The sequence below is a fragment of the Sandarakinorhabdus sp. genome, from assembly GCF_051860625.1.
Taxonomy (GTDB): domain Bacteria; phylum Pseudomonadota; class Alphaproteobacteria; order Sphingomonadales; family Sphingomonadaceae; genus Sandarakinorhabdus.
In genome coordinates, this window is record NZ_JBHYDQ010000011.1 from 1 (window position 1) to 111651 (window position 111651).

The window sequence follows — 111651 nt, forward strand, 5'->3', positions numbered from 1 at the left end:
CCAGCAATCAGGGTGAATCAGAAATCAGTCACCTTGGGAATCCCAAATCGATTCAGTCACCATGCAATCGAGTCTAGGGTGCCGAGATCTCGAACCAGAGGTCGAAGCGGTCCAGGAGCGCCAGCAGGCTAACCAAGGCGCCCGCGCCCGGACCCTCCAGCGCAACTTCGTCGGGCGCCTTTGCGCCGTGCACCAGATCGACCAGAAGGTCCCGGGTCAGCTCGACCTGCGGGCCGCCCGCGCCAGGCCTATGGTGAAGCACAGCGTTCTCGACGCTGACCGCGAAGCGCTCGCCGGTGTCGGTGAAGACCGCCGTGAACGCGATCTCCGTCGCCCCGGCCTTCTCGCCGTTCAGCCGCACCGAAAGGGAATCCAGCACATTATCGGTAGGCATAGTCCGAAGCTGGCCGGCCGAGGCCTGGCGCGGCGTGGCGCTGGGCGGCCTAGGATATCGCAGCTCCTGGGCGCCGGTCAGGTAGAAGTCGCGCCAGGGCCCGGACTCCGCCTGAAAGCCCATCTGCTCGAAAGCGTCGGCCTGCAGGGCCCGGGCTTCCAGATTGGCCGGATCGGCGAACACAAGATGGCCGACCAGTTCGGCGACCCAGCGATAGTCGCCCGCGGCGAACGCCTCGCGCGCCTGCCCCAGCAGCCGCTCGGCCCCGCCCATCGCCGCGACATAGCGCCGGCCCGCAGCCTCGGGCGGATGCTTGTGCAGGTTGGCCGGGTTGCCGTCGAACCAGCCGAGGTAGCGCTGGTAGACCGCCTTGGCGTTGTGGCTGAGCGTTCCATAGTAACTGCGCGTGTGCCACTCGGCTTCCAGGGTCGGCGGCAGCCGCAGAACCTCGGCGATCTCGGTGGCGTTGAGCCCATGGTTGGCCATCCGCAGCGTCTGGTCGTGGATGTACTTGTAGAGGTCGCGCTGCTGAGTCAGGAAACGGCGGACCGGACCGGCGTCCCACCGCGGCCAGTGGTGGCTCGCGAACATCACCCTGGTATCCGCGCCGAACAGCGCCAACGCCTCGTCGATGTAGAAACTCCATGCCTTTGCGTCCCGCACCTGGGCCCCGCGCGGCGTGTACAGATTGTGCAGGTGACAGGTACAGTTCTCCGCCATGCACAGCGCGCCGAACTTCGGGAAGAAGAAGTTCATCTCGGCCGGCGCCTCGGTGTCTGGGGTCACCTGGAAGATGATCTCGACCCCGTCGACCGTCAGGGTCTGGCCGGTGTGGGTGATGGACTCGGTGGGAGCCACCAGGGCGACACGGCCAGTGGACGTGCCCTTGCCGAGCCCGGAGTCCACGTGGCCCTGCGGATCCTTGGGCAGCAGGCCGCCGTACATGTGCGTCGCCCGGCGGCTCATCACATTGCCGGCCAGGACGTTCTCGGCGACAGCCGCCTGCAGAAAGCCCTCGGGGGCGATGATCCGCAGGCCCGCGGCGATCTCCTCCGGCGAGGCGACACCCAGGATGCCGCCGTAGTGGTCCACATGGCTGTGGGTGTAGATCACCGCGCTGACCGGCCTGTCGCCCTTCTCGTCACGCAGCAGCTTCAGCGCAGCTGCCGCCGGCTGGGCCGAGGTCAGCGGATCGATGACAATCCAGCCGGTCTTGCCTTCGATGAAGGTGATGTTGGAGATGTCGAAGCCGCGCACCTGGTAGACGCCGGGCGTCACCTCGAACAGGCCGTGATGGGCGTTGAGCCGCGCCTGCCGCCAGAGGCTGGGGTTCACTGTGTCGGGCCGCTTGCCCTCCAGAAAGGCGAAGGGACGTTGGCTCCAGGCGCCGGGCACGTCAGCGTCGGGGATCGAGCCGACGAAGCCGCGCTTTGCCAGCACGAAATCGCTGCCGTCATCGGCGGGCAGAGCCGCTTCCATGGCCGAATGCGCCGCCCGCGTCGCCTCGGTGGCGGTCTTCCGTGTCAGGTCCATGTCGCTGTCTCCCCCGGGATCGTCTTCCAGCGCCTATCCCGGAACACCACCATACAACAATGACTTCGGATCGACAGGCAGGCCCTTCAAATAGCGGTCCACCAGGCCCTTGGGAACTTACAGGTTAACTTTGCCGAACCAAAGTGGCCTCAACGAGGAAGGCCAAGGCCGTAATTAATGCCACTTATTGAAACCCGCCCACGGCTATTCGGCGAAGTTACACGAGTTAGCGCTCCAGCGTCAGCTCTTGCTGGAAGCCGTTGTTCAGCGGCCCTGCCAGAAATGGCGGCAATGTCCCAAGCCGAGTCATTCTGACGAACCGGGCACAGGCCCTCGTAAATGGCGGCTTCTGGGAATGGTGCCGGAGTACCGGAACGTCCGTGATGAGGGCGCAAAGCCGCCGGGCAGTACTGCTTTTGTGAACGTCTGCTTCGCCGGATCAGCGTCCCCACAGCCGCCCGTCCGCGCTCCTCCCTTCCAGACATCGCTTGTTTGCAACGGCCTTTTGTGCGGCCAAGTCGATGCGCCGTCTGTCCTACACAGGTCATTTCATGCCATGCTCCTTCGCAGGTGGCGCCGCGTGTGGGCGCCGAAAGTGTCAAGCAAACTGGACAAAAAACCTGCAAAAGGCGAACTTTGCTAACCTTGTAAAATACATTTGGCGGATCGGGCGGCCAACGGCCGGTGCATTTTCCATCCCACAACCGCCGTTTCGGGAACGGCGCTGGCCTGCCCGATCTGTCGGCTCCGTATGTTCCCGGAGCTGCGAACCACTTGCATTAGCAGTCGGGATGCGTGATAACGATTTGCAACAGCCGGTGAGTCGGTCAGGGCTGTGCTGGGGACGCGCCGTGTACGTTTGTGTCTGCAATGCCCTGAAGGAACGTGATGTGAAGCAGGCGGCCCGTGCGGCCGGCAAGGCCTGCCCGCGGGCGGCCTATGCGCATCTGGGTGCGAAGGTGAAATGCGGGCAGTGCCTGCCGTTTGCGCGCGAAGTCGTGGCCCAGGCCAGCACCTACGCCTGATCGCTCCAATGCTACTGCGAGTGCGTTTCACCAGCAAGTATCAGAAATTCCACGGTTTTTCTTGACCGATACAAATTCGGATGGCATTGGTCCTGCATCAACGCAGGAGACACGCCATGAAGGGCGACGCCAAGGTTATCGAATATCTGAACGCCGTGCTCAAAGGCGAGCTGACCGCGGTCAATCAATATTGGCTGCATTATCGCCTGCTCGACAATCTGGGCATCAAGAAGCTGGCGGCCTATGAGCGGCACGAATCCATCGAGGAAATGCAGCATGCCGATAGGCTGATCGAGCGTATCTTCTTCCTGGATGGCTTTCCGGGCATGCAGCAGCTCGGCCGGCTGCGGGTCGGCGAAACCGTGGAAGAAGTGCTGCAGGCCGATCTCGAACTGGAGCATGAAGCCGTCGCCCTGCTGCGCGATGCCATCCAATATTGCGAAAGCGTGCGCGATTACCCGTCGCGCGACCTGTTCGCCGAAATCCTGCGCGCCGAGGAAGAGCATGTCGATTTCATCGAGACCGCGCAGACGATGATCCAGCAGATGGGGATTGCGAACTATATCCAGCTGCAGTCGAAGCCCGCCGGGGAGTAGGGTCGCTTCCGCCAGTTGCCCTGATTGCGATCGGCTTGCGCTGCAATCTGCCGCTGCAGATTGCCGCCCTGCCGTGCGTGGGGTTGTTCTGATGGGCGGATGGGGCGAAACGCCGTTTGCGGCGTTGGCCTGTTGACGGGCCATGTGCTGCCGCCCCTGAAAGGAATATCATGATCACCTTGATGCCGCTGCCGTTCGCAGCCGACGCGCTTGCGCCGCATGTTTCGGCCGAGACGTTCCAATATCATCATGGCAAGCATTTTGCGGCCTATGTGACCAAGACCAACGAGATGATTGCCGACACCGACGATACCGACGCCGATCTGGAAACCATCGTCGACAATGCCGACGAAGCCGACAATATCGCGCTGTTCAACGCCGCCGGGCAGGCGTGGAATCACGGGTTTTTCTGGGCCAGCCTGGCGCCGCCGTCGGATGCGCGGCCCGCGGGTGCCCTGGCCGAGGCGATTGTGCGCGATTTCGGCGATTTCGACGCCATGGCCGCCGAGTTCGTGAAGATCGCCACCGCAGAGTTCGGGTCGGGCTGGGCGTGGCTGGTCAGCGATGCCGATGGTGCGCTGTCCATCTGTTCCACCCACGATGCGTTGCCGGTGTGGATCGAACAGCCGGTGATGCCGCTGCTGGTGTGTGATGTTTGGGAACATGCTTATTATGTCGATTGGCGCAACGATCGCGGCGGGTTCCTGAAGGCGTTTGTCGGCAATATGGCCAATTGGTCGTTGGCCGAAGCGCAATATGCGGCCGCGCTGGCCGATGAAGTGGGCTGGCTGTATCCGGAGTAAGGCTCAAACGAAGCGGGCCGCCGTGGTGTCCCACAGCGGCCCGTTTTCTGTGTCGGCATTCAACCAACCGCGGCCAATTACCCCCGCGAGCTTGCGTAGAGGCTCCACAGATCGGCGATGTCCTTCATGCCGCTCTTTTCCTCCACCGCCTTGAAGGTGGCGATGGCAGCGGCTTTCTGGCCGGCCTTGGTGGCAGCAATACCCTTGAACACGCGGGCATAATCCGCGTCATTGCCATTGGCAGCAATTGCCTTGTCGTATGCAGCAATGGCCTTGCCATATTCATTGATGCCGAGCCAGGCGTTGCCGCCCTTGAAGGCGGTGGCCGGGCTGGCCGACAGCTTGATGGCTTCCGGGCCTTCCTTGGCGACGGCGCGGGCGGCGGCTTCGGCGAGCTTCTGATCCATCGGATCGCTGGTCACGCCGGATTTTTCCAGCGCAGCCTTGGCCACCGCAGCCTGGCCGTTGATCAGCGCCAGCTTGGCAAAATCATGATAATCTTCCTTGCGTTCCAACGTGCCGGTGCTGAACATCAGGTGATACAGCGCCAGTTTCGATTCTGAACGCATGTTGTTCTGCTGGAAATTGGTCAGCAGGGCTTTCCAGCGCGCCGGCGAGGCATCGACCTTGATCAGGCGGGTGGTGGTGGCCAGATAACCAGCCTTGTCGCCGGATTTATACTGGGCGCCAGCCAGATTTTCCAGATACAGCGCCTTGGGGCCGTTGCTGGCGATGAGCTTGTTGTACGATGCAATGGCATCCTTGTGCTTGCCCTGGCGGGTATAGGCCTGCGCCATCAGGATCTGCATGCCTTCGCCGCCGCAACCCTTGGCGATGCTGACCGCCTTGTCGAGCTGTCCGGCCTGATAATAAAGCGGAGCAAGTTGATTGCAGGGGGCGCCAACCGATTCCAGTGCAGCGGCGGCATCGGCATAACGGCCAACGGCAGTGAATGCATAGCCGGCCATCTGCGCCGTTTTCTGTTTTTCTTCGGCAGTTGAGGCTGCGGCGCGGGCTTGGGCAATGGCCGCAGACACGCCGGCGGCATTGCGCGACTTTGCGGCGGCAGCGGCGGCGTTGAGTGCCTTGCCGACGGCTGGCGACACGGCGGCGGCGGCCGGGATCGCTGCGGCAAGCAGCGAAGTGGCAATCAACAGTCGGGCGGTTTTGTACATGGCTTTTCCTTGGCTGTTGCAGACCCATAACCCGCCACCGATGGCCACAAAATGAACGTGGTCGCGATACGGGCGCCTGGATGGATGCCAGTGGAGGGCGCACACTGATCCCGTGCCGCCGAATCCCCCCTCGCTTCCTCCCAAAGCAAGTATGAACCCTTAGCGGAACACTTTGCGTGTGCAACGGGGCAAATCGCCTTACCGGCGTCCTGTGGTTGCACGGGCGCGGTGAAGCGCCTATCCGCCGCTGCAATATTGCGGACGCAGCGCCGCCGCCCGCAGCTGTAACAATTGGGGAGACCGACCATTCGCGCCTTCATCTTTCCAGGCCAGGGCAGCCAATCGGTTGGCATGGGCAAGGGCCTGGCCGACGCCAGCCCGCACGCGCGCGCCGTGTTCGAAGAAGTGGACGATGCGCTCGGCGAGCGCCTGTCCCGCGTGATGTGGGAGGGTCCGGAGGACGAACTGACCCTGACGGCCAACGCCCAGCCGGCGATCATGGCCTTGAGCATGGCCTGTTTGCGGGTGCTGGAGGCCGAGGCAGGGATGCGGCTGGCGGACAGAGCTGCGTTTGTGGCGGGGCATAGCCTGGGGGAATATACAGCCCTGTGTGCCGCAGGCAGCCTGGGGCTGGCTGACACCGCGCGGCTGCTGCGGCTGCGCGGGCGGGCGATGCAGGCTGCAGTGCCGCCGGGGGTGGGCGCAATGGCGGCATTGTTGGGCCTGGATTTTGAAACAGTGTCGGCGGTGGCGGCAGAGGCCTCGCAGGGACAGATTTGTGCGGCCGCCAACGACAATGCCAATGGCCAGGTCGTGGTGTCGGGTCATGTCGAGGCGGTGGCGCGGGCGATGAACCTGGCCAAGGCGAAAGGCGCGCGCCATTCGGTGCTGCTGCCTGTTTCGGCGCCATTTCATTGTGCGTTGATGCAGCCGGCGGCGGACGCCATGGCCGAGGCGTTGGCAGCGGCACCGTTGCATGCGCCGCAGGTAGCCCTGGTGGCGAATGTGACGGCGCGGGTGGTGACCGATCCCGACGATATCCGCCGCCTGTTGGTGGATCAGGTCTGCGGCACGGTGCGTTGGCGCGAATCGGTGCTGGCGATGGCCGATATGGGTGTGACGGGGTTCGTGGAACTGGGCGGCAAGGTGCTGGGCCCGATGATCCGCCGCATCACGCCCGACGTGCCGACGATCACCGCGGTGGACATGCCGGGTGTGGAGGCGATTGCGAAGTCACTGTAGACCCCTCTCCAATTGAGGGAGAGGGCGACTCGCGCGCCAGCGCGGCGGGGTGACGGGTCGCCCGCGCCGTCGGAAGAGGAGGGATTTCGTGATGTTCGATCTGACAGGCATGACCGCGCTGGTGACCGGCGCTTCGGGCGGCATCGGCAGTGCGATTGCGCGCAGCCTGGCCGCCCAGGGCGCTCGGGTGGTGTTGTCCGGCACGCGGGCCGAAGCGCTGGCAGCGGTAGCGACCGATTGCGGGCCCGATGCGGTGGTGCTGCCATGCAATTTGTCGGACTCGGCTGCGGTGGACGCTTTGGTGCCACAGGCGGTGGAGGCCTTGGGCGGCCGGCTGGATATTCTCGTCGCCAATGCCGGCATCACGCGGGACAATCTGGCGATGCGCATGAAGGATGAGGAATGGTCGGATGTGATCCGCATCAATCTGGAATCGACCTTCCGCCTGTATCGCGCCGCCGCCCGGCCGATGATGAAGCAGCGTTTTGGGCGGATGATCGCCATCACCAGTGTGGTGGGCGTGACTGGCAATCCAGGACAGGCCAATTATGCGGCATCCAAGGCCGGACTGATCGGAATGAGCAAAGCCCTGGCGCAGGAACTGGCGTCGCGGAGTATCACGGTGAACTGCGTGGCGCCCGGGTTCATTGTGTCGGCGATGACGGACGCGTTGCCTGACGCGCAGAAGGATGCGCTGACAGGGCGAATCCCGGCGGGAAGGCTGGGGGCAGGCGAGGATATTGCGGCGGGGGTGGTTTATCTGGCGTCGCGGGAGGCTTCGTATGTGACGGGGCAGACGCTGCACATCAACGGGGGCATGTACTTGGGGTGACGGCGCCCCGCCCGCTTGCGGAAGGGGCCGGGGGCGGGTCGCGGCGCCAGGCCGAAATGTCGGCTGCTTCGAGCGGCCGGCGGCGGAGCCGCCGAGTTCGCTTTGCGTGATGAAGAAAGCAGGACGGAAGAACGCAGCGAAGCCGCGTCGTCGAAGCGGTTCGGCGCGCAGGTGCGCGCCGCCCGCCCGCCCGCCCGCCCGAGCTTGCGCCTGTCGGCGCGCGGCACGCGCGCTCGCGGCGCTGCGCAGCGCTCTTGCCACAATTTCGCCATCGGGCTATCGCCGGCGAGTAGCTTCCAACCAACCTGCCGGCGAACCAAAGCCGCAACCTGAAGGACCGAACATGAGCGATGTCGCCGAACGCGTGAAGAAGATCGTCGTTGAGCATCTGGGCGTGGAAGCCGAAAAGGTGACCGAAGCCGCCAGCTTCATCGACGATCTGGGCGCGGACAGCCTCGACACCGTGGAACTGGTGATGGCGTTCGAAGAAGAATTCGGCGTCGAAATCCCCGACGATGCCGCCGAAAAGATCCTGACTGTGGCCGATGCAATCAATTTCATCGGCGAAAACAGCAAGGGTTGAAGGCTTGGGGTTGATGATGACCCCATCGCCGGACACAGGCTGAAGGGCCGGCCGGCGGTGCAGCGGAACCAAGACAGCGGCCCTTCGTTCGAAATGAGCGAAGGGCCGTTTTGCGCTTTGGCCCTGCATGTGAGACATTGGTTGGGGAGGGGCCGGTGCCAGCCACCGGGCCAGCGGAATAGAATGGAGCGCCGATGCGCCGTGTCGTGATTACCGGGCTGGGACTGGTTACCCCGCTGGGCAGTGATGTCGAAACCATCTGGGCCAATATCCTGGCAGCGCGATCCGGTATCGGCCCGATCACCCGGTTCGATGCCAGCAACCAGGTTTGCCGCATCGCTGGCGAAGTGAAGCCCGGTGATGGGTCCGGCATGACCTTCGATGCGAACAAGCGCGTCGATTACAAGGTGCAGCGCCAGGTCGATCCGTTCATCATCTTCGGCATCGACGCCGCCGGCCAGGCCATCGAGGATGCCGGGCTGACCGACATGACCGAGGAAGAACGCTATCGCGCCGGCTGCTCGATCGGCAGCGGCATCGGCGGCTTGCCCGGAATCGAATCGGAATCGATCGTGCTTCATGAAAAGGGCCCGCGCCGCGTGTCGCCGCATTTCGTGCATGGCCGGCTGATCAATCTGATTTCCGGCCAGGTCTCGATCAAATATGGCCTGATGGGGCCGAACCATGCGGTGGTGACGGCCTGTTCGACCGGCGCGCACGCGATTGGCGATGCGGCGCGGATGATCGCGCTGGATGATGCCGATGTGATGCTGGCGGGTGGTGCGGAGAGCGCCTTGTGCCCGCTCGGTATCGCCGGTTTCGCGCAGGCCCGCGCGCTGTCGACGAATTTCAACGATGATCCCACGCGCGCCAGCCGGCCCTGGGATCAGGCTCGCGACGGCTTTGTCATGGGCGAAGGTGCCGGCGTGGTGGTGCTGGAGGAATATGAGCGCGCCAAGGCCCGCGGCGCCAAGATCTATGGCGAAGTCATCGGCTATGGCCTGACCGGCGATGCCTGGCACGTGACGGCGCCGCATCCGGAAGGATCGGGCGCCTATCGGTCGATGGCGATGGCGCTGAAGCGGGCTGGCCTGAACCCGGCGGATATCGACTATATCAACGCCCACGGCACCTCGACACCGATGGGTGATGAGTTGGAACTGGGCGCGGTGCGGCGCTTGTTTGGCGATGCCATCACCAATGTCTCGATGTCGTCGACCAAATCCGCGATTGGCCACCTGCTGGGCGGCGCCGGCGCGGTGGAAGCGATTTTCTGCCTGCTCGCGATGCGTGACCAGGTGGCGCCGCCGACGCTCAATCTTGATAACCCGTCCGAGGCGTGTGCTGGCATCGATCTGGTGCCGCATGTCGCCAAACCCCGCCGCATCCGCGCTGTGCTGAACAATAGTTTTGGTTTTGGCGGCACCAATGCCACGCTGGTGATGCGCGGCCTGTGATGGGGTGACGCGTGCGCCGCGCTGGCCTGGCCTTCATTCTGCTGCTGGTGGTGCTGGGATTGCCGCTGGGCGTGGCGCCGTGGTTCGGCTGGGGATCGGCACTGGGCATGCCGCAGCCATTCACCGTGGAGCGCGGCGCCAGCCTTGGGCAAGTGGCGCGCGCACTGAAGAATGCCAAGCTGGTACAGTCCGCCGGGCAGTTCACCTTTCTGGCGCGAGTGCTGGGCAGCGACAAACCCGTTCAGGCCGGTCGCTATCGCCTGGCGCGCGGCATGGCGTGGCGCGACATTCTGAAAACCCTGCAGGATGGCCGGGTCGAGCATCTGTATGTGACGATTCCGGAAGGCTGGCCATCGGTGCAGGTGGCCGAACGGCTCAATGCGTTGCGCAGCCTGTCCGGCACGGCGGCGGCGCCGCGCGAAGGCAGCATCTTGCCCAACACCTATGAATATGAACCAGGTGAAGCCCGCAATGCCATCATCAAGCGCATGCAGGCGGCCATGGCCAAGACATTGGCGGAGGAATGGCCCAAGCGCAGCGCGCGCGCCGTGGTGAAGACGCCGGAAGAGGCAGTGATCCTGGCCAGCATCGTGGAGAAGGAAACCGGCAAGGCCAGCGAACGCCGCACCATCGCGGGCGTGTACAGCAACCGGCTGCGCATCGGCATGAAGCTGGATGCCGATCCGACCGTCATCTACCCGATCACCCAGGGCAAGCCGCTGGGCCGACGCATTCGCCAATCGGAATTGCAGCGCGATACCGGGTACAACACCTATCTGAAACCCGGCCTGCCGGCAGGCCCGATCGCCAATCCGGGCCTGGCCTCGATCCGCGCCGTGCTTGATCCGGCGCAAACCGATGCACTTTACTTCGTTGCCGATGGCACTGGTGGCCATGTGTTTGCCAACACACTGGCCGAACAGAATCGCAATGTGGAACGCTGGTTCGCGCTGCGCCGCCAGCGTGGCGAGATGTGAGCCGCAGGCCCGCCTTCCGCAGCGCAAAGCAGCCGGTCCCGTTTCGCCCGTCGTCGGCGCGCAAGCGGCAGCCGAGCCCGTGGTTGTGGGTTGCGCGCATCGCGGCGCTGCCGCTGCTGGCCTGGTGTCTGGGGCTGATCTGGTTCAGCCTGGCGCTGCCCGGCCCGGCGGCGATGACGGCGAAGACCGATGGCGTGGTGGTGCTGACCGGCGGCGCGGGCCGCTTCCGGCGCGGGCTGGCGGTGGTGGAGCAGGGCGCGGCGCGGCGCATGCTGGTGTCGGGTGTGGGTGCCAACACCAGCCGGCGGCAACTGGCGGCGGCGTTTGGCGTTGCGACACGGCGCCTTCGCACCACCGATCTGGGCTATGAAGCCATCGACACGCGGTCCAACGCCGAAGAGACGGCGCGCTGGGTGGCGAGCCAGAAATTCGCCTCGATCCGGCTGGTGACGTCGGCCGGGCACATGCGCCGCGCTCGGCTGGAACTGGCGCGGGTGCTGCCGGCCGATATCGAAGTGCTCCAGGATGCAGTGCCATCGGAACCCACGGCGCCAAGCCTGGCGTTCGAATATTCGAAATATCTGCTGCGCCGCGGTGCGCTGCTGGCCGGGGTGGCGTGATGGGGCCTGCAGCAATGGCTGAAACGTCCGCGCCGCCCGTGCTGGCCACCATGGTGGCATTCGTGCGCACCTGCCTGTTCCAGATCGCCTTTCTGGGTGGCTCGCTGGTGCTGGTGCCGCTGGCGCTGCTGCTCGGGCTGATTGCGCCCAGGGACAGCGGCAGTCCGTTGCTGTTCATCGGGCCACAGTTGTGGGCCGGCTGGTTCCGGCTGACCAGCCGGGTGGTCGCCGGGGTGCGGATCGACATTGACGGCAGCATCCCGCCGGGGCCGCACCTGTTTGCGCTGAAACACGAAAGCGCGCTGGAGGCGATCTTGACCCTGTGGTGGTTCCAGCGCCCGGCGGTGGTGATGAAGCAGGAATTGCGCGCGATCCCGATCTGGGGGCTGGCGTCGGCGCGGCATGGCTCGATCTTTGTGGATCGCCAGGGATCGGCCGGCATGCTGCGCGAGATGATGCGCCAGGCGCAGAAGGCCGTTGCGCAGGGGCGGCCAGTGGTGATCTTTCCGGAAGGCACGCGGGTGGAGGTCGGCGAGACGCCGGCGCTGGCGGCGGGCTTTGCCGGCCTCTACAAGATGCTCAAACTGCCGGTGGTGCCGGTGGCGCTGGACAGCGGCACGGTGTGGCCAAAGCGGTTCGTCAAATATCCCGGTACCGTGCATCTGAAGATCGGCGCACCTATCCCGCCCGGCCTGCCGCGTGCCGACGTCGAAGCGCGGGTGCATGCCGCGATCAACGCCTTTCGAATCTAAGCTGCGAGTTTGAAATGACACAGACCAAAGCCGGGGGGCGCCGCTGGCCGTTGTTGCTGGCGCTGTTGCCGCTGATCCTGGGCCTGGCGCTCTATGGCCAATTGTGGCGCGGCTGGGCGGCGCAGTTCGAAACCACCTTGGCCGCCTGGTTTCCGGGCCAACCGGTGAGCGTGAGCGGCTTTCCCTATCGGTTGGAGGCGGAACTGACCGGCGTGCAACTGGCACATGCCGGCGTGGCTGGGCTGCGCGCCTCCGTCGATCGGGTGCGGGTGAACCGCGGGCCGTGGCGGCCGGAATTGACCGTATTGCAAAGTGAAGGTGTGGAATTGGCGGCCATGCTGCCGGGATTGGCGCCGTTGGTGACAGCGCCGGCCGGCACGGCGAGCCTGAAACTTGAATCCGGCCGGCTGGCACGGCTTTCGATCGTGCTGCCGGGTGCGACAGGCCGGATCGGGCTGAGCAGCGATGGCCCGGCGTTTGCAGCCGACAATCTGGAACTGCACGCGCGCGAGATCGAGCCGGGCGCCACAGGTGCCGCCACCGATCCCAGCCTGCCGCAGCGCGGGCAGTTGGTGATCGGCAGCGAAGGTCTGCGTATCGGCAATGGCGCGGCGATCAGCCTGGCCGGTGATGCAAAATTGCGCGGCGCGGTGCGGCCCGGCGATTGGCTCCGCTGGGCGGCGGATGGCGGCAGTGTCGATCTGGTGATCAGTGGCCGCGACGCCACCGGGGAGTTATTTGCGCTGGATGGCACGCTGGTGCCCGTCGGGTCGGGCCTGCGGCTGGCCGGCACCCTGCGCACCGTCTGCCCGCTGGCAGTGCAGGCGGCGCTGGCCGGAACGGCGGCGCCTACTGAACAGCGGCTGCGTGCGGCGGTGCAGTTGACCATTGAAACCGCGTTGCCGGCCGGTGGTGCGGTGGCGCTGCGCGGGCTGCCGGCCGATCTCGCCACCCGTCCACGGCGGGCGCAATTGCCGGCTTGTCCGCGATTGCGTTAACCATTTCGATCTTGCATTTGTCACGTTTGCTGTCGGATTTTTACAATCTAGCAGGCTCCAATCGGCGCATGATTCTGTCTCACCCGGGATGCCGGGGTTGATTGGGGGACAGGATCATGAGGACGAACCTGCTGCCGGCCGCTGCGCTGGCAATGCTGATGGCGGCGCCGGCGCTGGCCAAGGATGCGCCGGCGCCCGCGCTGGCGAAATGCCCGGCGATTTTGGGCACAGTGGCGCTGGTCGATGGCGACACCCAGGGCTGGACCAAGTTCGGCTTGGGCTCGCCGCGGCCGCTGGTGGCAGCAATGGCACAGGAATCGGGCTGTTTCACGCTGCACAATCCGGCCAGCGGCACGCCGGCGAATTTCCTGATGAATGTGATCGCCGGTTCGAAGGAGGAGGTGGATCAGGGCGTCGATGTCGCCAAGACCGCGGCGACCGAAGCGCTGGTGCGGTCGGGCGCGCTGGCCCGCATCCCCGGTGTGGGCGGGATGATGGGCATGTTCGGCGGCATGGGCGGCAAGAAGAAGACCATTGCAGCCGGCATTCGCATGATCAGCCCGCAGAACGGCATGACCATCGCATCAGGTTCGGGCGATGCCAAATCCAGCAGCATCAGCTTTGGCGGCATGGGCGCCGTTGGCATCGGCGCCAGCGAGGCCGGCTATGACAGCAAGGACGGCAAGATGCTGGCCGAAGCGTTCATCGTGGCGTTCAATGCCGTAGTGGCGCAGGGCAGCGCGCTGCAGGCCGCCGCAGTGCCGGTGCAGGCCGTGGCGGCTGCTGCACCGGGCGCGCAGGTGGCCGTGGATACAACCATGTTCGCTGCGCCCAACAAGACGGCGGCCGTGGTGCGCAGCTTGCGCGCCGGCACCAGCCTGAAGCCAACCGGCAAGCGCGAAGGCATGTTTGTGGAATTGGCCGACAATTTCGGCAGCAGCGGCTGGGTGAGCGTTGAAGATTTGAAATAGGCTGCCCGCAGGGGCGGAAGTTACGGCGGGCAGGGAGAGGGATAGCTGCCCGCCGGTCTCCTCAATCGGGCAGGTGCGGGCGGCCGAAATCGGCTGTTTCCGTGTCCTGGCCTTCGTCGATGATGCTGCGGCGGATGGCGCGGGTGCGGGTGAACAAAGCTTCCAGCGTGTCGCCGTCGCTCCAGCGGATGGCGCGTTGCAGGGCGACCAGATCTTCGGTGAAGCGGCCGAGCAATTCCAGCACGGCTTCGCGGTTGTTGAGGAAGACGTCGCGCCACATCACCGGATCGCTGGCGGCGATGCGGGTGAAATCGCGGAAACCGCCGGCGGAATATTTGATGACCTCGCTGCGTGTCACGGCTTCCAGATCGCTGGCGGTGCCGACGATGCTGTAGGCGATCAGGTGCGGCAGGTGGCTGGTCACGGCCAGCACACGATCATGGTGGGCGGCGTCCATCAGATCAACACGGGCCCCCAGCCGCCGCCAGAATTCGGCCAGGCGTTCCACCATTACGGCATCGGCACGTGGCGGCGGGGTGATGATGCACCAGCGGCCCTGGAACAGGCTGGCGAAACCAGCATCAGGCCCGGATTTTTCGGTGCCGGCCACGGGATGCGCGGGGATCACGTGGACGCCGGGCAGGGCATCGCCCAACACGCGCAGCACATTTTCCTTCACCGAACCAACATCACTCACGACGCAATCAGGCGGCAGATCGGCCGCGATTTCGGCGGCGACCGCTGCCATCGCACCCACCGGCACGCACAGGATGACCAGATCGGCATCGGTCACCGCCGCGCCGGCATTGTCTGCCACATCATCGGCCAGACCCAATTCGGATACGCGGGCGCGCACTTGCGCATCGCCGTCCGACACGGTCAGGCCCACTGTGGGCATGGCAGCGCGGATGGCGCGGGCCAGTGACGAGCCGATCAGGCCCATGCCGATGATGGCGACGCGCGCAAAGGGGAGCATCAGGCGGCGCTTTGCACGAAATCGCCCACGAACACCCGTAGCGCGGCGGCGGCGGCTTCGGTTTCTTCGCTTGTGCCGATGGAAATGCGCAGGCAGCGCGGCATGTTCTGCACGGCGAGATACCGGCAAATGATGCCGTGGTTGAGCAGATGCTGATTGGCAGCCGCGGCGGTTATGGCGCCGCCTTCGGGAAATTCGACCAGGATGAAATTGCACGCCGACGGAATGGCGCGCAGCCCGGCATTGCCCAGCGCGGCGATTTCGCCAGCCAGCCAGTCGCGCAGGCGGATGGTTTCGCGGCGCACCATGTCGATGTGCGCGTCGTCGGCCAGCGAAGCCAGCGCGGCGGCCTGGCCGGTGCTGGTGACGTTGAACGGCCCGCGCACCCGATCAAGCGCGGCGATGATGGCCAACGGCGCGACGGCCCAGCCGACCCGCTGCGCCGCCAGACCGTGGATCTTGGAGAAGGTGCGGGTGACGATCAGATTGGGCGTGGTCTGCGCCAGCGCGAAACCGTCTTCATAATCGCGCTCCACGAACTCGGCATAGGCGCAATCGAGCACCAGGATGACGTTGGTCGGGAGGGCGGCGTGCAGGCGGCGCACTTCGCTGGCCGGCAGACACGTGCCGGTCGGGTTGTTGGGGTTGGCGAGATAGACGATGCGGGTCAGCGGTGTGACGGCAGCCAGGATGGCATCGATATCGGCCGTGTAGTCCACATCCGGGACCACCACCGGTGTTGCCCCGACCCGGCGGGTCGCGCCTTCGTACACCGCAAAACCGTGCCGCACATGGATGATCTCGTCGCCCGGCCCCGCAAAGGCCGAGGCAATCATGTGCAATATCTCATCGCTGCCGGTGCCGCAGATGATGTGGGCGGGGTTCACGCCAGATTTGGCGCCGAGCGCTTCACGCAGCGCCGTGCTGGCCGGATCGGGATAGCGGTGCCCTTGCGCCACCACATCCTGCATCGCGGCGATTGCCAGCGGCGACGGCCCCCACGGGTTTTCGTTGGAGGAAAGTTTGGCAACGACGGGCGCGCCGCCTGTGCTCGCCTTGCCGGGCACATAGGCGTGCATGGCTTCAATCCAGGGCTTCATCATGGGGGCGGCGGCGGTCGTCATGAGAGGCGGTTAGCGAATATCGCTGGCACAGTCACCCCCGCGCCATTATTGCGCGCCAACCATGGACCCACGCTTTGGCCTTGACCGCAGTATCACCCTGCCCGGCGATTTCCCGCTGGCCGGCGGCGCGGTGCTGCCCGAACTCACCATCGCCTATGAAACCTATGGCCGGCTCAATGCCAATGCGACCAACGCGATCCTGATCTGCCACGCGCTGACGCTTGATCAATATGTTGCCAGCCCGCACCCGCGGACCGGCAAGGCGGGGTGGTGGACGCGGCTGGTCGGCGCCGGCAAGCCGGTCGATCCAGAAGACTGGTTCATCATCTGCGCCAATGTGCTCGGCGGTTGCATGGGCAGTACCGGGCCATCCAGCATCGATCCTCGTGATGGCAAGTCGTATGCGAAACGGTTTCCGGTGATCACCATTTCCGACATGGTGACAGCGCAAGCCCGGCTGCTCGATCATCTGGGGGTGCAGCGGCTGGCCGCAGTGATCGGTGGATCGATGGGCGGCATGCAGGCGCTGAGTTGGGCGGTGCAATATCCCGACCGCGTCGGCAAGGTCGTCGCGATTGCCACGGCAGCGCGCCATTCGGCGCAGAACATCGCGTTTCACGAAGTCGGGCGGCAGGCAATCATGGCCGATCCGATGTGGGCCGGCGGCGATTATCCGCCCGACAAGCCGCCGGCGGCGGGCCTCGCCGTGGCGCGGATGGCGGCGCATATCACCTATCTGTCCGAAGCCGGCCTGACCGAGAAGTTCGGGCGGCGGTTGCAGAACCGTGCGGCGGTCAGTTTCGGCTTTGACGCGGATTTCCAGGTGGAATCCTATCTGCGCCACCAGGGCCTCAGTTTCGTCGAGCGTTTCGATGCCAATTCCTACCTCTATATCACCCGCGCCATGGATTATTTCGATCTGGCGCAGCCGCACGACGGCAATCTGGCGCGCGCCTTTGCCGGCGTGCAGAGCCGGTTTTGCCTGGTGTCGTTCACCTCCGACTGGTTGTATCCCACCGCCGAAAGCCGCCGCATCGTGCGGGCGCTGAATGCCGCCGGGGCGCCGGTGAGCTTTGTCGAGTTGGAAAGCCCGTTTGGCCATGATGCGTTTCTGCTGGATGCGCCGGAGATGAACCGCGTGATAAACGGGTTCCTCTTGTCATGACTCCGGTCCCCTTGCGCGCTGATCTGGCGGCGGTGGCCGCCGCCGTGCCGGAAGGGGCGCGGGTGCTCGATATCGGCTGCGGCAATGGCCAGTTGCTGGCCTGGCTGCGTGACACCAAGGGCGTGGAGGGGCGCGGTATCGAGCTTGATCCCGATGATGTGGCGGCTGCGGTGGGGCGCGGGCTGGCGGTGGTGCAGGGCGATGCCGATACCGATCTGGCGGATTATCCCGACGCGGCGTTCGATGTGGTGATCCTGTCCAACACGTTGCAGGCGATGCAGCGGCCGATGGCGGTGCTGAACGAACTGGTGCGCATCGGCCGCTGTGCGGTGGTCAGTTTCCCGAATTTCGGCCATTGGCGGGTGCGCGCATCCTTGGCGTTGTCGGGGCGGATGCCGGTGACCCGCAGTCTGCCGGTAAGCTGGCATGAAACGCCCAATATCCATTTCTGCACGATCGACGATTTCGAGGCGCTGGCGCGCGACATGGGGTTGACGGTGCAGGGCCGCACCGCCCTCAACAACGGGCGGCCGGTGGCGCTGTGGCCCAATCTGCTCGGCGATACCGGGGTGTTTGTTTTGCGCCGTTGAGGCTATCCTTCGGCACATGAACGACATGGCCGGTCTCGATCCTGAACTCGTGCGCTTTTTGCGCGAGGAACTGGGGCATGAACTGCCCAGCGGCGGCGAATGGACGTTCACCGGTCCCGTGTGGATCTGGAAGGGCAACAATGCCGACGGCAAGCCCAGCCCGACTTCGTGGCATTTTCTGACCATCACCGGCGATGTCGCCAAGGCGATCCGGGCCGCAGCGCCGGGGCGTTCGGCGGCCTGGGGCTCTGTCTATGTGAAGGCACGGATCGGTACGACGACCTGGGAAACATCGCTGTTCCCCAGTAAGAACGTGCAGGGCTATCTGCTGCCGATCAAGGCCGCGATCCGCAAGAAAGCGCATATTGCCGAAGGTGATGAGGTGACGGTCGCATTGCGGGTCTAGCCGCTACAGCACCATCTGCGTCTGCGTTGTCACGCTGGCCAGTTTGCCTGTCGCGCTTTCGATGCGGGTTACCCACACGCTGGTGCGGCGGCCGATGTGCAGCGGCGTGGCGGTGGCGATCAGCGTGCTGCCAACCGGAATTGCACCCATCATGTTGGTTTTCGATTCGATCGTCGTGGTGGTTTTCGCGCCTTCGGGCAGGGTGTGAAACGCCCCGATGGCACCGGTGAAATCGGCCAGCGCCATCAAGAAACCGCCGTGGGCGGTGCCGCCACTGGTGCAATATTCCGGCTTGATGCGGGCATGCACCTCCACCTGTTCCCGGCTCAGGGCCTTCAGTTCCAGGTTCAGGTGCGCGGCGAACGGCACCATGGCGACCACATGGGCGAGCGCATCGGAATCCATCATCAGTTGACCATGCGTGGTTCGAGCACCGGATCGGCTTCGCCCACCATCACCGGTTTCTGCCAGTCCCGTTTGGATACCAGCACGACATGGTGGCGTTCGGGCAGGGTTTCGACGCACCAGTCGATCACTTCGAACATGGCTTCGTCCAGCCGCAGTTGCAGCGGATCGCGCAGCCAGCCGATATCCTTGATGTGCCAGGGCCGGCGTGCGCGCACCACCAGCACGGCAAGGCCGGCGGGGCTGAGCACGCGCCACAATTCGCGCAGCATCAGCCGCGGCTGCACCAGTGGCGCCGACAGCAGCGCCTTGTCGAACAGCGCTTCATGAAACGGCAGATGGTGCGGATCGGCGCGCACCGTGCCGGGGCGCAATTCGTCATCGCTGGCCGCAACGCAGGCAACGCGTTCCCAGCCTTCCAGGTTCAGCATCACGCGTTCGGGCGGGCGGCCAAGCACCAGCAGGCGGCCGGTGGGATGTTCCGGGCGGTGCCCGGAAAACAGGCGCTCGATGGGCGTGGCGTCACGGATCATGGATTGGGTTTATGGCGTGGATTGGCGGGGGCGGGAAGGGGGCTGTTCCCATCCCCAGCCCTTCCCGCAAGCGGAAGGGGAGCAGAACGGTCATGCACAGGCGACTCCCCTGCCGCAGCCAAGAGGGGTTGGGCGTGCGCCTACCGCCTCAGCCGCGCTCCACCGCCATCGCGATCCCCATGCCGCCGCCGATGCACAGCGTCGCCAGGCCCTTCTTGGCATCGCGGCGGCCCATTTCGTGTAGCAGCGTCACCAGCACGCGCGCCCCCGAAGCACCGATCGGGTGGCCGATGGCAATCGCGCCGCCGTTCACGTTCAACGTTGCCGGGTCGAGGCCGAGCTCCTGACCGACGGCCAGTGCCTGCGCCGCAAACGCTTCATTGGCTTCGACGAGATCGAGATCGGCGACCGACCAGCCGGCCTTGGCCAGCGCCTTGCGGCTGGCGGGCACCGGGCCGATGCCCATCACGGCCGGATCGACGCCGACACTGGCAAAGCCGGCGATGCGGGCCAGCACGGTGGCGCCGCGGCGGTTTGCCTCTTCCTCACTCATCAAAACCAGCGCGGCAGCGCCATCGTTCAGGCCGCTGGCGTTGGCCGCCGTCACGCTGCCATCCTTCTTGAAGGCACCGCGCAGGCCCGACACGCCATCGATGGTCACGCCGTCGCGGATATATTCATCGGTATCGACCACGGTGTCGCCCTTGCGGCCCTTGATCGTCACGGCTGCGATTTCGGCGGCAAACCGACCGGCGGCGCGGGCGGCGCTCGCCTTGTTCTGGCTGGCGACGGCAAATTCATCCTGGGCGCTGCGGCTGATCTGGTACATTTCGGCGACATTTTCCGCCGTGATGCCCATGTGATAGCCGTTGAAGGCATCCCACAGACCATCCTTGATCATCGTATCGACAAATTCGACATGGCCCATCTTGGTGCCGGCCCGCATCGCCTGGGCATGGGTCGAAAGGCTCATCGATTCCTGGCCGCCAGCCACCACGATGCCGGCATCACCGTTCGCGATGGCCTGTGCGGCCATGGCGACGGCGCGCAGGCCGGAGCCGCAGACCTGATTGACGCCGTACGCAGGCGCTTCCAGCCGGATACCGGCGGCCATGGCGGCCTGGCGCGCCGGGTTCTGGCCCTGGGCAGCGGTGAGTACCTGGCCGAGGATGACTTCATCAACTTCATCGGGGGAAACGCCGGCGTCGGCCAATGCGGCTTCGATGGCGGCCTTGCCGAGCAGATGGGCGGGCGTGGCAGCGAAGCTGCCCAGGAAACTGCCGACGGCCGTGCGGCGAGCGGCGGTGATGACGATGTTGGTCATGGCGATACGATCCTTGGTCAGTGATTCGTTTCGGCCATGCTAGGCCGCTTCACCCTGCCGCACCAACAGCCAAACATGGGTCAACCCGCCAGGAACGCCGTCAGCGGTGCGTAAAGGCGGGCTGGCGCGTTGCGGCCGACGACCATGCCGACATGGCCGCTGGGGATGTCCAGCCGCGCCGGGTCACCGGGATCAGTCAGCGCCGCAGCAGCCGGCACGATGCGATCCGCGAGCGCGACGACGTCGAGCAGCGGGATGGCTGGCACATTATCCCCACTGATGCCGGTTCCGCCGCCATCGAACAGTGCTGCGAGATCGGCGGCGGCCGCAAGGCTGAGCGGGGCGCCGGCGTTGGCCCAATCCTCCAACCGTGCGAATGCCGCGACCGTCGCATCATCAGCGTCGGCGAGGTTTTCGAACTTGGTGGCCAGCGCTTCGGGGTCGAGCGCCCAAAAGGCCGGTTGCAGCAGGTCCATCGGCACCAGGCCAAGCGGCGCCGCGATCGGCCTGGCGCTTGCCCACCAGCCGCCCAAGCTCTGGCGGCCGTCCTGACCATAAGCGGCAAAGCGCCAGGGGGCGGCAAGCAGCGCCAGTCGGGTGATGGCGCCAGCGCCGGCGGCGGCCAAGGCCAGCGTGCCGCCGAGGCAGTAGCCCAGGGCCGGGACCGGATAGCCGAGGGTGGTGATGAGGGGGATGAGGCGGGTTTCGACGAGGGCGGCGAGGCCCAAGGGTTCAGGCGTGCCGCCCCAATCGACCAGCAGCGGCCGGAAGCCGGCATTGGCGAGATGGGCCAGCAGGCTCCGACCGGGCGCCAGATCGAGCACGTCGGGCGGGTTGATCAACGAAGGGACGACCAGCACCGGCGCCCCAGCGGCTGTGGTGGCGCGCAGCGTGATGCTGCCGATGCGGGCGATCTCGGGGAAAATGACCCGGGTTCGGGGCAACGGCGCACGCTGGTAGCGGGTGAGGCCGGCGAGGACGCGGGCCAGCCGCGCGCGGTCGGTGCCGCAGACGTGGCTGACGGTGGCAAGGAAGAGCGGCAGCGGGTGGGGGCCGCGGGGGCGGGTCATGTCGGCGGTGTCTGGGCTTGGCGGGCGCGGCCGGTGGCCAAGCCGCCGAGTCCGCGGGGCATGGCGCAATGGAGAAAGGAAGGAGGCGGCAAAGCCGCCGCGTCGAAGCGGCGCGGCTGGCGAAGGGCCAGCCGCCCGCGGGGCCCATCGAAGTAATACTTCGATGGGTTCCCGTCGCCCGGCCGGCCTTGCGCCTGTCGGCGCACTTGGCTGCGCCAACTGCGCTCGCGGCGCGTCGGCATTGCACCCCAACTTCCGATCATGCTACGGCTTCACATTCAAATTTCTTGGGATCATCCATGGCCAGTGCCCCAAAAACACCCGACGCGAAGGCCGGTTCCCCCGGTCAGGCGCCGGTGATCATCAAGAAATACGCCAACCGGCGCCTCTACAACACCGAAACCTCCAGCTACATCACGCTCGACCATCTGGCAGTCATGACGCGCGAAGGCCGGGATTTCCAGGTGTTCGACGCGCGCACCGGCGAAGATATCACCCGCGCCGTGCTGACCCAGATCGTGATGGAGGGCGAAGCCGGCGGCCAGACCATGTTGCCGATCAGTTTCCTGCGTCAGATCATCGCGCTCTATGGCGATTCGATGCAGTCGATGGTGCCACATTATCTCGAAGCCTCCATGTCGGCCTTTGCCGAGAACCAGGCGAAATTCCGTGATGCCGCGATGAAGCCTTTCGAGCAGTTGGCGCGACAGAATCTGGCGATGTTCCAGGCCGCCACCGAATTGATGACCGGTGCCCGGCTGCGTGAGGGCAAGGCCGGTGATCCGCCCGCCAAGCCAGGTGCCAGCGATGATCTCAAGCCGGGCGCCGGCGATGATGTCGAGCAATTGCGTGACCAGCTTGCTGCGCTGCAGGCCCGCATCGACGGGCTGCAACCCTGAACTGACGCGCGCTGCCTGCGCTGCACGACATATGCAGCGTCAACCAATTTGGACACTTGCCGACAGCCCTGTTCAAATATATGGGGTGCCGCGGGAGTTTGGCTGTCTGGAGGGGTCTGGTCAGCCAGAAATTCGAGATCGGCAGCGTTGCCATCATCGGCAACGTCGGCCGACCGATATTTGGGGTGCGCGGTCGATGAAAAACGAGTCGCAAGGTGTTTTTGACGGTCCCGGCCAATATAGTGGTGGCGCGCTGACGATGCCCGCTGGTGATGACCTGCCGGCCGGCTATCGTCCCACGGCCGACGAAGAATTCATGAACCCGCGCCAGCAGGCTTATTTCCGCCGCAAGCTGCAGGACTGGAAAGAGCAGATCCTGAAAGAGTCGGAAGGCACGCTGGAGGCGCTGAAGGCCGAACCGCTCCGGGAGCCCGATCTGACCGACCGGGCCGCCAGTGAGACCGATTGGGGCATTGAGCTGCGTACCCGCGATCGCCAGCGCAAATTGATTTCCAAGATCGACGCTGCGCTGCGCCGAATCGATGCCGGCGAATATGGCTGGTGCGAAGTGAGCGGCGAGCCGATCAGCTTGGCGCGGCTGGAGGCGCGACCGATTGCCACAATGACGATCGACGCCCAGGAACGCCACGAGCGCGACGAGAAGGTCAGCCGCGACGAGTGAGCCGCGGCTGCCGGATCAGTGCAACTGCCCGGTGATTTCGTCTTTGAGCTTCAGTTTTTCGGCTTTCAGACGGCGCAGCACAGCGGTGTCGGGCACTGGCCGTTTCATTTCGGCGGCCAGATTGGCATCGATCCTGGCGTGGCGATTGGCGAGCTGTTCCCGGTGGGCATTGGCCATGGACATGTGCCTTTCCTGCGCTACGCGGCGCCGCCAGGGATTTGGCCGACGCCGGGACTCATAACTCCATCATGATTTGCCCGCACTGTCCATGGCTGTTGCGGCCGTTTACGTCTGGTTTGGCACGAACGCTGTGCTGCTGCCGACGCACCCCTTGAGCCGGCAGCGCAGTGCGATTAACCAATGGATGTGGGCCAACGGCTGGCCCGGCAGATGGAGCGCCAGGGTGGACGAAGCCGAAATCCGCGCCCGGATCGAGATGTTGCGCCAGGACCATCGTGACCTCGATGCCGCGATCGAGGCGCTGCGCGGGCTGCCAATGCCTGATATGATCCAGTTGCAGCGTTTCAAGAAGAAGAAGCTGCGCCTGAAGGACGAGATCATGATGCTGGAAGATCAGTTGATCCCGGACATCATCGCTTGAGCCGGCGGATGCGCTGGTGGTTGCCTGTGATGATGTGGGCGATGCCCGTGGCGGCGCAGACCGAGGTTGCGCCGGTCGGCGCGCCGCCCGAATCGCCGCCCGAATCGCCGATTGCGCGCCCGTGCCGCGAAGCGGCTGAAGCGCGCCCGCCCAGGCAGCAATTGCTGGCCCGCTGCGATCGGGCGCTGCGCTCCGCCGGTATCGCGCCGCCGGTGCGCCTCGCGATGCTGATGAACCGCGGCATCGCGCGCCTGCAGGCTGGAAAGGTCGAACAGGCGACTGCGGATTTCGATCTGGCGATCCGCGCCGCGCCTGGCCTTCCGGAAGCCTGGATCAACAAGGGCGTCGCACTGACCCGTCTTCCCGGCCGTCAGGAAGAGGCGGTGGCGCTGATCAGCCACGGCCTGACCATTGGCCCCAAGGAACCGGCGCGGGCCTATTTTGCCCGCGCCCAGGCCCATGAAAGCGCCGGCCGCCTGCGTGACGCGATGGAAGATTATGCGGCGGCGGCGCGTGCCGATCCGGATTGGCCGGCGCCCGGCGAGGAGCTGAAACGCTTCCGCGTCGAACGCCGGAAAATCCTGCGGGGCTAGTTACTCGGCGGCGATCGCCAGCCCATCCGGGCTGCCCGCCGCGAAGATTTCCACCTTGCGCGGCTTCTTGTGCTCGGGGATTTCGCGGACCAGATCGATGTTGAGCAGGCCGTTTTCGAAGCTGGCGCCGATCACCTTGATGGTGTCGGCAAGCTGGAAGCGGCGTTCGAAGGCGCGCTTGGCAATGCCGCGGTGCAGGTACACACGCTCCTGCGCATCGGCATCATTGGCGGCCTGGCCGGTAACCAGCAGGGTGTTTTCCTGCACGGTCAGATCAAGCTCTTCGCGGGCAAAGCCGGCCACCGCCATCTGGATGCGATAGCTGCCGTCGCCGGTCTTCTCGATGTTGTAGGGGGGGAAGCTGTCACCGGCGTCGATGCGGCCGGCATATTCGACCAATCGGTTCAGATTCTCGAATCCGATGGACGAACGCAGCAAGGGGGCAATATCAAATCCACGCATGGCAAAATTCTCCTCAAGCAAGTCTGCCTCTGGCCCCGCCCAAACCGGGCCGGGGGGTGCCGGCGTGCCATCTGGCCACGCCGGCAACGCAAATCTGGGATCACTGCGGCCGGTTTCAAGTGGGGTCGCCAGCCGGCGCGCGCAGTTGGCGGCGCTGTATCGCGACACCATCGCCTGTGGAGAGGCCGCGCGGCAGTGGTTCGATGGGCCGGGTCGTGATTGGCGGGCCGCACAGTCGCCGGTGGCGCAGGCGCAGGCCGCGATGGAAAGTCTGGCGGTGACGGCGCGGCTGTTGGCGGTGATGAACTGGCTGCTCGATCCGGCCAATGCCCAGCGCGCGGAGTCGGATGAATTGCTGCCGTTGTCCGCGCTCAGCCATGACGACGTTTTGGCATTCGGCGATGATCACCCCTTGGCGGCAACGCCGGGCGGTGCCATTGCCCGCACCAGCCGGCAATTGCTGGCGCGGGCACAGGCGATCTGTGCCCTCAACGGGGATCATTGATGCAGCCGTTTCATCTTGCCATCCCGGTCGATGATCTGGACGCCGCCCGGCATTTTTATGGTGCGGTGCTGGGCTGTCCGGAGGGACGATCGTCCGACACCTGGATCGATTTCGATTTCCATGGGCACCAACTGGTGATCCACCGTGCGCCGAAATCTGCCATCCACCGCAATCCGGTGGACGGCGATAGCGTGCCGGTGCCGCATTTCGGCCTGGTGCTCGATTGGCCGGCATGGGAAGCACTGGGCGCGCGCATCGCCGCAGCCGGCGTGGCGTTCGAACTGCCGCCGCATGTGCGATTCGAAGGCAAGCCCGGGGAGCAGGGCACATTTTTCCTGTTCGATCCGGCCGGTAACGCGCTGGAATTCAAGGCGATGCGTAACCCGGACAATCTGTTCGCCAAACAGGCGTAAATCCCCTCCCTCCGGGAGGGCATGGTGCCACACCCGGCTAACATCGGCGCCGGGCTGCGCTACACGGCGGCGATGCAAGTCGAAACGCCTCTTGCCATGGTGCAATCCTTTGTAGCGGGCCCGCTGCCGCTGGCCGATGCCGCGCCGATCCTGTGGGCGCGTGACCTGGCCAAATCGGTGCCGGCCGCTGGTCGCCCGCGGCAGTTGTTTGCCGGCCTCGATCTGGCGGTGGCGGCAGGTGAAGTGGTGGCGATCACCGGCGAATCGGGCGTCGGCAAATCGACCTTGCTCAATATCGTGGCCGGGCTGGATACGCCCGATTCTGGCCAGGTGCTGATCGCTGGCCAGGATATCGCCGGGATGGATGAAACGGCCCGCGCCGCCCTGCGCTGCCGGCAGTTGGGCTTTGTTTTTCAGGCCTTTCACGTGCTGCCGCACCTCGATCTGGCGCGCAATGTGGCGTTGCCGCTGGCGCTGGCCGGTGTGGCGCAGCGGGAGGCGCTGGCCCGGGCCGAGGCGATGTTGACCAAGGTCGGCCTGGTTGGTCGCGGCGGCGATTGGCCGGCGGCACTGTCGGGCGGGGAATTGCAGCGCATCGCCATTGCCCGCGCGCTGGTGCACGCGCCGCCGCTGGTTTTGGCTGATGAACCGACCGGCAATCTTGATCCGGAAACCGCGCGCCGGGTGCTCGATCTGTTGCTGGCGCAGGCGCGTGACGAAGGCGCCGCCGTGTTGATCGTCACCCACAGCGAGATGGTGGCGGCCGCTGCAACGCGGGCCGTGCGGCTGACCGCCAGCGGGCTGGCTGTCGGCACCGATCTTGCCGCCTGAACCGGCGCGCATGGGCATCTTGCCTGCCATTCTACCCGCTCCGGCCCGCTGGCTGTTGATCGGCGAATGGCGGGCGCAGCCGTTGCGCATTGCGGTGGCGGTGCTGGCGATTGCGGTGGGCGTTGCGCTGGGCTTTGCGGTGCATCTGGTCAACAGCGCGGCGTTGGCCAGTTTCGGCAGGGCGGTGGCCAGCGTGCAGGGCCGTGCCGATCTGTCGGTGCGGGCGCGCAGTGCGGCCGGGTTTGACGAAGCGCTGTATCCGATCATTGCCCGGCTGCCAGCGGTGGCGGCGGTCAGCCCGGTGGTGGAATTGTCGGCGAGTTGGGGCGAACTGGCCAGGCCCGGTGCTCCGAAGGCAGAAGGCGGACGCTTCACCTTGCTCGGCATCGACATGCTGCGCGCGGTGCGGGTGACGCCGGGGCTGGCGGCGCCGATGGCGGCAAGCGTCGGCGGCCGCCCGAACTGGGGCGGCGATCCGCTGTGGGTGTCCCCGGCGCTGGCCAAGGCTGCTGGATTGCAGGTGGGCGACATGTTCGGCTTCACGGCGGCTGGTACGCAGGTGCGCTGGAAGGTGGTCGGGCTGCTGCCGGGCAGCGAAGAGGCGCGGCTGGCGGTGATCGATGTTGCGGGTGCGCAGTGGCGCTTTGCCCAGCTTGGCCGGCTGCAACGGCTTGATCTGAAATTGAAAGAGGGCGTCGATGCCGAGGCTGCGCGCCGGGCGATCACGGCGGTGCTGCCGGCCGATGCAGTGCTGGCAACGCCGGAGGACGAAGCCAGCCGCGCCGATGCGCTGAGCCGTGCCTATCGGGTGAACCTGGGTATGCTGGCGCTGGTGGCATTGCTGACCGGCGGGTTTCTGGTGTGGTCGGCGCAAGCCTTGTCGGTGGCGCGGCGGCAGCCGCAGTTCGCGCTGATGGCGGTCTTGGGCCTGCCGCGCAGTGGCCTGGTGCGGCAATTGTTGGTGGAAGGGCTGGCGCTGGGGCTGGCTGGCGCAGTGCTGGGCGTGGCGCTTGGCTATGGCCTGGCGACATTGGTGGTGACGCAATTCGGCGGCGATCTGGGCGGCGGCTATTTTTCGGGCGCCAATGCGCGGCTGGCGTTTCCGCCGGTGGCGGCGCTGGTGTTCGGGGTGCTGGGCATCGTCACGGCGCTGGCTGGCAGCCTGGCGCCGGCGCTGAATGCGGCGCGGCAAAGCCCGGCCGCGGCCTTGAAGGGGATGGGCGAGCGCCCCGATCCGGCACGGCCGCCGCGGGCCTGGCCGGGGCTGGCGTTGTTGGCAGCAGGCGGCGTGGCGGCGTTGGGTCCGCCGATCCTGGGTCTGCCGATCCTGGGCTATGCGGCGATGGCGCTGCTACTGGCCGGCGGCGTGGCGTTGATGCCGGCGTTGGTGCGCGGACTGTTGTTGCCGCTGGCGCAGGCCGGCAGTGCCAATCCTGCCGTCGATCTGGCGGTGCGGCGGCTTTGGGGCGTGCCGCAGGCGGCATCGCTTGCCCTGTCTGGCATTGTCGCGTCGACTGCGCTGATGGTGGCGATGGCGGTGATGGTCGCGAGTTTCCGGCAGAGCGTCGATGACTGGCTGGTCGCGGTGCTGCCGTCCGATCTTTATCTGCATCTGGAGGCGGCGGATGCTGGCGGCCTGTCGCCAACTGATCAGGCGCGGCTGGCCGCGGTGCCAGGCGTGACCAATGTGCGGTTTCAGCGCGTGCAGACGATCCGCGTCGATCCCGATCGGCCGGGCGTGGCCTTGTTGGCGCAAGGCGGGGCCATAACGGTGCCGATCGTGGCGCAGACGGATGCAGCGCCGCCGCCGGGCAGCACGGCTGCGCTGATTTCCGAGCCGATGGCGTGGCTGTATTGCTGGAAGGTTGGCGAGGTGCATCCGGTGGTGATCGGCGGGGTGCAGCGGCCGTTGTTCGTGACCGGCATCTGGCGCGATTATGCCCGGCAATGGGGGGCGCTGATGCTGCCGATGCCCGATTACCGCCGCTTCACCGGGGACAGCAATGCCAGCGACGCCTCGTTCGATCTGCTGCCAGGCCAGGATGCCGGCGCCGTGCAAAAGGCGCTGCACGGCGCGTTGCCGGCGGCGGTGGCGGGGCAGGCGCAGTTCGGCCGCCCCGCAGAGATGCGGCGGGTGGCGCTGGAGATTTTCGATCGCAGTTTCGCGGTCACCTATGCGCTGGAGGCGATTGCGATCCTGATCGGCCTGGCCGGCGTGGCAACCAGCTTTTCGGCGCAGGTGTTGGCACGGATGCGCGAGTTCGGCATGCTGCGCCACATCGGGGTGACGCGGCGCCAGATATTGGCGATGCTGGCGCTGGAGGGCAGCGGGTTGGGGCTGCTCGGGGCGCTGGCCGGTTGCACACTGGGGCTGGTGATGGCGCTGGTGCTGGTGCGAGTGATCAATCCCCAGAGTTTTCATTGGACGATGGACCTGGCATTGCCGTGGCCGGTGCTGGGTGGGCTGGTGGCGGCGCTGCTGGCCTGTGCGGCGGGCACGGCGGTGGTGGCCGGGCGGCGGGCGCTGGGGCGCGATGCGCTGCTGGCGGTGCGGGCGGATTGGTGATGCGGCGCATTATGTTGCTGCTGCTGATGCCGCTGCTGCTGGGCGCGGATTTCGCGCCGGTGCGCCCCGGTGTGCCGCTGCGCTTCCCGGCCGATCATGGCGCGCATCCGGATTTCCGAACCGAATGGTGGTACATCACCGGCTGGTTGGACACGCCACAGGGCAAGAAGGGGTTTCAGATCACCTTTTTTCGCACCAAGCCCGATATCGACACGCCCAACCCGTCGGCGTTCGTGCCGCGGCAGGTGATCTTTGCGCATACTGCCTTGTCTGATCCCCGCCATGGCCGGCTGCGCCACGCCGCGCGCATTTCGCGGGCCGGCTTTGGCCTGGCGCAGGCCAAGGTCGGTGACATGGATGTGGCGGTGGATGATTGGCGGTTGTGGCGCGGCGCCGATGGCCGGATGCACGCGAAAATTGCCGGCGAAGGGTTCAACTTCGATCTGGCGTTCACGCCGACGCAGGGCGTGATCCTGCAAGGTGATGGCGGCTACAGCCGCAAGGGGCCCGACCCGGCCGAGGCCAGCCATTATTATAGCTGGCCGCATCTGAAAGTGGCTGGCCAGTTGATCGACAGCGACGGCAAGCGCGGTGTGACCGGCCAGGCCTGGCTCGATCGCGAATGGTCGTCCACGTTGATGAACGCGCAGGCGGTGGGCTGGGATTGGCTTGGCCTCAATCTGGAGGGGGGCGGCGCGCTGACGCTGTTCCGGATGCGCAATGCGACAAGCGGCGCGCTGTGGGCGGGTGGCAGTTGGCGTGATCCGGCGGGCAAGCTGACCGTGCTGGGCCGCGATGATGTGCGCTGGCAGGCGGCCGGCTGGTGGCAAAGCCCGCGCAGCAAGACGCGCTGGCCGGTGCGGCCGGTGGTGGAATATCGCATTGCTGGCCAGTGGCAGCGCATTGCCGTGCAGCCGTTGATGGCGGACCAGGAACTGGACAGCCGGGCCGGCGGCGGCCCGCTCTATTGGGAAGGCGCGGTGACGGTTCAGGGCGGGCGCGGCTATCTGGAATTGACCGGCTATGGCGCACCGCTGAAGATGTGATAACGCAGGACGCGGGCAGGCACTGGCGGCAGCTTGGCGGGGATTTTCACATTGCAAGAACAGCATCCGGCGATCATGTCGCCCGAATTCGCACCCGCTGCGGGCCCGCGCGGCCTGTGCACCGATTGCGGCGTGTCGCGCACCAGCACCCCCAATGATTGCGGCACCGCCTGCCAGTTCATCAAGCCGGATTATGCGGCGATGGAGGCCCAGGTGCACGGCCGGGCGCGTGACCCGGCGCGGGCGGATGAACTGTTTTTCGGGCCGTTTCAGCGCATGGCCCGCGCCCGGCTGAAACAGCCATCCGAAGGCGCGCAGTGGACGGGCATCACCAGCCGGCTGGGCGAGCGGCTGCTGGAAACCGGCGCAGTGGAAGCGGTGCTGACGATGGCGCCCGACCCCGAAGACAAATGGAAACCGCGGCCGGTGATCGTGACCCGCCCTGAGGCCATGGCGCAGGTGCGCGGCATGCGCATGGGCTATGCGCCGCTGCTGGCGCTGCTGGAGCCAGCCAAGGCGGCCGGGTTCAAGCGTATCGCCATCATCGGCATCCCCTGCCAGATCCATGCGCTGCGCCGGCTGGAGGCCAAATTGGGTTTCGAGCGCATCTATGTGATCGGCACGCCGTGCAGCGACAACACCACGACCGAGAATTTCCACGAATTCCTGTCGCTGTTGTCGGACAAGCCGGACAGCATCACCTATCTGGAATTCAAGGCCAATTATCATGTCGAGCTGCGGTTTGACGACGGCAAGCGCAAGGAAATCCCCTTCCTGATGCTGCCCTTGGCTGATCTGCGGCCGGATTTCTTCCCGCTCACCTGCCGGACCTGCGTGGATTACACCAACAGCCTGGCGGATATCACCGTGGGTTATATGGGCGGTACCGGCGAGCAATGGCTGCTGGTGCGCAACGATCGCGGTGCCGAACTGCTGGGGCTGCTTGGCGATGAAGTGGCGCTGTCCGAACCGGACGATAATGGCAAACCGGATGGATCGAAGCGCGCCGGGCCGGTGAAGGGGTTCATGGCCAACACCGAACGTGCTGCCGGCGGGCTGCCGCTGCGGCGCATGCCGAAATGGGTGCGGCCGATCGTAGGCGCGCTGATGCCGATCGTCGGCCCCAAGGGCAAGGAATTCGGCCGCACCCGGGTGGAAATGAAAGCCATCGAAACCATCCTGCATCTGCGCCGCGAAGCGCCCGCCATGATGAAGAACATGATCCCACCGCATGTGTGGACGCTGGTGGCGCGATACGGCTTGCGGCCGGAAAAAGGCGAGACGCGGGACGTTTGAGGCACAACCGCCGCGAGGCTCGACGGCGCAGCAATTGACCAGGTCTGAAAAAGGGGGCGGAAATTGCACCGGCCAATTGCCGCCCGATCCGCGTGATTGTACTTTACAAGGTGATCAAAGTTAGCCTTTTGCAGGTTTTTTGTCCAGTTTGCTTGACACTTTTGGCGCCCACACGGGGCGCCAACTGCGAAGGAGCATGGCATGAAATGGCCTGTGTAGGACAGACCGCGCAGCGACCTGCCTTCGATCATGATCCGATTGGGCCGAGCGCGCGAAGCCTGTGACCGCTCCGACTTTGTCGCGCAGGATTTCGGCCCGGAACCAGTTCGCGTGATCGCCGTTGAAAGGCCAGACAAAGTTCCACGAGCTTCGCCCGACACCGGCGGACATTGCTTGCCCGCTGCCGTTTTTGCGCAGCCTCATTCCCCGGCGACCTTCCCCAGCGGCAGGTGTGGGAGCAGACGCGCGTGCACAACACCCGGTTCAACCATGCAGCCCCTGACGGCTCTGGCCGCCTGACAAACGCCTGCCCCGAGCGGCAGCCGACATGACGCGCCTGAAGCTTGTATTTGCCGCAATCGCGCTTCTGGTGATCGCGGCATGGCTTGGGAGCGTTGACTGGTCGCTGATGTCGGGCGGCATCTGGTCGGCCCGGGGGCTGCTTGTCCCGTTGACCGGGATCCTTGCGATGGCCTTCATGGCGGCGGCCATCCTGCTGGCTGCAAGGCCAGTGCAGGTGGAGTCCGCATTGGGCGGCCTCGACAAATTCTACCGCTTGCACAAATGGCTGGGCATCGCTGCTGTCATCATGACGGTGCTGCACTGGCTGGTGGAAAAGGCGCCGAAATGGCTGGTCGAACTGGGGCTGCTGGCACCGCGGCAGCGCGTGGCTGGCGCAGCAGCAGAGCCGCGCCCCTTCGCGGATTATCGCGATCTGGCCTCCGATCTGGGTGAAGGGGCCTTCTACCTGCTGCTTGCACTGGCAGCGCTCGCCTTGTGGCGGCGGTTTCCCTATCATCTGTTCTTCAAGACCCACCGCGTCATGGCAGTCCTTTATCTGGTACTGACCTTCCACGCGATTGTGCTGACCCCGGCCAGTTACTGGACTGCGCCAATCGGTCTGCTGATGATCGTGCTGTTCACGGTCGCAGCCGTTGCGGCAGGACTGTCGATCTTCGGGAGAATCGGCAAAACGCACCGGTTCGCAGGCGAGGTCACCGATTTTCATCTCCACGAAGGCAATTCGGTTCTTGATGTCGGGGTGAAGCTGACGACGGCCTGGCCCGGCCATGCTGCCGGGCAGTTTGCCTTCCTGAAGTTCGAAGGCACAGAACGGGCGCACCCTTTCACCATTTCCTCGGGCTGGGCCAATACAGGCCGGCTTGCCTTCAGCATCAAGGGGATTGGCGATTACACCCGGCGCCTGCCAGCCATTATCAAGGTTGGTCAGGCAATCACCGTGGAGGGCCCCTATGGCCGCTTTGACTTTGGATCAGCAGCGGGACGGCAGCTGTGGATCGCGGGCGGGGTTGGCATAACCCCGTTCATCGCCCGGATGGAGGCAATCACGATTGCCGGACAGCCACAGGATGTCGATCTGATCTATTCGACTGGCGCGCTTGACGATGCCTTCGTCGATGAGGTTCGCAGCGCGGCCGATGCAGCGGGCGTGCGGCTGCAAATTGTCGATACGGGCAAGGCGGGGCTGGTCGATCTGGCGAAACTGGCCGCGTGGTTGCCCGATTGGCGTTGTGCAGACGTGTGGTTTTGCGGTCCGTCGAAGTTCGGCGACAGCCTTTATAACGCGATGCGCGCCGAAGGCCTGCCCGCCGACCGGTTTCACCGCGAACTTTTCGAGATGAGATAGGCATGGCCGGGCCAGGCTTGAAGTTCGGCGAGCATGGCTGCAGCCTTGCCGGGGGGACGTCCACTGGGGGGTTGCAGGCGCCCATCACCGGTTTCCGTTACGCCGGAATTGAACCGGGTGATGATGGCGGACTGGCCGGTGCGGCAAGGACGTGAATGGCGCGCAAATTGCCTGACGCCATTCGCGACCAGCGGTTTGCTACCCCGGCGGTTGTGCGTGGTTCAGCCAGCCTGTGTGATTGCAATTTGTAATCGTGCAGTTCTGTGCGTCCAGGAAAGATTCTCGTCATGAAAAACCGTCATCTTGTGTTCGCCAGCGCCGCGTTGTTGCTGGCCACGGCTGGTTCGGCGCAGCAGCAGCAGTCGGGCAATTTCCTCGATCAATTGCTGGGCGGCATTTTCGGCAACAACAGCGAGGTGGCCGAGCAGGCGCTGGAAAGCGATTGGAATCAGGGGCAGCGGCCGTTCGAGCAGCGCCGGCAGCGGCTGGATTCGCGCATCGATGCCGCGGTGCGGGATGGCACGATCAGCAGCAGCGAAGCCGATTATATGCACCGCGAATATAACGAGATCGTGCGGCTGGAAGCGCAATATGGTGCCAATGGCCAGATCACGCAGCAGCAGCGGGGCGATCTGCGCACGCGCTATCGCGCAATGACGCAGCGCATCAACAGCCAGCACAGCAATGGCTTTAATGGCGGCCAGAATGGTTATCAGAATGGCGGGCAGAATGGCGGCCAGAATAGTGGACAGTGGCAGTCGATTGCCCAGCAGAACAATCTGTTCGAACAGCGGCTGGGCGAAGCCCTGCGCAATCGCCGTATCAGCCAGGCCGAAGCCAACCGGCTGCGCAATGATTGGCGCACGCTTGCGCAGGTCGAGGGGCAATATCAGCGCAGCGGCATCGATGCCCGGGAACAGGCCGATCTGTGGACGCGGTATAACGCCATCGATGCCCGCATGGGCGGCGTGATGGGCGGCATGCAGGCTGGCGGGTTCGGCAATGATGGCAACACGCAGCGCTGGCGCCAGATGGAAACCCGCCTGGTGGCCGCTCAGCGCGCCGGCCGGGTGAATGCCACCCAGGTGGCGCAGATGCGCGCGACGATGGGCGATCTGGAACGTCTGGATGCCGCCTATGGCCGGACCGGCTATAGTGCGGAGCAGCGGACGTATCTGTCGCGGCGCTATGGCGAACTGGATGCAGCGTTGGGCTATGATCGGCGATAATCAGGGGGTCGTCAGCGCTTCCCCAGCCCCACCGCCTTCACCGTCAGATCCCACAGGCGTTCGTTGCGGGCATCGTTGGTGCCTCGCACCGACAGCTTCTGGGCAAAGGCTTCGCGGCCCTCTTTCTGGCGGTTGCCCCAGCTCCAGTGGACGCCGGATTGCGCAGCGAAGGCGGGATCGGCGATCACCTGCGCGGTGCGTTCCCCGGCCAGGGGCTGGCTGACATAGCCCTTGGTGATGTTCTTCTGGAACCAGGGGAAGATTTTCTGGAAGGCTGGCGGCGTGTGGCGGAACAGCGGCGTGTCGGCGACGCAGCCGGGGTAGAGCGTGTTGAACACCACGCCGGTGCTGCCCCAGCGTTTGTGGAATTCGCGGTTCATGATCATGCAGGCCAGCTTGCTGTCTTTATAGGCCTTGCCGGGCTTGAAGGGCTTGCCGTCGATCATGCCGATCGGCGCCTGGAAACCGGCGGCCAGACCGGCCAGATCGCCGAGATCGGCCGGCGCCGGGATCGGCACCTTGCCGCCGAATTCCTCGCTGTTGGCGGTGACGGTGCCAAGCGTGATCAGGCGGGCAGGGCCGCCGTGTCGTCCGCTCGCGGCTTTCAGATCGTCGATCAACAGATGCGCGAGCAGGAAATGGCCGAAATAATTGGTGGCGACGCTGATTTCATAGCCTTCGGGCGAGCGCACCGGCTCGGTGGCGCGCGGCAGATAGACGGCGGCGTTCAGCAGCAGCGCATCCAGGGGCAGGCCGAGGCCGTGAAATTCCTGCGCGAAGGCGCGCACGCTGGCCTGGCTGCCCAGATCGATATGCAGGATGCGGCGGGCGGTTTCGGGGATGCCGACGTCGGCCGCAGCCGCTTTCGCCTTGGCCAGATCGCGGCAGGCCATGATCACCAGCCAGCCGCGATCCGCCAGGGCCTTGGCGGTCCACAGGCCGACACCCGACGAGGCACCGGTGATGATCACCACAGGCTGGGCGGTCATGAGAAACTCCATCGAAAATCGGACTGATCTGGTCTTTGACTCAAAGCGCGCGGCGCGGCAAGACATCGCGCATGCAGCCGCATTCTGATGTTCTCGCCCGGATCAAGCCACCGATCACGCCTGCGCTGGTTATTCGCAGGGCGACGCTGATGGCCAATCTTGCGGCGATGCAGGCCGCCTGCGATGCGCAGGGCGTGCGCCTGCGTGCGCATGGCAAGATGCACAAGTGCAGCACATTGGGCCGGTTGCAGATCGCCGGCGGTGCCGTTGGCCTGTGCTGCCAGACGGTGGGTGAGGCCGAAGCCTTTGTGCATGGCGGCATCAATGATGTGCTGGTGACGGCGCCGGTGCCGCCGTGGGGCTGGCTGCGGTTGGCGGCCCTGGCGCGGCTGGCGCGCGTGGGCGCGGTGATCGACAGCGCGGTGCAGGCACATCATGCCAGCATGGCGGCGTTGGCGGCCGGGGCGGTGCTGGATGCCTATGTCGATGTTGATCCCGGCATGGGCCGGGCCGGGGTGCCGCCAGAGGGGGCTGGCGCGCTGGCGCAGGTGATCACGGGCCTGCGCGGCCTGCGCTATGCCGGCGTGCAGGCCTATTGCGGGCATCATCAGCATCTGTTGCCGGCCGAACGCGCGGCGAAACACGCCGCGTGGACGCAGCGGTTGCGGGCGCTGGTGGGCGAATTGCGGGATGCTGGCCTGGCGCCGCCGCAGGTGACCGGCGGCGGCACCGGCACCGCGGCGCTGGACCTGGCGGCGGGCGTTTACAGCGAAATCCAGCCGGGCAGCTATGCGGTGATGGACGTGGAATATGGCGATCTGGGTGATCTGCCGTTCGCGCCGGCGCTGTTTCTGGCCGCCAGCGTGGTATCGGCGCGCCACGCCAGCCATGTGACGTGCGATGCCGGGCACAAGGCGCTGCATCCCAATGGTCCGGCACAGCGCGTGGTGCTGCCCGCAGCCAGCCAGTACCGCCCGATGGGCGATGAACATGGCGCGATTCTGCCGCCGGGTGGGGCGGGGGAGGGCGATCTGGTGTGGCTGCAGCCTGGCCATGTCGATCCCACCGTGGCGCTGCACGACGCGTTTTTCGTGGCGGATGAGGATGGCGCGCTGGAACGCTGGCCGATCGATGCCCGCCGTTCCAGTTGATTGGGGGGCGAGCCTGTGACGTGGAAATTGGGCATCATCGGCGGATCAGGGCTTTATGCCATTGATGGCCTGGAAGATGCGCGCTGGGTGGCGGTGGAGACCCCCTGGGGCGCACCGTCTGACGAAATTCTGACCGGGCGGCTGCATGGGGTGGAGGTTGCATTCTTGCCGCGTCACGGCCGCGGGCACCGGCTTGCGCCGGGTGAACTGAATGTCCGCGCCAATATCGATGCGTTGAAGCGGCTGGGCTGCACCGACGTGCTGGCGGTATCGGCGGTGGGTTCGTTGAATGAGACACTCGCGCCCGGTGATTTCGTGGTGGTGGACCAGTTCATCGATCGCACCAAGGGGCGGGCCGGCAGTTTCTTTGGCAGCGGGCTGGTGGCGCATGTGCCGATGGCCGATCCGGTCTGCCCGCGGCTGTCGGGCCTGGCCGGCGATGCGGTGGCGGCCTCTGGGGGCCGGCTGCATCGCGGTGCCACCTATCTGGCGATGGAAGGCCCGGCGTTTTCGACGCGCGCTGAAAGCCGGCTGCACCAGGCCTGGGGCTGCGATCTGGTGGGGATGACCGCGATGCCCGAAGCCAAATTGGCGCGCGAGGCCGAGCTGCCCTATGCGCTGCTGGCGATGGTGACGGATTATGATTGCTGGCATGACGGCGCCGATGTGGACATGGCCGACATCATGGCGGTGATGCAGGGCAATGCCGCCCTGGCCCGCGCCAGCATCACTTCGCTGTGTGCCAGCCTGCCGGCGAGGCGCGCGCCGAGCCCGATCGACACGGTGCTGGATGCAGCGATCATGACGGCGCCTGAGGTGCGCGATCCGGTGCTGCTGGCGAAGAACGCGGCGATCTTGCGGCGATGGCTTGCACGCTAGGGGGCTTGCACGATAGCGGGCTGGCAAAAGGGCGCACTGGCTGACACGCCTTGGTCTGCTATCGCTCGGCGCCATGGATCGCATCACAATTTCCACGCCGGCCGGCCCGGTTTCGGCGTTGCAGGGCGGGGCGGGCGGCCGCCTGCATTTCGCGCACGCGACGGGGATGAATGCGCAGGTTTATGCGCGGCTGCTGGCACCGCTGGCGGGCAGTTTTGCAATCACCGCCAGCGATGCGCGGGGCCATGGTCTCAGCGGCCTGCCCAAGGACCCGGCGGCGCTGAACAGTTGGGATGATTTCGCGTCTGATCTCAACAATCTGCTCGATGTGATCGATGGCGGCGCGCGCTGGCTGCTGGCGGGCCATTCGATGGGGGCGGCGGTGTCGCTGCTCGCCGCGTCGCTGCGGCCGGAACGGGTGGCGGGGCTGGTGCTGATCGATCCGGCGATGCTGCCGTTCGATGTCGCCGCGCTGGTGCGGGCCGGCCAGGCGATTCCCAATCCGATGGCCGATCAGGCCGCCAAGCGCCGCGGGCTGTTTCCCAGCCGCGCCGATGCCCGCGCTGCCTATCATGGCCGCGGCGTGTTCCGCAGTTGGGCCGACGCGGATCTTGATGCCTATCTGGCTGGCGGGTTGGTGGACATCGCCGAGGGCGCCGAACTGGCCTGTGCGCCGGCGTTTGAATCGGCAACCTTCCGTGCCGTGTCGCCGAATATCGAGCCCGCGCTGCACGCGCTGCGGTGCCCGTTCATCCTGCTGGCCGGGGAACATGGATCGACCGTGCAGGCGGCCGAACTGGCGGCGTTCGCGGCGCATCCGGCCTGTCTGCGCGCGGTGCGCGTGCCGGGCACCACGCATTTCCTGCCGCTGGAGCGCCCCGAGTTGGTGCACGACGCGATAATCGAAGTCAGTTCTTCGGCTGCGGCGCGGTAAAGCGCCCGGTGACGCGCCCGGAAGGATTGGCCGCCGAGCGATTGTCGAAACCGATGCTGCGCGTGTTGAGGTTCCACACCACGCGGGCGCCGGCCAACTGATCGCCGGGGCGATCGACCTTCACATTGCCGAGCAACGTCACCAGCCGGCTGTTCAGGTCATAAATCCCGCTGTTGGCGGTGGCGCGCATCGTGTCCTGCCGCAGCCGCACATTGCCCAGCGCATCCAGTCGCTGCACCTGCGGATTGCCGGCACCATCCTTGGCATAGCTGATACGCACGCGATCGGCGTTCAGTGTCAGGCTGCCCTGGCGGATGACCACGGCACCTGAAAAAATCGCTTCGTTGTCATTGTCCTCGATATCGACGCGGGCCGCATCGACATCGATCGGTGCAGTGCTGTCGAAGCGCTGCGCGGCCGCCGGGGCGGCAGTGATCAGCAACAGACAAAGCAGGGCACGCGACATGGCTTATCCTCTGCCGCCGCGCTGGTTGATGCGCAAGTGCACATTGCCGTCGAGCCTGACGCTCTGCCCCGCCAGATCGCCGCTCATGCGGTCGGCGCTGAAATCGCCCATCGGCAGCGTACCGGTCACCGGGCTTTGCGTGTTCACCCGCCGGCGCTTCAGATCGACGAACACGGTATCGGCATCCAGGCTGTAGCCACCATCGGAGCGCAGCTTGACCGGCCCGGCGACCTCCAGCCGATCTTCATCGAGGAAATAGCGGCCCGAAGGCGCGGAGACCTGCGCCGGCCCGTCGCGGCCGTCGAGCCTGGCCTGCAATGTGACCAGTTCGACGATGGGCACGGCGCTGCTTTTCTGCATGGCACTGCCGGCAGAAATGGCGAACGCCTCCCCCGCGGCGGTCTTGCCGCGATATTCGGCGCGGTTCACCCGCAGCCGTTCGCGTGACACCGCCACCTGATCCTTGGCGAGCAGGAAGGAAAATTCCTGCACGCTGAGCAGCGGCCAGATCAGGATGGCCATGCCGATCACGAAGGCGGCGGCGGGCAGCAGCCATTTCAGCACGGTCATGCGCTGTTCGTGGCCGCTGCCTGGCAGGGCCGCGCGCTGCCGCCGCGAGAGCGGGGCGTCTGGCGCGGAAGGAGGGGGTGAAGCCACGCTGGCAGGCTTTCATATATCCGGGGCCGGGCGAAAATCCGGCGCCCGGCCATCAGAGATGCGCGAAGATATCCTGTTCGGGCCAGCCCTTCAGATCAAGTTCGCAGCGGGTGGGCAGGAAATCGAAACAGGCCTGGGCGATGGCCGTGCGGCCTTCGCGGGCCAGCCGATCCTGCAGCACGTCGTGGGCGCGGTGCAGGTAGCGCACGTCGCTGGCGGCATATTCCTTCTGCGCGTCGCTGAGTTCACCGGCGCCCCAGTCGGATGATTGCTGCTGCTTGGAGATGTCGACGCTCAGCGTTTCGCGCAGCAGATCCTTCAGGCCATGGCGATCGGTGTAGGTGCGTACGAGTTTCGAAGCGATCTTGGTGCAGAAGACCGGCGTCGCCCACACGCCGAGATAGTGCTGGATCACCGCCACATCGAAGCGGGCGAAGTGCATCAGCTTCAACCGGGCCGGATCGGCGAGCACGGCCTTGAGATTGGGTGCGTCATACTGGCCCGCGGCGAACCTCACGAGATGTTCGTCACCCCGGCCGTCGCTGATCTGCAGCAGGCAGAGCCGGTCACGGTGCGGGTTCAGTCCCATGGTTTCGCTGTCGACGGCGACGGGGCCGGGGGCCAGCACGCCGGCGGGCAGGTCCCCTTCGTGGAGATATACAGTCATGGCGGTGGCGTTAGCAGGGGCCGGCGCATCTGTCATGCGATTGACGCGCCTGCCGGTTCGGCGTGTTACAGGTCTGTTACATTGGCTCGCTTTGTCCGGCCGATAGATACGGTTCATCGTGAAATCGCGATGCAGGAAAGCTGGCGTTCATGTTGGTGGGGCACAAGGCGGGGGGCCGACAGGGTGGTTCCGGAACGCCCGATCATGTTGGTTCTGCCCGGGGCGTGCACAGCCCCAGGTACCTCCACATACACCGATTAACCGAGGAGAGAATCATGAACGTCAAGATGATGTTGCTTGCCCCTGCCGCGTCCCTGCTGGCCCTGCCGGCTTTCGCTCAGCCGGCTCCGGCGCCGGAACCGCCGCAGGCACCAGAAGCGCCGCAGGAGCCGGAAGCTCCCAAGGCGCCGGAAGCGCCGACGCCGCCGAGCCCGCAGGCCTGATCACGTATCAGACTGTGCAACATGTGCCGGCCGGGCTCTCAGCCCGGCCGGCATTTTATTTGGGTCAGGGCTGACAATGGTCGGGGGGTGCATGATCGCAAGTTGGGCACGCTTGATCCCACCGCAGGCAACCAATCAACCGGCAATCGGTAAATCAGATGTCAGTTGGTTCAATTGATCAGCCGACGGTGCCGCAGCCAGAGAATGGCGCGGCGACAGTTGCTTAGCTTAATCATGGAGACGAATGATGACCCCGATGAAAATCATGCTGCTGGCCCCTGCAACAGCCTTGCTGGCCGTGCCAGCCTTGGCGCAGATGACCACCCGGCCGAATGATCCGATGACCCCCCAAACACCGACCGACAGGTCGCAGATGCGGACGGACCCCAGCAAGCCGGAGACGTCGGAAATGGAGAAGCGGGACAAGGCACAACGGCGCGCTGGGCAACAGCAGCCGGGCCAGCCGGAGGTGCCGCAACCGCCGCGTCGGCCGGAAGTGCCGCAGCCGATGACGCCGCCGGAAAACCCGACGTCGCCGATGCCGCTGCCAGCCCCGACTCCGCCGCCGCCGCCGCCGATCCCGCCGCAGGCGTGATCAACTCACCTGGCCGAGGCAGACAGCCTGCCGTTCGGGAACGACCCGGACGGCAGGTTTTTTTCTGATTCCGCTCTGGCGATGGCCATGGCAAGGGCCAGCGATGGTCGCGCCTGCGGATCTGCCTGAGGTGAAAGCGTTGCTGGTGGCGGCGGCGCGGGCCCGGCGTGACCTGTCCTATTCGGAAATGCTGCAGGCGTTGGGCTATCGTTTCAGCCGGCCGAAGATGCGCAGCCTGTGCCGGCTGCTCGATGCGATCGATGGGGCCGGACGGATCGACGGCGAGCCCGAACTGGCCGTGCTGGTGGTGCGCGAATCGGATCGGTTGCCGGGACAGGGCTGGTGGATCGGGCGCCGCGATGCACCCGCGACGTGGACCGGGCCCGACGCGCGCGCCTATGTGGCGGCGCTGCAGGCCCGGGCCTTCGCGCATTTTCAGGATCAATAGGGGTTGCGGCGGTCGTCGCTGCGGAAGCTTTCGCGTGCCGATCGGGATGGCTGGGTGCGCTGGGCCGGCGGGTCGCGCCGCTGCGGTTCGGTATAGCTGCGCTGCGGGCGCTGGCTGGGTTGCGCCTGCACCTGGGGTTGTGCTGGGGGTTGCGCCTGCGGTTGCGCCTGCACTGGGGGTAACTGGCGCATTTGGGGTTGCCGCATCTGGGGCTGGCGCATCTGGGGTGGCGGCGCCATCGCACCACCGATTGCGCCCGATACGCCGGCATTTGGCGGCTGCGGGCGATTGCGCCCAACTGGATTGCCGTTCCAGCCCCCTGGCCGACCGTCGCCGCGCACGCCATTCGGGCGGCCGTTGACGATCACATTGTCGCGGCGGCCGCCACCGTTCCAATTCTGCGGCGGGCGTTGCGGCTGGCCGGTCAGGTCACGGCCGATGCGATCGCCGACGCTGCCGGGCTGGCCCCGGCGCCGGTCGCCGGCCAACCCGTCACGCCGGGGATCGCCGGCCAACCCATCACGCCGCGGATCGCCGGCCAAGCCGTCACGCCGGGGATCGTTGGCGTTCCAGCCGTTGCGCCGGGGGCCATCGCCCATCCAGCCATTCCGGCGTGGATCAACACCGCCCCACTGGCCGCCTTGCTGGCCGCCCCACTGGCCGCGCCCCCACTGGTTGCCACCCCATTGCCCGCCATTATTGGCCCAGCCGGGATTGCGGCCCCGATTATAGCCCTGATTATAGCCCTGATTATAGCCGCGGTTGTTGTAGGCATAGCCATTCGGGCCAAAGCCGCGCCCCGGTGCGCGCCAGCCCCAATTGCGATCATAAGGCTGGTTCCAGCCCCAATAGGGCGTGTGCTGCCAGCGGCTGCGGCCCCAGTAATTGAAGCCCGTGTTCCACGGCAGGATGCCGCCGCCAAAGCCCCGGGCAAACAGGTTGCCGCGTGGCACCCACACCCAGGACGGACCGTACCATGAATTGAAATTGTCAAAGCCCCAACCGCCGCCAAAGCCGACGCCGACATTCCAGGCGATCCGCGGCGGGATCGGCGCCCAGCCGACCACTTCGTCAGCTTCGCGCCAGGCCACCCAGCTCGGGCCCCAGTTGGTGCCGGGGACCCAGACCCAGCCAATGGCCTGATCAAAGCCCCAGCGGCCATAATGATCGGTCGCCCAGCCCCAGGGATCGCCGGACATCCAGAAGCGATTGTCCAGCCATTGCCCGTTCTGATAGGGGCGCCAGCCCTGCGGTGCGGCCGGCTGAAAGGCCTGGCCCCACTGCGTCTGCACCCAGCGGCCATGCTGCGACAAAGGTTCGAAGAAGACATCGATGCTCGGCACGTCTTCCGGGCCCCACAGGGCGCCGGGCTGCGCTGGCCAATCGGTCGCAAAGCCCCCCATCACCGGTTGATAGCCGGCGGGATAGACAGGCGCGGAACCGGTGACCGCGCCCGGATAGGCACAACCACCCACGGCCAGGGCAAGCAACACGGCAAGCGTACGTGGGAACATCGGCAACTTGGCCTTTCACCAGAGGGTGAAATGAATGTCACACAGGCTGCATGTCGCCAGCATGAATGTTGCAGGGATGTTGCAATAAGGCCGATTCAAGCCAGGGCGCGCCAACCGACATAGCGCGCGGTGACGATCACCATCACCGCGAACAGCCGCCGCCACCTGATCAGGCCGCCACGCGATTCCACGGCATGACCGCGCGCAATCGCGCCATGCCGGACCAGCCGGAAACACCAGCGTTGCAAGGGTCGGGTGAAGGCCCGGACAGATGATCCGGCAGCTTGCGCGCGGCGCCAGGGCTGCCGGATTATCGTTGCAAATGGCACGTTCGCCCGATACGTCGTGTTGCCTCAGCCTGGCATCCTCCAAGGGTTTTGAACCAGAGCCGCCATGCGCAACATCCTCCACTGCATATCAGCCTATCCCGACCCGGTGGCCCCGGAAACCCGCGCGTCTTCGCTGTTGCTGGCGCTGACGCGGGACCGGTTCAACCATCAGGTCTTCAGCTTCAAGCGGGCGGGATGGCGCGGCCCCATCGCTGCGGTCGCGTTCGACGATGCGGCCGGCAGCGGGCATCAGGCCATGGTTTATGGCGCGCCGCCGGGCGGGCTGCGTCTGGCGCGGGCCATGGACGAACTGGCAGACTGGATCATCGCCGATGCCACGGCGCGCGGACTGCGGCCCGATCTGGTGCATGCACACAAGGTGTCGATGGATGGGCTGGTGGGCGCGCGGGTGGCGGCGCATTTCGGCGTGCCGCTGGCGCTGAGCGTGCAGGCGAATACCGATGAACGCATCATCACGGCGCGGCGGGATTTGCGCGTTGCCTATCGCGCGCTCTGGCAGAATGCGGCGGTGGTGTTTCCCTTTGCGCCCGCCGCGCTGGCCGCCATCGAACCGTTGTTGGGCACGCCGGCAGGCGCGGTGCGAATCCTGCCGTGCCCGACCCTGGCTGACAAGCTGCTGCCCCCGCGGCCGCGCGCCGACGGGGCTGCGCCGGTGATCCTGACCGCGTTCAACCTGGCCCATTATGCCAACAAGAATATTCGCGCCCTGCTCAAGGCCACGGCGCTGGCAGCACGCGATGTGCCGGATATTCGGCTGGATATCGTTGGCGGGGGCGATGCGTCGGCGTTCCTGAAAGTGTCGCAGATGGTTTCCGAACTGGCGCCCGGCCATGCCCGCCTGCTGGGCGCGCAGGATGGTTCGGCGATGCAGGCGCGGATGAACGCCGCCACGGCCTTTGCCATGCCGTCGCTGCGCGAAAGCTATGGGATGGTCTATGCCGAGGCGCTGCTGGCGGGCACGCCCTGCCTGCATTCGCAGGGGCGGGCGATCGACGGCCTGCTGCCCGAAGGCCAGATGACGTTGGGCTGTGACCCTGCGGACGTGCCGCAGATGGCCGCCGCCCTGGTGCGCCTGTGCCGTGACGAAGCGGCCTTCAAGGCGCGCATTGCCCTTGCCCAGGACGACGGCGGGCTGGAATTCCTGCGCCGCGACCATATTGCCGCGACCTATGCCGATGCCATGGCGGCCGTGTTGAGCCAAAGCCTGTCTGATGCTGCATGACACCCCCGACCACGCCAGCCTGACGGCGCTGGACGTGGATTTGACGGTGGTCGGCGGCGGCCCCGTCGGGTTGATTGCGGCCCTGGCGGCGCGGGCGCGGGGCGCCCGGGTGCTTGTGCTGGAAAGCGGCCTTCAGGCCCGCAGCGCGGCGATCCAGAGCCATCTGGATGACACCGTGCTGACGCCCGATACCCATCACGACGGCCCGATCACCAGCGCGCGGCGGCTGGGCGGAGCGGGCCATTTGTGGGGCGGGCGCTGCGTGCCCTATGATCCCATCGATTTCGTGCCCCGGCCCTGGCTGCCGGGCTGCGGGGCCGGATGGCCGCTGGCCGCCGCCGAGTTGGAACCGTGGCTGGCGCCGGCGCTGGAATATCTGGGCGCCGGGGCGGCGGTGTTTGAATCGCAATTGCCCGGCGATCTGGCCGGCAGGATCGCCCGGCCGAACGCGGATGGAACGCCGTCCGGATTTGTTGCGGACCGGCTGGAGCGCTGGACGAATGATCCGCGCATCGATCGGCGGCATCGCGATCAGATCGCCGGCGACCCTGACCTGCATGTCGCGCTGGGCTGCACGGTGACGGGTGCGCAGATCGTGGATGGCCGGGTGACAGCCCTGAAGCTCTGGACCGAAGCCGACGCACGCGTTGCAGACCTGCCGGCGCGCGAGGTGATCCTGGCTGGCGGCGGCGTTGCCACCACCCGCTTGCTGCTGGCGATCCAGGCCGAAAACCCGGCCTTGCTCGGCGGCCCGGACGGCCCGCTCGGGCGCCATTACATGGGCCATCTCAACGGCCAGATCGCCGATATCGTCATCGACGATGCGGCGTTTCACGGCCTCTTCGACTATTTTCGTGATGCCCACGGCAGCTATGTCCGCCGCCGGATCGCCCCGACGGACCGATTGCAAAGCGAAGCCGCGCTGAGCAATGTTGCGTTCTGGCCGGTGGTGCCGGAGATCGCGCAGGCAGACCATCGATCGGGGCCGCTGTCGGCGGTGTTTCTGGGCCTGTCGATGCCCTGGCTCGGGCCGCGGCTGATCGCCGAAGCCATCCGCCGCAAGCATATCGGCCCGCCGCCCTACCGGCGGGCGGCGCACCTGCGCAACCTTGTTGGCGATCCGGTCGGCACGCTGGGGTTCGTGCCGCGGTTCCTGTGGCAACGCTTTGGCGCGCGCGCCCGGGTGCCGGGGTTTTTCCTGCAGAATCCCGCGCGCCGCTATGGGCTGGAATTTCATGCCGAGCATCTTCCCGATCCCGAAAGCCGCATCACGCTGGATCCGACGCGGCGCGACCGCACCGGCCTGCCGCATGCCCGCATCGATTTCCGCTTCGCGCCGGCGGATACCGCCCCGATCCTGCGCGCCCACGCTGCGCTGGATGCCTGGCTGCGCGAACGCGGGCTGGGCCGGCTGATCTACCGCTATGGCCCCGACGTGCCCGAGCGCGGCATCCTGGTGGAGGCCAAGCATGGCAACCACCAGATCGGCACCGCCCGCATGGGCCGCACGGCAGCCGAAGGCGTGGTCGATCCGCAGTGCCAGTGCTTCGGGCTCGACAATCTGCATATTGCCTCGACAGCGGTGTTGCCCACATCATCGCAGGCCAACCCGACCCTTTCGGCGGTGCAACTGGCGCTGCGGCTGGTCGATACCCTGGCAAGGAGAGACGCGACATGGAAAGGATAAGGCTGGCCGGGCTGCAGGCCGATGTCTCCGCCCTGGGGTTCGGATGCGCCTCGCTGGGCAGCAGGGTGGGCGCGCAGGCCGGGCAGCGGCTGTTGGCCGAAGCGCTGGACTGCGGCATCGACTGGTTCGATCTGGCCCCGGCCTATGGCGGCGGCGCGGCGGAGACGATCTTTGCCGAGGCGCTGGCGCATCGCCGCGGCAGCCTGCACATCTGCACCAAGGTCGGGCTGCTGCCGCCGCCGCAGCCGGCCTGGAAGCGGGCGATCATGCCGGTGGCACGCGGCATGGTGGGTATGATCAAGCCGCTGCGCGCGAAAATCCGGCGCAGCGGGGTGACGGGCAATCGCGCGATCACCCTGACCCCGCAATTGCTGCGCGAAAGCCTGGAGCAGAGCCTGGTGCGGCTGCGGACCGACCATGTCGATCTCTATGCCCTGCACAATGCGACACCGGCCGCGCTGGGCGATGATGCCATCCTGCGCACGCTGGAGGACCTGCGCGCCAGCGGCAAGACCCGCGCGATTGCCGTTGCCTCCGATCAGACGGCGGCGCGGCTGGCAATGCAGGCCAACGGCGTGTTCGATGTGGCGCAGATGGCCCTTGCGGACATCACGCCCGAGATCAGGCAACAGGCAGCGGCAGCAGGCATGGGCCTGATCGCGCATTCCGTCTTCGGCGTGGATGCGGCCTTGGCGAAGGCCAAGGCACGGCTGGCCCAGGACCCCGATCTGGCCCGGCGGTTGGAGGCCAGCGGATTGCACAGCGCGGCCGATGCGCTGCTGTTGCAGGCCAGATTGCGCAACCCGCAAGGGATCATCCTGTGCTCGATGGTCTCACCGGCCAATCTGCGGGCGAACACAAAGCTGTTTGCCGGCGATTACGATGCGACGGCGCAAGGGCTGGTGCAGCAGTTGTTTGACGATCAGGCCTGAGGGCTGCCCCGTGTCCGGAATTTTCTGAAAACTGGCGAGACAGGGCGACTGCCGCCGTACGCTGGTGAAGCCAGTAACATCCCACGCTGGCTCCCCGGGCAGGATTCGAACCTGCGACCAGTCGATTAACAGTCGACTGCTCTACCGCTGAGCTACCGAGGAACAGCGTGGGAGCGCTCCCTTAGCGGCGCCGGCCGGGCTTGCCAAGCGGATTTGCAATTCAACTGGCGAACTGTTCCAGGCTGATGCGATCATCCAGTGCATATTCGGGATCGAACATCAGCGTCAGATTGATGTCGCGATCGATGGCGACCTTCACCTGGGCGACGTCGCGCACCTCCATCTGATCGGCCACCGCCGACACCGGGCGCTTGCGGGCTTCGCGAACTTCGAATTCGATGACGCTGGCGCCGGGCAGCAGGGCGCCGCGCCAGCGACGGGGGCGGAACGGGGAGATTGGCGTCAGCGCCAGCAGATCGGATTCCAGCGGCAATATCGGCCCGTTAGCGGACAGATTATAGGCGGTGGAGCCGGCCGCCGTGGACACCAGCACACCGTCGCAGATCAGTTCCTCCATGCGGGTCTTGCCATCGATGGCGATGCCGATCTTGGCGGCCTGGCGGGTTTCGCGCAGCAGGGACACCTCGTTGATGGCCGGAAAGGACACGTTGCGCCCCGAGGCGGTGGTGGCGGTCATGCGCAGCGGGTTGAGGGTGAAGCGTTTGGCCGCCTCGACGCGTGCCGGCAGATCCTTGGCGCGAAAATCATTCATCAGAAAGCCGACGGTGCCGCGGTTCATGCCGAACATCGGCTTTGGGTCTTTGAGTTGCAGCGCTTCGTGCAGGCAGTGCAGCAGGAATCCGTCGCCGCCCAGGGCCACCACCACATCAGCCTCCCGCACCGGCACGAAATCATGGCCTTGCCGCAGGGTTTCGGCAGCGGCGCGTGCGACATGGCTGTCCGATGCCAGCAGTGCGAGTTTCATTGCCTGTTTCCCCGTTTTTTCCGGTGCTCAGCCGCCGGTCATGCTCATGTGGCGTGCCACCGCCGGCCGCGCGCCGCGCCGATCGATCACGAAATCATGGCCCTTGGGCTTGCGTGCGATGGCTTCATCCAGCGCGGCATCCATGGCCGCCTGGTCACTGCCCACCCGGCGCACCACGGCGCGCAGATCGGCCTGATCGTCCTGGCCCAGGCACATGAACAATTGCCCGGTTGCGGTCAGCCGCACGCGGTTGCAGCTTTCGCAGAAATTATGGGTGAGCGGCGTGATGAAGCCCAGTTGCAGGCCGAGTTCTTCCACGCGCACATAACGTGCCGGGCCGCCGGTGCGCTGCGGCAGATCGGTGAGCGTATAGCGCTGCGCCAATTGCCGACGCACCGCCGACAGCGGCAGATACTGATCGACGCGGTCTTCGCCGATCTCGCCCAGTGGCATGGTTTCGATGAGGGTCAGATCATGGCCGCCTGCCGCCGCAAAGTGCATCAGCGCTTCGATTTCGTCGGCATTTTCATGGGCGAGCGCCACCGTGTTCAATTTCACCTGCAGGCCGGCGGCTTTGGCGGCCGCAATGCCGTCCAGCACCTGCGGCAGGCGGCCCCAGCGGGTGATGCGGGCAAATTTCTGTTCGTCCAGCGTGTCGAGGCTGATGTTGACGCGGCGCACGCCGGCGGCGAACAACGCCGGCGCATGGCGAGCCATCTGGCTGCCGTTGCTGGTCAGCGTCAATTCTTCCAGCGCGCCGGTTTTCAGGTGACGCGAGAGGCTGTTGACCAGATCGATGATGCCGCGCCGCACCAGCGGTTCGCCGCCGGTCAGCCGCAATTTGCGGGTGCCGCGGCGGATGAAGGCCGAGGCCACGCGATCGATTTCCTCCAGGCTGAGTACTTCGGATTTGGGCAGGAACTGCATGTCTTCGGCCATGCAATAGACACAGCGGAAATCGCAGCGATCGGTGACCGAAACCCGCAAATAGCTGATGGCGCGGCCAAACGGATCAACCAGTGGCGGCGCATCCGGCAGTGCCGGCGCAGGCTTGGATGCGGGCTGTTCACCAAACATGACCCGAGCCTGTGGCAGCCATGGCGAGGTTGGCAAGTGATTCGACCAATGCATGAATATTGTCGGGCGTTAAAATTGGCACGTGCAGGCTGACAATCGTTCATCATCGCGCTACGATGTAGACCGCGTTGTGGGGCAGGCTGTCGCGTTTCATGTGTCTCTTTAACTCCGAACCGGTGTTGATCGTCTCGCCGCGCTATGCCGATGATCTGGCAGCGATGGCGACGGCGGCTGGCCAGGTGCCGCGATTGGAGCGCCGTCCCGACGCGGCAGCAGCGCGATTTGCGGCAGAACCGGTGCGGGTGGTGGTGGTGGATGCGCGCGGCGCGCTGGCGGCCGGTTTGGCGGTGGCACGCGCGCTGGGGCCATCGGTGGAAGGCCGGCGCGGCGCCATGCTGGTGCTGCTGTCGCGCAGCGATGCCGATGCCACGGCGACGGCCAGTGCCGCCGGCGCAACATCGGTGCTGGTATCGCCGTTCGGATCAGACAGTTTTACCAATGCGTTGGCGCTGGCCGGGCGCCACGCGGCGCGGCTGGCGGCGGCGGCGGCAGCGCCGTTGCCATCGGATGCGCCGGGCGCCGATCGCCTGACCGGTCTGGCCACCGGCGAACGGCTGCAGTGCTGGCTTGCCGATCAGCGGGCCGCCGGGCAGCCGGCCGGGGTGATCGTGGTCGGGGTCGGGCGTTTCGCGCAGATCAACACCATCCATGGCCGCGATGTCGCCGATCGGCTGCTGGCGGCGATTGCCCGGCGACTGGGGCCGATTGCCGATGCCGGTCTGCACGGCGGCGAAGTGCGTCTGCTCGGCCGGCTGACGGCGGCGGAGTTTGCACTCGGCGTAGCGGGCGCGGCGGCGGCGCGCGGTATCGAGACGCTGGCGCGCTCGTTGCTGAGCAGTTTCGAACGGCCGTTTGCGGTTGATGACCGGTTGATCCATGTTTCGGGGCGCGCCGGTATTGCCTGGGACGATGGCCGCATGGCCGGCGAACCGGGCGCAGTGGCGGCTGGACTTTTGCGGGAGGCGGCGATTGCGCTGGCCGATGCGCGCAGCCGCGAACCGGGGGCGGTGGCGCGGTTTCTGCACGACAGCGTCGGGGCGGCGCTGGCGCTGCGGGTCGATCTGGAATCCGATCTGTTTCGCGCGCTGGCGGATGGCGATATCGCCGTGCTGTTTCAGCCGCTGTCGCGATTGTCGGATGGGCAGGTCGGCGGGGCGGAGGCGCTGGTACGCTGGGACCATCCGGTGCACGGGCGGCTGTCGGCGGCCACCCTGCTGGAGACTGCGGCGTCGGCGGAACTGGCCATCACGCTGGGCCGCCATATCCGGGCGCGCGCCATTGCGGCAGCCGCGGCGTGGACCGGGCCGCTGGCCAATCTGAAACTGTCGTTGAACGTCACGGCCGCCGATCTCGCCGATCCGCAGTTCATCGATACGCTGGCCACCGATCTGATCCAGGCCGGGCTGTCCCCGCACCGGCTGGTGGTGGAGGTGACCGAAGAGGCGATCATCAACGACATGGATGCGGCCGCCGCCACCTTGTCGCTGCTGCGCCGCGATGGGGTGGGGATTTCGCTCGATGATTTCGGCGCGGGATACTCCAGCCTGGCGCGGCTGGCGCGGCTGCCGGTGGACACGATCAAGCTGGATCGCAGCTTTGCCGCCGGACTGACCGGGTCGGAGCGGGAGCGGATCGTGGTGGAAGGCATGATCGCCACGGCACGGCGGCTGGGCCTGGCGGTGGTCGCCGAGGGCATCGAGGATGATGTGCAGATGGCGGCCGCGCGCGCCGCGGGCTGCCAGTGGGTGCAGGGCTTCTGCGTGGCGCCGCCGCTGGATGAAGCCGGGTTGGCGGCATTCTGTGCCAGCCGGCCGTTGCGGAGCAGCGTGGCCTAACGCCGGCCCAGCTTGGACTTGAAGATGGAGGGGCGGATCGGAACCCTGGGCAGCGCCTTGGGCGGCAAGGGTTTGGGCGCCGGCTTTGCAGACGGCTTCACCGTGGCACCGCCCGCAAGTTTCGCCAGTGCGGATGCGATCTGCAGAGCGCCCTTCAGCCGGGCGCGATCATCGCCCCAGTCCGCCGCGATGAAGAGTTTCTGATCCGGCCGGATCTTGGCGCGCGCGCCGAGCCGGTCGATATAGGCCATCAGGCCTTCCGGATTGCCGAAACGATCATCACGGAAGCTGACCAGTCCGCCCTTGCGCCCTGCCTCCAGCTTGGCGACGCCGGCAGCCAGACAGGCCAGCTTGATTTCGATGACGCTGAGCAGGTTTTCGGCTTCGGACGGCAGCGGCCCGAAGCGGTCGATCATCTCGGCGGCGAGGCCATCGATGGCGGGGCGGCCGTCCAGTTCGTTCAGGCGGCGATACAGCGCCATGCGCACGTTCAGATCGGGCACATAATGTTCGGGGATCAGGATCGGCACTTCGGCGGTGATCTGGGGGCTGAAGGCTTCGGCGGGCGGCTTCATGCCGGCAGCTTCGGCGCGGGCCTCCAGGATGGCTTCCTCCAGCATGGATTGATACAGCTCGAAGCCGATCTCCTTGATATGGCCGGATTGTTCGTCGCCCAGCAGATTGCCGGCGCCGCGTTGATCAAGATCATGGCTGGCGAGCTGAAACCCGGCGCCGAGCGTGTCGAGTTGGCTGAGCACTTGCAGGCGCTTTTCGGCGCCTTCGGTGATGCTCTGGCCGTCCGCCGTGGTGAGATAGGCATAGGCGCGGGTCTTGCCGCGGCCGACGCGGCCGCGGATCTGATAGAGTTGCGCCAGGCCGAAGCGATCGGCGCGATAGACGATCAGCGTGTTGGCGGACGGAATATCGAGGCCGGATTCAATGATGGTCGTCGACAGCAGCACATCATAGCGCTTGTCGTAGAACGCGCTCATCCGCTCCTCGACTTCGCTTGGCGCCATCTGGCCATGGGCGGCGATCGGTTTCACTTCCGGCACCTGTTCGCGCAGGAATTGCTCGATATCCGGCATGTCGGAAATGCGGGGGCAGACGATGAAGCTCTGGCCGCCGCGATAATGTTCGCGCAGCAGCGCTTCGCGGATCACCACCGGATCGAACGGCATCACATAGGTGCGCACCGCAAGGCGATCGACCGGCGGCGTGGCGATCACCGACATTTCGCGCAGGCCCGTCAGCGCCATCTGCAGCGTGCGCGGGATCGGCGTGGCGGTCAGTGTCAGCACATGCACATCGGCCTTGAGCGACTTCAGCCGTTCCTTGTGGACGACGCCGAAGCGCTGTTCCTCATCGACGATCACCAGCCCCAGCCGCTTGAATTCGATGCTCTTGGCCAGCAGCGCGTGGGTGCCGACAACGATATCGGCGGTGCCATCGGCCAGTTTCTCGCGGGCGGACTTTGCATCGGCGGCGTTGACCAGGCGGGACAGATGCTTGACCTCCACCGGCAGCCCGGTGAAGCGCTCCCGGAAATTCTGGTGATGCTGGCGCGCCAGGAGCGTGGTCGGGCAGACCACGGCGACCTGCATCCCCGACAGCGCTGCTGCATAGGCGGCGCGCAATGCCACTTCGGTCTTGCCGAAGCCGACATCGCCGCACACCAGCCGATCCATCGGGCGGCCGGAGGTGAGATCGTCGATGACATCGCCAATGGCCTTCAACTGGTCGTCGGTCTCGGCATAGGGGAAGCGATCGACAAAGGCGGCCATGCCGTGCGCGTCGATATTCACGGCCTCGCCTTCGCGCAGGGCGCGCGCTGCCGCGGTGGCCAGCAATTCGCCGGCAATCTCGCGGATGCGGTTCTTCATCCGCGCCTTGCGGCTGCTCCAGGCGACGCCGCCCAGCTTGTCGAGGCCGACGCCGTCACTGTCGCTGCCATAGCGGCTCAGCACGTCGATATTCTCGACCGGCACATAGAGCTTGTCGCCGCCGTCGTAGCTGAGGGCAACGCAATCATGCGGCTTGCCGCCGATCGGGATGGCGAGCAGGCCATCATAGCGGCCGATGCCATGATCGCGGTGGACGATCAGATCACCGGGGCTGAGCATCGCCAGTTCGGCCATGAATGCATCGGCCTTGCGCGCCGAACGGGCCTTGCGGACGAGACGGTCGCCCAGCATGTCCTGCTCGGTGAGCAGGGTCAGACTGCCGCGCAGTTCCGCCAGCGTGAAGCCGTGATCCAGCGGCAAGACGGTGAGCACGATGGCGCCGGCGGCGGCCTGGCCCAAGGCTTCCTGCCAGTGATCGGCGATTGCCAGCCGGTTCATGCCTTCGTCGACCAGCAGGCCGCGCAGACGCTCGCGGGCGCCGGCGGAATAGCTGGCGAGGATGACGCGGTCGCCGGCGGCGCGGCGTTCCTCGACATGCGACAGGATCGCGGCATAGACCGGCGGGCCGCCGTTGGCCTGCGCGACGCGTTCCGGCGCGAAATCGCGGGCCGCTGCCGCGCCGCAATCGATGGCGAACAAGGTGCCATCGGCGACATCGTGCGGGGAGGTGGCGTGGACCTTGTGTGCGCTGAGCCGCTCGGCCCATTCGGCGGGTGACAGGTAGAGCGCGTCGGCCGCCAGCGGGCGGTAGCTGCCCTTTTTCTGGCTGAGCGCGGCGACGCGATTGTCGTGATAATCGGCGATGGCCTCGAAACGGTCGGCGGCGGCCCCATCGGCGCCGTGATCGCGCACCAGCAGATCATCCGCGCCAATCCAGTCGAAGATGGTGACGAGGCCAGGCTCGAACAGCGGCAACCAATGTTCCATGCCGGCGAGACGGCGGCCGTCGCTGACCGCTTCGTAGAGTGGATCGCCGGTGGCGGTGGCGCCGAAGCGTTCGAGCCAGCCAGCGCGGAAGGCCTTGATGCGGGCTTCATCGAGCAGCACTTCGGAGACGGGCAGCAGATCGAAGCCGTCGGCTGGCCCCAGGCTGCGCTGGCTGGCGGGGTCGAAGCGGCGGATGCTTTCGATCTCGTCACCGAAGAAATCGAGGCGCAGGCCGTGATCGGCGCCGGCCGACATCACATCGACCAGCCCGCCGCGCAGCGCATATTCGCCGGCCTCCACCACCGTATCGACCCGCACATAGCCGTTGGCCGCAAGTTTCAGCGCCAGGGCGTTGCGATCGATCTGGCTGCCGGGTTTCAGGCGGGCGGACAGGCTGGCGACACGGGATTTGGGCAGCACGCGCTGGGTGATCGCGTTGACGGTGGTGACCACCAGTTGCGCGCCCGCCGGCCGTTCGGTGAGCGCGGCGAGGGCGGCGACGCGGTCAGACGCGCTTTTCAGCGAAGGTGAGGCGCGGTCATAGGGGAGGCAATCCCAGGCCGGCAGCATCAGCACGGCGATTTCCGGCGCGAAATAGGCTGCGGCTTCGGCGACGGCGCGGGCCTGGGATTCGTCGGCAGCGATGAACCAGGCGCGGCCCTTTGCGGCTCGCGCGGCGTCGGCCATCAGCCACGGCAGGTAGCCGCCGGCACAGCGCGCCAGCGTGACGGCACGCGGCGCAGCGACGAAGCGGGGCAGATCGATCAATTAACCCCTCTCCCTTCAGGGGAGAGGGAGGGTGTGTGGGTACCCCTCACCCCGCTCGCCTGCGGCGAGTCGCCCTCTCCCCCAAGGGGAGAGGGGTCAACGGGTGACTTCGACATAATCGAGCTTTTTCAGGGCCTGCATCCACGCGTTGTCCAGATGTGGCGGCACTTCGGCGGTGCCGAACGCCCAGGCCAATATGTCCACATCCTGTTCCTGCAGGACGATTTCGAACCAGGCCATCGCCGCTTCGTCGAAATCCTGATGGTGGCGCTCGAAGAAGCCGCCGACCACCAGATCGGCTTCTTTCGTGCCGCGATGATCGGCGCGGTAGCGGGCGCGGCGCAGGCGCAGCTCCATCGATTCCGGCTGGTTGTCGTTCATGGTGGCCCGCCTTCCAAACAGGATTGCCCAAAGCAGATTTCCACGCTGGCGTTCCAAACGGCCGGCGTGGTGCTATTACGGTCGCAATACCATGCGCCCGGACATCCTCAACCCCCTGTTCGCCGAAGTGGCTGCGCTGAAAGGTGTCGGGCCGTCGCAGGTGCGGCAACTGGCGCGGCTGAAGATCGCGCGAGCGATCGATCTGGCGTTCCATCTGCCGGTGATGATGATCGATCGGCTGGCAGTGGATGCGCTGGATGAAAGCCTGGTCGGCCGGCCGGTGGTGGTGCCATTGACCCCGGCGCGGCATGATCGTGGCGGCCCGCGCAGCCCCTTGCGGGTCGCGGCAGTGGACCGCGGCGGGCAGTGGGTGGACCTGGTGTTTTTCGGCCAGAGCGCGACTTGGGCGCAGACGCGGCTGCCGATCGGCGTCGAAAAGCGCATAATCGGCAAGCTCGATCGTTATGGCCAGAAATTGCAGATCGCGCATCCCGATGTGCAGGCGCTCGACGGCCCGGCACCGCCGCCGGAGCGCGAGGCGGTCTATCCGCTGACCGAGGGCTTCACCAACAAGCGCATGGCGCAACTGGTGGGCGAGGCGCTGGGCCGGGTACCGGCCATGACGGAATGGATCGAGCCAAGCGTGATTGCGCGCGCCGGCTGGGCCGGATTTGCCGACAGCCTGGCCGCCGCACACCGGATGGACGGGGGGCGTGATCGGCTGGCCTATGATGAATTGCTGGCCAACCAGTTGGCGCTGCTGCTGGTGCGGGCCGACACGCGCGCGCGGCGCGGGCGGGCGCTGGCGGGGGATGGCCGGCTGACGGATCGCTTGCTGGCCGGGCTGCCGTGGAATTTGACGGGCGCGCAACAGCGGGTGCTGGGCGAGATTACCGGTGACATGGCGCAGGCGCAGCCGATGTTGCGGCTGCTGCAGGGCGACGTCGGATCGGGCAAGACGCTGGTCGGGCTGGTGGCGATGCTGACCGCAGTGGAGGCCGGCACCCAGGCCGCGCTGCTGGCGCCCACCGAGATCCTGGCACGCCAGCATCACGCAACACTGGTGAAGCAGGCGGCGGACTTGCCGGTGCGGATCGCGCTGCTGACCGGGCGCGACAAGGGCAAGGCACGCGAGGCGCTGCTGGCCGATCTGGCCGAAGGGCGCATCGATATCCTGATCGGCACCCACGCGATTTTTCAAGACACGGTCGCCTATCGCGACCTCGGGCTGGTGGTGGTCGATGAACAGCATCGTTTCGGGGTGGCGCAGCGGCTGTTGCTGGCCAGCAAGGCGCGCGTGCCGCCGCATGTGCTGGCGATGACCGCAACGCCGATCCCGCGCAGCCTGGCACTGACCCGCTTTGGTGAAATGGACCAGAGCATAATCGATGAACGCCCGCCCGGCCGCCAGCCGATCGACACACGGGTGATGGCCGCCGCGCGCATCGATGAGGTGACCGCCGCGCTGGCCCGGCACCTGGAGGGCGGCGGCCAGGCCTATTATGTCTGCCCGCTGGTCGATGGCACCGAGGATGAGGACGAAGCTGCCGCCACCACGCGCGCGGCGTTCCTGAAGGCGCGGCTGGGGGAAGGGCGGGTCGGCCTGGTGCATGGCCGCATGAAAGGGCCGGACAAGGATGCCGTGATGGCGGATTTTGCTGCCGGCAAGCTGGGGCTGCTGGTGGCGACGACGGTGATCGAGGTGGGGGTGGATGTGCCCAACGCCACGTTGATGATCATCGAGGCGGCGGAGCGCTTTGGCCTGGCGCAGTTGCACCAGTTGCGGGGCCGGGTCGGGCGCGGGGCAGGGCACAGCGTGTGCCTGCTGCTGCGCGGCGATGAGCTGTCGGAGACGGCGCGGGCGCGGTTGAAATTGCTGCGCGAGACGGGTGACGGGTTCCGCATTGCCGAGGCCGATCTGAAGCTGCGCGGGCCGGGGGAGATTCTGGGGACGCGCCAATCGGGGGAGGAGGCGTTTCGCTTTGCCGATCCGGTGCGGGTGCAGCAGTTTGTGACCATGGCACGCGATGATGCGCGGCTGCTGCTGGAGCGCGATGGCGGGCTGGCGGGGCCGCGCGGGCAGGCAGCGCGGGTGTTGTTGTATCTGTTTGAACGGGATGCGGGGGTGGCGTTGCTGCGGTCGGGATAGCTTTTCCCCTCCCGCTTGCGGGAGGGGAGCAAGGAGGGCGGCGATGCGATCACGCCGTCTGTAAGCCGGGTTCTGTACTGCAAAGTGCAGCGGCGACCATTCCTCTCGGACGGCGGTTGCCCGCCGCCTCCAGCAACCAACCCGGATGACTGGGCCGGTTCCTGCCCTGCGAGCCGAGGCCCGCGCGCCATCCCTATTCGGTCTTGCTCCCGGTGGGGTTTGCCGTGCCGCTTTGGTTGCCCATCGCGCGGTGCGCTCTTGCCGCACCGTTTCACCCTTGCCTGTCCTGCCGTTACCAGCAGCCATCGGCGGTCTGTTCTCTGTGGCACTGTCCCTGATCCGGCTTTTACACCGAACCGCCGGGCGTTACCCGGCACCGCGTTCCGTGGAGCCCGGACTTTCCTCGGCAGAATAAATCCTGACGCGGCCGCCCGACGACGTGATCGCAGTGTTCATATGGTCTTTTCCGATGATTCGCGCCACTGCTGTACGAAAGGGATTGGGCATGATCGAGATCGAAGGGACCGGCCAGAGCTTCACCGTGCCGGCGGAATTGATTGCGCAGGGGCTGAAGCTGGCGCCGGAAGCGGTGCAGCCGATGCTGGCCGGGCGTCAGATCAGCACCTGGGTCGAAGCCGGCGTGGACGCGGATTTCGGCACGTTCCGGCTGACGTTTGCCAACGACAAGCGCCGTCTGCGGGTGATCGTCGATGCGCTGGGCAGCATCGTTTCGCACAGCACATTGGATTTCGGCGGCCATGACCTACCCCCCGGTGCGCGCAGACCCTGACCAGGTGGCACATGTTGCCGCAGTAACATTACACAGTTGCAATGTTGGCCCGATCTGAGGCATATGGAAATTGTCGGGCCGGCATCCCCCCGTTTTTGCCGGCACCGCTGGCTGGCCAAATGGTCAGCCACCGCACATGTGATGGCCCTCCCCCCTGTTTTGGGCCATCCGCGGAAAACAACTGGCGGCCAGCCTCCCCCTCGGTGGGCTGGCCGCCTTTTCTTTACAGCCCTTCCGCCACCAGCAGGCCGCGCAAGATCTGCCGGCATTCGGCGTCGATGGTGCCGTCCAGCTTTGCCGGGCGATGGCGGCGCTGGAAGGCGATCACGGCTTCGGTGGGCGCGGTGATATCATAGCCATAGCGGGCCAGCGCCGCCAGGAAGCCGGGGTCGGTCCAGCCGGGGTCGAGGCTGGGCGCCGGGGTTGCCGCCAGGCCGAGCGCGGCGAGTCGCGGCCAATCGAACAGTTCGCCGGGGTCCTGCTTGCGGGTGGGGGCGATGTCGCTGTGCCCGACCACATTGGCCGGCGCGATGCGGTGGCGGGCGACGATTTCGGTTACCAGCGCCACCACCGCATCCATCTGCGGGCGCGGGTAGGGGACATAGCCGAATTCGTGGCCGGGATTGACGATCTCGATGCCGATGCTGGCGCTGTTGATATCGGTGATGCCGCGCCACCAACTTCGGCCGGCGTGCCAGGCGCGGTTCGCTTCCGCCACCATCTGCAGCACGGTGCCGTCTTCGGCGACGACATAGTGGGCGGAAACCTTGGAGGCGGGATTGGCCAGCCAGTCGATGGCGGCGTCGCCTGATTGCATGCCGGTATAGTGCAGCACCAGCATCGCGATGGGCGTTTTGCGCGTGTCGAAATTCGGGCTCGGGCGGGTAATCATAATGGCTCCACCGGTGCATCGCTGTCCCGGCGTTGCGCCGTGCGGAAGGTGATGATGGCGACACCCACCAATGTCAGCAAGCCGCCGACCAGCATCTGGCCCGTGATCGGCGTGTTGTAGACGGCGATCGCCACGCCGACGGAGATCAGCGGCGTGGGCAGGGTGAGCGGCGACACCACCGCCACCGGATAGCGTTGGAACAGCCAGGTCATGCCGCCATGGCCGACCACCGAGGACAGGATCGCCGAATAAGCCACCCAGCCCCAGGTGCTGAGCGGCAATTGCGGGATGGCGGCCAGCCGCTCAGGTTCCACGACCCAGGCTGCAGCCAGCATCACCGGCACCGAAATCAGCCCCAGCCAGGCGTGGATGGTCAGCACCGGTACGCCGGCCAGCGAGCGGAACAGCAGATTGCCGCCAGCCCAGCACAGGGCAGCGCCCACGGTGAGCAACAGGCCAAGCCGTTCATCAGCAATGGCCGGATCGAAACTCATCACCACTGCGCCGGAAATGGCGATGGCGATGGCGGTGATGCGCGGCCAGCGGATGCGTTCCTTGAAGAATATCACTGCCAGGATCAGGCTGAACGGCACCCCCAGTTGCCCGACGATCGACAGCGCCGACAGATTGTCGGCCACCGCAAAGCTGATGGCGCCCAGCGTCATGAAGCCGGCGCCGGCGACCAGCCCGGTCGCGAGGATGATATGCATGCGCCCCGGCAGCCAGCGGATGAACGGCAGGCAGACCAAGGTGGCGACGACATAGCGCAGCAGCACCGCCACCAGCGGGCCGGCGGTGGTCACCGCTTCCTTTACGGCCACGATATTGCAGGCCCAGATACAGTCGATGGCCAGGATCATGGCGAGATGGCTGGGTTTCATCGTCGCCTGCCCGTGAGTTGATCGTAAGCGGCGTTGATGCTGGCCATGCGCAGTTCCGAAACGCGGATGAACTCCGTCGGCACGCCTTCGGCCAGCGCGCGGTCGGGGTGATAGCGTTTCACCAGCGCATGATAAGCGGCCTTGATGGTGGCGGCATCGGCGCCGGGCTCGACACCCAGCACTGCCCAATGATCGTCGGCGGCCGGCGCCATGTGGCGGCGGCGGATACGGGCCTGATCGGCCGCATCAAAGCCCAGCAAGGTCGCCACACGTTCAAGATAGACCAGTTCGGCCGGGTGAAAGCCATCGACCGCCGCGATCAGCCATAGCGCATCGAGCAGATCCTCGAGCGTTGGCGATCCCGGCCCGAGCAGATCGGCGGCCTGGCGGGCATAGGCTTCGAATCCGGCGGTGGAAGCCTTGGCCAGATCATAAAATCGCTGCACATTGCCGGCCTCAGTGGGATCGACGCGAAACAGCCGTTGAAAGGTGGCAAATTCCGCGGCGGTCGCTTCGCCATCGGCGATGGCCATCTTGGCGGCCAAAGCGATGGCGGCAATGGTGAAGGCGACCTGACGCTGCCCCGGCCTGGCGGTGCGGGCGCGCGCCAGATCGATGGCACTGCCGGCCGCGGCGCCGGCCAGGCCGCCGATCGGCCCACCGATCACCAACCCGATGGCGGTGCCGGCCAGAGTTGCCCAGATGCTCATGCCCAGCGGCTTAGGCGATTACGCCGTACCGCGAAAGCATGCCCGGGAAAGCTTGGGTGCTCAGTGGCCGACTGCGACGCCGTCCACGCCAGATAGGGCCAGTTGTGCGCGCAATTCGGCCTCCAGCCGGGCCAGCGCGGCTGTGTCAGCCGCTTCGGCGCGGGCGACCAGCACATCCTGGGTATTGGAGGCGCGCAGCAGCCACCAGCCATCGGCGCGCATCACGCGGGCGCCATCGGTTTCGTTGACAGTCGCACCTTCGGCCTGCAGCCGGGCCAACACCTCGGCGACCACCACGAACTTGCGGTCCTCGCTCGATTGGAAGCGCATTTCCGGGGTGTTGACCATGGCCGGCATGGCATTCTTCATTTCGGTCAGCGAGCCGCCGGCCGCCGTGACGGCTTCGATCAGGCGCACGGCACCCAGGATGCCATCGTCCACACCGTGCCAGCGATGCTTGAAAAAGATATGGCCGCTCATTTCGCCGGCGATCGGCGATCCGACGTCCTTCATCTTGGCCTTGATCAGGCTGTGGCCGGTTTTCCACATCAGCGGCGTGCCGCCCAGTTCGGCGACGCGATCGAACAGCGCCTGGCTGGCCTTCACATCGGCGATCACGGTCGATCCCGGCAGTTCCTTCAGCACCGGTTCGCACAGGATCGCCAGCAATTGATCACCCCACACCACGCGGCCCTGGCCGTCGATGGCGCCGATCCGATCGGCATCGCCATCGAAGGCCACGCCGAAATCGCAGCCCTTTTCCGCCACCATCCGCTTCAGATCGGCGAGATTGGCTTCCACGGTGGGATCGGGGTGGTGATTGGGGAAGCTGCCGTCCACATCCGTGAACAGCAGATGGTGGGTTCCGGGCAGGATGCGGGTGAGCTTTTCCACCACCGGGCCAGCGACGCCGTTGCCGCAATCCCAGGCGATGGTGAAGGCGCCGCCGCGGAAATCGGCGGCCAGCGCCTCCACATAACGATCCATGATCTCGTGGCTGCGGCTGCTGCCGGTGCCGCTTTCCCAATCGCCGGTCGCGGCCAGCGCGCCCAGCCCGCGGATGTCGGCGCCGAAGAACGGGCGTTCCTTCAGCATCATCTTGCAACCGTTCCAGTTGGGCGGATTATGGCTGCCGGTCACCATCAGGCCGGCATCGGCGCCCAGCTCGAACACGCTGAAATACAGCATCGGCGTAGGGCCCAGGCCGACATCGATCACGTCGCAGCCGGCCGCCATCAGACCTTCGGCCACGGCTGCACACAGCGAAGGCGAGGAGTCGCGGCCATCGCGGCCCAGTGTCACCAATTTGCCGCCGCCGCGCCGCACCACGGTGCCAAAGCTGCGGCCGACGGCGCGGGCGTCGGCTTCGGTCAGGCTTTCGCCAACGATGCCGCGGATATCATATTCGCGTAGCGCGGTTGGATGGAAATCATGGGCCACGGTCGTTCCCTTTTGGTTAAAGAGGTAAAGTTGCGCGCCCTGATGCGCGCGCAATGCGGCAATTGCAATTACGGCGACCATGCGTCGCTGCAAGTTACGGACGCATCAGCGACCGGTTTCGCGGCGCTTGTCGGCGGCGGCAATCAGCAGGTCGCGGGCCTGGGTAAGCGCCTGGGCGGCTGCGTCGCTGCCGCCGGCATCGGGATGCGCCGTTGCCATTGCCTGGCGCCAGGCCTGCCAGATCACATCCGATCCCGCATCAGCCGGCACATTCAGCAGCCGTGCGGCGTCGCCGAGCTTGCGGTTGGGCAGGCGCACCGGCCGGCCCGACCATTGCCACCAGGCAAAGCCGACGCCCGCCGCCACCAGCGCCATCATCGGCCGGCCCGTGCTGAGCAGACGCAAGGCGAGCAGCCCCGCCGCCGCTGCGCCGCCCAGGCGCAACAGATTGGGCAGCAATATGCCTTCGCGGTGCAACCACCAGGCCAGCGCACCGACCGCCAGAATCGCCAGCAACATCAGGCAGCCAACTCCACACCGCCCGGCAGGTTCAATCCGGTGATCAGCGCGCGCAATTCGTTGCGTGCTGCGACATGGCTCAATGAGAATTCGATGAGGGCGGCGCGGTCGAGCAGGGTCAGCCCGCGCGGGAAGAATTCGCGGTAGATCACACGTTCGGACAGGCCGGGAAGCACGCGAAAGCCGATGCGCTTGGCCAGCGAATCCAGTGCGACGCTCATGCGCTGCTTGTTGCGGGCATCCAGCGCCGACAGGCGGTTGCGCAGCACCACCCAATCCATCGGGCGGCCCTGTTCGCGGGCGCGGCGGGTGCGGGCTTCCCACACGAGTTCGGCGTAGAAGCTGGGCTTTTTCACGGCAAACGTCTCGCCGTCGACGTCGCCGATCAGGTCGAAATCCACAAAACTGTCGTTGATTGGAGTCACCAGCGTGTCGGCCTGCGCCAGGGCGGCACGGGCCAGCACCGAATCGCGGCCGGGCGAATCGATGACGATGAAATCCAGGCTGCTGGCCTGGCTCAGGCGCAACGCCAGTTCTTCCTCGCCCTGCTCGCCGTCCGCGACCACCGCCACATCCGGCGCGGGCAGGGTCAGGCCATGTCGCTGGGCGTGCAGCCAGCGATTTTCCAGATAGCGGGTGGACGTGCGTTGCCGGTGATCGAGATCGATCAGCGCAGTGCGATGCCCGGCCAGCGCCAGCGCCACGCCGATATGCACGGCAGTGGTCGATTTGCCGGTGCCGCCCTTTTCATTGGCCATCACGATCAGGTGTGCGGTCACGTTTGCTCCGTTGATGCGTCTTGCACTGCGGGCATGTTTCGCCCACAGCGCGCCCTGCCTGTCAACGACGATGGGCCATTGCGGTGACAAGTGCATGACCGAAGTTTTGCCTGTGGTGCGCAGCCCTGCCGCGTTGCGTGCCCATGTGCGGGCCTGGCAGCGGGACGGTAAGCGCGTGGCGTTGGTGCCTACCATGGGCGCGCTGCATGCCGGCCATCTGGCGCTGGTGACCAAGGGGCTGACGCTGGCCAATGTCGCGGTCGCCTCGATTTTCGTGAATCCCAAGCAGTTTGGGCCGAACGAGGATCTGGAACGCTATCCGCGCGACGAGGCCGGCGATGCACTGAAACTGGCCGGTGCGGGGTGCAGCCTGCTGTATGCGCCCAATGTTGCCACCATGTACCCGCCAGGATTTGCCAGCTTCGTGCGGGTGGCGGGACTGCCCGATCTGCTGTGCGGGCGGGTGCGGCCGGGGCATTTCGATGGCGTTGCCACCGTGGTCGCCAAGCTGCTGAGCGCAGCGCAGGCGGATGTGGCGGTGTTCGGCGAAAAGGACTGGCAGCAACTGGCCATCATCCGGCGCATGGCGGCCGATCTGGATATCGGCACCCATATCGAAGGCTGTGCGATCGTGCGGGATGGCGATGGTTTGGCGCTGTCCAGCCGCAATGCCTATCTGTCGGCCGATGAGCGTCGGCGGGCGCTGGCACTGCCGCAGGCATTGGTGGCGACGCGCGACGCGATCCTGGCCGGCATGCCGGTGGCGGCGGCGCTGGCGGCTGGCGGACGCCGGATGAAGGGCGCCGGCTTTGGCCGGGTGGATTATTTCGAGCTGGCCGATGGCGAGACGCTGCACAGCCTGGGCGCGCCGGCGCCGGGCGCGCGCCTGCTGGCCGCCGCGATGATGGGCACCACGCGATTGATCGACAATATCGCGCTTTAGCGCCAGCGACGCATGGGCGGGCCGGGGTAGGGCGACGCGCCCCAGGGTGTCGTCCACAGGCCGGGGCCAAACGGGCCACCAAAGCCGCCACCGAAGCCGTTCATCGAACTGATGTCGCCCTGCACGCCGCCGCTGGCAAAGCCCAGGCTGTAGCCCTGCATATTGCCGCCCCAGCGGCTGCGGCCCTGGAGGACCGAAATCGCGGCACTGCCGCTTTCGCCAACCGGAACAACGGCGGTGCCGGACATGCCGAAGGTGCCGCCACTGCCGGCAAACATCGTCATTTCGCCATGCACCTTGCGGTCACGGACGGCCGGGCCGTCGCCATAAAATTCCGGGTATAGGGACCGGTCGAGGACGGACAGTTGCTTGTTGGTCTCCGGCGTCAGCACGGCGCTGCGTTCCGGGCCCAGTGCCGCGGCATCCAGCACCGCCGCGCGTTCGGAGTCGGTAAGGCGGACCACTTCGGTGGCCGTTGCAGGCAGTGCGACCAGGGCCGCGCACAGGAAGAATATTCGCATGGCCAACAGTATCACGGTTCAATCTTGATCGCGCCTGAACGGGGCATGTTGATCAAGATATTCGATTTCCTCGATCACCGCGCGGGTTTCGCGAGCCAGATAATCGGCGATGGCGCGGCGGAAATTGGGATCGGGGATGTGATGCGCCGAAATCACCGGGGTGGGGCGGTAACCGCGCGCCAGTTTGTGGGCACCCTGCGCACCGGCTTCGACGCGGGCGCGGCCGTTCAGGATCGCCCATTCGATGGCCTGATAATAGCAGAGCTCGAAATGCAGGAAGGGGACATCCTGGGTGGCGCCCCAGTAACGGCCATAAAGACATTCATCGCCGATGAAATTGAGCGCGCCGGCAATCGGTTGGCCATGGCGCAGCGCCAGCATCAGCAGGATGCGGTCCCCCATGGCTTCGCCAACCAGACTGAAGAACGACCGGGTGAGATAGGGCCGACCCCATTTCTTGGCGCCTGTATCCTGATAGAAGGTCCAGAAAGCATCCCAATGCGCCTCGGTAATGGCGGCGCCGGTCAGATGCACGATCTCCAGGCCGGCGACGGCCTTCTCGCGTTCCTTGCGGATCTGCTTGCGCTTGGCGGACGACAGCGCGGCGAGAAAATCGCCGAAACATTGATAGCCGTCATTCTGCCAGTGGAACTGCTCGCCCGTGCGCATCAGCCAGCCGGCGGCGCGGAACATCGCCTGCTGTTCCGGGCAGATGAAGGTGGCGTGGGCGCTGGAAAAACCGTTGCCGGCGGTGATCTGTTCGGCCGCAGCGATCAAGGCCGGGCCAGCGGCAGGGTCGCGCAGCAGCAGGCGCGGCCCGGTCGCGGGCGTGAACGGGAAGGCGGCCTGTATCTTGGGATAATAGCGCCCGCCCGCGCGTTCATAGGCGTCGGACCAGCCATGATCGAAGACATATTCGCCCTGGCTGTGGGTTTTGAGGTAGGCGGGCATGATGCCGGCAGGACGGCCATCGGGGTCGTCGGCGACCAGATGCACCGGTTGCCAGCCGGTGCGGCTGGAAGCGCTGCCCGAATCCTCCAACGCCCGGAAAAACTCGGCCTGGGCAAAGGGGTTGGATGGCCCGGCGCAGGCGTTCCAATCGGCCAGCGCAATCTCGCTGGCCTTTCCGATCACCCGCACCTGCCAGCTTTCGGCCATCAGCCGATCTCGACAACCGCATCCACTTCCACGGCCACGCCGCGCGGCAGCACCGCCACGCCCACCGCGGCGCGGGCATGGCGGCCGGCATCGCCGAACACCGCCACCATCAGATCGGATGCGCCATTGCCCACTTCGGGCTGATCAGTGAAATCCGGGTGACTGGCGACGAACACGCCCAGCTTCACCACGCGCTTCACCCGCCCCAGATCGCCCAGTGCCGTTTGCATCTGGGCGATCAGGCCAACGGCGCAGCGCCGCGCCGCGGCCTGGCCGAAGGCGACATCCACCGTATCGCCGAGCCGGCCTTTCATCAGGCTGCCATCCTCGGCAAACGGAATCTGGCCGCTGATGTGCAGCAGATTTCCGGCCAGCACCGTCGGTACATAATTGGCCGCTGGCGCAGCGGCCGACGGCAGGGTGATGCCGAGATCGGCGAGTTTCTGTTCGGGCGTCATCGTCAGCCTTTCAGGATGGTTTCGATATGGGACAGCATTGCCGGCCAATCATCATGGCGGGCATGGGCATCGGGCGCCGCCGGGATCAGATGGCGCACTTCGATCTCGGCGACCATGTGCAGGCGGTGGACATGATCGGCATGGGCCTTCACGGATGTGTGGTTGGGCGGCAGATCGTCGATGAAGATGGCAGTGCTCGGCTGAAATTCATCGAGCAGACGCTTCAGCGGCTCGCCCTTGCCGCCGCGGTTGCCGATCACGCGATAGGGCATGCCCAGTCGCGCCAGTTCATGGGTGCGCCGCGCGGCATGATGATCGGCGATGTTGGTCAGCACCACGACATCGCAATCCCGCGCCAGGCTGTCCAGCGCGTCTGCCGCACCGGCGATCGGGTTCTGATTGTGCATCCAGTCGGCAAAGAAGCCATCGAGCAAGGGCGGAAATTCCTGCGGCGCCACGGCCGTGCCATCGGGGCGGCGCACGTTGCCGGTGAGCGCGAAGCTGTCCATGCTCAGCGTCAGGCCGTGAGCATCGCGCAGATAATCGACGAACGGCGCAATGAAGTGCAGCAGCACGCCATCGCAATCGGAAATGATCAGCGGTTTCGCCATCACCAGTCGCTCCCCAGCCGCCGCGCGGCATTGGCCAAGGCCTGCGGTTCCACGCCGATAGCATCGGCCGTGGCCAGCAGATCATGTTCATTGGCCATCAGATAATCCATCAGCGCCACCAGCGTCTGCGGCTTGTCGGCATTGGCGCGCAGCGCGGCGCCGTCCATGCCGGTCAGTTCGAGAAAGCGCGGCCCCATCGCATCGTCGCCGGCGACATGGGCAAGCGCCTGCAGCGCCAGCACGGCGGGATCGGCGGGGGCAGGGCGGTCACGAAGCACGACCACCAGCCCTAGACACGCAGAGCCCGGCTGCCAAGCACACAGCGGCCGGCGCCGATGTCGCGCCGGCTGCGCGTGGCTGAGTCGTGATAAGCGAGTGTTGACACATTTGACGAAATGGCCCGGATTCTGGCGCAACCTGCGCGGCAAGATATGTTTTGCACCGACCATTGCCGGTGTCGCAGCATAGCGCGAACCACGGCCTGTAGGACAGGGGCGGGGGCGTTCGGGGCGCTGGCGCCGGCGCCGGGCAGGCGCTAGGCTGTGGCAAAAATCTTGGGGGACGGGATGATGTACAGGCTGCACGGCGCGTTGGGTTCGCCCTATTCGATGAAGATCCGCGCCGTGCTGCGGGCGCGGCGCATCCCCCATGTCTGGGTGCACGGCGGTGCCAGCCACGGCCACGCGGTGGCGCAGGTGAAGGCGCCGGTGATCCCGGTGCTGGAATATCCCGATGGCCGCTTTGCCAATGATTCGACGCCGCTGATCTATGATCTGGAAGCGCGCCACCCGGATCGCAGCATCGTGCCGCCCGATGCTGGCCACGCCTTTCTGGCGCATCTGATCGAGGATTTTGCCGACGAATGGCTGACGAAGGCGATGTTCGGTTATCGCTGGCTGCAACCGGTCGATCAGTTGCAGATGAGCCAATGGCTGGCCTTCGATGCCTTCAAGGGCGGCGGCACGGCGCGCATCGATCAGTTCGCCACGGCGTTTCGCGATCGCCAGGTCGGCCGCATGGCGCTGGTCGGCTGCACGGCGGAAAATTTCCCGCTGATCGAACAGTCCACGCGGCACGTGCTGGCGGCGCTGGAGAGCCATCTGGTCAACGAGCATTGGTTGTTTGGCAGCCGGCCGTCGCTGGCCGAATTCGGCCTTTTTGGGCAGTTGTCGCAACTGGGCGTCGATCCGACCGCGCAGGTCATGATGCGCGCCGACTTTCCCACGGTCTATCGCTGGTTGCTGCATGTCGATGATGCATCGGGGATCGAGGGCGACTGGCAGGCCGCCGATGCGCCGCTGGCACCGGTGGTGACGACGCTGCTGGCCGAAATCGGCCGCGTCTATGGCCCGTTCCTGCTGGCCAACGCCGCGGCGCTGGCGGCGGGAGACACGATGTTCCGTATGGAGGTCGATGGCCTGCCGTATGAACAGGGTGTGTTCAAGTATCAGGCCAAATGCCTTGACGATCTGCGCGCCCGCCACGCCGCGCTGGATGAGACCGCGCGGGCACGCATCGATCCGCTGCTGGATGCGGCCGGCTGCCTCGGCTTTCTGAAGGCACCATGACAAAAGGGCCGGCGTTGCCGCCAGCCCGTTCATGCCACAAGGCAGGCGCAAACGCGCTTACTTGATCTTGGCTTCCTTGAACTCGACATGCTTGCGCACGACCGGGTCGTACTTGCGGAACAAGAGCTTCTCGGTCTTGGTGCGCGGGTTCTTCTTGGTCACGTAATAGTAACCGGTGTCGGCGGTGGACACGAGCTTGATCTTGATGGTTGTCGGCTTGGCCATGGTTCCGGTTCCGAAAAAAGCGATATGCCGCGCATCGACCATGGCCGGCGCGGCGGAGACGAGCGCAATGCGCAAACATGTCCTGAAAGTCAAGCGGCCTGTCCTGTGCGCGCCGTAACGGCATTGGCAGGCTTGGCGTTAGACCCTATCTGACGGGGATGACGACCGTAACCCTGGAAAATCGCGCCGTGCTGGCGGTGGCGGGCGAAGACGCCCAGACATTTCTGCAAGGCCTGATCACCCATGATGTGGGCAGTCTCGCCGCCAGCCATGGTTTGCTCGCCGGCCTGCTCAGCCCGCAGGGCAAGGCCTTGTTCGATTTTCACCTGCATGCCGGCGAAGGCGCGATCCTGATCGATGTCGCTGCGATGCGCGCCGACGCGCTGCTCAAGCGGCTGAGCATGTACAAATTGCGCAAGGCCGTAACGCTGGTGCGCCGCGATGATCTGGCGGTGCTGGTGGCCTGGCCGGGCGATGGCCCTGCCGATGCGCGCACACCGGCGCTGGGCGCGCGCTGGATCGGCCCGGCCGGCAGCGCGCCGGCCGGGGCGGACGCCTATGACGCGCATCGCCATGCCGTCGGCGTGCCCGACAGCGAAGATATCGGCCAGGATGAACTGCTGTGGCTGGAAACCGGTGCCGATCTGCTGAACGGCGTCAGTTTTACCAAAGGCTGTTATGTCGGCCAGGAGAACACTGCCCGCATGCACCATCGCGACAAGGTGCGGCGCCGGCTGGTGCCGATCACCATCAACGGCGATGCCGGTGATGCCAGCGAGGTGAAGGATGCCGACGGCCGCGCCTGTGGCAAGCTGCGCAGCCGCAACGGCGATCACGCCATCGTGCATTTGCGCCTTGAAGCCGCCGCAGCGCCGCTGTTCCTGGGCGAAGCGCCGGTGACGGTGCGACGACCTGCCTGGCTGGAGCCGGCCTGGTGATGCTTGATCCTATCGGCCGCGCGGCCGACAAACTCGATAATGTGCTGGGCGAAACCTGGCGCTGGTTGACACAGGACAGTGGCGAAGCGTTGTTCGGCGCTGGCGTCGGCATTGTCGTATACGTGGTGTTGGAACTGGTGCTGTTGAGCCTGCGCCGCGTGTTTCCGGTGGCCTCTCTCGGCTGGCGAGGGCTGGTGCGCAGCATTGTCGATCGCACCTTGGAATTGTTCCTGTTTGCCGTCGCCCTTGATGCTGCCGCCAATGTGGCGGCACCGCCGGGGCCGCTGCTGCGGCTGGTGGACAATATCTTCATCGTTGCCATGGCCGTGCAGGTGGCACTGTGGCTGCGCGAGTTGGTGCTGGGCCTGATTCGCAGCCGCGCCAGCGGTGACGCCGAAGACAGTATCGCGCTGGGCAGCGCGATGGGCGTGATCACCGTGCTGGTGAATGTGGTGGTCTGGCTGCTGGTCGGTATCCTGATCCTCGACAATCTGGGCGTGAATGTCACCGCGCTGGTTGCCGGTCTGGGTGTCGGCGGTATCGCCATCGGTCTGGCGGCGCAGGGAATTTTTTCGGATCTGTTTGCGGCGCTGGCGATCCTGTTCGATCGGCCGTTCCGCGTGGGCGACACCATCAGCTATGGCGGGTCGATCGGCAGCGTCGAGCATATCGGGCTGAAGACCACGCGCATCCGATCCCTGTCCGGCGAGCAACTGGTGATGGCCAACACCAAATTGCTGGAACAGCAGGTTGCCAATCTGCGCCGCATCGAGGAACGCCGCGTTGTGATGACGTTGGGCATCATCTACCAGACGCCGCCGGATGTGCTGGAGGCGCTGCCCGGCAATTTGCAGGCCATTGTCGATGCCCAGGACAATTGCCGGTTCGATCGTGCCCATTTCACCGGGTTCGGCGCGTCCAGCCTCGATTTCGAACTGGTGTTCTTCACGACCGTTCCGGAGCATATTGTCTTCATGAATGTGCGCCAGGCGGTGGGCTTTGCCATCGTGCGGCGCTTTGCCGAGCTGGGCGTGGAATTTGCCTATCCGACGCAGACCAGCTTCACCGCGGCGCCGGATGGCCGGATGATCGATCCCACTTTCTTCACCGAAAAACGCATCACCGCGGATTGAGCCGGTTCAGCCGACATCCTCGATGCTGAGCAGGGTGGCATTGCCGCCGGCGCTGGTGGTGTCGGTGGAGACGGTGCGCTCCGACAGGAAGCGATAGAGATAATGCGGCCCGCCGGCCTTGAAGCCGGTGCCGGACAGGCCTTCGCCGCCGAACGGCTGGCTGCCCACGACGGCGCCGATCATCGAGCGGTTGACATAGAGATTGCCGACCTCGGCCAACGCCGTGACCTCGGCCGCGACGCTGGCGATACGGCTGTGCAGGCCCATGGTCAGGCCGAAGCCGCTGGCGTTCACCGCGGCGACGGTTTGCGCGAGCTTGCCGGCTGGCCAGGTGGCGACATGCAGGATCGGGCCGAACCATTCGGCGGTGAGGTCGGTGGGGCTGTCGAGCTGGATGATGGTGGGGGCCACGATCTCGCCGGTCGCGGTGGCGGGCAGGGCGTGCACCCAGCGGGTGCGCTGCGATTGGCGGTAGGTTTCCAGGCGGTCGTAAGCGGCGGCATCGATCACCGGGCCGACGTCGGTGGCGGGGTTGGCCGGATCGCCGAGGACCAGGCAATCCATGGCGCCCTTCAGCATCGCCAGCGTGCGCTCTGCCACATCCGCCTGCAGCAGCAGCAACCGCAGCGCCGAGCAGCGCTGGCCGGCAGAGCGGAACGCCGAGGTGATGACATCGGCCACCACCTGCTCGGTGAGTGCGGTCGAATCGACGATCATCGCGTTGATGCCGCCGGTCTCCGCGATCAGTGGCACCAGCGGGCGGGTATCGTCATCGAGCAGGGCGCGGGCGATGCGCCGCGCCGTGGCGGTGGAGCCGGTGAAGGCGACGCCCATGATTCTGGGGTCGCGCACCAGCGCGTCGCCGATGTCGCCGCCACCCGTCACCAGGCTGAACACGGCGGCGGGGACGCCGGCCTCCAGCGCCAGCGTGCGCGCCATGGCGGCGATCACCGGGGTTTGCGGGGCCGGCTTGGCGACAACGGCATTGCCGGCGACCAGTGCGGCGGCGACCTGGCCGAGGAAGATGGCCAGCGGGAAATTCCACGGTGCGATGGCGGCGAACACCCCGCGCGGGGCGAGGTGGAGTTCGTTGCGCTCGCCGGTGGGGCCGGGCAGCAGCATCGGCACCATCAGGCGGCGGGCTTCGGCGGCATAGTATCGGCAGAAGTCCACCGCTTCGCGCACTTCGGCCAGCGCGTCGGGTATGGTCTTGCGCGCCTCGTGCACCAGCGCGGCGATCAGATCGAGGCGGTCGCGCTCCAACAGATCGGCCAGTTTGTCGAGCATAGCGGCGCGCTGGCCCACCGGCGTGCACGCCCAGGCCGGGAAGGCGGCATGAGCGGCGCTGACGGCGGCATTCACCTCGCTGAGCATGTGCAGCGGCGCCGGCGGGGCGGGCAGGGCAAAGCCGGCGACGTGCGCAGTGGTGGCAGCGAGGATGTCGGCATCGGCCAGATCGATGCCGGCACTGTTGCGGCGGCTGTCGCCATAAAGCGCGGCCGGCAGCGGGATTGACGGGTGCGGGGCAGCTTTCACCTGCGCGATGCGCACCGCCGGATCGGCCAGAAGATCGGCATCCGATACATTTTCGTCGGCCAACTGGTGCACGAAGCTGCTGTTGGCGCCGTTTTCCAGCAGGCGCCGCACCAGATAGGCGAGCAGATCGCGATGGCCACCCACCGGGGCATAAGTGCGGCAGCGCCAGCCGTCTTGCTGCACCAGTCGTTCGAACAGGCCTTCGCCCATGCCGTGCAGGCGCTGGAACTCAAAGTCACGCCGGCCAGACCGGCTGGCCCATTCCAGGATGGTGGCGACGGTGAGCGCATTGTGGGTGGCGAAGGCGGGATAGAGGCGGGTATCGGCCAGCATATCGGCTGCGCAGGCGAGGTAGGACACATCCGTGGCGGCCTTGCGGGTGAACAGCGGATAATCGGACAGGCCGTTTTCCTGGGTGCGCTTGATTTCGCTGTCCCAATAGGCGCCCTTCACCAGCCGCACCGTCAGTTGATCGCCGGTTTCGCCAGCCAGCGCGCCGGCCCAGGCGATGACGGCGCGGGCGCGCTTGCCATAGGCCTGGACCGCCATGCCGAAGCCACCCCAACCGGGGCGCGGCTGGCGCGCAACGGCGGCGATGATGTCGAGGCTCATGGTCAGCCGCTCCTGTTCTTCCGCGTCCACCGTGAGCCCGATGCCGGCGCTGGCGGCGGCATCGGCGAGCTGCTGGAGCATGTCGATCAGTGCCGGCACGCAGGCAGCGGCGTGTGCGGTTTCGTAGCGGGGGTGCAGGGCGGAAAGTTTCACCGAGATGCTGTGGCGCTGCGTGATCGCATCGCTGCGTTTGGCATCCTTGCCCACCGCGCGGATGGCATTCAGATAGCTGGCGAAATAGCGTTCCCCATCCTCGGCCGTGCGCGCGGCTTCGCCCAGCATGTCGAAGCTGGCGGTGAAGCCGCGATTGTCCTTGTCTGCGGCGCGGCTCAAGGCTTCATCGATGGTGCGGCCCATCACGAACACCTGGCCCATCAGGCGCATGGCGGCGCCCACCGCCTGACGCACGAACGGTTCGCCGGCGCGGGCGATCAGCCGGCGCAACACGCTGGCGCGGCCATCTTCGCCGACGACGGCGCGGGTGATGACCAGGCCCCAGGTTGCGCTGTTGACCAGGGCCGAATCCGAATCGCCCAGATGCCCGGACCAGTCGGGCGCACCCAGCTTGTCGCGGATCAGCAGATCGGCGGTGGCGGCATCGGGCACGCGCAGGAACGCCTCGGCCAGGCTGAGCAGCGCCACGCCCTCGGCGGTGTTCAGCCGATACTGGTGCAGGAAGCGGTTGACCCAGCCCGCCCCTTGCGCGGCGCGCAGATCGGCGAGCAGCCCAAGCGCGCGATTTTCGACCGCGGTGCGGGTGGCGACGTCCAGCGTGGCGGCGGGCAGCAGCCCGGCCAATACCTGCGGTTCGGGTGCGCGGTGCAGAGTGCCCATCAGGGTGCGGGCGGAGTCGCGGGTGCTGGTCATGGCGGCGGCTCTAATCCGGTCGCCGCCGCCCGTCACCTGCTGTTATCCGGCGACGACCCGCAGGCCGCGCCGACGCTGCATGGCTCCAACCAGGCCAAAGCCGGCGATCAGCATGGTCCAACTGCCCGGTTCCGGCACGGCGTTGGCCGCGATGCTGTCGAATTCGAAGGCCACGCCGCCGGCGTCGAGCCGCATGCCATGGATCCATCGGCCTGGTTCGGCCACAAAACCGACGCGGCGGTTGGCTTGGCTCTGCATCCAGCTGCCGTTCGGCATCGGCAACTGGTTGCCGGTGAACTCGCCCAGCGCCTGGCCGTCACGGCCGAACAGGGTGACCTTATTGTGGCCATCGATCGATCCCCAGTACAGGCTGATGGAGCGCAGCGCCGGGGTCAGCAGGGTCGCCGTGCTTGGCCGCAGACTGGCCGTGGACAGGAAGGCGAAGGTGCCGTCGCCGCCGGCCGGCATTGCGGCCGTGCCGGCAAGGCTGCTCGCGCGGGTGGCTGGTGCCTGCTGCCAGACAAAGCCGGCGGCGTTGGCAGTATCAAAGCTGACCACCAGCGTTTCGCCGGCAAATGGGCCGGGATCCGGCGCACCGGGCAGGCTGACGAGGGTGGCGGCGGCGGCTGGCACGGCAGCCAGGGTGGCAACGGCCAGAGCGGCAAGAGCAATGGCGCGGGCGGTAAAGGCGGGAAGCATGCGAACGATCCTTGAAATCGGGGTTGGTGACGCGAGGTCGATGCCCAGGCTCATACGGGATGGTAAAATTGCAGCAATATAACCAGAAGGTTAATGAGCGCCGATTTACCATCATTCTGGCGGGTTGACGCGCGCGTGAACCGGGGCCTAGGCTGCGGCCAAACCGAATAGGGGAGAGACGATATGGCGGCAAAAAGCCTGACACTGGATGAGTTTCGCGCGCTGGCTGGCACCGAAGTGGGTGTGTCGGATTGGGTTGAAGTCCCGCAGGACAAGATCAACGCCTTTGCCGAAGTGACCGGCGATCATCAGTTCATCCATGTGAACCCGGAACTTGCGGCGCAGACGCCGTTCGGCACCACGATCGCGCATGGTTATCTGACGCTCAGCCTGCTGTCGGTGATGGCCTATCAGGCGATGCCGGGCATCAAGGGCACGCGGATGGGCGTGAACTATGGCCTCAACAAGGTGCGCTTCATGGCGCCGGTGAAATCGGGCAGCAAGGTGCGCGGGCGGTTCACCATCGCCGATGTGACGCAGCGGCCGGATGGCGCCTGGCAGACGACGACCAATGTTGCGGTTGAGATCGATGGTGAAACCAAGCCGGCGTTGGCGGCGGAATGGATCACGTTGCAATATGTGGGCTGATTAGGCCTGCAAACCATCACCCTCCCACCGCCCAGCGGGGCGGGCCCCTCCCTCTCCCCGAACGGGAGAGGGGTGCAGTTGAAGAAGGATCAATCCCATGCGTGAAGCTGTCATCGTTTCCACTGCCCGCACGCCGATCGGCCGGGCCTATCGCGGCGCGTTCAATGCCACGCCGTCGCCGACGCTTGCTGGCCATGCCATTGCCCATGCCGTGAAGCGCGCCGGCATCGAAGGGGCAGAAGTTGACGACGTGGTGATGGGCGCCGCGTTGCAGCAAGGTGTGCAAGGCGGCAATATCGCCCGCACGTCGCTGCTGCGCGCTGGCCTGCCGGTGACGGTGTCGGGCCAGTCGATGGATCGGCAATGTTCGTCGGGCGTGATGTCGATCGCGACCGCGGCCAAGCAGATCATCGTTGATGGCATGCAGATCACCATCGGCGCCGGTGTCGACAGCATTTCGATGGTGCAGAACGACAAGATGCGGGTGGAGGGCGATCCGTCGCTGGTCGCCATGCATCCGGCGATCTACATGCCGATGCTGCAAACCGCCGAAGTGGTGGCCAAGCGTTACAATATCAGCCGCGACCGCCAGGATGAATATGGCTATCAGAGCCAGATGCGCACGGCTGCCGCCCAGGCCGCCGGCAAGTTCGATGACGAAATCGTGCCGATGACCGCCAGCATGGCGATGGTCAACAAGGAGACCAAGGAGGTCACCCGCCACGAGATTACCCTCAGCAAGGACGAAGGCAACCGCCCGGAAACCACGCTGGAAGGCCTGAAGGGCCTGAAGCCGGTCATCGAAGGCGGCGTGATCACCGCCGGCAATGCCAGCCAATTGTCGGATGGCGCCTCGGCCAGCGTGCTGATGGAAGCCGGTGAAGCCGCGCGCCGTGGCTTGACCCCGCTGGGTGCCTATCGCGGCATGGCAGTGGCGGGCCTGGAGCCCGACGAAATGGGCATCGGCCCGATCTACGCCGTGCCCAAGCTGCTGAAGGCCAATGGCCTGACCATGAACGACATCGGCCTGTGGGAATTGAACGAGGCCTTTGCCGTGCAGGTGCTGCACTGCGCCGACGTGCTCGGCATCGATCCGGAGATCCTCAACGTCAACGGCGGTGCGATCTCGATTGGGCACCCCTATGGCATGACGGGCGCACGTTGCACCGGCCACGCGTTGATCGAAGGCAAGCGTCGCGGGGCGAAATATGTGGTCGTGACGATGTGCGTCGGTGGCGGCATGGGTGCCGCCGGGTTGTTCGAGGTTTATTGATTTTCTCCCCTCCCGCCTGCGGGAGGGGCCGGGGGGTGGGGACGTGCCGTAAGGCGCTACCCACCCTTTTGCGGACTCTACATTCCCCACCCCCAGCCCCTCCCCTGAAGGGGAGGGGAGCATATGATTCGCCTTTCGCGGCGATTTCGGCCATAGGCCCGCGATGATGATGGAAATACTGCCTCCGCCGCTGGCCCAGGCGATTGCCGCGCGCGGCTATGAAGAACTCACCCCTGTGCAAGCCGCCGTGATCGCCGAAGAGGCGCAGGGCCGCGATTTGCTGGTCTCGGCGCAAACCGGATCGGGCAAGACGGTGGCGTTCGGCCTCGCCATGGCCGGCGATCTGCTTGGCGATGCGCCCATGCTGTCGGCGCCCGGCCGGCCGCAGGCGCTGGTGATTGCCCCCACCCGTGAACTCGCCCTGCAAGTCGCCAAGGAATTGTCGTGGCTTTATGGCCCGGCGCGGGGCCGCATCGCCACCTGCGTTGGCGGCATGAACCAATCGGTGGAACGCCGCACCTTGTCCGCGGGTGCCCACATCGTCGTCGGCACGCCGGGCCGCCTGCGCGATCACCTGGAGCGCGGCGCGCTGCTGCTCGATCAATGCAAGGTGGTCGTGCTCGATGAAGCCGACGAAATGCTCGACATGGGCTTTCGCGAGGATCTCGAGGAAATTCTGGATGCCGCGCCGCCGTCGCGCCGCACGTTGCTGTTCTCGGCCACCATGCCCAAGGGCATTGCCGAACTCGCCCGCGATTATCAGAAGGACGCGCTGCGTCTGGCCACGGCGGGACGCAGCACGGCGCATGCCGATATCACCTATCAATGTGTCGCGGTCAGCCCGGCCGATATCGAAGCGGCCGTGGTCAATCTGCTGCGCTTCCACGAACCGCCGACGGCCCTGCTGTTTTGCGCGACACGCGACAATGTCCGCCGCCTGCACGCCAGCCTGACCGAGCGCGGCTTTGCCGCCGTGGCGCTGTCGGGCGAGCATAGCCAGTCCGAACGCAACCAGGCGCTGCAGGCGCTGCGTGATCGCCGCGCGCGGCTGTGCGTGGCCACCGATGTGGCGGCGCGCGGCATCGATCTGCCGGGGCTGAGCCTGGTGATCCATGTCGAGATTCCGCGCGATGCCGAGACGCTGCAGCATCGTTCGGGCCGCACCGGCCGCGCTGGTGCCAAGGGCACGGCGGTGATCGTGGTGCCTTATCAGGCGCGTCGCCGCGTGGAACGGATGCTGGGCGGCGCGGGCGTGAAGGCCGAATGGGTGAAGGTGCCCACCGCCGAAGCGATCCATGCGCAGGATCGCGATCGCCTGCTGGTCAGCATCGGCGAAGGCATTGGCGCGCTGGATGACGAAGACAAGCGTCTGGGCGAGGAACTGCTCACCCGCCACGGTGTCGATGAGATCGCCGCGGCGCTGGTGCGCACGCACCGGGCACGGATGCCGCAGGTCGAGGAACTGGTTGATGCTGGCCAACCGATGGCGCGCGAACGGCCGCAAGCCGGTGAGCGCCGGGTGAGCAACGACCGGACCGGCAGTGGCAGGGGGGGCCATGATGAAGGTGGCGGCCACAGCAGCGGCCACAGCCAAGGTGGCAATCAGGGTGGGGGCGGCGTGTGGTTCCGCCTTGACGTTGGCCGGCGCCAGAATGCCGATCCGCGCTGGATCATCCCTTTGCTGTGCCGGCGCGGCGGCGTTACCAAGCCCGATATCGGCAGCATCCGCATCCTGCCATCGGAAACGCTGGTGGAAATCGCACCCGACATGGCCGAGCGGTTTCTGGTTGCCCTGAAACGCCATGCCACCCGCCAGGGCCGCAGCGCCGAAGACCAGATCGCCATCGAACCGGCCGGCGGCCCGCCCGCACCCCGCCCGCCGCGCCCGCCGTTGCAGGCGCGGCCGCATGCGCCGCGCCGGCCGCCTCACCGCGGGGCGTAATCGATCCGGGCCGAGCCGCGCGCCTCGACAGGCAGATAGAGGCCCTGGCCCAGCGCCAGCACCTTGCCGTGGTGGATGTCGCGCAGTTCGGCGGCCAGGCGGAAATCGCCGATGGCCACTGACATGAGCGCCCGGTCGATCTTGGTCCTCAACTTGGCGTAATCGTTGCTGAAATCCTGCACCAGCGCCTGTTCCAGCGCGAGGCGAACCGGATCGGATGCTGCAATGGCCAGCAGCAGCGGCAGTTGCACATCATCGGCATGATCGGCCACCAGTTGCAGATCGCGGATCAGCACACGCTCGCTGCCCGGCGCGGTTTCGGCGCGTGCGGTGAGCCACACCCGCCCGCGCGTGTCGAGCAATTGGCGGGGTCCGCGTGCGGCAATATCCAGCCCCAGCGCCAACCGGCCGCCATCGGTGGCATAGAGCGTTGGCCGGCCGAACCGCACCGTCACCCGGCCATAATCGGGGACTTCGATGCCTTTGGCCGCAACCTTGGTCAGTGCCTTGCCGATCACCGCTTCGAGCGTGCCATAATCCGACAGCACGGCGGTGTGCAGCGCCAGGCCGGCATCGCCTGACCCGGGCATAATCGCCGGCAGCGGGGTGGCGACGGGCCGTGGTGGGGCGTCGCCCAGCACAAGCTCGGCCCGCGCGGCAAGGGCGGCATCGATCCGCAACTGGTCACGCTCCACCGTGATGCGGCCCATACCGAGCCCGAGGGGCGTCAGGCGCAACCAGGCCGCCGGGTTGCGCTTGTTCAGCGATTCGACGGTGAAGCCCTGCCGCCAGATCGCGCCGAGCTGATCCTTGATTATGGAATCTGCCAACTGCCGGGCAAGGTCGATTTCCACCTTGGCCAGCACTGGCGCCAGCTTCTGATCGACCTTTTCCGTGAACCTGATGCGCTGCCCCATCAGGGTGACGCCCGGTTCATTGCGCCAATCATAGGTGAGGTGGATGCGCGCGGTGAGCTGGCCTGCGGGCGTCAGGGTGGGGCGCAAATCCGCTGTCAGGATTGCATCGGCCGTGGCGGTTTCGCGTGCAATCACGCCGCCAACATCTTGTGCCTCCACCCGTGCCGAAATCGGCATTGCAAGGTGGATGGTATCGCCGCGACCGCTGAGCCGGATCGGGCCGCGGTTGGCTTCGCCAACGATGCGGCATTTGATATCCGGGGTGATTTTCAGGCGGGATTTGAACAATTTGATGCGGGCAGCCGGGATGCAGACGCGCCCCGGTTCGTCGATTGTCCAGAGCGTTGCCGGCATGGCTTCATTGATGGCCTTTTCCAACATGGCGAGCGGCAGGCGCACCGGCAGGGCGATGCTGGAGGCGCCTGGCGGCGACAGGACCGTGGCGGCCGCGCGCGGCGGGGCAGCGCCAAGATTGATGGTACCGCGTGGCCACAACGGGCGCAGCAACCAGGCCGTGATCAACACAAGCGCTGCGGCCAGCAGCGCGAACCACCAGCGCCGCCGCACGATCATGGCAGCAACGCCAGCAGCGCGAAGCTGGCCAACCAATGTTCGCCGGCATAATCGCCGGCGATATGGGGCAGGGCGGCGGCGAGATGCGCATCGGCGGCGGCGCGCAGCACCATGGCCCGATCGTCAGCGCCGAGCGTGTCGGCCAGCCTGCGGAAGGCCCAGGCGCGCGACAGGTTGAGGCCATCGAGATGGGCGATCTTGCCGTCGCTGCGATCGGACACGCGCGCCGGCGTGAACAGGCTGGCGGGCTGGTGCTGCGCGATGTCGGGCAGAAACGCCTGAAACCACGGCTGAAATTCGGCTGGCGGCAATAGTGTGGCCATGGCCAGCGCCTGCATCAATGTCGGGGACAGGAAGGCATCGCCATCGGGTTCCCAGGCCTGCGCATCCCGATCATGGCCAAACCAGTCGCGCGCCCGCGCCGCCATCCGGGCCAGCAGCGCCGGATCATGATCCCTGGCCCAATCGGCGATCAGCACCAGTGCGAACGCCGTGTTGGCGTGGGCTCCGGTGCGGATCGGGTATGTGAGCAGCGGCAGATGCGCCCGCCAGCGTGCGGCGAAATCTTCTGCCAGTGGCGCAAGAACGGCAGCGAACGGGCTGTTTTCGCGTGCCATTTCGGCGTGCAGCATCAGCAGCCAGGCCCAGCCATAGGGGCGTTCAAAGCCGGCCGATTCCGGCCTTGCAAGATATGCGCATTCGGCCGCGACCTTTTCCGGCGTGAAGCTGGTGGTGGTGAGCGTCAGCGTATCGGCGGCGTGGGCGTGGCCGGGAAAGCGGTGGAGCAGCGTCATCAACAGCCACCAACCGTGTACGCAGCTATGCCAATCGAAGCTGCCAAAGAAGATCGGATGCAGCGCGCGCGGGGTTTGCGCGTCGGCATCACCGCTCAGCACATGATCGAGCTTGTGCGGATATTCGCGCGTCACATGACCGAGCGCGATGCCGGCCATGCGGGCGGCCAAGGCTTCGTCCAACATCAAAACGCGAACCCCCAGATGATGCCGGTGTTGAACAGCCACAGTGGCACCGCCGTGGGCCATTGCGCCTTGATTACCGCATAACGGTCTGACAATTCGAGCAAAGCCGCCGGCACGATGTTGAAATTTGCCGCCATCGGGCTGAGCAAAGTGCCGCAAAATCCCGCCAGCATGCCGACGGCACCAATGATCACCGGGTTGCCGCCCAGTCCGAACACCAGCACCGGCAGGCCGATGCCGCCCATCATCACCGGGAAAGCGGCAAAGGCATTGCCCATCAGGATGGTGAAGATCGCCATGCCGCCGGTGAAGGCCAGTACGGCGGCCAGGCGACTGCCTTCGGGGATGGCCAGCGGCGCCAGGCTGCCGACGATCTCGCCGACGCCGGCCACGGCAAACAGGGCGCCCAGGCTGGCCAGCAATTGCGGCAGGATCATCGCCCAGCCGACGCCTTCGGCCAGCCGCCGGCCTTCCTGCACGGCCGCAACGGTGGGCGGGCGGAACCACGCCAGCAGCACGGCGGTGGCGATGATGGCGCCCAGCCCCAGGCTGATCAGCGTGACCTGTTTGGGATCAACGAATTGGCCCAGGCGCGGCAGCAGGAAGGTGCCGCCCAGCGCCACGCCGGGCACGATCAGCGCGGGCAGGAACAGGCGATTGCCCCAGCGCATGGCCTGCGCCAGTCGCTCGGCGTTGCTGCTGGTGGCGGGCTGGCCCTTGCCGGGGGCGCCTGCCAGCGCAAGGGCGACCAGCGCCAGCAACAGCAAGCCATTGCCCATGTCGCCCAACCGGTCGCCAGCGAGGAACTGGGCAGCGATCAGGCCCCAGAAGGCAGCGGCCCGGCCGCGCCTGGGATGCTGCCGATCCAGCAGCGTGGCGATGGCCCAACTGCCGAACACCACGCCGGCTAGCGTGTAAAGTGCTGGCAAACCAATCATTTCAGCCGCCACAGCCGCAGGCCATGCACTGCAAAGGCTGCCAGCGCGGTGGGGATGGCCCACACCGACAATTGCAGCGGCTGCACGATGATGCCGGCGCCTTCGAGAAAACCCTTGATCAGCAGGATGGAGGCGATGGCGATGAAGATATCCTCGCCGAAGAACAGCCCGATATTGTCGGTGGCGGCTGACATTGCCTTTATCTTGTCGCGGGATTCCAATGTGATGGCGGGGTCATCGCGCATGGCGGCCGCTTCGGCCATTGGCGCGATGAGCGGCCGCACCGTCTGCACATGGCCGGCGACCTGTGTCAGGCCCAGAGCGGCGGTAATCTGGCGCAATGCCAGGTAAATCAGAAGGATACGTGACGTGGTTGCGTTGCGGGTGCGGGCAATCACGGCGCGCGCCTGTTCCTGCAGGCCGGCGCGCTCCATCAGGCCGATCACCGGCAGCACCAGCCAGGGCACGGAGACATAGCGATTCTGATTGAAGGCCTTGCCGAGTGCCGCGATGACTTCGGCTATGTTCAACCCGGCGCCCAATCCGCTGCCGAATGCGGCGGCGACCACCACCGCCAAGGGATTGGCGCGCAAGCCAAATCCGATCACGACGATGGCGATGCCGGCCAGTGGCCACAGGTTGGTCATGCGGCGAAGCCGCCACCAAAGCCGCCACCGCCGGGGGTTTCGATGACGATGCCGTCGCCGGGTTGCAGTTCGGCGCGGGCGCAGGCGGCAAGCTGTTCGATGCTGCCATCGCGGCGTTCGACGCGGGCGGCGCCGGGCAAGGCATCGCCGCCGCCGTTCAGGCCGAAGGGGCGGGTGAGGCGGCGGCCGGAGAGCAGGGAGGCGGTCATGGCTTCGCGAAAAACGATGCGGCGGATCACACCATCGCCGCCTCGATACCGGCCGACCCCGCCAGAACAACGCCTTGTCGCGAAATCTTCAACCAACACCGGAAAGCGGGTTTCCAGCACTTCCGGGTCGGTGAGGCGGCTGTTGGTCATGTGGGTCTGTACGGCGCTGGCGCCGGCATGGCCGTTTCCTGCACCGGCGCCGCCGCAAATTGTCTCGTAATATTGGTGGTTTGCGTTGCCGAAGGTGAAATTGTTCATGGTGCCCTGGCTGGCCGCCAGCACGCCCAGCGCACCGAACAGCGCATCGGTGATGATTTGGCTGGTTTCGACATTGCCGGCGACCACAGCAGCGGGCGGGGCAGGGCGCAGCATGGTGGCTTCCGGCACGATCAGGGTGAGGGGGCGCATGCAGCCATCGTTCATCGGCAGATCATTGCCGGCGAGACAGCGGAAGACGTAGAGCACGGCCGCCTGCGCCACCGAAAAGGGGGCGTTGAAATTATCCGGCGATTGCAGGGAGGTGCCGGTGAAATCGATGGTGGCGCTGCGGGTGGTCTGGTCAATGCGGACGGCGACGGCAACCTGCGCGCCATTGTCCATGGCAACCGTCATGGCGCCATCGCGCAGCGTGGAAATGGCTTCGTGTACAGCGGCTTCGGCATTGTCCTGCACATGCGACATGAAGGCGGCGACGGTGGCGGGGCCTTCCAGCCTGCACATGTCGATCAGCGCCTGGGCGCCGCGGGCGCAGGCGGCGGCCTGGGCCTTCAGATCGCCGATGCAGCGGGCCGGGTCGCGGGCGGGCCACGGGCCGCTGCCGAGCAAGGTGAGCATCTGGGATTCCAGGAAATTACCTTGGTCGATCAACAGGATATTGTCGATCAGCACGCCTTCTTCATCGATTGAGCGGCTGTCTGGGGGCATGGAGCCGGGGGTGATGCCGCCGATATCGGCCTGATGGCCGCGGGCGGCGACCCAGAAGCGCAGCGCGCCGTCCACGAAAACCGGTGCAACGACAGTGACATCGGGCAGGTGCGTGCCGCCGGCGAAGGGGTTGTTGAGCACGAAGACGTCGCCGGGGCGGATACCGCGCTTGTGGCTGGCCCATTTGGCCATGACGGTGCGCACGCTGTCGCCCATGGAGCCAAGGTGCACGGGCATATGGGGTGCGTTGGCGACGAGATGGCCTTCACCGTCGAAGATGGCGCAGGAAAAATCGAGCCGTTCCTTGATGTTGACGGACCAGGCAGTGGTCTTGAGGGCTTCGCCCATGTCTTCGGCGATGGCCATGAAGCGATTGGCGAAGAGTTCGAGGCGGATCGGGTCTACTTGTGGTGGGGCTGGGGACCCCTCACCCCGGGCCTCGCCTGCGGCTCGTCTCTCGCCCTCTCCACCAAGGGGAGAGGGGAAGCGGGTCAGGACCAGGTTGTGGGCTTGGTCCACTTCGGCCTGCCAGCCCGGTTCAACCAGAGTCGTGCCGGCGTCATCCAGAATGCAGGCCGGGCCGGCGATGCGCCAGCCGGGGGGCAGGTTTTCACGGGCGTAGAAGCCGGTCTTGCGCCATTTTGCGGCCAGAAAGACCGGCCGTGTGGCCAGATGGGGTGCACCCCCAGCGGCCGGGCCGGCCGTGGTGGCCAGATTGGGCACCAGCGGCGTTTCGCCCACGGCCTCGGCGATCAGCGCGTCCACCACCAGATCGGCGCCGGCCACCACGAAGCCGAAACGCTGGGTTTGCGCGGCGGCAAACTGTTGCGCCAGCACATCGGGCGCGGCCAGCGGCAGCACGATGCCGCTGTCGCTGCCGGCATAGCGGATGCGGGCCTGCACCTGCACCGCGGCCACGGCTTCGCCTTGCGCGGCCAGGGCAGCGCGGGCCTGCTCGGCGAGGTCGGTGGCCGGAGTGGTAAGGTCGAGGTCCGGCTCCAGCGGCAGGTTCAGCGTGCGTTCCCGCACCACCCGGCATTCGGCCAGACCGATGCCGAACGCCGACAACAGCCCGGCCAGCGGATGGATCAGCACGCGAGTCATGCCCAGTTGATCGGCAATCGCGCAGGCATGCTGCCCGCCGGCGCCGCCGAAGCAGGCCAAAGTGTAGCGCGCCGTATCATGGCCGCGGGCGATCGAGATGCGGCGGATCGCTTGCGCCATGGTTTCCACGGCAATGGCCCGCGCGCCGGTCGCCAATTGCTCGGCTGGTTGGCCGAGTTCAGCGGCCAAGGCGGCAAACCCGACCTGCACGGCGTCCACATCCAGCGGCTGTTGGCCGTCGGCGCCGAACAGCGCCGGGAACAGATCGGGCTGGAGGATGCCGATCAGCACATTGGCATCGGTGATGGTCAGCGGCCCGCCGCGGCGATAGGCGGCCGGGCCCGGCACGGCGCCGGCGCTGTGCGGGCCAACCTTCAGGCGCCCAATACCCTTGGCAGCAGCGTGGGTGATGATCGAACCGCCGCCCGCCGCCACCGTGTCGATCTTCAGCATGGGGATCCGCAGCGGCACGCCGGCGATCATCACCTCCTCCGCGCGTTCATATGTCCCATCCCACAGCGACACATCGGTGGAGGTGCCGCCCATATCGAAGCCGATCAGCCGCATTTCGCCCACCGCCCGCCCGCTGGCCGCCATCCCGACAATGCCGCCGGCCGGGCCGGACAGGATCGCATCGCGGCCGTGAAAATGCCCGGCGCGGGCGAGGCCGCCGTTGGACTGCATGAAATCCAGCTTCACGCCGGGCAGGCCGGCGGCAACGCGGTTCACATAATCGCGCAGCGGCGGCGACAGATAGGCATCAACGACGGCGGTATTGGCGCGCGGCACCAGCCGGATGACGGCGCCGACCTGGTGGCTGGCGGTGATCTGGGTGAAGCCGATGGCCCGCGCGATTTCGGCGACGCGCAGCTCGTGTGCCGGAAAGGCATGGCCGTGCAGGCAGGCGATGGCGATGCTGCGATAGCCTGCGTCGAACGCCGCTTGCAGGGCGGCGGCAGTGGCGGTTTCATCGAGCGGGCGCAGCACCTCGCCCTGCGCGGTCATCCGCTCGGGAATCTCGACCACGCGTTCATACAGCGGCGCCGGCTTTTCGATGTGCAGCGCGAAAATCTGTGGCCGGGCCTGATGGCCGATCAGCAGCGCATCGCGATGCCCGCGGGTGATGGCAAGGCAGGTGGGCGCGCCCTTGCGTTCGAGCAGGGCATTGGTGGCCACGGTGGTGCCCATGCGCACCGCCTGAATCGCCGCGGGGTCGCCGCCACGCAGGCGGGCGATGCCGGCCAGCGCAGCATCATCATATTGTTCGGGTGCGTGGCTGAGCAGCTTGGCGGTGGCGAGGCTGCCATTCGGGCGCAGCGCGACGATATCGGTGAAGGTGCCGCCGCGATCGATCCAGAATTGCCATCCCGCCATGGCGCAGTGGTGGCGGGACGGGCAGGGGTGGTCAAGGGCTTAGGCTGGGGCACCGGCTGCCGGTGAAATGACCGATGCTGTTACCAGCCGGCCCGGCCTGGTGACGGCCTTTGGATAAGATGCCGCAGGGCTTGCCCGACGCTGCGGCGCCGACCTATTCATTACATCGCAGTAATGAAACGACGGAGGCCGCTGGTGGGCAGGATGCTGCGTGCAACGGTGATCGCGGCGATGCTGGCAGGATCAGCCGCCGCCGATCAGCCGCAAACGGTTACGTTGGACGCTGATGCGCCGGTCGCGGCCAAGATAAACGGCCGGGATGTGATGCTGGCGGTGTCGACCGGCACGGTCGATCACGTCACGCTGAACGATGAAGCCGTGACACGGCTGAAATTGAGCGCGTCCCGGCCGGACAATCGCGGCGATTTTCTGATTGGCGGGGTGGTCGCGCTGCGCGGTCGGCACAATAATGGTTTCCTGCGGGTGGCGGGCCGCGCCCAGCAACAGCAACTTTACTGGTTTCCAGGGGCCTCCCCGCTGCCGCGCGATGGTACCATCGGCCCGTTTGCGTTCCCGCACCGCGAGGTCAAGGTGGTATGGCAGGCCGGGGAGGCGCCGCGCCATGCCTGGCCGCTGGTGGGCGATATCGATACTGCCGCCTATGGCGTGGTGGCGATCGGTAGCAGTTGGTTCACCCTGGGCGTCGATGTGCGCAGCCGCCGGTCGCTGCCGTTGGTGACGGCGACGACTGGTGCCGATCTGGCGGAGGCGCTGGGCGGGCAGTTGGTGGGCGAGGTTTGGCAAGAAGAGATCGTGCTGGGGGTGCGCCGGCCGGTGCGGCGGCTGCAATTGGACCGGCCGCTGGTGATGGGGCCACTGCGTTTTGATGCTGTGGCGGTGCGGGTGGGTGGTCCGGGCGACGGCACCCGTTGGCTGCAGCCCGGCCGGAAGCCGCTGCCCGAAGCCGGGGCGGATCCGGCCGAGATCGTGGTGCGCGGTCGCACCTTGGTGCGGCGCGGCGCGGCACGATCGCTGATGCTGTCGCGCACCCAGTTGGAAGCGCAAGGTTGCACCAGCCTGACCGTCGACAAGCGGGAGGAGATGTTCATTCTGGCTTGCACCGGGCCAGCGGCTGAACCTGCAGGCTAACCCGGCGGTGTGGCCAGCGCCTTCAGCTCGCAGAGCAGGTCGAGGGCTTCGCGCGGGGTGATGTTGTCGGGATCGATGCTGCCCAGTTTCTCGCGCAGGGCGTCGGTGGGGCTGGGGGCGGTGGTGGCGAAGAGGGGCAAGGAGGCGATGCCGGCTGCGATCCCGCCGGTCTGGTCGCGGCGGGCCTCCAGCCGGGTGAGGACGGCGCGGGCGCGGCTGAGGACTTGGGCGGGGACGCCGGCGAGGCGGGCCACCGACAGCCCATAGCTCTTGTCGGCGCTGCCGGGGACGACCTGGTGCAGGAAGACGAGATCGCCGCGCCATTCGCGCACCTTTACCGTCACGCTGGCCAGGCCGGAGAGCTTGGCGGTGAGCGGCACCAGTTCATGATAATGGGTGGCGAACAGGCAGCGGCATTGCAGATCGTCGTGCACCGATTCGAGCACGGCCCAGGCGATGGCGAGGCCATCATAGGTGCTGGTGCCCCGCCCGACTTCATCGAGGATGACCAGGCTGCGGTTGGTGGCGCCGGTGAGGATGGCGGCGGTTTCGACCATCTCCACCATGAAGGTCGATCGGCCCTCGGCAAGATCGTCGGCGGCGCCGACGCGGCTGTAGAGGCGATCGATGACGCCGATGTGGGCGGAGGTGGCGGGCACATAGCTCCCAGCCTGGGCCAGCACGGCGATCAGTGCGTTCTGGCGCAGGAAGGTGGATTTGCCGGCCATGTTGGGGCCGGTGACCAGCCAGACGCGGGCGTCGAAGGACAGGTCGCAGTCGTTTGGCGTGAAGCGGGTGCCGGCGGTTCGCACGGCGAGTTCGACCACCGGGTGGCGGCCGGCGTGGATGGCAAATGCCGTGCTGTGGTCCACCGTGGGCCGGCACCAGTTTTCCGATGCGGCGAGTTCGGCCAGGGCGGCTGACACATCGATGCGCGCCAGCGCAGCGGCGGTGTCGAGGATGGCGGATTGCTGGGTGAGAATGGCGTCGCGCAATTCTTCGAGATGGGCGGCTTCGGCAGCCAGCGCGTGATCGGCGGCGCTGGCGATGCGGCTGGCGAGGTTGCCGAGTTCGGGGGAGGAGAATCTCACTGCGCCGGCCATGGTCTGGCGGTGGATGAAGCCCGATGTGGGCAGCAGCAGCGGATCGGCGCGGCCGGCGGGGACTTCGATATGATACCCAAGCACATTGTTGTGGCGGATTTTCAGCGCCGCGATGCCGGTTTCGGATTTCAGGCGGGTTTCCATGGCGGCCACCGCACTGCGGCCGTCGCGGGCGGTTTCGCGCAAGGCATCGAGCGCCGCGTCGAAGCCGGGGCGAATGGCGCCGGGCAGTTCGATGGGGGGTTCATCGGCGAGGGTGCGTGCCAATTGTTCGACGAGGGCGCCGATCTGGGCGCCGTCTGCGCCGATGCGGGCGAGGGTTTCCGACAGGAGCGCGGGCGGGCCGGCCAGCGATGCGGTGTGGGTCAGGGCGCGTTTGAGGGCGAGGGCGCCGGCGAGGCCTTTGCCGAGCTGGCCGAGATCGCGCGGGCTCCAGCGGCCGATGGCGATGCGGGCCAGGGCGCGGGCGATGTCGGGCAGGCCGGCCAGCGTGTCGCGCGTGGCCTGGCGGGTCAGTGGATCAGCGTGGAACCAGGTGACGAGATCAAGGCGCTGCCCGATGGCCACGGCATCGGTGAGCGGCGCCGCGATGTCGGCGCCGAGTTGGCGGGCGCCGGCGGCAGTGACGGTGCGATCGATGGCGGATTCAAGGCTGTGGCGCGTGTTCCCGCGCGCCAGATCGAGGCTGGCGCGGGTGGCGGCGTCGATGGCCATGGTGCTGCCGGGCAGTTCACGGCGGGGCGGGAGGATCAGCGGTGCGGCATCACGGGCGGTTTCTTGGACATAGGCCAGCAGCGCGCCGGCGGCGGCAAGTTCGGGTTTCGAGAACTGGCCCCAGCCGTCGAGGGTGGCGACGCCGAAGCGGGATTTCAGGGTGGCTTCGGCGCGGGCTGCGTTGAAATCGGCGGCGGGACGGGGGGCGCCGCGGGCATTGCTGCCTTCGGGGATCAGGGTTTCGGCGGGGTTGAGGCGGGCCAATTCGGCGCGCAGGTCGGCCAGCGGGCCGGCGCGGGTGTGGAAGGCGCCGGTGCTGAGGTCCAGCCAGGCGAGGCCGGCGGTGGCCTTTGACTCGGCGTTCCCCACCCCCGGCCCCTCCCCTGAAGGAGAGGGGAGAAGGGCGGCCAGCCAGTTGGCGCGGCGGGGTTCGAGCAGGCCGTGTTCGGTGATGGTGCCTGGCGTGACGATGCGGACGATGGCGCGGGCGACAACGCTTTTGCTGCCGCGCTTTTTTGCGTCGCGCGGGTCTTCGATCTGTTCGGCGATGGCCACGCGGTGGCCGGCGCGGATCAGGCGGGCAAGATAATTTTCATGGGCGTGCACCGGCACGCCGCACATCGGGATCGGCTGGCCGGCATGCTCGCCGCGCTTGGTCAGCGCGATGTCGAGCGTGGCGGCGGCGGCGGCGGCATCGTCGAAGAACAGTTCGTAAAAATCGCCCATGCGGAAAAACAGCAGCGCATCGGGCACCTCGGCCTTGATGGCGAGATATTGGGTCAGCATCGGGGAGGTGCCAGGGGCGCTTGTCGTCACCAGGCGTTGGATAGCGTGCGCTGGCGGGCTTCGACAAGCGCAGCCTGAGCGCGCGGCCTTGCTGTGACCCAATTCTCTTGCCCAGTTGCGGCCACAATCCTATCCCTGTCCAAAGCAACGGGGTCGGCAGGATCAAGCGATGAGCAGCAGCAACGACAAAACAGGCGGTGATCAGGATTTCGGTGACCGCGAGGCACTGAATTATCACCGCATCGGCAAGCCCGGCAAGATCGACATCGTGGCCAGCAAGCCGATGGCAACGCAGCGGGATTTGTCCCTGGCCTATTCGCCGGGTGTCGCAGCGCCAGTGCGGGCCATCGCAGCCGATCCGGACAGCGCCTATGATTACACGATCAAGGGCAATCTGGTGGCGGTGATATCCAACGGCACCGCGATTCTGGGGTTGGGCAATCTGGGTGCGCTGGCGTCCAAGCCGGTGATGGAAGGCAAGGCGGTGCTGTTCAAGCGCTTTGCCGATGTGGACAGCATCGATCTGGAAGTCGCCACCGAGGATGTCGACAAGTTCATCGCCTGCGTCGAGCTGCTGGAGCCGAGCTTTGGCGGCATCAACCTTGAGGATATCAAGGCGCCGGAATGCTTCATCATCGAAACCACGCTGAAGGAACGGATGAACATCCCGGTGTTCCACGATGATCAGCACGGCACCGCCATCGTGGCTGCTGCCGGCCTGATCAACGCGATGCACCTGACCGGGCGCCGGCCCGAAGATGTGAAGATGGTCGTGAACGGCGCTGGCGCGGCGGCGATTGCCTGCACCGAACTGATCAAGCTGTACGGCGTCAAGAATGTGTTGATGTGCGACACGACGGGCGTGATCTATGTCGGCCGCGAAAAGGGCATGAACCAGTGGAAGTCCGCCCACGCGGCCGTCACCGATGCGCGCACGCTGGAAGAGGCGATGCAGGGTGCCGACGTGTTCCTGGGGCTGAGCCAGAAGGGCGCGGTGAGCGAGGCGATGGTGGCGGCGATGGCGCCCAATCCGATCATTTTTGCGATGGCCAACCCCGATCCCGAAATCACCCCGGAAGATGTGGCGAAGGTGCGTTCAGACGCCATCGTCGCCACCGGGCGCAGCGATTATCCCAACCAGGTCAATAACGTCCTGTGCTTCCCCTATCTGTTCCGCGGTGCGCTGGATGTGCGCGCGACCGCGATCAACGAGGAGATGAAGCTGGCCGCGGCCAACGCCATTGCCAGCCTGGCGCGCATGCCGGTGCCGGATGAAGTGGCGGCGGCTTATGGCGGCAAGGCACGCAATTTCGGCCCGGAATATATCATCCCGGCGCCGTTCGATCCGCGCCTGATCGAACATATCCCCACCGCCGTTGCCAAGGCGGCGATGGATTCGGGCGTGGCGCGCAAGCCGTTTTTCGATGAGGACGCCTATCGCCAGGAATTGCGCGGCCGGCTGAACCCGACCACCTCGATCCTGCAGGGCGCCATCGAAAGCGCGCAATCGCGCCCGCGCCGCGCCGTGTTCGCCGAAGCCGAGCAGGAGGTGGTGCTGCGTGCCGCCGTCAATTGGCGCAACAGCGGTTATGGCACGCCGGTGCTGGTGGGCCGTGAACAGCCGGTGCGTGAAGGCCTGGCGCGGCTGGGCGTCGATGATCCCGAAAGCTTTGAAATCCACAACAGTTCGATCTCGCCGCTGGTGCCGGCGATGGTCGCGTATCTGTATGAACGCGTGCAGCGGCGCGGCATGCTGCTGCGCGATGTGCAGCGCATGGTGAACCATGAACGCAACGTGTTCGGCGCGCTGCTGGTGGCGATGGGCGAAGCGGATCTGATGCTCACCGGCGTCACCCGCAATTTTGCCACCACCTATCGCCAGGTGCGCCAGGTGATTGATCCGGTTCCCGGACAGCGCCCGTTCGGCATCCACATGCTGGTCGGCAAGCAGCAGACGATTTTCGTCGCCGACACGACGGTGACCGAGCGGCCGACGGCCGAAACCCTGGCCACAATCGCCATCGAAACAGCAGCGGTTGCACGCCGGCTGGGCCAGGAACCGCGCGTGGCGTTCCTCAGCTACAGCAATTTCGGCAACCCGCCCGGCGAATTTGTCGCCAATCTGCGCGGCGCGGTGGCCTTGCTCGATGAACGCCAGGTCGGGTTCGAATATGAGGGTGAAATGTCGGCCGATGTCGCGCTGAATCCGGCGATGCGGGCGCAATATCCGTTCAGCCGGCTTTCGGGCCCGGCCAATGTGCTGATCATGCCCGGCCTGCACAGCGCCAATATCGCGGCGAAATTGATCAAGGAAGTCGCGAACTTGCGGGTGGTTGGCCCGATGCTGGTGAACATGTCCAAGCCGGTGCAGATCGTGCCGATGAATTCGTCGGCCGGCGATATCGTGACGCTGGGTGTGCTCGCCTCCACCGGCGTGGTGTGTTGAAACCGCCCATTCTGCTGATTCACGGCATGTGGTCGACGCCGGCCACATTTTCGCGGCTGCGCCTGGTTCTGGAGGCGGCTGGCCATGTCACCCATGCGCCGGTGCTGCCCTGGCATGATCGCCCGGCCAGCCTGCCGCCGCCGCCCGAGCTGGGGACGGTTTCGATCACGGCCTATGTCGATTATCTGGTCACCGAAGCAGCGGCGCTGGGAGCGCCGCCGGTGATTCTGGGCCATTCGATGGGCGGGCTGCTGGCGCAGATGCTGGCGGCAAGGGTGCCGCATGCCGGCCTGGTGCTGCTGTCGCCGGCGGCGGCTGCGAACAGCCAGTCGGCGAGTTTCGATCCGCTGCGCACCTTGCTGAATGTCGTGACCAAATGGGGCTGGTGGGAAAAGCCGACCCTGTGTGACGAAGCCGGCGCGCGTTGGGGGATTTTCAATACGGTGCCCGAAGCGGTGACAACCGTGGAAATCGGCGCGCTGGTGTGGGATTCGGGCCGTGTGCTGGCCGAAATCGCGTTGCCGCCGCTGCATGGCAGCATCACGCGGGTGGATTATGCGCGGCTGACGCGGCCGGCGCTGGTGGTGGTGGGCTGTGTTGATCGCACTACGCCGCCCGGTATTGCGCGTGCCACCGCGCGGCAGTTGCCCGGCCGGGTGGATTATCACGAGATTCCGGGCGCGCCGCACTGGCTGTTCTGGGGCGAACTGGAACAGCAGGTCGGAGCGATGGTGACCGGGTGGTTGGCGAACCTCGACTGATCGCTGCATTGCGCGGTGAGGCAGAGCGGCTGGGCTTTGCGGCGCTGGGCGTGTGCAGCGCCGATGCGGTGCCGCAGGCCGGCGCGCGATTGCGGCAATGGCTGGACGATGGCTGCCATGGCGAGATGATCTGGATGGAAAGCCGCGCCGACGCGCGCGCCAGCCCCAAGGGTCTGTGGCCAGACGTGAAGAGCGTGATCATGCTGGGCACCAGTTACGCGCCAGCGCTGGATCCGCTGCGGCTGGCCGGGCAGGGCGACAAAGGCGTGATCAGCGTCTATGCTTGGAACCGCGATTATCATGATCTGATCAAGAAGCGGCTGAAGGCCCTGGCGCGCTGGCTGGTGGCGGAGGCTGGCGGTGAATTGAAGGTGTTTGTTGATACCGCGCCGGTGATGGAAAAGCCGTTGGCGGCAGCAAGCGGGCTGGGCTGGCAGGGCAAGCATACGAATCTGGTCAGCCGTGATCATGGCAGTTGGCTGTTTCTGGGGGCGATCTACACAACGCTGGCGCTGCCGGTGGATGAACCGCATGCGGATCGCTGTGGCAGTTGCACGCGTTGCCAGGTGGCCTGTCCGACGGATGCGTTTCCCGCGCCCTATCGGCTCGATGCGCGGCGCTGCCTCGCCTATCTCACCATCGAACACAGTGGCCCGATTCCGGCCGAATTCCGGCGGCCGATGGCCAACCGCATCTATGGCTGTGATGATTGCCTGAGCGTGTGCCCGTGGAATCGCTTTGCCAAGGCCAGCGAAGAGCCGGCATTTCTGCCGCGCAGCGAACTGACGGCGCCGAAGCTGGCAGAGTTGCTCTGCCTGGATGATGCCGCGTTTCGGGCGCTTTTTTCAGGGTCGGCTGTGAAGCGGATTGGCGTCAAGCGCTTCATCCGCAACTGCCTTTATGCGGCGGGCAACAGTGGGGATATGGCGCTGCTGCCAGCGGTGCAGGCGCATCTGGGCAGCGATGATCCGGTGGTGGCCGATGCGGCTGCCTGGGCAATGGAGGCGTTGACGGCATGAGCATCAGGCAAGGCACGGCACGGCTGGCAGCGCTGCAGATCGGCAGTCGCGCGACCACGGCGGCAACGCTGGAGGCGCTGATGGACCGCCGCGCGGAATTGATCGAAGCGCGGCCCGATCTGCTGGTGCTGCCCGAAGCGCTGCTCGGCGGTTATCCCAAGGGGGCGGATTTCGGGGTGCGCCTGGGGTATCGGATGCCGGCGGGGCGCGAGGCGTTTCGCCGCTATTGGGAACAGGCGGTCGAACTTGATGGCCCGGAGGTGGCGGCGCTGGGTGAACTGGCGGGCAGCATCGGTACCGCGATGGTGGCCGGCGTCATCATGCGCGAAGGCGCGACGCTGCAATGCACGGCGCTGTATTTCACGCCCGATGGCGCCTTGGCCGGGCATCGCCGCAAGTTGATGCCGACGGCAGCCGAACGGCTGGTGTGGGGGCAGGGCGGCGCTGCTGATGTGCGCAGTTTCGACAGCCCGGTGGGGCGTATCGGCGCGGTTATTTGCTGGGAAAATTTCATGCCGGCGTTTCGCGCCGCGCTTTATGCGCAGGGCGTGACGATCTGGGCGGCGCCGACGGTGGATGATCGGCCGCAGTGGGAGGTGGCGATGCGCCATATCGCCCACGAAGGCCGGTGTTTTCTGGTCAGCGCCTGCCAGTGGCTGCCGCCCTCGCAAATGGCGCTGGGCGAACCGATCACGCTGATCGATCGGGCTGTGGACGCGCCGCTGATTGCCGGCGGCAGCATGATCGTCTCGCCGATGGGTGAGGTGCTGGCGGGGCCGCTGCGCGGTGGCGAAGGGCTGGTGGTGGCCGAGGTTGATCTGGCTGATGTGGTCCGCGCGCGCTTCGATTTCGATGCTGCCGGGCATTACAGTCGGCCCGATATCTTCCGGCTGGACGTCACGCAGGCGCCGCGCTGAAACTGGCTTGCGAAGGAGACACCATGACTGATTCCCTGTTTATCGGCCTGTCGGACGAAGATGTGCCGCAGGTTCTGGTGCTGAAACGCGCCAACCGCCACGGGCTGATTGCCGGCGCCACCGGCACCGGCAAGACGGTGACGCTGCAGGGCCTGGCCGAAGGCTTTTCGCGCGCCGGGGTGCCGGTGTTCCTCGCCGATGTGAAGGGCGACATCGCCGGCATGGCCAAGGCTGGCAGCGAGGCCGCGGGCTGGACCGGCAAGCGGGCCGCCGAATTGAAGATGGATGATTATGATTATGAAGCCTGCCCGGTGGTGTTTTGGGATTTGTTCGGCGAACAGGGCCACCCCATTCGCACCACGATTTCCGAAATGGGGCCGCTGCTGCTGGCGCGGCTGATGGGGCTGAATGCAACGCAGGAAGGCGTGCTGACCATCGCATTCCGTTATGCCGATGAAAACGACATGCTGCTGCTCGATCTGAAGGATCTGCAGGCAATGCTGGCTTGGTGCGCCGACAATGCCGGCGAATTGTCGAGCAAATATGGTAATGTCAGCAAGGCCAGTGTCGGCGCCATCCAGCGCCAGTTGCTGCAACTCGATACCCAGGGCGGTGCGGCGTTTTTTGGGGAGCCGGCGCTGGACATATCCGATTTCATTGCGCGCGATGGGCGCGGGCATGGCCGGGTGAACATCCTGGCCGCCGACAAGTTGATGCGGTCACCGCGCTTGTATGCCACCTTCCTGCTGTGGCTGCTGTCGGAACTGTTCGAAACGCTGCCCGAAGTGGGCGATCCGGATCGGCCGCGGCTGGTGTTCTTCTTTGATGAGGCGCATCTGCTGTTCGACGAGGCGCCTGATGCACTGCTCGACAAGGTCGAGCAGGTGGTGCGGCTGATCCGATCGAAAGGCGTCGGCGTCTATTTCATCAGCCAGAATCCGATCGATATCCCTGAAAAAGTGGCGGGGCAGTTGGGCAACCGGGTGCAGCATGCGCTCAGGGCGTTCACGCCGCGCGACCAGCGCGCCATCCGGGCGGCAAGCGAGACGTTCCGGCCCAATCCGCGGCTGGATGTGGCCCGTGTCATCACCGAGATGAAGGTGGGGGAGGCGCTGGTCTCCACGCTGCTGCCCGATGGTGCGCCCAGCCCGGTGGAGCGCACGCGGGTGGGTCCACCGCGCAGCCGGGTCGGGCCGATCACGCCGGGTGAGCGGATGGATGTGATCAATGCCTCGCCCTTTGCCGGGAAGTATGAGGAATTGCTGGATCGCGAGTCGGCCTATGAATTGCTGATCGCGCTGCGCGAGGAGCAGGCGGAGGCGGCAGAAGCCGACAAGGCAGCAGCACTGCAGGCCAAGCTGGACGCGCAAGCCGCCAAGGACGCCGCGCGGGCCGACGCGCAGCGGGCGCGGGAACAGGCGCGGATCCAGGCTGCGCAGGCCCGCGCTGCCGCCCGGCCCAGTGCCACGCAAAAGGCCGTGCAATCGGCTGTGACATCGGCCGCGAGCAGCATCGGCCGGCAGTTGGGCGGCCGCATGGGACAGAAATTGGTGCGCGGGCTGTTGGGCGGGTTGTTCAAGTAAATCCATCCCCTTCCGCTTGCGGGCGGGGGTGGGGGCGGGCATGCTGCCGGCAAACGCAAGGAGACCATCATGACCACCACCCGCAAATGGCTGCTGAAATCCCGGCCCAATGGTCCGCTCAAGGACAGTGATTTCGATCTGGTCAGCGGGCCACTGCCCGAGGTTGGCGACGGGCAGTTTCTCGTCAAACTCACCCATTTCAGCTTTGACCCCACCCAGCGTGGCTGGCTGGGCGGCGATACCTATCTGCCCGCCGTGCCCATCGGTGGGGTGGTGCGCGCCGGCGGCATCGGGGAAGTGGTGGCAAGCCGGCATCCCGGCTTTGCAGTGGGCGAAATGGTGCAGGGCACGTTCGGCTGGCAGGAACATGCGCTGAGCGAGGGCATGACCGAAACCGGCCCCGTGACGAAATTGCGGCCTGGCATCACGCCCGAACAGGCGCTGGGCGTGTTTGGCGTGACCGGGCTGACGGCGTGGTTCGGGTTGACCGAGATCGGCAAGCCGAACGCCGGGGACACGGTGCTGGTATCGGGGGCCGCCGGCGCAACGGGCAGCGTGGTGGTGCAGGTGGCCAAGGCGCTGGGCTGCACGGTGATCGGCATTGCCGGTGGGGCGGAAAAATGCCGATGGGTGGTGGATACCGCCGGGGCGGATGCCTGCATCGATTATCGCGCCGGCGGCGTGGCGCGTGCCATCCGCGAACATGCCCCCAAGGGTGTGAACGTGGTGTTCGAAAATGTCGGCGGCGAGATCCTGGATGCGGCGCTGGCCAATCTGGCCCTGAATGCGCGCGTGGTGCTGTGCGGCGGTATTTCCAGCTATAATGACACGGCCGACAACCGCACGCCCGGCCTGAACAATTACATGAACCTGACGGTGATGCGTGGCCGGATGGAAGGTTTTATCGTGCTGGATTTCATGCGTCGCTATGGTGAAGGCGTCGCGGCGCTGGCCGGGCTGATGCGCGAAGGCAAGTTGCAGACGGCCGAGGATGTGGCGCACGGCTTTGAAAACTGCCCGGCGACGCTGCGGCGATTGTTCGAGGGCAAGAATTTCGGCAAGCAGTTGCTGAAAGTCTAGAACGTCCCCGGCATGGCGCGCTGCGCGGCGCTGGGGTTGCGCGCCAGCAGCGGGCGGCGGCCCAATGATTGTTCGCGGATGTCGTCGCCACTGCTGGCGATCGGCGTGCAGGCGCCGCCCTGGATGGCGCTGATCGCCGTGCTGATCGAGGCTTCGCTGCGGCCGAAGGGTGCAGTGATCTGATCCTCGGCGCGGCAGGTGCGGCCGCCGCGGGTGGGCCAAAGCGGCGCCAGGCCGTTGAAATAATCGCCCTGGCGGTCGGCATTTTCGGCGGCAAAGGCAACGACGCGCAGCCGGTCATCACAGGCGGCGCGATCGATGGCGATCTGGCCAACCGGCTTGCCCAAGGTGTTGCCGCCGACCAGCAGCGCATTCTCGCGCAGATAGGGCAGCATCGAATTGGGCACCAGTTCGCTGGCCGACCCGGTGCTTTGCGTGGTGATGAAGGCCAGCATGGTGGGGGCGATACTGTCGCTGGTCGGGCGGAACAGCCGGGTGCTGTTCTCCGCAGAGAGCGATGGCCGGAACGTGGTGAACGCGAACACATCGCTGGCCAGGCGGTTGCGGCCGAGCAGATCGCCGAATGTTTCCGCGACACGCACCGCGCCACCGCCATTGTAGCGCACGTCGATGATGACGCGGGTGATGCCTTCGTTGCGGAAACGGGCAAAGGCGCTGCGCAACGGGGCTTCGGCCGTGCCGACGAAGTTGCGCAGATTGACATAGCCGATGCGGCCGCCGGCCCCGTCTTCGAACACCAGATTGCCGAACCGCGGCGACACCGGCGTGATGTCGAAAATGGCACGGGTGATGGTGATGGTGCGCAGGGCGCCGCCGGCTTCGCGCACCTGCAGGGTGCGGCTGACGCCGGCTTGGCTGGGGCCGAATGCGTCCGCCACGGCGATACTGCCGCCTTGCGAGAACAGGGTCGTGACCGGCACCAGGCTGGCCGGGCTGGCGCCGATGGCCAATATCTCGATGCCGCGCTCAAGGCCGCCGGCAAAGGCCGGGCCGGCTTCATCGGCATCGGTGATGAACACCCGCCGCGCCGTATCGTCATAATCGACCCGGAAGCCGAACGCCGCGGTCTGGCCAGTGGCGTTGAAGGCGTTTTCCTCGGCGATGGAGGTGATGAAGGTAAAAAAGCGATCCTTGCGCGCCGCGCGCGCCGTGGCGGTGAGTGCGTTGATATAATCCTGCACGGTGGCGAATGGTGCTGGATCGAGGCTGGCCGGCAGATCTTGGGGGAAGAGATAATTTTCGCGAATCTGGCTTTCCGCCCACAATTGCCGCTGACGCAGGCTGCACTGGTCGGTTGTGGTGGTGGGTGACGGTGTGATCGTTGGTGGCGTCGGTGGCCTCTGCGGTTGCAGGGGGTCGGGTACGGTCACGGGGCCGCTGCCGCCACAGGCCTGCAACAACAAACCGACCGCCAACAGAGCGGGCATACCAACGCAACGAGACCTATACCCCATGGATACCGATGTTTGGGTTAATTTACGGATTTGTCCAGCCGCATTCGCGACAATTTTGCCGCACTCTGGCCCTGCACGGTGCAGCAGAGCCTTGACGTTTGCCGGCTTGGCGCGCATATGCAGCCGCAGCCGCTGGCACTCATCAACAGTGAGTGCCAACAGCGGCGGCTCCTTTCCAGCAACCAAGGTTGCACAACAAAACGAGGGCAATATGACATTCCGACCGCTCCATGACCGTGTGCTCGTCCGCCGCGTCGAAGCCGAGGCAAAGACTGCTGGTGGCATCATCATCCCCGACAGCGCCAAGGAAAAGCCGCAGGAAGGCGAAGTCGTCGCCGTCGGCACGGGCGCACGTGCCGAAAACGGCACCATCACCCCGCTCGAAGTCGCCGTGGGCGATCGCATCCTGTTCGGCAAATGGTCGGGCACCGAAGTGAAGCTGGGTGGCGAAGACCTTCTGATCATGAAGGAAAGCGACATTCTGGGCATCATCAGCGCTGCTGCTGACCTCGCCAAGGCTGCGTAATTTCCAGCCCGCCGGCCCCATACGGCCGGCGCCTTTCAAACGAAATATTCGCGTGCCGGCCGCTGTGGCCAGCACGCCCAGCAAGGGAATTGGACCATGGCTTCCAAGGACGTGAAATTTGGCCGCGATGCGCGTGAACGCATCCTGCGCGGCGTTGATATCCTCGCCGATGCAGTGAAGGTGACTCTGGGCCCCAAGGGTCGCAACGTGCTCATCGAAAAGAGCTTTGGCGCGCCGCGCATCACCAAGGACGGCGTGACCGTCGCCAAGGAAATCGAACTGAAGGACAAGTTCGAGAACCTGGGCGCGCAACTGGTGCGTGAAGTTGCCAGCAAGACCAACGACACCGCCGGCGATGGTACCACCACCGCCACCGTGCTGGCCCAGGCCATCGTGCGTGAAGGCCTGAAGTCGGTTGCCGCCGGCATGAACCCGATGGATCTGAAGCGCGGCATCGATCTGGCCGTCACCAAGGTTGTCGAAGATCTGAAGGCGCGTTCCAAGCCGGTTGCCGGTTCGAGCGAGATCGCCCAGGTCGGCACCATCTCGGCCAACGGCGAAACCGAAATCGGTGACATGATTGCCAAGGCCATGGAAAAGGTCGGCAAGGAAGGCGTGATCACCGTCGAAGAAGCCAAGGGCATGGACAGCGAGCTGGACGTGGTCGAAGGCATGCAGTTCGATCGTGGCTATCTGAGCCCGTACTTCATCACCAATGCCGAGAAGATGCAGGTCGAGCTCGACAACCCGTATATCCTGATCCACGAAAAGAAGCTTTCCAACCTGCAGGCGCTGCTGCCGGTGCTGGAGGCCGTGGTGCAGTCGGGCCGTCCGCTGCTGATCATTGCTGAAGACGTCGAAGGCGAAGCACTGGCCACCCTGGTGGTCAACAAGCTGCGCGGTGGCCTGAAGGTCGCTGCCGTCAAGGCGCCGGGCTTTGGTGATCGCCGCAAGGCCATGCTGGAAGACATCGCCACCCTGACCGCGGGTGAGATGATCAGCGAAGACCTGGGCATCAAGCTGGAAAACGTCACCCTGCCGATGCTGGGCCGCGCCAAGCGTGTCACCATCGACAAGGACAACACGACGATCGTCGATGGCGAAGGCACCGCCGAAACCATCAAGGCGCGTGTGGAGCAGATCCGTGCGCAGATCGAAGTGACCACCAGCGACTATGACCGTGAAAAGCTGCAGGAGCGTCTGGCCAAGCTGGCTGGCGGTGTTGCGGTGATCAAGGTTGGTGGCAGCACCGAAGTGGAAGTGAAGGAGCGCAAGGATCGTGTGGACGATGCGCTGCACGCCACTCGCGCCGCCGTCGAAGAAGGCATCGTGCCCGGCGGCGGTACTGCGCTGCTCTATGCCACCAAGGCCCTGGACGGCCTGAAGGGCGGCAACGACGACCAGACCCGCGGTATCGACATCATCCGCAAGGCGCTGTTCGCCCCGGTCCGTCAGATCGCGGCCAATGCCGGCCATGATGGCGCCGTGGTGTCGGGCAAGCTGCTGGATGGCGATGATTCGACCATCGGCTTCAACGCCCAGACCGAAGTCTATGAAAACCTGGTTGCGGCCGGCGTGATCGACCCGACGAAGGTCGTGCGCACCGCGCTGCAGGATGCCGCATCGGTGGCATCGCTGCTGATCACCACGGAAGCGGCGATTTCCGATCTGCCCGCCGATGACAAGCCTTCGCCCGGTGGCGGCGGCGGCATGGGCGGCATGGGCGGCATGGATTTTTGATTGAGTTGGCTGGCGGCAGCGCAAGCTGCCGCCAGACTCAACGAAATCCGGCCAGCGAACTGAAAAAGGGCGGCCCCAACAGGCCGCCCTTTTTTCGATTCGTCTGACGGCGCGGCTCTGCCGCGCTCTTTTTTGTTATCTTCTTCAACGCCCCCAGCGGACTCGGCGGCTCCGCCGCCGGCCGCGCCCGTCAAGCGCAGTCCAGCGCCACAAAAGGCGCCACGCCTCCGTCTGGCTTCGCTCACCACTTCCCCTTGCACGGGAGGATCACGGCCCCGCCGCAGCCTCAGCCGCCGCGACATCGGCCTCGGCCTTGTCGATCACCGCCTGCTCATTGCCTTGCGGCGCGGCCGCCTCCTTGGAACAGGCGGTGAGCAGCATGGCGAGGAGCAGCAGGGTCAGGCGCATCGCCATCGTTTAGCTCAAGCCGGCCGCGCCCGCCAGACGGCGAGCAGGTTGACCAGCCCATAGGTCGCCGTCCCCACCGCGGCCGCGGCGTACACCGCGCTGAGCGGGGCCGTCTGCGCGGCCAGCCAGGCGGCGCCGCCGGCGGTGATGGCCAGCCGGCTGATCCCGGCAATCAACGGCCCGCGCATGCGGCCCAGACCTTGTGCTGCAAAATACAGCATCAGCCCCATGCCGAAGAATCCATACATCGGCCCGGCGATCTGGAACCACAGCCGGCCGGCGGCCTGCACTTGCGGATCGGTGGTGAACCGGTCCAGCCACAGGCCCGGCGCGATCAGCAGCACGGCGCTGACCAGTGCCGATCCGCCAAACCCCAAAGCGGCAGCCAGCCGGGTCACGGCCCAGGCGCGCTGGGTCAGCCCGGCCCCCACGGCGGCGCTCACCATGGTCACCACGCCGGTGCCAACGGCAAACAGCAGCGGGATCATCAGCGTATCCATGCGTGAGGCGATGCCATAGCCGGCCAGTGCCTGCGGGCCATATTGCCCAACCGATCCGGTGATGGCGATCAGGGTGAAGCTGGACAGCAAAGTGCCAAAAGCCGACACGAGGCCGATGCCCATGATGGCGCGGATCGGTTCGGCTTCGGGTGGGTGCCAGTGCAGATGCAGCGGGCCACCCACGCGCCGCAGTCGCGCCAGGAAAATCAGCAGCGAACCCAGATAGAAGCTCAGCGTCGCCACGCCGGCCCCGGCGATGCCCAGCGCCGGCAGCGGCCCCCAACCGAAGATCAGCAGCGGCGACAGCGGGATCAGCACGGCCGCGCCGCCCAGCGAGACCGCGGCGGGCAGCTTGACTTCGCCGGCCGCGCGCAGCGCCGACCCGATGAGATTGACCATCCACACGATCACCGAGCCGCCAAACATCCAGGCCGAGAAGGTGAGCGCCTGATCGAGCGTGCGGCCGCTGGCGCCCAGGCTGGTATAGAGCAAAGGCCCGCCCAGCAGCGCGGCAAGTGTGAACATTGTGCCAAAGCCGATGGCGAGCAGCACGGCGTGCCACAGCAGCTTGTTGGCGCGGGCCTGATCCCCGGCGCCCTTGGCCCTGGCAATCGCCGCCGCCACGCCGCCGCCGATACCGGCGCTGCTCATGCCGCCCATCAGGATCAGCAGCGGCAGCACCAGCGCAGTGGCGGCCACGGCCTCGGTGCCCAGCCGGCTGACCCAATAGGCCTCCAGCACCGCAACGAAATTCTGGGCAAACACCACCAGGATCACCGGCAGGCTGAGCCGGACCAGCGTCGGCAGGATCGGCCCGGTCAGGATGGCGGCAAAACGTGCATCGGGGCGCGCATCGGGGGCAGGGCGCGTATCGGTCGGCTCGGGCATCGGGTCACCTCTGGTTCATCGGCACCGTTGAAGGCGCGGGCGGCCCGGTCAACGCAGTTTTTGTCTCAGGGTGGTTGGCGGACGTGCGGCAAGCTGCCACGATGGCGACCATGGGCCTTTATTCCGAAACCATCTTTCCGTGGCTGCTCGACCGGGCGCTTGGCCATCCCAACATCATGGCGCGTCGGCGTGCGCTGGTGGCCGGGGCAACGGGCGAGGTGCTGGAAATCGGCTTTGGTTCTGGCGCGACCTTGCCGTTCTATGATCCGGCGCGCGTCACCCGCCTGACGGTGGTGGAGCCATCCGAAGGCATGAACCGGCGCGCGGCCGCCCGGCTGGCGGCGTCGCCGGTGCCGATCACGTCGGTGCCGGGGGCGGGGGAACGCTTGCCGTTTGGCGATGGCCGTTTCGATACCGTGGTGTGCTGCCTCACGCTCTGTTCGGTCAGTGATGTCGGCCAGGTGCTTGCCGAGGTGCGGCGGGTGTTGAAGCCGCAGGGGCGGTTCCTGTTTCTTGAACATGTGCTGGCCGAAGATCCCAGCCGGCAGCGTTGGCAGCGGCGATTGACGCCGATCCAGAAGGTGGTCGGCGTGGGCTGCCACCTCGATCGGCCATCGGCTGAACTGGTGCGCGGGGCCGGCTTCGTGCTGGAACCCATGCCGGTGGCCGAGGAGGAGCCAGCGTTCGGCGGTCTGGCAAAGCTGACGCCGCTGGTGATGGGCGCGGCGATCAGGGCCTAGGCGGCTCGGTGAGCGCAGGGGTTGGGGCCGGTTCTGGTTCGGCCCCGACGGGATCGGCATCGACGGGATCGGCGAACGGATCGACTTCGTCCGGCAACTGGCCGTCGAACAGCAGCAGCCGCCGGCGCTGCAGATAGGCCGAACGCGCCAGTGCATAATCATCAAGACTGTCGGCGAGCAGTTGATCGACACCGGTATCGACCAGCGCGTTGCGGAAATTGATGATGCGCCCGGCCGCCATGCCGATGCGCACGTCCCAACCGGGGCTGAGCCAGGCGTTGCGGATAAAATCGGCGGGATCGACGACGAAATCCACCGGCGTGGCGATGCCATCACGCAGCGTCGACGGCCCGAACAGCGGCAGCACCAGATAAGGCCCGGATTTGACGCCCCAGCGCGCCAGCGTCTGGCCGAAATCCTCCGGCTCGCGCGGGCGGCCCAAATCGGTCGCGACATCGGCGATGCCGGCCATGCCCAAAGTGCTGTTGAGGATGAAGCGGTCCAGCGTGCGGAAGGCCTGGGCCAATTTGCCCTGCAGCACGCTATTGGCAAAATTGGCCGGTTCACCGTAATTGCCATAGGCGTTGGTGACCATGGTGCGCACCGGCGGCGGCACCACGGTGCGATAGGCCTGGGTGGTGGGCCGCAGCACGAAGCGATCGAGGCCCTTGTTGAAATTGTGAACGCGGCGGTTGCTGCGTTCCCAGGGATCGGCTTCGGCGCGGGACAGATCGGTGCTGCCAGTGGTGGTGCAGCCGGCAAGCAGCACGGCGAGGCCGAGAAGAGCAGCACGCGACATGGTTTTCGTGTCGCACGAAGCCGAATGAGCGGCAATCCGCTTGACGGATATAAAGATGGCTTTATATCCCGATGTCATGGAGCAGACGCTCATCATTTTCCGCGCCGTTGGCGATCCGAGCCGGCTGCGCATCCTGCTGCTGGTGCAGGGAATGGAGCTTGCTGTGGGCGAAATAGCCCAGGTTTTGCAGCAGAGCCAGCCGCGTGTTTCGCGGCATTTGCGCATATTGGAAGAAGCCGGACTGATCGAACGGGTGCGCGAAGGCGCCTGGGTGTTCGTGCGGCTGGGCGCGGCGGCGATCAGTGGCCCGGTGCTGGAATTGATCACCACGCTGGCGGCCAAGGACATTGGCGGTGACGATGTGGCGGCACAGGATCGCGCGCGGCTGAGCGAGGTGCGGGCCGATCGCGCGGCGGCGGTGGACGCGTGGTTTGCCGCCCATGCCGATGCCTGGGAACAGGAAAGGTCATTGCACACGCGCGAGGCCGGCGTGGAACAGGCGATTGTAGCGACACTGGGCGGCGAACTTGGCGATCTGGTTGATGTCGGCACCGGCACCGGGCGGATGATCGAGCTGCTGGGGCCGCGCGCGCGATCGGCGTTGGGCCTTGATCGCAATCCGGAAATGCTGCGGCTGGCGCGCAATCGCATCGATGCCAGCGGGCTGGCGAGTGCGCGGGTGCAGGCCGGGGACATGTATGCATTGCCGCTGCCCGATGCGGCCTGCGACACGCTGCTGCTGCATCAGGTGCTGCACTATGCCGACAATCCGGCTGCGGCCATTACCGAGGCGGCGCGCGTCTTGCGGCCTTTTGGGCGGTTGCTGGTGATCGATCTGCTGCCGCATGCGCGCGAGGAACTGCGGCAGGAGCGCCGGCACGTGCGGCTGGGCTTTGCTGATGAGGCGGTGCTGGGCTGGATGGCAGATGCCGGCTTGAACGGCCGGGTGGCGGCGCGGCTTCCGGCCGAACAACCGGATCAATTGGGTGTTGCCCTGTGGCAGGGCGAAAAGGTGATAGCATGACCCTCAGTCTAAATCAGATGGCGGAAGCAGCGCGGGCGCTCGATGGGCCGTTGTTTGCCGATGTGCCAGGCGACCTCGCCGTCAGTTTCGAATTTTTCCCGCCGAAAACGCCAGCGATGCATGACGCATTGTGGCAGGCGGTGGAGACGTTGGTGCCGTTGAACCCGCGGTTTTTCTCGGTGACCTATGGCGCTGGCGGCACCACGCGCGAACGCACCCATGCCACGGTGGCGCGCATCGCCGCCGAAACGCCGGTGCCGGCCGCTGCGCACCTGACCTGCGTGAATGCGACGGCCGAAGAACTCGATGTGATTGCCGATGAATATTGGCATGCCGGCGTCCGCCATATCGTGGCGCTGCGCGGTGATCCGCCCGGTGGAGAGGCGAGTTTCACGCCGGTTGCCGGCGGCCATGCCAGTGCTGCCGATCTGGTGAAGGCGCTGCGCAAGCGCCACCCGTTCGAAATCTCCGTGAGCTGTTATCCCGAGACCCACCCGGAAGCGCCCAGCCCGACTGCCGATCTGGAGGCGCTGAAGGCCAAGCATGACGCGGGTGCCAGCCGGGCCATCAGCCAGTTCTTCTTTGAACCCGATACGTTCTTCCGCTTTCGCGACAAGGTGGCGGCGGCAGGCCTGGATGTGGAACTGGTGCCCGGCATATTGCCGGTGACCAATTTTGCCAACCTGACCCGGATGGCGGCGGGCTGCAACACCAATGTGCCGGCCTGGATGGCCAAGCTTTTTGCCGGGCTGGATGACAAGCCGGCGGCGCGGCAACTGGTGGCGGCGACGGTGGCGGCAGAGTTGGCGCGGCGGTTGTACGCTGGCGGTGTGCGGCATTTCCATTTCTACACACTCAATCGCGCCGAATTGTCGTACGCGATCTGTCATTTGCTGGGTGTCCGCCCGGCCGAGGTGCTTGCCGCATGAACAATCCAGCCGAAACCCTGCGCGCTGCCGCGGCCACGCGCATCCTGGTGAAGGATGGCCCTTATGGCACCGCCATCCAGAATCTTGGCCTGAACGCCGGTGACTATGCCGGCGACATGCAAAGCAACCATGATCAGAAGGGCAATAATGATCTGCTCAATCTGACGCGGCCCGATGATATTGCCGGCATCTGCAACCGTTACATCGCCGCCGGGGCAGACTTGCTGGCCACCAACACGTTCAACGCCAACCGTATCAGCCAGGCCGATTATGGCCTGGAAGGGCGGGTGCGGGAGCTCAATCTGGCGGCGGCCAAGGTGATCCGTGATTGCGTGGATGCAGCGACTGCAGCCGATGGCAAGCCGCGCTGGGTGGCGGGTAGCCTGGGGCCGACCAACAAGACATTGTCCCTCTCCCCGCGCGTGTCGGACCCCGGCTATCGCGAAGTGACCTTTGACGAGGTGAAGAGCGTTTATCGCGAGCAGATCGACGCGCTGATCGAGGGCGGCGTGGATTTCATCCTCATTGAAACCGTGTTCGACACGTTGAACGCCAAGGCGGCGGCGTTTGCGGCGGCGGAAGCGGCCGATGATCTGGGCCGGGATGTGCCGGTGATGCTGTCGATGACGCTGACCGACTTGGCCGGACGCAATCTGTCGGGTCAGACGGTGGAGGCGTTCTGGCATTCCATCCGTCATGTGAAGCCAGTGGCGGTCGGGTTGAATTGCTCGTTCGGCGCCACAGAATTGCGCGCGCATGTGCAGGCCCTGGCCAAGGTGGCGGACACGCTGATCCTGACTTACCCAAACGCTGGCCTGCCCAACGACATGGGTGCCTATGATGAACAGCCAGAGACAACGGCGGGCCTGATCCGCGGTTGGGCGGATGAGGGGCTGGTGAACATCGTGGGCGGCTGTTGCGGCAACACGCCCGAGCATATCGCCGCGATGGCGCGGCAGGTGGCAGGGATGCCGCCGCGGATAGTGCCCGCCGAGCGCCCGGCGCTGCGGCTTTCCGGGCTGGAGGCCCATGTCTATGCAGCCTGAACCCACCGAGCAGCCGCAGGCCGGAGGCGTGCGCTTCATCAACATTGGTGAACGCACCAACGTCACCGGATCGGCGGCGTTCAAGAAGCTGATCCTGGCTGGCGATTACACCGCCGCTGTCGAGGTGGCGCGCAGCCAGGTCGAGAACGGCGCGCAGATCATCGACGTCAACATGGACGAAGGCCTGCTCGACAGCGAAGCGGCCATGGTCACTTATCTGAACCTGATCGCCGCCGAACCGGACATCGCGCGGGTGCCGGTGATGGTCGATTCCTCGAAATGGACCGTGATCGAAGCCGGCCTGAAGTGCCTGGCCGGCAAGGGTATCGTCAATTCGATCAGCATGAAGGAAGGCGAGGCGCAATTCCTGGAACAAGCGCGCAAATGTCTGCGCTATGGCGCCGCAGTGGTGGTGATGGCGTTCGATGAACAGGGCCAGGCCGACACCGCTAGCCGAAAGGTGGAAATCTGCGCGCGCGCTTATGATTTGCTGACCGGTATCGGCTTTCCGCCCGAGGATATCATCTTCGATCCCAATATCTTCGCGGTGGCGACCGGGATCGAGGAGCATAATAATTACGGCGTCGATTTCATCGAAGCCTGCGCCGAAATCCGCCGCCGCTGCCCGCACGCCCATATCTCCGGCGGGGTGTCCAACCTGTCGTTCAGTTTCCGCGGCAATGAGCCGGTGCGCCGGGCGATGCACAGCGTGTTCCTGTATCACGCCATCCAGGCAGGCATGGACATGGGCATCGTCAACGCCGGGCAGCTCGATGTGTATGACGCCATCGATCCGGAATTGCGTGAATTGTGCGAGGATGTGGTGCTCAACCGCCGCGCCGATTCCACGGACCGCTTGTTGGCGGTCGCCGACAAGTTCAAGGGCGGGCCAGCGAAGGCGGCGGACCCGGCGGCCGAACTGTGGCGGCAATGGCCTGTCGAGAAACGCCTCGAACATGCGCTGGTGAAAGGCATCGACGCGTTCGTTGAGGCCGACACCGAGGAAGCCCGCCAGACCGCCGTGCGCCCCATCGACGTGATCGAAGGCCCGTTGATGGCCGGCATGAACGTGGTTGGTGATCTGTTCGGTGCCGGCAAGATGTTCCTGCCGCAGGTGGTGAAATCGGCCCGCGTGATGAAGAAGGCGGTGGCCATCCTGCTGCCCTATATCGAGGCGGAGAAACAGGTCGGCACATCGGCCAAGGGCCGCATCATCATGGCCACCGTGAAGGGCGATGTGCACGATATCGGCAAGAATATCGTCGGCGTGGTGTTGCAGTGCAATAATTTCGAAGTGATCGATCTGGGTGTGATGGTGCCGGCGCAGACCATTTTGGCGGCGGCGCGCGAGCATCAGGCCGACATGATTGGGCTGTCCGGCCTGATCACGCCGAGCCTGGACGAGATGGTGCATGTCGCATCCGAAATGCAGCGCGCCGGGATGACCATGCCGCTGCTGATCGGCGGCGCCACCACCAGCCGCGTGCATACCGCGCTGCGCATCGCGCCGGCCTATGAAGGCCCGGTGGTGCATGTGCTCGATGCCAGCCGTGCCGTTGGCGTGGCGGGAACGCTGGTTTCGGATACGTTGAAGGACGGTTTCGTGGACGAGACCGCGGCCGAATATGAGCGGATTCGTGTGCAGCGGGCGGGGTCTGGCCAATCGGCCCTGGTGCCAATCGAGCAGGCGCGGGCCAATGGTTTCCCGACCGATTTCGACGCGCATCCGCCGGTGGCGCCCAACTTCACGGGCGTGATGACCATCGACGATGTGACGGTCGAGATGCTGGTGCCCTTTATCGACTGGACACCGTTCTTCCGCGCCTGGGAACTGCATGGCAATTATCCGGCGATCCTCACTGATGAGGTTGTCGGCGAAAGCGCCAGCGGGTTGTTTGCCGATGCGCAGGCGATGCTGGCCAAGATTGCGCAGGAGAAATGGCTGCAGCCCAAGGGCGTGGTCGCGATTTTGCCGGCGCGGCGCGATGGCGATGATGTGCTGCTGTTCGCCGACGAACGCCGCGGCGAGCTGCTGGCCCGCCTGCCGTTCTTGCGCCAGCAGATCGCCAAGCGGCCAAGAGAAGATGGGGGCCGCGCCAACATGTGCCTCGCTGATTTCATCCACCCGGAGGCTGATTGGCTCGGCTGTTTCGCGGTGCAGGCCGGGGAGGGTATCGATGTGCAATTGGCCCGCTTCCAGAGCGGCCATGATGATTACAACGATATCCTGCTGAAAGCGCTGGCGGATCGGCTGGCCGAGGCTTTTGCCGAATATCTGCACGAGCGCGTGCGCCGCGAAATCTGGGGGCATGAGCTTGGCAATCGCATGTCGAACGAGGATCTGATCCGCGAGCGTTACACCGGCATCCGCCCGGCGCCAGGCTATCCGGCCTGCCCGGAACACAGCCTGAAACGCCATATCTTCGATCTTTGCCAGGTGGAGGATCGCGCTGGCATCACGCTGACCGACAGCTTCGCGATGCTGCCGACCGCGGCGGTTTCCGGGTTTTATTTTGCCCACCCGCAGGCGGCTTATTTTGGTGTCGCGCGGATCGGGCCGGACCAGTTGGCGGATTATGCCCAGCGGCTCGGGGTGAGCCTTGGGCGCGCTGAACAATTGCTGCGGCCAAATCTCGACTAGCCGGGGCGGGGGTGGCCGGCCTATTGAGGCCATCCCCCGCCATTGCTCTGTTGCCGGATTGAACGCACCCACCGCCTCTTTCCTTGCGCCCGAAACCGGCATGTTGCCGGAGCGTCGGCGCGTGTCGGTGCTGGCCATCGTGCTGGGCCTGCACGTGCTGCTGATCCTGCTGTTGCTGCTGCTGGCGCCGCCGCAGCCCAAGGGCAAGCCTGGGGTGACATCGATGATCGGCGTGAACATCGCCGCGCCCACCCCCGAACGCGCCCAGCCGACCCCGGAACAGAAGCCGGTGGTGCGCCCGCCGTCGCCGCGTTCCGCGCCGCAGCCCAAGCCAATGGTGACGGTGCCCGACGCGCCGCCAGCGAAATGGACGTTCGGCGATGCCGATCTGCGCGGTTTCGACATCGCCAAGGTGCCGCAAGCCGAAGCGTCGCCGCAGGTCGCCGCCGGCGGCCCGCCCGACAGCGCCGTGGTCGGGGTCGCACCGGACGGCAGCAAGCTTTATGCCGCAGAATGGCAGCGTGAGCCGACCGACGCGGAACTGGCATTTTACCTGAGCAAGGCCCGCCGAACCAACCGCGCCGGCGACTGGGGCCTGATCGCCTGCCGCACCGCGCCGCGGTTCAAGGTGGAGGATTGCAAGGCCATCGGCGAATCACCGGGCTCGGGCCTGGGCTATGCCGTGCAGGAAGCCGCTTGGCAGTTCCGCGTGAAGCCGCCGCGCATCGATGGGGAATATCAGGTGGGCACGTGGGTGAGCATCAGGATCGATATCCGTCCGGCGGAGTGAGTTAGTCGACCAGTTCAACCTTCAAGCGCTTGCCGACGCCCTGCGCGGCCTTAGCCAGCGACAGCAGCGTAACATTATGCTCGTTTGGATCGAGCAGACGATCCAGCTGCTTGCGGCTGGTTTCCATGCTGGCAGCCAAGGCGGACTTCGTGATGCTGGCTGCCTTCATCGCATCTTCCAATTGCAGCGCAATCACCCGCTTGGTGGCTGCAAGGGT

106 protein-coding genes, 1 tRNA gene and 1 other RNA gene (1 of these 108 only partly in view) are annotated in these 111651 nt (G+C 66.1%); 61 read left to right on the top strand and 47 right to left on the bottom strand.

What is annotated here, in order from left to right; translation table 11 throughout:
- Positions 1-73: 73 nt before the first annotated feature.
- Positions 74-1927: an alkyl/aryl-sulfatase gene (locus tag ACTIEZ_RS11010; RefSeq protein ID WP_439546726.1), complete on the bottom strand. Its 1854-nt coding sequence runs from the start codon at positions 1925-1927 to the stop codon at positions 74-76.
- 851 nt (positions 1928-2778) lie between these two features.
- On the opposite strand from ACTIEZ_RS11010, the gene ACTIEZ_RS11015 reads away from it, so the two are divergent.
- From ACTIEZ_RS11015 to ACTIEZ_RS11025, 3 genes are all read left to right on the top strand, one after another.
- Complete coding sequence (locus tag ACTIEZ_RS11015; protein ID WP_439546727.1) at positions 2779-2952, top strand: (2Fe-2S)-binding protein; 174 nt, start codon at positions 2779-2781, stop codon at positions 2950-2952.
- A 116-nt stretch (positions 2953-3068) separates the two neighbouring features.
- Positions 3069-3548, top strand: a complete 480-nt coding sequence (gene bfr, locus ACTIEZ_RS11020; protein ID WP_439546728.1) for a bacterioferritin — start codon at positions 3069-3071, stop codon at positions 3546-3548.
- A gap of 170 nt (positions 3549-3718) precedes the next feature.
- Positions 3719-4351, top strand: a complete 633-nt coding sequence (locus tag ACTIEZ_RS11025; protein WP_439546729.1) for a superoxide dismutase — start codon at positions 3719-3721, stop codon at positions 4349-4351.
- 77 nt (positions 4352-4428) lie between these two features.
- Here ACTIEZ_RS11025 and ACTIEZ_RS11030 read toward each other — a convergent pair whose 3' ends face one another.
- Positions 4429-5526, bottom strand: coding sequence for a tetratricopeptide repeat protein (locus ACTIEZ_RS11030; protein ID WP_439546730.1), 1098 nt, complete (start codon positions 5524-5526; stop codon positions 4429-4431).
- Between the two features lie 306 nt (positions 5527-5832).
- Between ACTIEZ_RS11030 and fabD the strand changes: the two genes are divergently transcribed.
- The 9 genes from fabD (at position 5833) to ACTIEZ_RS11075 (ending at position 13958) form a co-directional block, all read left to right on the top strand.
- Positions 5833-6768, top strand: a complete 936-nt coding sequence (fabD, locus tag ACTIEZ_RS11035) for an ACP S-malonyltransferase (protein ID WP_439546834.1) — start codon at positions 5833-5835, stop codon at positions 6766-6768.
- A gap of 91 nt (positions 6769-6859) precedes the next feature.
- A complete protein-coding gene (fabG, locus tag ACTIEZ_RS11040) occupies positions 6860-7600 on the top strand; it encodes a 3-oxoacyl-[acyl-carrier-protein] reductase (protein ID WP_439546731.1) in 741 nt (246 codons plus the stop codon).
- Positions 7601-7943: 343 nt separating this feature from the next.
- Positions 7944-8183 (top strand): acyl carrier protein, encoded by a 240-nt coding sequence (locus tag ACTIEZ_RS11045; protein ID WP_439546732.1) that lies wholly within the window; start codon positions 7944-7946, stop codon positions 8181-8183.
- Between the two features lie 194 nt (positions 8184-8377).
- Positions 8378-9640 carry a beta-ketoacyl-ACP synthase II gene (fabF, locus tag ACTIEZ_RS11050; RefSeq protein WP_439546733.1) on the top strand — a complete coding sequence of 421 codons (1263 nt, stop codon included), beginning with the start codon at positions 8378-8380 and terminating at the stop codon, positions 9638-9640.
- Between the two features lie 11 nt (positions 9641-9651).
- On the top strand, positions 9652-10617 hold the full coding sequence (gene mltG, locus ACTIEZ_RS11055; RefSeq protein ID WP_439546734.1) for an endolytic transglycosylase MltG: 966 nt from the start codon (positions 9652-9654) through the stop codon (positions 10615-10617).
- Positions 10614-11237, top strand: coding sequence for a YdcF family protein (locus tag ACTIEZ_RS11060; protein WP_439546735.1), 624 nt, complete (start codon positions 10614-10616; stop codon positions 11235-11237). Before mltG ends, ACTIEZ_RS11060 begins: the two co-directional genes overlap by 4 nt.
- A 14-nt stretch (positions 11238-11251) precedes the next feature.
- Positions 11252-11989 carry a lysophospholipid acyltransferase family protein gene (locus tag ACTIEZ_RS11065; RefSeq protein ID WP_439546736.1) on the top strand — a complete coding sequence of 246 codons (738 nt, stop codon included), beginning with the start codon at positions 11252-11254 and terminating at the stop codon, positions 11987-11989.
- A gap of 14 nt (positions 11990-12003) precedes the next feature.
- On the top strand, positions 12004-12987 hold the full coding sequence (locus tag ACTIEZ_RS11070; RefSeq protein WP_439546737.1) for a hypothetical protein: 984 nt from the start codon (positions 12004-12006) through the stop codon (positions 12985-12987).
- Positions 12988-13103: 116 nt separating this feature from the next.
- A complete protein-coding gene (locus ACTIEZ_RS11075) occupies positions 13104-13958 on the top strand; it encodes an SH3 domain-containing protein (RefSeq protein ID WP_439546738.1) in 855 nt (284 codons plus the stop codon).
- Between the two features lie 61 nt (positions 13959-14019).
- On the opposite strand, the gene ACTIEZ_RS11080 is transcribed toward ACTIEZ_RS11075, so the two are convergent.
- Together ACTIEZ_RS11080 and hisC are read right to left on the bottom strand one after the other, a co-directional pair.
- Positions 14020-14934 (bottom strand): prephenate/arogenate dehydrogenase family protein, encoded by a 915-nt coding sequence (locus ACTIEZ_RS11080; protein ID WP_439546739.1) that lies wholly within the window; start codon positions 14932-14934, stop codon positions 14020-14022.
- Entirely contained in the window at positions 14934-16034 is a 1101-nt protein-coding gene (gene hisC / locus ACTIEZ_RS11085) for a histidinol-phosphate transaminase (protein ID WP_439546835.1), read from the bottom strand. Before hisC ends, ACTIEZ_RS11080 begins: the two co-directional genes overlap by 1 nt.
- Positions 16035-16119: 85 nt before the next feature.
- Between hisC and metX the strand changes: the two genes are divergently transcribed.
- From metX to ACTIEZ_RS11100, 3 genes are read left to right on the top strand one after another with little or no spacing between them, the layout of a single operon-like run.
- The gene (gene metX, locus ACTIEZ_RS11090; RefSeq protein ID WP_439546740.1) at positions 16120-17223 is read left to right on the top strand and encodes a homoserine O-acetyltransferase MetX; all 1104 of its coding nucleotides are present in this window, start codon (positions 16120-16122) and stop codon (positions 17221-17223) included.
- The gene (gene metW, locus ACTIEZ_RS11095) at positions 17220-17813 is read left to right on the top strand and encodes a methionine biosynthesis protein MetW (RefSeq protein WP_439546741.1); all 594 of its coding nucleotides are present in this window, start codon (positions 17220-17222) and stop codon (positions 17811-17813) included. Before metX ends, metW begins: the two co-directional genes overlap by 4 nt.
- A gap of 16 nt (positions 17814-17829) precedes the next feature.
- A complete protein-coding gene (locus tag ACTIEZ_RS11100) occupies positions 17830-18219 on the top strand; it encodes a DUF1905 domain-containing protein (RefSeq protein WP_439546742.1) in 390 nt (129 codons plus the stop codon).
- Positions 18220-18222: 3 nt separating this feature from the next.
- On the opposite strand, the gene ACTIEZ_RS11105 is transcribed toward ACTIEZ_RS11100, so the two are convergent.
- The 4 genes from ACTIEZ_RS11105 to ACTIEZ_RS11120 all read right to left on the bottom strand — a co-directional run bounded on the left by ACTIEZ_RS11105 (position 18223) and on the right by ACTIEZ_RS11120 (position 21551).
- Positions 18223-18627, bottom strand: a complete 405-nt coding sequence (locus tag ACTIEZ_RS11105) for a PaaI family thioesterase (RefSeq protein ID WP_439546743.1) — start codon at positions 18625-18627, stop codon at positions 18223-18225.
- Positions 18627-19157 carry a hypothetical protein gene (locus ACTIEZ_RS11110; RefSeq protein ID WP_439546744.1) on the bottom strand — a complete coding sequence of 177 codons (531 nt, stop codon included), beginning with the start codon at positions 19155-19157 and terminating at the stop codon, positions 18627-18629. Before ACTIEZ_RS11110 ends, ACTIEZ_RS11105 begins: the two co-directional genes overlap by 1 nt.
- Before the next feature lie 148 nt (positions 19158-19305).
- Positions 19306-20481 carry an acetyl-CoA C-acetyltransferase gene (locus ACTIEZ_RS11115; RefSeq protein WP_439546745.1) on the bottom strand — a complete coding sequence of 392 codons (1176 nt, stop codon included), beginning with the start codon at positions 20479-20481 and terminating at the stop codon, positions 19306-19308.
- Between the two features lie 80 nt (positions 20482-20561).
- A complete protein-coding gene (locus ACTIEZ_RS11120) occupies positions 20562-21551 on the bottom strand; it encodes an alpha/beta hydrolase (protein ID WP_439546746.1) in 990 nt (329 codons plus the stop codon).
- A 299-nt stretch (positions 21552-21850) separates the two neighbouring features.
- Here ACTIEZ_RS11120 and phaR point away from each other — a divergent pair, with 299 nt between their 5' ends.
- The gene (phaR, locus tag ACTIEZ_RS11125; protein WP_439546747.1) at positions 21851-22450 is read left to right on the top strand and encodes a polyhydroxyalkanoate synthesis repressor PhaR; all 600 of its coding nucleotides are present in this window, start codon (positions 21851-21853) and stop codon (positions 22448-22450) included.
- 259 nt (positions 22451-22709) lie between these two features.
- Positions 22710-23132 (top strand): RNA polymerase-binding protein DksA, encoded by a 423-nt coding sequence (gene dksA, locus ACTIEZ_RS11130; RefSeq protein ID WP_439546836.1) that lies wholly within the window; start codon positions 22710-22712, stop codon positions 23130-23132.
- Positions 23133-23147: 15 nt separating this feature from the next.
- Here the strand turns inward: dksA and ACTIEZ_RS11135 are convergent, their stop codons facing one another.
- The gene (locus ACTIEZ_RS11135) at positions 23148-23309 is read right to left on the bottom strand and encodes a YdcH family protein (protein WP_439546748.1); all 162 of its coding nucleotides are present in this window, start codon (positions 23307-23309) and stop codon (positions 23148-23150) included.
- A gap of 226 nt (positions 23310-23535) precedes the next feature.
- Here ACTIEZ_RS11135 and ACTIEZ_RS11140 point away from each other — a divergent pair, with 226 nt between their 5' ends.
- Positions 23536-23733: a YdcH family protein gene (locus ACTIEZ_RS11140; protein ID WP_439546749.1), complete on the top strand. Its 198-nt coding sequence runs from the start codon at positions 23536-23538 to the stop codon at positions 23731-23733.
- Positions 23734-23762: 29 nt separating this feature from the next.
- The gene (locus tag ACTIEZ_RS11145; RefSeq protein WP_439546750.1) at positions 23763-24326 is read left to right on the top strand and encodes a tetratricopeptide repeat protein; all 564 of its coding nucleotides are present in this window, start codon (positions 23763-23765) and stop codon (positions 24324-24326) included.
- Here ACTIEZ_RS11145 and ACTIEZ_RS11150 read toward each other — a convergent pair whose 3' ends face one another.
- Complete coding sequence (locus ACTIEZ_RS11150; protein ID WP_439546751.1) at positions 24327-24788, bottom strand: Hsp20 family protein; 462 nt, start codon at positions 24786-24788, stop codon at positions 24327-24329.
- Positions 24789-24852: 64 nt separating this feature from the next.
- On the opposite strand from ACTIEZ_RS11150, the gene ACTIEZ_RS11155 reads away from it, so the two are divergent.
- The 8 genes from ACTIEZ_RS11155 (at position 24853) to ACTIEZ_RS11190 (ending at position 34541) form a co-directional block, all read left to right on the top strand.
- A complete protein-coding gene (locus ACTIEZ_RS11155; protein ID WP_439546752.1) occupies positions 24853-25293 on the top strand; it encodes a DUF1465 family protein in 441 nt (146 codons plus the stop codon).
- Positions 25293-25706, top strand: coding sequence for a VOC family protein (locus ACTIEZ_RS11160; protein WP_439546753.1), 414 nt, complete (start codon positions 25293-25295; stop codon positions 25704-25706). The genes ACTIEZ_RS11155 and ACTIEZ_RS11160 overlap by 1 nt, the downstream gene beginning before the upstream one ends.
- Positions 25707-25730: 24 nt before the next feature.
- Positions 25731-26537: an ABC transporter ATP-binding protein gene (locus ACTIEZ_RS11165; protein ID WP_439546754.1), complete on the top strand. Its 807-nt coding sequence runs from the start codon at positions 25731-25733 to the stop codon at positions 26535-26537.
- A gap of 10 nt (positions 26538-26547) precedes the next feature.
- Positions 26548-29103, top strand: coding sequence for an FtsX-like permease family protein (locus ACTIEZ_RS11170; RefSeq protein ID WP_439546755.1), 2556 nt, complete (start codon positions 26548-26550; stop codon positions 29101-29103).
- Positions 29103-30149 carry a lipocalin-like domain-containing protein gene (locus tag ACTIEZ_RS11175; RefSeq protein WP_439546837.1) on the top strand — a complete coding sequence of 349 codons (1047 nt, stop codon included), beginning with the start codon at positions 29103-29105 and terminating at the stop codon, positions 30147-30149. Before ACTIEZ_RS11170 ends, ACTIEZ_RS11175 begins: the two co-directional genes overlap by 1 nt.
- A gap of 75 nt (positions 30150-30224) precedes the next feature.
- Entirely contained in the window at positions 30225-31445 is a 1221-nt protein-coding gene (locus tag ACTIEZ_RS11180; protein WP_439546756.1) for a Coenzyme F420 hydrogenase/dehydrogenase, beta subunit C-terminal domain, read from the top strand.
- A 547-nt stretch (positions 31446-31992) separates the two neighbouring features.
- The gene (locus ACTIEZ_RS11185) at positions 31993-33312 is read left to right on the top strand and encodes a ferredoxin reductase family protein (protein ID WP_439546757.1); all 1320 of its coding nucleotides are present in this window, start codon (positions 31993-31995) and stop codon (positions 33310-33312) included.
- A 287-nt stretch (positions 33313-33599) separates the two neighbouring features.
- On the top strand, positions 33600-34541 hold the full coding sequence (locus ACTIEZ_RS11190) for a hypothetical protein (protein WP_439546758.1): 942 nt from the start codon (positions 33600-33602) through the stop codon (positions 34539-34541).
- An 11-nt stretch (positions 34542-34552) separates the two neighbouring features.
- Here ACTIEZ_RS11190 and ACTIEZ_RS11195 read toward each other — a convergent pair whose 3' ends face one another.
- Positions 34553-35530 (bottom strand): protochlorophyllide reductase, encoded by a 978-nt coding sequence (locus ACTIEZ_RS11195; protein ID WP_439546759.1) that lies wholly within the window; start codon positions 35528-35530, stop codon positions 34553-34555.
- A gap of 71 nt (positions 35531-35601) precedes the next feature.
- Here ACTIEZ_RS11195 and ACTIEZ_RS11200 point away from each other — a divergent pair, with 71 nt between their 5' ends.
- The 3 genes from ACTIEZ_RS11200 (at position 35602) to ACTIEZ_RS11210 (ending at position 38494) form a co-directional block, all read left to right on the top strand.
- Positions 35602-36681, top strand: coding sequence for an alanine racemase (locus ACTIEZ_RS11200; protein ID WP_439546760.1), 1080 nt, complete (start codon positions 35602-35604; stop codon positions 36679-36681).
- A 15-nt stretch (positions 36682-36696) separates the two neighbouring features.
- Complete coding sequence (mtnP, locus tag ACTIEZ_RS11205) at positions 36697-37560, top strand: S-methyl-5'-thioadenosine phosphorylase (protein WP_439546761.1); 864 nt, start codon at positions 36697-36699, stop codon at positions 37558-37560.
- Between the two features lie 73 nt (positions 37561-37633).
- Positions 37634-38494 carry an alpha/beta fold hydrolase gene (locus tag ACTIEZ_RS11210; RefSeq protein WP_439546762.1) on the top strand — a complete coding sequence of 287 codons (861 nt, stop codon included), beginning with the start codon at positions 37634-37636 and terminating at the stop codon, positions 38492-38494.
- Here the strand turns inward: ACTIEZ_RS11210 and lptA are convergent.
- The 3 genes from lptA to ACTIEZ_RS11225 all read right to left on the bottom strand — a co-directional run bounded on the left by lptA (position 38469) and on the right by ACTIEZ_RS11225 (position 40284).
- Positions 38469-38960: a lipopolysaccharide transport periplasmic protein LptA gene (lptA, locus tag ACTIEZ_RS11215; RefSeq protein ID WP_439546763.1), complete on the bottom strand. Its 492-nt coding sequence runs from the start codon at positions 38958-38960 to the stop codon at positions 38469-38471. The two genes, ACTIEZ_RS11210 and lptA, sit on opposite strands and share 26 nt — an antisense overlap.
- Positions 38961-38963: 3 nt before the next feature.
- Positions 38964-39530, bottom strand: a complete 567-nt coding sequence (gene lptC, locus ACTIEZ_RS11220; protein ID WP_439546764.1) for an LPS export ABC transporter periplasmic protein LptC — start codon at positions 39528-39530, stop codon at positions 38964-38966.
- Positions 39531-39669: 139 nt separating this feature from the next.
- The gene (locus ACTIEZ_RS11225; protein ID WP_439546765.1) at positions 39670-40284 is read right to left on the bottom strand and encodes a ribonuclease D; all 615 of its coding nucleotides are present in this window, start codon (positions 40282-40284) and stop codon (positions 39670-39672) included.
- Between the two features lie 275 nt (positions 40285-40559).
- Here ACTIEZ_RS11225 and ACTIEZ_RS11230 point away from each other — a divergent pair, with 275 nt between their 5' ends.
- From ACTIEZ_RS11230 to ACTIEZ_RS11240, 3 genes are all read left to right on the top strand, one after another.
- Entirely contained in the window at positions 40560-40727 is a 168-nt protein-coding gene (locus tag ACTIEZ_RS11230) for a hypothetical protein (RefSeq protein ID WP_439546766.1), read from the top strand.
- A 247-nt stretch (positions 40728-40974) separates the two neighbouring features.
- Positions 40975-41322, top strand: a complete 348-nt coding sequence (locus ACTIEZ_RS11235; protein WP_439546767.1) for a hypothetical protein — start codon at positions 40975-40977, stop codon at positions 41320-41322.
- Positions 41323-41425: 103 nt separating this feature from the next.
- Positions 41426-41770 (top strand): ribose-phosphate pyrophosphokinase, encoded by a 345-nt coding sequence (locus tag ACTIEZ_RS11240; RefSeq protein WP_439546768.1) that lies wholly within the window; start codon positions 41426-41428, stop codon positions 41768-41770.
- Here the strand turns inward: ACTIEZ_RS11240 and ACTIEZ_RS11245 are convergent.
- Together ACTIEZ_RS11245 and ACTIEZ_RS11250 are read right to left on the bottom strand one after the other, a co-directional pair.
- Positions 41764-43284, bottom strand: a complete 1521-nt coding sequence (locus tag ACTIEZ_RS11245; protein WP_439546769.1) for a DUF6600 domain-containing protein — start codon at positions 43282-43284, stop codon at positions 41764-41766. The two genes, ACTIEZ_RS11240 and ACTIEZ_RS11245, sit on opposite strands and share 7 nt — an antisense overlap.
- Before the next feature lie 95 nt (positions 43285-43379).
- Positions 43380-43532 (bottom strand): hypothetical protein, encoded by a 153-nt coding sequence (locus ACTIEZ_RS11250; protein WP_439546770.1) that lies wholly within the window; start codon positions 43530-43532, stop codon positions 43380-43382.
- Positions 43533-43677: 145 nt separating this feature from the next.
- Here ACTIEZ_RS11250 and ACTIEZ_RS11255 point away from each other — a divergent pair, with 145 nt between their 5' ends.
- The 3 genes from ACTIEZ_RS11255 to ACTIEZ_RS11265 are packed head-to-tail and all read left to right on the top strand — an operon-like array spanning position 43678 to position 47475.
- Complete coding sequence (locus ACTIEZ_RS11255) at positions 43678-44856, top strand: glycosyltransferase (protein ID WP_439546771.1); 1179 nt, start codon at positions 43678-43680, stop codon at positions 44854-44856.
- Complete coding sequence (locus ACTIEZ_RS11260; protein WP_439546772.1) at positions 44846-46543, top strand: GMC family oxidoreductase; 1698 nt, start codon at positions 44846-44848, stop codon at positions 46541-46543. The genes ACTIEZ_RS11255 and ACTIEZ_RS11260 overlap by 11 nt, the downstream gene beginning before the upstream one ends.
- Complete coding sequence (locus ACTIEZ_RS11265) at positions 46531-47475, top strand: aldo/keto reductase (RefSeq protein WP_439546773.1); 945 nt, start codon at positions 46531-46533, stop codon at positions 47473-47475. Before ACTIEZ_RS11260 ends, ACTIEZ_RS11265 begins: the two co-directional genes overlap by 13 nt.
- 87 nt (positions 47476-47562) lie before the next feature.
- Here the strand turns inward: ACTIEZ_RS11265 and ACTIEZ_RS11270 are convergent.
- The 3 genes from ACTIEZ_RS11270 to moaA all read right to left on the bottom strand — a co-directional run bounded on the left by ACTIEZ_RS11270 (position 47563) and on the right by moaA (position 49537).
- Positions 47563-47637 (bottom strand) — tRNA-Asn (locus ACTIEZ_RS11270).
- A 58-nt stretch (positions 47638-47695) separates the two neighbouring features.
- Positions 47696-48460: an NAD kinase gene (locus tag ACTIEZ_RS11275; protein ID WP_439546774.1), complete on the bottom strand. Its 765-nt coding sequence runs from the start codon at positions 48458-48460 to the stop codon at positions 47696-47698.
- A gap of 27 nt (positions 48461-48487) precedes the next feature.
- Positions 48488-49537, bottom strand: coding sequence for a GTP 3',8-cyclase MoaA (moaA, locus tag ACTIEZ_RS11280; RefSeq protein WP_439546775.1), 1050 nt, complete (start codon positions 49535-49537; stop codon positions 48488-48490).
- Positions 49538-49689: 152 nt separating this feature from the next.
- Here moaA and ACTIEZ_RS11285 point away from each other — a divergent pair, with 152 nt between their 5' ends.
- Positions 49690-51432: an EAL domain-containing protein gene (locus tag ACTIEZ_RS11285; protein ID WP_439546776.1), complete on the top strand. Its 1743-nt coding sequence runs from the start codon at positions 49690-49692 to the stop codon at positions 51430-51432.
- Here the strand turns inward: ACTIEZ_RS11285 and mfd are convergent.
- Positions 51429-55031, bottom strand: a complete 3603-nt coding sequence (gene mfd, locus ACTIEZ_RS11290) for a transcription-repair coupling factor (protein WP_439546777.1) — start codon at positions 55029-55031, stop codon at positions 51429-51431. The two genes, ACTIEZ_RS11285 and mfd, sit on opposite strands and share 4 nt — an antisense overlap.
- A 96-nt stretch (positions 55032-55127) precedes the next feature.
- On the bottom strand, positions 55128-55412 hold the full coding sequence (locus ACTIEZ_RS11295) for a succinate dehydrogenase assembly factor 2 (RefSeq protein ID WP_439546778.1): 285 nt from the start codon (positions 55410-55412) through the stop codon (positions 55128-55130).
- A 91-nt stretch (positions 55413-55503) separates the two neighbouring features.
- Here ACTIEZ_RS11295 and recG point away from each other — a divergent pair, with 91 nt between their 5' ends.
- Positions 55504-57561: an ATP-dependent DNA helicase RecG gene (gene recG, locus ACTIEZ_RS11300; RefSeq protein ID WP_439546779.1), complete on the top strand. Its 2058-nt coding sequence runs from the start codon at positions 55504-55506 to the stop codon at positions 57559-57561.
- A gap of 45 nt (positions 57562-57606) precedes the next feature.
- Here recG and rnpB read toward each other — a convergent pair.
- Positions 57607-58004: RNase P RNA component class A (gene rnpB, locus ACTIEZ_RS11305), an RNA gene on the bottom strand.
- Between the two features lie 62 nt (positions 58005-58066).
- Here rnpB and ACTIEZ_RS11310 point away from each other — a divergent pair.
- Entirely contained in the window at positions 58067-58351 is a 285-nt protein-coding gene (locus tag ACTIEZ_RS11310; RefSeq protein ID WP_439546780.1) for a DUF6522 family protein, read from the top strand.
- Positions 58352-58574: 223 nt separating this feature from the next.
- On the opposite strand, the gene ACTIEZ_RS11315 is transcribed toward ACTIEZ_RS11310, so the two are convergent.
- The 6 genes from ACTIEZ_RS11315 to ACTIEZ_RS11340 form a co-directional block, all read right to left on the bottom strand.
- Positions 58575-59243: an N-acetylmuramoyl-L-alanine amidase gene (locus tag ACTIEZ_RS11315; RefSeq protein ID WP_439546781.1), complete on the bottom strand. Its 669-nt coding sequence runs from the start codon at positions 59241-59243 to the stop codon at positions 58575-58577.
- On the bottom strand, positions 59240-60124 hold the full coding sequence (locus ACTIEZ_RS11320) for a DMT family transporter (RefSeq protein ID WP_439546782.1): 885 nt from the start codon (positions 60122-60124) through the stop codon (positions 59240-59242). The genes ACTIEZ_RS11315 and ACTIEZ_RS11320 overlap by 4 nt, the downstream gene beginning before the upstream one ends.
- A complete protein-coding gene (locus ACTIEZ_RS11325; RefSeq protein ID WP_439546783.1) occupies positions 60121-60834 on the bottom strand; it encodes a TerB family tellurite resistance protein in 714 nt (237 codons plus the stop codon). The genes ACTIEZ_RS11320 and ACTIEZ_RS11325 overlap by 4 nt, the downstream gene beginning before the upstream one ends.
- A gap of 60 nt (positions 60835-60894) precedes the next feature.
- Positions 60895-62274 (bottom strand): phosphoglucomutase/phosphomannomutase PgmG, encoded by a 1380-nt coding sequence (pgmG, locus tag ACTIEZ_RS11330; protein WP_439546784.1) that lies wholly within the window; start codon positions 62272-62274, stop codon positions 60895-60897.
- Between the two features lie 105 nt (positions 62275-62379).
- Positions 62380-62793, bottom strand: a complete 414-nt coding sequence (locus tag ACTIEZ_RS11335) for a hypothetical protein (RefSeq protein ID WP_439546785.1) — start codon at positions 62791-62793, stop codon at positions 62380-62382.
- Positions 62793-63551 carry a division plane positioning ATPase MipZ gene (locus ACTIEZ_RS11340; RefSeq protein WP_439546838.1) on the bottom strand — a complete coding sequence of 253 codons (759 nt, stop codon included), beginning with the start codon at positions 63549-63551 and terminating at the stop codon, positions 62793-62795. Before ACTIEZ_RS11340 ends, ACTIEZ_RS11335 begins: the two co-directional genes overlap by 1 nt.
- Positions 63552-63666: 115 nt before the next feature.
- On the opposite strand from ACTIEZ_RS11340, the gene panC reads away from it, so the two are divergent.
- Positions 63667-64515 carry a pantoate--beta-alanine ligase gene (gene panC / locus ACTIEZ_RS11345; protein ID WP_439546786.1) on the top strand — a complete coding sequence of 283 codons (849 nt, stop codon included), beginning with the start codon at positions 63667-63669 and terminating at the stop codon, positions 64513-64515.
- Here panC and ACTIEZ_RS11350 read toward each other — a convergent pair.
- The 5 genes from ACTIEZ_RS11350 to ACTIEZ_RS11370 are packed head-to-tail and all read right to left on the bottom strand — an operon-like array spanning position 64512 to position 67541.
- Entirely contained in the window at positions 64512-65036 is a 525-nt protein-coding gene (locus tag ACTIEZ_RS11350; RefSeq protein ID WP_439546787.1) for a hypothetical protein, read from the bottom strand. The two genes, panC and ACTIEZ_RS11350, sit on opposite strands and share 4 nt — an antisense overlap.
- An 18-nt stretch (positions 65037-65054) precedes the next feature.
- On the bottom strand, positions 65055-66194 hold the full coding sequence (locus ACTIEZ_RS11355; protein WP_439546788.1) for a GNAT family N-acetyltransferase: 1140 nt from the start codon (positions 66192-66194) through the stop codon (positions 65055-65057).
- Positions 66194-66652, bottom strand: a complete 459-nt coding sequence (locus tag ACTIEZ_RS11360) for a RidA family protein (RefSeq protein ID WP_439546789.1) — start codon at positions 66650-66652, stop codon at positions 66194-66196. The genes ACTIEZ_RS11355 and ACTIEZ_RS11360 overlap by 1 nt, the downstream gene beginning before the upstream one ends.
- A 2-nt stretch (positions 66653-66654) precedes the next feature.
- Positions 66655-67263, bottom strand: a complete 609-nt coding sequence (locus tag ACTIEZ_RS11365; protein ID WP_439546790.1) for an HAD family hydrolase — start codon at positions 67261-67263, stop codon at positions 66655-66657.
- Positions 67263-67541, bottom strand: a complete 279-nt coding sequence (locus ACTIEZ_RS11370; RefSeq protein ID WP_439546791.1) for a DUF3572 family protein — start codon at positions 67539-67541, stop codon at positions 67263-67265. Before ACTIEZ_RS11370 ends, ACTIEZ_RS11365 begins: the two co-directional genes overlap by 1 nt.
- 288 nt (positions 67542-67829) lie before the next feature.
- Between ACTIEZ_RS11370 and ACTIEZ_RS11375 the strand changes: the two genes are divergently transcribed.
- Complete coding sequence (locus tag ACTIEZ_RS11375) at positions 67830-68831, top strand: glutathione S-transferase (RefSeq protein WP_439546792.1); 1002 nt, start codon at positions 67830-67832, stop codon at positions 68829-68831.
- 57 nt (positions 68832-68888) lie between these two features.
- Here ACTIEZ_RS11375 and rpmG read toward each other — a convergent pair whose 3' ends face one another.
- On the bottom strand, positions 68889-69056 hold the full coding sequence (gene rpmG / locus ACTIEZ_RS11380; protein WP_439546839.1) for a 50S ribosomal protein L33: 168 nt from the start codon (positions 69054-69056) through the stop codon (positions 68889-68891).
- Positions 69057-69214: 158 nt separating this feature from the next.
- On the opposite strand from rpmG, the gene ygfZ reads away from it, so the two are divergent.
- Together ygfZ and ACTIEZ_RS11390 are read left to right on the top strand one after the other, a co-directional pair.
- Positions 69215-69994, top strand: coding sequence for a CAF17-like 4Fe-4S cluster assembly/insertion protein YgfZ (gene ygfZ, locus ACTIEZ_RS11385; RefSeq protein WP_439546793.1), 780 nt, complete (start codon positions 69215-69217; stop codon positions 69992-69994).
- On the top strand, positions 69994-71127 hold the full coding sequence (locus ACTIEZ_RS11390; RefSeq protein WP_439546840.1) for a mechanosensitive ion channel family protein: 1134 nt from the start codon (positions 69994-69996) through the stop codon (positions 71125-71127). The genes ygfZ and ACTIEZ_RS11390 overlap by 1 nt, the downstream gene beginning before the upstream one ends.
- Before the next feature lie 6 nt (positions 71128-71133).
- Here ACTIEZ_RS11390 and ACTIEZ_RS11395 read toward each other — a convergent pair whose 3' ends face one another.
- Entirely contained in the window at positions 71134-74142 is a 3009-nt protein-coding gene (locus tag ACTIEZ_RS11395) for an L-glutamate gamma-semialdehyde dehydrogenase (RefSeq protein WP_439546794.1), read from the bottom strand.
- Between the two features lie 42 nt (positions 74143-74184).
- Positions 74185-74841 (bottom strand): Npun_F0296 family exosortase-dependent surface protein, encoded by a 657-nt coding sequence (locus ACTIEZ_RS11400; RefSeq protein WP_439546795.1) that lies wholly within the window; start codon positions 74839-74841, stop codon positions 74185-74187.
- A 183-nt stretch (positions 74842-75024) separates the two neighbouring features.
- On the opposite strand from ACTIEZ_RS11400, the gene ACTIEZ_RS11405 reads away from it, so the two are divergent.
- From ACTIEZ_RS11405 to ACTIEZ_RS11415, 3 genes are all read left to right on the top strand, one after another.
- Positions 75025-75489, top strand: a complete 465-nt coding sequence (locus tag ACTIEZ_RS11405; RefSeq protein ID WP_439546796.1) for a MaoC family dehydratase — start codon at positions 75025-75027, stop codon at positions 75487-75489.
- 97 nt (positions 75490-75586) lie between these two features.
- A complete protein-coding gene (locus tag ACTIEZ_RS11410; protein ID WP_439546797.1) occupies positions 75587-76762 on the top strand; it encodes an acetyl-CoA C-acyltransferase in 1176 nt (391 codons plus the stop codon).
- Between the two features lie 163 nt (positions 76763-76925).
- Positions 76926-78704 (top strand): DEAD/DEAH box helicase, encoded by a 1779-nt coding sequence (locus ACTIEZ_RS11415; protein ID WP_439546798.1) that lies wholly within the window; start codon positions 76926-76928, stop codon positions 78702-78704.
- Here ACTIEZ_RS11415 and ACTIEZ_RS11420 read toward each other — a convergent pair.
- From ACTIEZ_RS11420 to ACTIEZ_RS11440, 5 genes are read right to left on the bottom strand one after another with little or no spacing between them, the layout of a single operon-like run.
- Positions 78689-80230: a DUF4403 family protein gene (locus ACTIEZ_RS11420; RefSeq protein WP_439546799.1), complete on the bottom strand. Its 1542-nt coding sequence runs from the start codon at positions 80228-80230 to the stop codon at positions 78689-78691. The two genes, ACTIEZ_RS11415 and ACTIEZ_RS11420, sit on opposite strands and share 16 nt — an antisense overlap.
- Positions 80191-81174, bottom strand: coding sequence for a DUF2891 domain-containing protein (locus ACTIEZ_RS11425; protein WP_439546800.1), 984 nt, complete (start codon positions 81172-81174; stop codon positions 80191-80193). The genes ACTIEZ_RS11420 and ACTIEZ_RS11425 overlap by 40 nt, the downstream gene beginning before the upstream one ends.
- Positions 81174-82112 (bottom strand): DUF979 domain-containing protein, encoded by a 939-nt coding sequence (locus tag ACTIEZ_RS11430; RefSeq protein ID WP_439546801.1) that lies wholly within the window; start codon positions 82110-82112, stop codon positions 81174-81176. Before ACTIEZ_RS11430 ends, ACTIEZ_RS11425 begins: the two co-directional genes overlap by 1 nt.
- The gene (locus ACTIEZ_RS11435) at positions 82109-82750 is read right to left on the bottom strand and encodes a DUF969 domain-containing protein (protein ID WP_439546841.1); all 642 of its coding nucleotides are present in this window, start codon (positions 82748-82750) and stop codon (positions 82109-82111) included. The genes ACTIEZ_RS11430 and ACTIEZ_RS11435 overlap by 4 nt, the downstream gene beginning before the upstream one ends.
- Before the next feature lie 5 nt (positions 82751-82755).
- Positions 82756-86370: a hydantoinase B/oxoprolinase family protein gene (locus ACTIEZ_RS11440; protein WP_439546802.1), complete on the bottom strand. Its 3615-nt coding sequence runs from the start codon at positions 86368-86370 to the stop codon at positions 82756-82758.
- A 204-nt stretch (positions 86371-86574) separates the two neighbouring features.
- On the opposite strand from ACTIEZ_RS11440, the gene ACTIEZ_RS11445 reads away from it, so the two are divergent.
- Positions 86575-87519 (top strand): hypothetical protein, encoded by a 945-nt coding sequence (locus ACTIEZ_RS11445; RefSeq protein WP_439546803.1) that lies wholly within the window; start codon positions 86575-86577, stop codon positions 87517-87519.
- Here the strand turns inward: ACTIEZ_RS11445 and mutS are convergent.
- Entirely contained in the window at positions 87516-90122 is a 2607-nt protein-coding gene (mutS, locus tag ACTIEZ_RS11450; RefSeq protein WP_439546842.1) for a DNA mismatch repair protein MutS, read from the bottom strand. The genes ACTIEZ_RS11445 and mutS overlap by 4 nt on opposite strands.
- A gap of 169 nt (positions 90123-90291) precedes the next feature.
- Here mutS and ACTIEZ_RS11455 point away from each other — a divergent pair, with 169 nt between their 5' ends.
- The 6 genes from ACTIEZ_RS11455 (at position 90292) to ACTIEZ_RS11480 (ending at position 97928) form a co-directional block, all read left to right on the top strand.
- The gene (locus ACTIEZ_RS11455) at positions 90292-92568 is read left to right on the top strand and encodes an NADP-dependent malic enzyme (RefSeq protein WP_439546804.1); all 2277 of its coding nucleotides are present in this window, start codon (positions 90292-90294) and stop codon (positions 92566-92568) included.
- Positions 92565-93329, top strand: coding sequence for an alpha/beta fold hydrolase (locus tag ACTIEZ_RS11460; protein WP_439546805.1), 765 nt, complete (start codon positions 92565-92567; stop codon positions 93327-93329). The genes ACTIEZ_RS11455 and ACTIEZ_RS11460 overlap by 4 nt, the downstream gene beginning before the upstream one ends.
- On the top strand, positions 93308-94348 hold the full coding sequence (gene queG, locus ACTIEZ_RS11465; RefSeq protein ID WP_439546806.1) for a tRNA epoxyqueuosine(34) reductase QueG: 1041 nt from the start codon (positions 93308-93310) through the stop codon (positions 94346-94348). Before ACTIEZ_RS11460 ends, queG begins: the two co-directional genes overlap by 22 nt.
- Positions 94345-95265, top strand: a complete 921-nt coding sequence (locus ACTIEZ_RS11470) for a carbon-nitrogen hydrolase family protein (protein WP_439546807.1) — start codon at positions 94345-94347, stop codon at positions 95263-95265. Before queG ends, ACTIEZ_RS11470 begins: the two co-directional genes overlap by 4 nt.
- A 23-nt stretch (positions 95266-95288) precedes the next feature.
- Positions 95289-96848, top strand: coding sequence for a helicase HerA-like domain-containing protein (locus ACTIEZ_RS11475; RefSeq protein ID WP_439546808.1), 1560 nt, complete (start codon positions 95289-95291; stop codon positions 96846-96848).
- Positions 96849-96917: 69 nt separating this feature from the next.
- Complete coding sequence (locus ACTIEZ_RS11480) at positions 96918-97928, top strand: NADP-dependent oxidoreductase (RefSeq protein ID WP_439546809.1); 1011 nt, start codon at positions 96918-96920, stop codon at positions 97926-97928.
- On the opposite strand, the gene ACTIEZ_RS11485 is transcribed toward ACTIEZ_RS11480, so the two are convergent.
- Positions 97925-99319 carry a S41 family peptidase gene (locus tag ACTIEZ_RS11485; protein WP_439546810.1) on the bottom strand — a complete coding sequence of 465 codons (1395 nt, stop codon included), beginning with the start codon at positions 99317-99319 and terminating at the stop codon, positions 97925-97927. The genes ACTIEZ_RS11480 and ACTIEZ_RS11485 overlap by 4 nt on opposite strands.
- Before the next feature lie 295 nt (positions 99320-99614).
- Here ACTIEZ_RS11485 and groES point away from each other — a divergent pair, with 295 nt between their 5' ends.
- Entirely contained in the window at positions 99615-99929 is a 315-nt protein-coding gene (groES, locus tag ACTIEZ_RS11490) for a co-chaperone GroES (protein ID WP_439546811.1), read from the top strand.
- A gap of 96 nt (positions 99930-100025) precedes the next feature.
- Positions 100026-101669 carry a chaperonin GroEL gene (groL, locus tag ACTIEZ_RS11495; protein WP_439546812.1) on the top strand — a complete coding sequence of 548 codons (1644 nt, stop codon included), beginning with the start codon at positions 100026-100028 and terminating at the stop codon, positions 101667-101669.
- Positions 101670-101936: 267 nt separating this feature from the next.
- On the opposite strand, the gene ACTIEZ_RS11500 is transcribed toward groL, so the two are convergent.
- Together ACTIEZ_RS11500 and ACTIEZ_RS11505 are read right to left on the bottom strand one after the other, a co-directional pair.
- Complete coding sequence (locus tag ACTIEZ_RS11500; protein ID WP_439546813.1) at positions 101937-102077, bottom strand: hypothetical protein; 141 nt, start codon at positions 102075-102077, stop codon at positions 101937-101939.
- A gap of 14 nt (positions 102078-102091) precedes the next feature.
- Complete coding sequence (locus tag ACTIEZ_RS11505) at positions 102092-103465, bottom strand: MATE family efflux transporter (protein ID WP_439546814.1); 1374 nt, start codon at positions 103463-103465, stop codon at positions 102092-102094.
- Between the two features lie 110 nt (positions 103466-103575).
- Here ACTIEZ_RS11505 and ACTIEZ_RS11510 point away from each other — a divergent pair, with 110 nt between their 5' ends.
- Positions 103576-104205 carry a class I SAM-dependent methyltransferase gene (locus ACTIEZ_RS11510; protein ID WP_439546815.1) on the top strand — a complete coding sequence of 210 codons (630 nt, stop codon included), beginning with the start codon at positions 103576-103578 and terminating at the stop codon, positions 104203-104205.
- Here ACTIEZ_RS11510 and ACTIEZ_RS11515 read toward each other — a convergent pair.
- Positions 104195-105004, bottom strand: coding sequence for an MlaA family lipoprotein (locus ACTIEZ_RS11515; protein ID WP_439546816.1), 810 nt, complete (start codon positions 105002-105004; stop codon positions 104195-104197). The two genes, ACTIEZ_RS11510 and ACTIEZ_RS11515, sit on opposite strands and share 11 nt — an antisense overlap.
- Positions 105005-105080: 76 nt before the next feature.
- Here ACTIEZ_RS11515 and ACTIEZ_RS11520 point away from each other — a divergent pair, with 76 nt between their 5' ends.
- The 5 genes from ACTIEZ_RS11520 to ACTIEZ_RS11540 are packed head-to-tail and all read left to right on the top strand — an operon-like array spanning position 105081 to position 111434.
- Positions 105081-106028, top strand: coding sequence for an ArsR/SmtB family transcription factor (locus ACTIEZ_RS11520; RefSeq protein WP_439546843.1), 948 nt, complete (start codon positions 105081-105083; stop codon positions 106026-106028).
- Positions 106025-106957 (top strand): methylenetetrahydrofolate reductase [NAD(P)H], encoded by a 933-nt coding sequence (gene metF / locus ACTIEZ_RS11525; protein WP_439546817.1) that lies wholly within the window; start codon positions 106025-106027, stop codon positions 106955-106957. Before ACTIEZ_RS11520 ends, metF begins: the two co-directional genes overlap by 4 nt.
- The gene (locus tag ACTIEZ_RS11530; RefSeq protein ID WP_439546818.1) at positions 106954-108003 is read left to right on the top strand and encodes a homocysteine S-methyltransferase family protein; all 1050 of its coding nucleotides are present in this window, start codon (positions 106954-106956) and stop codon (positions 108001-108003) included. The genes metF and ACTIEZ_RS11530 overlap by 4 nt, the downstream gene beginning before the upstream one ends.
- Entirely contained in the window at positions 107993-110644 is a 2652-nt protein-coding gene (gene metH, locus ACTIEZ_RS11535) for a methionine synthase (protein WP_439546844.1), read from the top strand. The genes ACTIEZ_RS11530 and metH overlap by 11 nt, the downstream gene beginning before the upstream one ends.
- A gap of 58 nt (positions 110645-110702) precedes the next feature.
- Positions 110703-111434, top strand: a complete 732-nt coding sequence (locus ACTIEZ_RS11540) for a hypothetical protein (protein ID WP_439546819.1) — start codon at positions 110703-110705, stop codon at positions 111432-111434.
- 1 nt (position 111435) lies between these two features.
- Here the strand turns inward: ACTIEZ_RS11540 and ACTIEZ_RS11545 are convergent, their stop codons facing one another.
- On the bottom strand, positions 111436-111651 hold the 3' portion of the coding sequence (locus ACTIEZ_RS11545; RefSeq protein ID WP_439546820.1) for a hypothetical protein. Its footprint extends 87 nt past the window's final position; the window shows 216 of its 303 coding nt (coding positions 88-303); its start codon lies off the right edge, out of view; it ends in the stop codon at positions 111436-111438.

Coding starts and splice junctions, on each gene's coding strand:
- ACTIEZ_RS11010 (WP_439546726.1), bottom strand. CDS start 1,927: ATGGACCTGACACGGAAGACCGCCACCGAGGCGACGCGGGCGGCGCAT.
- bfr (WP_439546728.1), top strand. CDS start 3,069: ATGAAGGGCGACGCCAAGGTTATCGAATATCTGAACGCCGTGCTCAAA.
- ACTIEZ_RS11025 (WP_439546729.1), top strand. CDS start 3,719: ATGATCACCTTGATGCCGCTGCCGTTCGCAGCCGACGCGCTTGCGCCG.
- ACTIEZ_RS11030 (WP_439546730.1), bottom strand. CDS start 5,526: ATGTACAAAACCGCCCGACTGTTGATTGCCACTTCGCTGCTTGCCGCA.
- fabG (WP_439546731.1), top strand. CDS start 6,860: ATGTTCGATCTGACAGGCATGACCGCGCTGGTGACCGGCGCTTCGGGC.
- ACTIEZ_RS11045 (WP_439546732.1), top strand. CDS start 7,944: ATGAGCGATGTCGCCGAACGCGTGAAGAAGATCGTCGTTGAGCATCTG.
- fabF (WP_439546733.1), top strand. CDS start 8,378: ATGCGCCGTGTCGTGATTACCGGGCTGGGACTGGTTACCCCGCTGGGC.
- ACTIEZ_RS11065 (WP_439546736.1), top strand. CDS start 11,252: ATGGCTGAAACGTCCGCGCCGCCCGTGCTGGCCACCATGGTGGCATTC.
- ACTIEZ_RS11070 (WP_439546737.1), top strand. CDS start 12,004: ATGACACAGACCAAAGCCGGGGGGCGCCGCTGGCCGTTGTTGCTGGCG.
- ACTIEZ_RS11075 (WP_439546738.1), top strand. CDS start 13,104: ATGAGGACGAACCTGCTGCCGGCCGCTGCGCTGGCAATGCTGATGGCG.
- ACTIEZ_RS11080 (WP_439546739.1), bottom strand. CDS start 14,934: ATGCTCCCCTTTGCGCGCGTCGCCATCATCGGCATGGGCCTGATCGGC.
- hisC (WP_439546835.1), bottom strand. CDS start 16,034: ATGAAGCCCTGGATTGAAGCCATGCACGCCTATGTGCCCGGCAAGGCG.
- metX (WP_439546740.1), top strand. CDS start 16,120: ATGGACCCACGCTTTGGCCTTGACCGCAGTATCACCCTGCCCGGCGAT.
- metW (WP_439546741.1), top strand. CDS start 17,220: ATGACTCCGGTCCCCTTGCGCGCTGATCTGGCGGCGGTGGCCGCCGCC.
- ACTIEZ_RS11100 (WP_439546742.1), top strand. CDS start 17,830: ATGAACGACATGGCCGGTCTCGATCCTGAACTCGTGCGCTTTTTGCGC.
- ACTIEZ_RS11105 (WP_439546743.1), bottom strand. CDS start 18,627: ATGATGGATTCCGATGCGCTCGCCCATGTGGTCGCCATGGTGCCGTTC.
- ACTIEZ_RS11110 (WP_439546744.1), bottom strand. CDS start 19,157: ATGATCCGTGACGCCACGCCCATCGAGCGCCTGTTTTCCGGGCACCGC.
- ACTIEZ_RS11115 (WP_439546745.1), bottom strand. CDS start 20,481: ATGACCAACATCGTCATCACCGCCGCTCGCCGCACGGCCGTCGGCAGT.
- ACTIEZ_RS11120 (WP_439546746.1), bottom strand. CDS start 21,551: ATGACCCGCCCCCGCGGCCCCCACCCGCTGCCGCTCTTCCTTGCCACC.
- phaR (WP_439546747.1), top strand. CDS start 21,851: ATGGCCAGTGCCCCAAAAACACCCGACGCGAAGGCCGGTTCCCCCGGT.
- dksA (WP_439546836.1), top strand. CDS start 22,710: ATGCCCGCTGGTGATGACCTGCCGGCCGGCTATCGTCCCACGGCCGAC.
- ACTIEZ_RS11135 (WP_439546748.1), bottom strand. CDS start 23,309: ATGGCCAATGCCCACCGGGAACAGCTCGCCAATCGCCACGCCAGGATC.
- ACTIEZ_RS11145 (WP_439546750.1), top strand. CDS start 23,763: ATGATGTGGGCGATGCCCGTGGCGGCGCAGACCGAGGTTGCGCCGGTC.
- ACTIEZ_RS11150 (WP_439546751.1), bottom strand. CDS start 24,788: ATGCGTGGATTTGATATTGCCCCCTTGCTGCGTTCGTCCATCGGATTC.
- ACTIEZ_RS11160 (WP_439546753.1), top strand. CDS start 25,293: ATGCAGCCGTTTCATCTTGCCATCCCGGTCGATGATCTGGACGCCGCC.
- ACTIEZ_RS11170 (WP_439546755.1), top strand. CDS start 26,548: ATGGGCATCTTGCCTGCCATTCTACCCGCTCCGGCCCGCTGGCTGTTG.
- ACTIEZ_RS11175 (WP_439546837.1), top strand. CDS start 29,103: ATGCGGCGCATTATGTTGCTGCTGCTGATGCCGCTGCTGCTGGGCGCG.
- ACTIEZ_RS11180 (WP_439546756.1), top strand. CDS start 30,225: ATGTCGCCCGAATTCGCACCCGCTGCGGGCCCGCGCGGCCTGTGCACC.
- ACTIEZ_RS11185 (WP_439546757.1), top strand. CDS start 31,993: ATGACGCGCCTGAAGCTTGTATTTGCCGCAATCGCGCTTCTGGTGATC.
- ACTIEZ_RS11190 (WP_439546758.1), top strand. CDS start 33,600: ATGAAAAACCGTCATCTTGTGTTCGCCAGCGCCGCGTTGTTGCTGGCC.
- ACTIEZ_RS11195 (WP_439546759.1), bottom strand. CDS start 35,530: ATGACCGCCCAGCCTGTGGTGATCATCACCGGTGCCTCGTCGGGTGTC.
- ACTIEZ_RS11200 (WP_439546760.1), top strand. CDS start 35,602: ATGCAGCCGCATTCTGATGTTCTCGCCCGGATCAAGCCACCGATCACG.
- ACTIEZ_RS11210 (WP_439546762.1), top strand. CDS start 37,634: ATGGATCGCATCACAATTTCCACGCCGGCCGGCCCGGTTTCGGCGTTG.
- lptA (WP_439546763.1), bottom strand. CDS start 38,960: ATGTCGCGTGCCCTGCTTTGTCTGTTGCTGATCACTGCCGCCCCGGCG.
- lptC (WP_439546764.1), bottom strand. CDS start 39,530: ATGACCGTGCTGAAATGGCTGCTGCCCGCCGCCGCCTTCGTGATCGGC.
- ACTIEZ_RS11225 (WP_439546765.1), bottom strand. CDS start 40,284: ATGACTGTATATCTCCACGAAGGGGACCTGCCCGCCGGCGTGCTGGCC.
- ACTIEZ_RS11230 (WP_439546766.1), top strand. CDS start 40,560: ATGAACGTCAAGATGATGTTGCTTGCCCCTGCCGCGTCCCTGCTGGCC.
- ACTIEZ_RS11235 (WP_439546767.1), top strand. CDS start 40,975: ATGACCCCGATGAAAATCATGCTGCTGGCCCCTGCAACAGCCTTGCTG.
- ACTIEZ_RS11240 (WP_439546768.1), top strand. CDS start 41,426: ATGGTCGCGCCTGCGGATCTGCCTGAGGTGAAAGCGTTGCTGGTGGCG.
- ACTIEZ_RS11245 (WP_439546769.1), bottom strand. CDS start 43,284: ATGTTCCCACGTACGCTTGCCGTGTTGCTTGCCCTGGCCGTGGGTGGT.
- ACTIEZ_RS11255 (WP_439546771.1), top strand. CDS start 43,678: ATGCGCAACATCCTCCACTGCATATCAGCCTATCCCGACCCGGTGGCC.
- ACTIEZ_RS11260 (WP_439546772.1), top strand. CDS start 44,846: ATGCTGCATGACACCCCCGACCACGCCAGCCTGACGGCGCTGGACGTG.
- ACTIEZ_RS11265 (WP_439546773.1), top strand. CDS start 46,531: ATGGAAAGGATAAGGCTGGCCGGGCTGCAGGCCGATGTCTCCGCCCTG.
- ACTIEZ_RS11275 (WP_439546774.1), bottom strand. CDS start 48,460: ATGAAACTCGCACTGCTGGCATCGGACAGCCATGTCGCACGCGCCGCT.
- moaA (WP_439546775.1), bottom strand. CDS start 49,537: ATGTTTGGTGAACAGCCCGCATCCAAGCCTGCGCCGGCACTGCCGGAT.
- ACTIEZ_RS11285 (WP_439546776.1), top strand. CDS start 49,690: ATGTGTCTCTTTAACTCCGAACCGGTGTTGATCGTCTCGCCGCGCTAT.
- ACTIEZ_RS11295 (WP_439546778.1), bottom strand. CDS start 55,412: ATGAACGACAACCAGCCGGAATCGATGGAGCTGCGCCTGCGCCGCGCC.
- recG (WP_439546779.1), top strand. CDS start 55,504: ATGCGCCCGGACATCCTCAACCCCCTGTTCGCCGAAGTGGCTGCGCTG.
- ACTIEZ_RS11310 (WP_439546780.1), top strand. CDS start 58,067: ATGATCGAGATCGAAGGGACCGGCCAGAGCTTCACCGTGCCGGCGGAA.
- ACTIEZ_RS11315 (WP_439546781.1), bottom strand. CDS start 59,243: ATGATTACCCGCCCGAGCCCGAATTTCGACACGCGCAAAACGCCCATC.
- ACTIEZ_RS11320 (WP_439546782.1), bottom strand. CDS start 60,124: ATGAAACCCAGCCATCTCGCCATGATCCTGGCCATCGACTGTATCTGG.
- ACTIEZ_RS11325 (WP_439546783.1), bottom strand. CDS start 60,834: ATGAGCATCTGGGCAACTCTGGCCGGCACCGCCATCGGGTTGGTGATC.
- ACTIEZ_RS11335 (WP_439546785.1), bottom strand. CDS start 62,793: ATGTTGCTGGCGATTCTGGCGGTCGGTGCGCTGGCCTGGTGGTTGCAC.
- ACTIEZ_RS11340 (WP_439546838.1), bottom strand. CDS start 63,551: ATGGCCAATGAAAAGGGCGGCACCGGCAAATCGACCACTGCCGTGCAT.
- panC (WP_439546786.1), top strand. CDS start 63,667: ATGACCGAAGTTTTGCCTGTGGTGCGCAGCCCTGCCGCGTTGCGTGCC.
- ACTIEZ_RS11350 (WP_439546787.1), bottom strand. CDS start 65,036: ATGCGAATATTCTTCCTGTGCGCGGCCCTGGTCGCACTGCCTGCAACG.
- ACTIEZ_RS11355 (WP_439546788.1), bottom strand. CDS start 66,194: ATGGCCGAAAGCTGGCAGGTGCGGGTGATCGGAAAGGCCAGCGAGATT.
- ACTIEZ_RS11360 (WP_439546789.1), bottom strand. CDS start 66,652: ATGACGCCCGAACAGAAACTCGCCGATCTCGGCATCACCCTGCCGTCG.
- ACTIEZ_RS11365 (WP_439546790.1), bottom strand. CDS start 67,263: ATGGCGAAACCGCTGATCATTTCCGATTGCGATGGCGTGCTGCTGCAC.
- ACTIEZ_RS11375 (WP_439546792.1), top strand. CDS start 67,830: ATGATGTACAGGCTGCACGGCGCGTTGGGTTCGCCCTATTCGATGAAG.
- rpmG (WP_439546839.1), bottom strand. CDS start 69,056: ATGGCCAAGCCGACAACCATCAAGATCAAGCTCGTGTCCACCGCCGAC.
- ygfZ (WP_439546793.1), top strand. CDS start 69,215: ATGACGACCGTAACCCTGGAAAATCGCGCCGTGCTGGCGGTGGCGGGC.
- ACTIEZ_RS11390 (WP_439546840.1), top strand. CDS start 69,994: ATGCTTGATCCTATCGGCCGCGCGGCCGACAAACTCGATAATGTGCTG.
- ACTIEZ_RS11395 (WP_439546794.1), bottom strand. CDS start 74,142: ATGACCAGCACCCGCGACTCCGCCCGCACCCTGATGGGCACTCTGCAC.
- ACTIEZ_RS11400 (WP_439546795.1), bottom strand. CDS start 74,841: ATGCTTCCCGCCTTTACCGCCCGCGCCATTGCTCTTGCCGCTCTGGCC.
- ACTIEZ_RS11405 (WP_439546796.1), top strand. CDS start 75,025: ATGGCGGCAAAAAGCCTGACACTGGATGAGTTTCGCGCGCTGGCTGGC.
- ACTIEZ_RS11410 (WP_439546797.1), top strand. CDS start 75,587: ATGCGTGAAGCTGTCATCGTTTCCACTGCCCGCACGCCGATCGGCCGG.
- ACTIEZ_RS11415 (WP_439546798.1), top strand. CDS start 76,926: ATGATGATGGAAATACTGCCTCCGCCGCTGGCCCAGGCGATTGCCGCG.
- ACTIEZ_RS11425 (WP_439546800.1), bottom strand. CDS start 81,174: ATGTTGGACGAAGCCTTGGCCGCCCGCATGGCCGGCATCGCGCTCGGT.
- ACTIEZ_RS11430 (WP_439546801.1), bottom strand. CDS start 82,112: ATGATTGGTTTGCCAGCACTTTACACGCTAGCCGGCGTGGTGTTCGGC.
- ACTIEZ_RS11440 (WP_439546802.1), bottom strand. CDS start 86,370: ATGGCGGGATGGCAATTCTGGATCGATCGCGGCGGCACCTTCACCGAT.
- ACTIEZ_RS11445 (WP_439546803.1), top strand. CDS start 86,575: ATGCTGCGTGCAACGGTGATCGCGGCGATGCTGGCAGGATCAGCCGCC.
- mutS (WP_439546842.1), bottom strand. CDS start 90,122: ATGCTGACCCAATATCTCGCCATCAAGGCCGAGGTGCCCGATGCGCTG.
- ACTIEZ_RS11455 (WP_439546804.1), top strand. CDS start 90,292: ATGAGCAGCAGCAACGACAAAACAGGCGGTGATCAGGATTTCGGTGAC.
- ACTIEZ_RS11470 (WP_439546807.1), top strand. CDS start 94,345: ATGAGCATCAGGCAAGGCACGGCACGGCTGGCAGCGCTGCAGATCGGC.
- ACTIEZ_RS11475 (WP_439546808.1), top strand. CDS start 95,289: ATGACTGATTCCCTGTTTATCGGCCTGTCGGACGAAGATGTGCCGCAG.
- ACTIEZ_RS11480 (WP_439546809.1), top strand. CDS start 96,918: ATGACCACCACCCGCAAATGGCTGCTGAAATCCCGGCCCAATGGTCCG.
- groES (WP_439546811.1), top strand. CDS start 99,615: ATGACATTCCGACCGCTCCATGACCGTGTGCTCGTCCGCCGCGTCGAA.
- groL (WP_439546812.1), top strand. CDS start 100,026: ATGGCTTCCAAGGACGTGAAATTTGGCCGCGATGCGCGTGAACGCATC.
- ACTIEZ_RS11500 (WP_439546813.1), bottom strand. CDS start 102,077: ATGCGCCTGACCCTGCTGCTCCTCGCCATGCTGCTCACCGCCTGTTCC.
- ACTIEZ_RS11505 (WP_439546814.1), bottom strand. CDS start 103,465: ATGCCCGAGCCGACCGATACGCGCCCTGCCCCCGATGCGCGCCCCGAT.
- ACTIEZ_RS11510 (WP_439546815.1), top strand. CDS start 103,576: ATGGGCCTTTATTCCGAAACCATCTTTCCGTGGCTGCTCGACCGGGCG.
- ACTIEZ_RS11515 (WP_439546816.1), bottom strand. CDS start 105,004: ATGTCGCGTGCTGCTCTTCTCGGCCTCGCCGTGCTGCTTGCCGGCTGC.
- ACTIEZ_RS11520 (WP_439546843.1), top strand. CDS start 105,081: ATGGAGCAGACGCTCATCATTTTCCGCGCCGTTGGCGATCCGAGCCGG.
- metF (WP_439546817.1), top strand. CDS start 106,025: ATGACCCTCAGTCTAAATCAGATGGCGGAAGCAGCGCGGGCGCTCGAT.
- ACTIEZ_RS11530 (WP_439546818.1), top strand. CDS start 106,954: ATGAACAATCCAGCCGAAACCCTGCGCGCTGCCGCGGCCACGCGCATC.
- metH (WP_439546844.1), top strand. CDS start 107,993: ATGCAGCCTGAACCCACCGAGCAGCCGCAGGCCGGAGGCGTGCGCTTC.